Raw genomic sequence first — 83,729 nt, 5'->3', positions numbered from 1 at the left:
CCCGCATAGACGATGTCCTTCTTGAGGATGGTGAGGCCCGGCGAGATCCGCCGCTCCGCCTCGACGAGGCCGTCGAGCGCCTCCTCGTCGAAGACCACGCAATAGCCGCCACCCTCCCCGGCATAACCACGCCACTGCGAGAGAAGGCCGTTCTTCTGCTGGTGCGGCTCCTGGTGGCGGCAGAAGGAGGCGATGAAGAGCGGCGAGCGCTTGTCCATCTCCTCGAGCCTGGCGCGCCAGGCCTCGTCCGCCTGGACGGCCCTGCCCTCCGAGAGATCGTTGAGGAAGCCCAGATGCGTGGCCCAGATGTTGCCGGAATCGATGATGCCGCGCAGGCCGTTGACCGAGGTGTAGTGATAGAGCCGTGACATGGAGAAGGAAAACCCGGCGGGCTTGGGCGGGTTCCGTTCGGGCCAAGGAGGCGGAAAGGGCCCTCATCCGGCGCGTGCCCGCGCCACCTTCTCCCATTCTGCGGGCGGGAGAAGGGGAACTTTTTTCAGGCGGCGTCGCGGCGGAAGCGCTGGCCGGTGGCGAGCATCACGCCCTGCTGCATGGCGATCCCCATTTCGAGGCTTTCGGCGATGCGCCGGGCGCGGTCGATGAAGAGGTCTGCGGCGGCGGGCGGGGTGAGGTCCCGGGCGGCGGCCTCGAAGATCTGGAGCCAGCGGTCGAAATGGCGGGCGTCGACGGGAAGCTGCTGGTGCGCCTGCATGGGCCTGCCGTGATAGGTGCCGGTCAAGAGCGCCACGGAGGACCAGAAGGCGCACATGCGCTTCAGGTGCGGCTCCCAGTCTTCGATGCGGGCCGCGAACACCGGCCCCAGCACGGGATCGGCCCGGACCCTGTCATAAAAGCCGTGCACGAGGCGGCGGATCATCTCGTCGTCGATGCCGGTGCGCGCCCGGATCTCGGCGGTGACGGCGGCGCGGCGGGCAGCGTGGTCCATCGCGGGGAAAGCTCCTTTCGTTCCGCCCCAAGCTAGGAGCAGAAAAGATGGATTGCAAATGCATGTTTGTCGCGGCGGCCCGCGGCGGGGGATTATGCCCCGGCTTCGAGCGCCAGGCGTTCCCTGGCGCGGAGCTTCTGGCTTTCGCTCTTCAATTGCCCGCAGGCGGCCATGATGTCTCGTCCGCGCGGCGTCCTGACCGGCGAGGCGTAGCCCGCCCGGTTGAGGATTTCGGCGAAGGCTTCGATCGTGTCCCAGCCGGAGCACTCATACTGCGTGCCGGGCCAGGGGTTGAACGGAATGAGGTTCACCTTGGCCGGAATGCCCTTCAGAAGCTGCACGAGGCGCTTGGCATCGGCGGGCGAATCGTTGACGCCCTTCAGCATCACGTATTCGAAGGTGATGCGCCGCGCGTTGGACAGGCCCGGATAGTTGCGGCAGGCCGCGAGCAGCTCCGCGATCGGATATTTCTTGTTGAGCGGCACCAGCCTGTCGCGGATCTCGTCCGTCGTCGCATGGAGCGAGATCGCCAGCATGGTGCCGATCTCTTCCCCGGCGCGCGGAATGTCCGGCACGACGCCGGAGGTGGAGAGCGTGATCCTCCGCTTCGACAGCGAGATTCCCTCGCCGTCGGAGACGATCTCCATCGCGTCCTTCACGTTGTCGAAATTGTAGAGGGGCTCGCCCATGCCCATCAGCACCACGTTGGTGATGTAGCGCCCGCCCAGGGGCGGATTGGGGTTCTGCTCGATGTCGAGCGGCCAGTCCTTCACGCGGTCGCGCGCCGTCATGACCTGGGTGACGATCTCGCCCGCCGTGAGGTTGCGCACCAGCTTCTGGGTGCCGGTGTGGCAGAAGGTGCAGGTCAGGGTGCAGCCGACCTGGGACGAGATGCAGAGCGTGCCGCGGTCCTCCTCGGGGATGTAGACCATCTCCACCTCGTGGCGGGCGCCGCGCTCGTCCGGCGAGAGCCTGAGGAGCCACTTGCGCGTGCCGTCGGTGGAGGTCTGCTCGGTGACGATCTCCGGCCGGCCGATGACGAACTCATCCTCGAGGCGCTGGCGCAGGTCCTTGGCGATGTTGGTCATGTCCGCGAAGGACTGGACACCGCGATGATAGATCCAGTGCCAGATCTGGCCGGCGCGCATGCGGCGCTGCCTTTCCGGCACGCCGGCGCGCCCGAGCGCCTCCGCCAGCGCCGGGCGGGTGAGGCCGATGAGCGACGGGCGGGGATCGTTCGGGATGTAGCGCAAAGGCGCCTCGACTGTCTTCAGGAGCGTGGTCATGGACCGGCCCCATAGCACGAAATTGAGCGGAATTGCGAGCGGCCGGGGCCTAGGGGCAGGCCTTCTCGATTGCCGCCAGGGCGGCGCTGATGCCCTGCAGCGAATAGGTGTCGACCGTTTCGGTGCCGCGCCAGGAGGTGCCCTCCACCTTGAGCGACTTTCCGGCCCTCATGGCGGCGACGATCTTCTTGTCGGTGCCGGTATCGACCCAGGCGGTATCGCCCTTCGAGAACATCTCGTAATTCTCGGCATCGATCGTGAGCTTCACCGGCAGGCCCTCCTTGAAGGGATAGCCGATGATGGTCGAGACCTCGCCTTTGACCGGGGGCTTGCGCCCCGGCATGTGGGTGACGAGGAAGAAGGCGGGGTCGCGCTTGGCGTTCTTGGGCTCGCTCGCCTTCGGCGTCGAGGAGACGTAGCAGACCTTGGAATCGGCCGCGTCATAGGCATAGGCCACCCAGTCCTCGAACACGCCGATCTGCTGCGGCTCGCTTTCGGCCTGCGCCAGGACGGGGAGGAGGATGGAAAAGCCGAGCGCCAGGGCGCCCTTTCGCCAGAACTGATTCATGTGCGCAACCTTAACCCTGCCTGTGGCTGAAATCCATGGCGGGGCAATGCTCGAGGAATCCGGCTCAATTTTGGCATGCGCTGACGTTATGGCATGTTGGCCGGAGGGATTATTGCAGTGCAATATGCTCTGCGCTAGCGTCTTGCATCATAGAGGTGAGGAAAATCGATCATGGCGGCGGTGGAAAGCGGGACGGCGGCGGGCATCACGGTGCCCCATCTGGTGAGCCATCTGGGCCAGGCGGCCTCCGCCGTCGAGGCGCTGCTGGCCAGGGCGAAGGCCCGGCTCGCGCCCCGGTTGATGCCGCAGGGCCGGCTCGATGCCGGGCTCCTCGACCGGGAGCAGCACGCCGCGCACGGCCTCTCCTGGCTCGCCACCTATGCCGCGACGCTCCGCGAGCTCGCCAGCTTCGCTGAACGCCTGGAGGCGGCGGGCAAGCTCGGCGAGACCGAGCGGCTGACGCTGCAGATCGCCGCCGGCGAATACCTGAACCAGGTGGCGGGCGGCATTCCGATGAACCAGGGGGAGTTCGTGCGCCTTGCCGAGCTGGGCCTGATGCGGAGCGAGTGGACGGGGCTTTCCGACCTCGTGCTGTTCGAGCGCGGCAACACGGCCGAGGCGAGGCACCGCCTCGTCGAACTCTTCGCGGACGGGAATTTCGGCTCTTCCGGGCTCGACGACACGCTCTCCGACATGCGCGAGACGATGCGGCGCTTCGTCGAGACGAAGGTCGCGCCCCACGCCCACCAGTGGCACCTCGAGAACGCCTATGTGCCGATGGAGATCGTCAGGGAGCTGGCCGATCTCGGCGTCTTCGCGCTCACCCTTCCGGAGGAGTTTGGCGGCCTGGGGCTGTCGAAGGAATCGATGTGCGTCGTCTCCGAGGAGCTCTCGCGCGGCTGGATCGCGGTCGGCTCGCTCGGAACCCGCGCCGAGATCGCCTGCGAGCTGATCCTCTGCGGCGGCACGAGGGAGCAGAAGGAGACGTGGCTGCCGAAGATCGCCTCGGGCGAGATCCTGCCCACCGCCGTCTTCACCGAGCCCAATACCGGCTCCGACCTGGGCTCGCTCAGGACGCGCGCGGTGCGGGACGGCGACGTCTACCGGGTGACGGGCAACAAGACCTGGATCACGCACCCCGTGCGCGCCGACGTGATGACGCTGCTCGCCCGCACCAACCCGGAGGAGACGGGCTACCGCGGGCTTTCGATGTTCCTCGCCGAGAAGCCGCGCGGGACGGACGAGAACCCCTTCCCGGCAAAGGGCATGTCCGGCGGCGAGATCGAGGTGCTGGGCTATCGCGGCATGAAGGAATACGAGATCCGCTTCGAGGATTTCGAGGTGAAGGCCGGGAACCTGCTGGGCGGCATCGAGGGACAGGGCTTCAAGCAGCTGATGCAGACCTTCGAGGCGGCCCGCATCCAGACCGCGGCGCGCGCCGTGGGCGTCGCCCAGAGCGCGCTCGACGTCGGGCTCAAATATGCCAGAGAGCGCTCGCAATTCGGAAAGCCGATCCTCGCCTTCCCGCGCATCGCCGACAAGCTGGCGCTGATGGCGGCGGAGGTGATGGCGGCGCGCCAGCTGACGCTTTATGCCGCGCGCGAGAAGGATGCCGGCCGCCGCTGCGACCTCGAGGCCGGGATGGCGAAGCTGCTGGGCGCCCGCGTCGCCTGGGCGGCGGCGGACAACGCGCTGCAGATCCACGGCGGCAACGGCTTCGCGCTCGAATACCAGGTGAGCCGCGTGCTCTGCGACGCGCGAATCCTCAACATCTTCGAGGGTGCGGCCGAAATCCAGGCACAGGTGATCGCCAGAAGGCTGCTCGAAGGCGGGAACTGAGGCGCCCTCAGCGGCCGGCCTCGAACACGTGCGCGCAATAGCCGTCGCGCAGGGGCCGGAGCAGCGTGTTGAGCAGGAATTTCGGGAAGGGCACGGCGCCGAGCTCGCGCGCCCGCGCCATGATCGAGCTCCGCGCGATCGGGCGGTAGCCCAGTGCCGCGATGGCGCTGACGGGATCGGCGGGGAGCTCGGCAAAGCTGGTGCCGAGCGCCGCAAGCCGCTTGCGGAGCTCGGCCGCATAGCGCTCGGCGAAGGCCTTCCTCATCAGGTCGCAGATCAGCGTGTGGCGCGGGAAGACCCATTGCACGGCCGAGAGCGTGGACTTGAGCTGAGCCTGCGAGAGGTACATGCTCACCCCTTCCATGACGATGACGGGATACTCGCCCTCGTAGGGCGCGAGCCTGTCCTCGAGGCGCTCGGCGGAAAAATCGACAGCAAGCCTCGTGAGCGGCTGGGGCGCGCGGGCGGCCGGCAGCACGCGCTCCTTTTCGGCGATGAGGCCCGCCTCGTCGACCTCCACCCAGCGCCCGCCGTTGAGCCGGAAGGCGCGGGTGTCGAAGCCGGCGCCGAGGAAGATGACGAGCTGCTCGGGATCGGCGAGCAGCCTGTCGCGCAGCCAGTCGTCGATGATGCGGGCGCGCGTGGCGTTGGAGGCGTTGGGAAAGCGGAGATCGGCGAAATGCCCGAACACCTCCTGCCCCGCCTCGTCCATGAACAGGCTGGCGAGATGGTCGCCGCAGATCGGTTCGCGCTTGCCGGCATCGGCCGCCCGCACGCCGCAGCAGTAATAGGCCGTCCGGGCGACGCCGCTGATGTTCTCGATCATCTTTCCCCTCCCTGGCGAGGCGCGATATGACGGCCTCTCAACCGTCCGGAGAATCGCGCATGACTAGAACGATCCTGATCACCGGCTGTTCCTCCGGCATCGGCTGGCACTCTGCGCTGGGCATGAAGGCGCGCGGCTGGCGCGTCTTCGCCACGGCGCGAAAACCCGAAGACCTGGCGCGGCTCGGAGCCCAGGGCCTCGAGGCCCTCCACCTCGATTACGCCGAGCCCGCTTCCGTGGCAACGGCGGCGGCGGAGGTTGCCCGCCGGACGGGCGGCCGGCTCGACGCGCTGTTCAACAATGGCGCCTACGGCCAGCCGGGGGCGGTGGAGGACCTGAGGCGCGAGGTGCTGGAAGCGCAATTCGCCGCCAACGTCTTCGGCTGGCACCAGCTGACCCGCGACTGCCTGCCCCTCATGCGCGCCAATGGAGCGGGCCGCATCGTGCAGTGCTCATCGGTGCTCGGCCTCGTGGCGCTGAAGTGGCGGGGCGCCTACAACGCCTCGAAATTCGCCATCGAGGCGCTCTCCGACACGCTGCGCCTCGAACTTCGCGGCAGCAACATCCACGTTTGCCTGATCGAGCCCGGCCCCATCGCCAGCAAGTTCGTCGAGACCTCGCTCCGCAACTTCGAGGCCAACATCGACGAGGCGAACTCGCATTACCGGGAAGCCTATGCCCGCCAGCGCGCGAGGCTCGGGCGCGGCGGCTCGGCGCGCTACAAGCTGGGCCCCGAGGCGGTGCTGGAAAAGCTCATCCACGCCCTCGAGGCGGAGAGGCCGAAGGCCCGCTACTACGTGACGAAGCCCACCCATTACATGGGTTTCGCGAGGCGCATGCTGCCGCAGCGGCTGCTCGACTACGTGCTCGACAAGGCCTCCGACCAGTGACGGCTTGACGGAACCCCCGCACCGGCCCATGGGTTCGCCCCGAAACCCTCGATCTTCCGGAGCACGACATTGATCATCGACTATATCGGCTACATCGCGGTGGGCGCGGTGCTCGTGGTGCTGATCCTCGGCCTCGTCAACATGTTCCGCGGCGGCTCCTCCAACACCTCCCAGAAGCTGATGCGCTGGCGCGTCGGGCTGCAGGCGCTGGCGATCGCCGTGCTGATGCTGAGCCTCTATCTCGCCAACCGCTGAGGCTTGAAAACCGCGCCGACCTTCACCATCTCATGCGCCGTTTCGTGTCGGGCTGCGGAGGACCATGAAATGGACGTGAGGCGGAAGGAAGCCGAGGTGAGGGAGAAGTTCTTGCCCAAGCTCGCCCGCGTGCTGGCGAAGGTGCCCTTCGCGGAAGACCTGCTGGCGGCCTATTACTGCGCCCTCGACAAGGCGACGCCGCTCAGGGCCAAGGGCATTCTGCTGGGCGCGCTCGCCTATTTCATCCTTCCCGTCGACGTGGTGCCGGACATCGTGCTGGGCCTCGGCTTCACCGACGACCTCGCGGTGCTGGCCGCCGCTTTCAACGTGGTGAGGAACCACGTGACCGAGGCCCATCGCGCCAGGGCGCGCGAGGCGCTGGAGCGCCTCAGGCGGGGCGCGGCGGTTTCCGCGTGACGACGAGCACGGCGGCGGCGCACACCGCCATGCCGAGGATCTGCACAAGGTTCAGGGTTTCGCCGAAAAGGCCGTAGGCCATCAGCGCCGAAACGCCCGGCACGAGGAAGATGAGGCTCGACACGCGGCCCACGTCGCCCAGCCTGATCAGCAGCATCAGCAGCGTGATGGCGCCCAGCGACAGCACGACCACCGACCAGGCGAGCGCGAAGAAGGCATTGAAGGAGCCGTCGAAGCGCATCTCCTCCGTGGCGAGGGCGAGGACGATCACCACGGCGGAGGCCCCGACATATTGCCAGGCCCCGCCGCTCGCCAGGTTCACCGCCGTGCCGAAGCGCTTCTGGTAGACCGAGCCGAAGGAGATCGACAGCGCGCCCAGCACGTTGACGGCGGTCGTCACCGGCGTGATGCCCCCTGAAAACCCGGCCTCGAGCTTCGGCGAGACGACGAGCGCCACGCCCAGTATGCCGACGGCAAGGCCCGCCCAGTGGCGGAGCGCGATCTTCTCCTTCACCATCCATGAGGCGAGAATCGCCGTCATCAGCGGCTGGAGCCCCACGATCAGCGCCGAGACGCCCGCCGGCATGCCATGCGCCACCGCCCAGTAGACCGGCCCCAGATAGCCGCCATGGAGGAAGGCCCCCGCCACCGTGGCGTGAAATGCCTGCCTCGCCCCGGGCCAGGGGGCGGAAAGCGCCAGCGCAATCGCCGCGAAGAGGAGCCCGGCCAATGGAAAGCGGATCGCCAGGAAGGTCATCGGATCGGCATGGGGGGCGGAAAGCCTTGCAACGACGAAGCCCGTCGCCCACATGAGGACGAAGAGGAAAGGTGCCGCGGCGATCAGCAGGCGTGTGGCGGGCGACTCGGTCGTCATCCGCGCCATTTGCGCCGGTTTCCGCGGCAAGACGAGAGATCAAATCGGGGAGCAGGCATGTTCGATCCACAGAAACTTCTGGAACAGTTCCTTGGCGGCGGAAAGACCGCGCCCGGCCAGGCCCAGGCACCCTCGAAGCAGGGCGGCATCTCGCCCGATTTCGTCAAGGGCTTCGCGACGGGCGGCGTGGCGGGCGGCCTTGCCGGCATCCTGCTCGGCGGCAAGACCTCGAAGAAGATGGCCAAGGGCGCGGTGAAGCTCGGCGGCACGGCCGCCCTCGCGAGCCTCGCCTACAAGGCCTATACCGAGTGGCAGGCCTCCAAGAGCGCCGCCCCGGCACCCGAGGCCCCGCCGGCCATGAAGGACATCACGCCGAAGCCGGAGGGCACCGCCTTCCTGCCGGGGCCCGCGGCCGAGCGCGACGCGATGAGCCTCGCCATTCTCCGCGCCATGATCTCCGCCGCCAAGGCCGACGGCCACATCGACGCCGAGGAGCATCGCCGCATCTTCGCCAGGCTCGACGAACTCGACCTCGACACGGAGGAGAAGGCCTTCGTCATCGACGAGCTCAGGAAACCGCTGGACATCGATGCCGTTGTGAAGGCGGCAACAACTCCGGAGCTGGCCGTTGAGATCTATGCCGCATCCTGCCTCGCGATCGACCCGGACGACCCGGCCGAGCAGGCCTACCTCGCCATGCTCGCCTCGCGCCTCAAGCTCGATCCGGGCCTCAGGACGGCGCTCGAGGCGGAGGTCCGCAAGACGGTGGCCTGAGGAGGCACCTTGCGCTATTGAGCGCCCATGACGGCATCCTCCGACGACGATGGCCCCAGCATCGCCGCACTGGCGCGCGAGAGCTTCTACCGGCTCTTCGCCGACGAGGCGATCCCGCTCGCCGGGAACATCGCCTTCCGCAGCGTGTTCTCGATCTTCCCGTTCCTGATCTTCCTCACGGCACTCGCCGGCTTCTTCGGCAACGACGACCTCGCCGGAGGCGTCGTCACCTTCCTGCTCGGCGTGGCGCCGGCCGAGCTGGTGAAGCCCTTGGTGCCCGAGATCCGCTCGATCCTCACGGTGCCGCGCACCGGGCTCCTCTCGATCTCGGCGCTCATCACCATCTGGAGCGCCATGGGCGGCGTCGACAGCGTGCGCGTGGGGCTGAACCGCGCCTACGACATCCGCGAGACGCGCAGCACCTGGTGGCTCTACGTGCAGAACGTGCTCTTCGTCATCGGCTCGGCGATCTTCCTCCTGATCGTGGCGCTGCTCATCGTCTTCGCGCCGGTGGTGATCCAGGTGATCGAGCTCCGCGCCCCCGCCCTGAGCGGTCATCTCGTGACCATCGAGCAGCTGCGCTACCCGATTGCCATACTCATGCTCACGGCGGGGCTCCTCTTCTGCCACCGCGTGCTGCCGGCCAAGCCCCGCAGCGTTCTCGAGGTGCTGCCGGGCGTGGTGCTGACGGTGGTGGTGTGGGTGATCATGTCCTCCGCCTTCTCGATCTATCTCCTCAACTTCAACACCTTCGCCTCGACCTACGCCTCCCTGTCGGGCGTCTTCGCGGCGATGTTCTTCGTCTATCTCGCGGCCCTGGTGCTGATCCTCGGCGGCGAGGTGAACCGCGTCCTCGAAGTCCGCCGCATCATGCGCATGCAGCGCTACAGGCTGAGGGAGGACGGCGAGGTCTAGCGCGCCGCCGCTTCGACCGCGTCGTCGAGCGTCCTGAGGCCAGTCGTGGGAGCGGAGACCAGCACCGCCATGTTGCCGGGGCGGTGCTCGTTCTTCCACATCTTCATGTGGGCCTTCGGGATATCGGCCCAGGAATAGACTTCCGACATGCAGGGATCGATGCGCCGCGCCATGACCAGCTTGTTGGCGGCGGCGGCCTGCATGAGGTTGGCGAAATGCGAGCCCTGGACGCGCTTCTGGTGCATCCACAGGTAACGCGCATCGAGCGTGAGGTTGAAGCCCGTGGTGCCGGCGCAGATCACGATCATGCCGCCGCGCTTCGTCATCAGCACCGAGACGGGGAAGGTCGATTCGCCCGGGTGCTCGAACACCATGTCGACGTTGTTGCCCTTGCCGGTGAAGTGCCAGATGGCCTTGCCGAACTCGCGCGCCTGCTTGAGCCAGTCGTTGTATTCGGGCGTGCCCACCGTGGGCATCTGGCCCCAGCAGTTGAACTTCTTGCGGTTGATGACGCCCTTGGCGCCGAGCTGCATCACGAAATCCGCCTTGTCGTCGTCCGAGATGACGCCGATGGCGTTGGCCCCCGTGGTGGCGATGAGCTGGATCGCCATGGAGCCCAAGCCCCCCGAGGCGCCCCAGACCAGAACGTTCTGCCCGGCCCCCAGCACATGCGGCTTGTGGCCGAACAGCATGCGGTAGGCGGTGGCCAGGGTGAGCGTGTAGCAGGAGGCCTCCTCCCAGGAGAGGTGCTGCGGCTTCGGCAGCAGCTGGCGGGCCTGGACGCGGGTGAACTGGGCGAAAGAGCCGTCGGGCGTCTCGTAGCCCCAGATCCGCTGCGACTGCGAGAACATCGGGTCGCCGCCATTGCACTCCTCGTCGTCGCCGTCGTCCTGGTTGCAGTGGATGACGACCTCGTCGCCAACCTTCCAGCGCTTCACCTTGGAGCCCACCGCATAGACGATGCCCGAAGCGTCCGAGCCCGCGATGTGATAGGGGTTCTTGTGGCCGTCGATGGGAGAGATGGGCTTGCCGAGCGCCGCCCACACGCCGTTATAGTTCACACCCGCCGCCATGACGAGAACGAGGCACTCGTCCTCGCCGATCGGCCAGGTGGGAACGACCTCGACCTGCATCGCCGTGTCGGGCGCGCCGTGGCGCTCCTGCCGGATGCACCAGGCATGCATCTTCGCCGGAACATGGCCCAGGGGCGGGATCTCGCCCACCTCGTAAAGGTCCTTCACCGGCTGGTTGGCGTTGGCCGGTGCGGCGGAGGAAGCTTTGGCGGCGGCGGAACTCATGTCGTCGTCTCCCTGTCTCGAGCCTTCAGAATAGCCGAGCCTAGACCATTTCGCACCGCAACAAAAGGAGGGGGTGGCCCGCGTTTCCTGCCAAAAGTCGAAGTTGCGGTGCAACATGGGCCGTGCGAGCATGAGCCACATGACCATGCGCGACAAACCCTGGCTCTTCCGCACCTATGCCGGCCATTCGACGGCGGCGGATTCGAACACGCTCTACCGCACCAACCTCGCCAAGGGGCAGACCGGCCTCTCGGTCGCCTTCGACCTCCCCACCCAGACGGGCTACGATTCAGACCACGTGCTCGCGCGCGGGGAGGTGGGAAAGGTGGGCGTTCCCATCGCGCATCTGGGCGACATGCGGACCCTGTTCGAGGGCATCCCGCTCGCCACCATGAACACCTCGATGACGATCAACGCCACCGCCGCTTGGCTGCTCTCGCTCTATGTCGCGACGGCCGAGGAACAGGGCGCCAACCGCCGGAGCCTCTCGGGCACGACGCAGAACGACATCATCAAGGAATATCTCTCGCGCGGCACCTATGTGTTCCCGCCCGCCCCATCGATGCGGCTCATCACCGACACCATCGCGTTCTCCACGAAGGAACTGCCGAAGTGGAACCCGATGAACGTCTGCTCCTATCACCTGCAGGAGGCGGGTGCGACCCCGGTGCAGGAACTCTCCTACGCGCTGGCGACCGCCATCGCCGTGCTGGACGGGGTGAAGGCCTCGGGCGCGGTCGAGGAAAGGGACTTTCCGGAGGTGTTCGGGCGCATCTCCTTCTTCGTCAATGCCGGGATCCGCTTCGTCACCGAACTCTGCAAGATGCGCGCCTTCACCGAGCTCTGGGACGAGATCGGCCGCGAACGCTACGGCATCGCGGAGGAGAGGCACCGCCGCTTCCGCTATGGCGTGCAGGTGAATTCGCTGGGCCTCACCGAGCAGCAGCCCGAGAACAACGTCTACCGCATCCTGATCGAGATGCTGGCCGTGGTGCTCTCCAAGAACGCGCGCGCGCGCGCCGTTCAGCTTCCCGCCTGGAACGAGGCGCTGGGGCTTCCCCGCCCGTGGGACCAGCAATGGTCGCTCCGCATGCAGCAGATCGTGGCCTACGAGACCGACCTCCTCGACTATGGCGACATCTTCGACGGCTCGGCGGAGATCACGCGCAAGGTGGAGGCGCTGAAGGAGGAGGCCCGCGCCGAACTGGCGAAGGTCATGGCGATGGGCGGCGGCACCGCGGAAGAGGTGATCGCCTACATGAAGGGAAGGCTCGTCGAGAGCAACACCGCGCGGCTGCGCGCCATCGAGGCGGGCGAGACGAAGATCGTGGGCGTCAACGCCTTCACCACGAGCGAGCCCTCGCCGCTTTCCGCCGGCACCGACGCGATCATGACGGTGAAGGAAGACGTCGAATACGAGCAGATCGAGCGGCTGAAGGCCTGGCGCGCCGCGCGCGACGGCAAGGCAGTGGCGGCGGCGCTGGATGAGCTGCGCTCCGCCGCGAAGGAAGGCCGCAACATCATGGCGCCCTCGATTGCCTGCGCCAGGGCGGGCGTGACGACCGGCGAATGGGGCGGAACCCTGCGCGAGGTGTTCGGCGAATACCGCGCCCCCACCGGTGTCGCCCTCACCATGCGCGCGGAGGAGACGGAAAGCCTCGCCAGCCTGCGCGAGCGCGTGAGGCGGCTGGCCGAGCGCATGGGCGAAACCCCCCGCTTCCTCGTCGGCAAGCCCGGCCTCGACGGCCACTCGAACGGGGCCGAACAGATCGCGGTGCGCGCCGCCGACACCGGCCTCGAGGTGATCTATGACGGCATCCGGGTGACGCCCGAGCAACTGGTGAAGACCGTGGCGGAAAGGCAGGTGCACATCCTCGGCCTCTCCATCCTCTCGGGCAGCCACGTGCCGCTGATCCGCGAGGTGATGCAGAGGCTGCGCGCGGCGGGGCTCGGCCACGTGCCGGTCGTCGCCGGCGGCATCATCCCGCAGGACGACGTGAACGTGCTGAAGCAGCTGGGCGTTGCCGCCGTCTATACGCCCAAGGACTTCGACCTCGACCGCATCATGGGAGACCTGGTTGCGATGATCGAGAAGAAGGCGGACGAGAAGGCGGCGTGACGGGGCGAATGCCGCCCATCTCCTTGACTCCGCGCGCCCTTTACCCTATCTCCGGCCATCCGCGCGGCACGGGGCTTCCCTTCCGCGCGACATGCGCTGCCTCCGGCAACCCGGTTTCGCCTGAGATTCCAGGCAGTTAAAGCGCACCGGACCATGGGTTTTCCGGTGCCGCCAAAGGGCGCGGGACAAGAAGGACGAAAGACATGTACGCAGTCATCAAGACCGGCGGCAAGCAGTATCGCGTTGCGGCCGGAGACAAGATCCAGATCGAGAAGCTCGACGGCAACCCGGGCGACGAGGTGCAGTTCGCCGAGGTGCTGATGGTCGCCAATGGCGAGACCGTCAACATCGGCGCACCCCATGTGTCCGGCGCCACCGTGGTGGGCGAGATCGCCTCCCAGGACCGCGGCCCCCGCGTCATCATCTTCAAGAAGCGCCGCCGCAAGCACTACCGCCGCAGGAACGGCCACCGCCAGGACCTGACCTCGGTGACCATCCGCGAAATCCGCGTCTGACACGCGCTGACAGGACTTAGGAGAACATCCCATGGCTCATAAAAAGGCAGGCGGCTCATCCCGCAACGGGCGCGACACGGCGGGCCGCCGTCTCGGCGTCAAGGCCTTCGGCGGCGAAGCCGTCGTGGCCGGCAACATCATCATCCGCCAGCGCGGCACGAAGGTTCATCCCGGCACCGGCGTGGGCATCGGCCGCGACCACACGATCTTCGCCACCGTCAACGGCGTGGTGAACTTCCGCCGCACCAAGGGCGACCGGCAGACCGTGTCGGTGATCCCAGCCGTGGCGGCGGAGTAACCGGCGGGCTCTTCACGATATCAAGCCGCCGGATCCACCGGTCCGGCAGGCTCATGAAAGCAAACGGAGAGGTGGCAACCCACCTCTCCGTTTTCGTTTGGGCAATCGATGGCCACGCTCCACACCAGACGCCTGACATTGCGACCGCCGCAGGATACGGATCGGGCGGCACTGGTTCATTCGCTCGACAATCCTAACGTGTCGCGATGGACGGGAAGGATTCCGTGGCCTTACCGGCAGGACGATGCCGAGGCCTTTCTCGCGCATGCGCGAGGCGCACCCGGTGACTCCTTGATCCTTCTGATCACGTACGAAGAAGCCGGGATCGGCGGGATCGGGATCGAAGCGGGTGAGCTTGGCTATTGGCTGGCGGAACCGCAATGGCGGCGAGGCTTCGGCGCCGAGGCTGCGCAGGCAGTGGTGGACCATGGCTTCGCAGCCGAACGGCGGGAGCAAATTCGAGCAAGCTATTTTGACGGCAATGCCGCCTCACGCCGAATCCTCGAGGGACTGGGCTTCGAGGCGACCGGCGAGGCCATCTCCTATTCCCGTGCGCGGCAGGCGGAGGTTCGGATGACAGAGCTTCTCCTTACATGGGAAGCCTGGAAAAATGCGAAGGAGCGGCAGCGATGAACCACCGCTCCCCGAAATCGTCAGAACACCTTGGCGACGTAGGTCGGCACCAGGCTGCGGCGGCCGAGGCCGCCATTGTGCTTGGAAGCGGCGAGCTTGAGGTTGCCGCCGGACTTGCCGATGGCGAGCGACAGGTGCTTGAGGCCCCACTGCACGTTGGTGCGGGCATCGAGAAGGGCCGCGCAGTTGCCGCGGAAGCCGATGCCTTTCGCGGTGGCGCATTTCAGCTGGTAGACGCCATATTCCCCAGCGGCTCCGCGCATGTGCGGCTTGTAGTTCGATTCAACATGCGCGATGCGCAGCGCGAACCAGGTCGGAACGCCATGGGCGGGCGCCATCGACTTGATGAGGGAGACGACATTGCCCTGACGGGCCGTGGCCGCCGCCGGAACGGCAAGCGCCGCCGTGGCGGAGCCCGATTTCTTCTTCAGGCTTTTTGCCTTGCTGGAACCGAAGGAAACGCGGACGCGTTTCTTCGAGGATACGGAAGAGGCCTTGACAACGCTCTTCTTGGACTTGGCGGAAGACTTCTGCCTTTCGATCGTCTTCTCCGAGCCCTTGGAACAAGATCCGGCACCCTTGCAGGAGGCCTGGGCAGGCGCCGTCGCGACAGCACCCAGTACAGCGCTCGCCAGAAGCCCTGCAATCAGTCGTTTCTTCATGTCAGTCCTTTCGTTTTACTCAAACAAAGACAGGATGATCCGGGCTGCCACCCGGATCATCTTCATGCGAGCCGCGATGTTCGCGTGAAGGACCCCCGTAAAGCTTTGGAATGTGTCCTCAAGGCGGCAGAAATATTGCACCGCAACATCGACCGGGAACCGTGGCCGATCCGCCACAGGGGACTAGGCGTGCCCGGCTTCTGGCGTTACAAGGCGAAATCATGAAATTTCTCGACCAGGCAAAGGTTTATGTGCGCTCCGGCAATGGCGGCGCGGGCTCCGTCTCGTTCCGGCGGGAGAAATTCATCGAGATGGGCGGCCCCGACGGGGGCGACGGCGGCAATGGCGGCGACGTGTGGATCGAGGCGGTGGACGGCCTCAACACGCTGATCGACTACCGCTACCAGCAGCATTTCAAGGCGGCGACCGGCGGCCACGGCATGGGCCGGCTGCGCGCCGGGGCCAACGCCAGGGACATCGTGCTGAAGGTGCCGGCCGGAACCCAGGTCTTCGAGGAAGACAACGAGACGATGCTCGCCGACCTCGCCCATGTGGGCGACCGCTTCCGCGTGGCGAAGGGCGGCAACGGCGGCTTCGGCAACGCCCATTTCAAGTCCTCCACCAACCGCGCGCCCCGCCACGCCAACCCCGGCCAGGAGGGCGAGGAGCGCTGGATCTGGCTGAGGCTGAAGCTCATCGCCGACGCCGGGCTGCTGGGCCTTCCCAATGCCGGGAAATCGACGCTGCTCGCCGCGGTCTCGGCGGCCAAGCCCAAGATCGCCGATTACCCTTTCACCACGCTCCACCCGCAATTGGGCGTGGTGCGCGTCGGCACCCAGAGCTTCGTGCTGGCCGACATTCCCGGCCTCATCGAAGGCGCCCATGAGGGCCATGGCCTCGGCACCCGCTTCCTGGGCCACGTCGAGCGCTGCGCGGTGCTCCTCCACCTGATCGACGTGACCGGGGAAGACCCGGTCGCCGCCTATCGCGTGATCCGCAAGGAGCTCAAGGCCTATTCGCCGGAGCTCGCCGGAAAGCCCGAGGTGATCGCCTTCAACAAGACCGACCTGCTGCCCGAGGAGGAGATCGAGGCGAAGCTCAAGGACTTCCGCCGCCGCATGCGCAAGACGCCGCTTCTCGTCTCGGGCGCCACGACGAAGGGCGTTCCGGAGGCGATGAAGAAACTCCTCGAGGTGATCGACACGGCGCGCCGCGCCGGCCGCAGCGAGGACGAGCCGGGCGTGAAGACGGAGGAGTGGCGTCCGTGAAGTCGCGGCTCGAACTGGCGCGGCGCATCGTCGTCAAGATCGGCTCCGCGCTGCTGGTGGACGGCCGGACGGGGACGATCAAGGCCTCCTGGCTCACCTCGCTGATCGACGACCTGGCGGATGCCCGGGTGAAGGGGGCGGAGATCATCATCGTCTCCTCCGGCGCCATCGCGCTTGGCCGCCGCACGCTGGGGCTTGCCAAGGGCGATCTCCGGCTGGAGCAGAAGCAGGCCGCCGCCGCCGTGGGACAGATCGCGCTGGCCCAGGCCTGGGCGGAGGCGCTCCGCACACGGAACATGGTGGCCGCTCAGGTGCTCGTGACCCTCACCGACACCGAGGAGCGGCGGCGCTACCTCAACGCCCGGGCGACTCTCTCGACCCTTCTCGAACAGGGGGCGGTGCCCGTCATCAACGAGAACGACACCGTGGCGACGAGCGAGATCCGCTATGGCGACAATGACCGGCTCGCCGCGCGCGTCGCTTCCATGATGTCGGCCGACTGCCTCGTGCTCCTCTCCGACATCGACGGGCTCTACACCGCCCCTCCCGGCGCCAAGGGTGCGGAATTCATTCCGGTGGTGGAGGAGATCACGCCCGCGGTGGAGGCCATGGCGGGAAAGCCCGTCTCCGGCCTCGGATCGGGCGGCATGATCACCAAGCTGGAAGCGGGCAAGATCGCCCTCGGCGCGGGCTGCAACATGGTGATCGCCTCGGGCCACGAGATGCATCCCCTGAAGCGCATCCTCGAGGGCGCGCGCTGCACCTGGTTTCTCGCCAATGCCTCCGCCCTCCAGTCGAGGAAGCGCTGGATCGCCGGAACCCTGCAGCCGATCGGGCACCTCGTGGTGGACGACGGCGCGGCGGCCGCGCTCGCGAGGGGCAAGAGCCTTCTGCCGGCGGGAGTGCGGAAGGTCGAGGGAAGCTTCGCGAGAGGCGACACGGTGTCGATCGTGGCGCCGAGCGGCCGCGAGATCGCGCGCGGCCTCGTCGCCTATGACGCAGGCGACGCAGCGCGGATCATCGGGCTCAAGTCCTCGGAGATCGAGAAGGTTCTTGGCTTCCGCGGCCGCGACGAACTGATACACCGCGACGACATGGTGCTGATGGGCGGGGAGCGCGCATGACGGTGAACATGACCAGCCGCGACATGATGACGACGCTGGGCCGCGCCGCCCGCGAGGCGGCAGGCCTGCTGGCGCTGGCACCGGCGGAGCAGAAGAACCAGGCGCTGCTGGCGATGGCGGCGAAGGTCCGCCGTTCCGCCGCCGACATTCTGGCCGAGAATGCCCGCGACCTCGAGGCGGCGAAGGCCAAGGAGCTGAAGGGAAGCTTCCTCGACCGCCTGACGCTGACCGGGGCCCGCCTCGAGGCGATGGCCAAAGGCCTCGAGGAGATCGCCGCGCTGCCCGACCCCGTGGGCCAGGTGATGGCGAAATGGACAAGGCCCAACGGCCTCGAGATTTCCCGCGTGCGCGTGCCGATCGGCGTGATCGGCATCATCTACGAATCGCGCCCCAACGTGACGGCGGATGCCGGGGGCCTCTGCCTCAAGTCCGGCAACGCGGCGATCCTGCGCGGCGGCTCGGACGGCTTCCACACCTCCGCCGCCATCGTCGCCTGCCTGCAGCGCGGGCTCGATGCCGCAGGCCTGCCGCGCACCGCGATCCAGATGGTGCCGACGGCGGACCGCGAGTGCGTGGGCCTCATGCTCGAGGGCCTGGGCGGAACGATCGACCTGATCGTGCCGCGCGGCGGCAAGAGCCTCGTCGCCCGCGTGCAGCAGGATGCTCGCGTGCCCGTCTTCAGCCATCTCGAGGGCATCTGCCATGTCTATGTCGACAAGGCGGCCGACACGGAGATGGCGAAGGCCATCGTGCTCAATGCCAAGATGCGGCGCACCGGCGTCTGCGGCGCGGCCGAGACGATCCTTCTCGACCGCGCCGGAGCGGAGAGGAACCTCAAGCCCATCATCGCCACGCTGATCGATGCGGGCTGCGAGGTGCGGGGCGATGGGGCCTGCCAGGCGGCCGACCCGCGCGTGAAGCCCGCCACCGAGGAGGACTGGTCGACCGAGTATCTCGACGCCATCGTGGCGATGAAGCTCGTCGATGGGGTTGGCGAGGCCATGTGCCACATCGCGGCGTACGGCTCGCAGCACACCGATTCGATCGTGACCGAGGACCGCGCCACGGCCGAACGCTTCCTCCGGGAACTCGACAGCGCCATCGTGCTGCACAACGCCTCGACGCAGTTCGCCGATGGCGGCGAGTTCGGCTTCGGCGCCGAGATCGGCATCGCCACCGGCAAGCTCCACGCGCGCGGTCCCGTGGGGGTGGAACAGCTCACCACCTTCAAGTACCAGGTGCGGGGCACGGGGCAGACCCGCCCATGATGCGCGCCGCCCCGCCCTTCGGCGATGGCCAGCGCATCGGCCTCTTCGGCGGCTCGTTCAACCCCGCCCACTACGGCCATTACATGGTGGCGCTCTACGCGCTGAAGAAGCTGAGGCTCGACTGGGTGTGGTGGCTCGTCTCGCCGCAGAACCCGCTGAAGGACCCTTCCGAAACCGGCGACTACGCCGCGCGCCTTGCCCACACGCGGCTTGCGGCACGCCACCCCCGCTTCGTGGTGACGGACATCGAGCGGGAGATCGGCAGCCGCACCACGGCGGAGACGCTGCGCGGCCTCGCGCCCTTGATGGCGCGCGGGCATTTCGTGTGGATCATGGGGGCGGACAGTTTCGCCGACCTGCACCGCTGGCATGACTGGCTGGAGATCGCCGAGGCCCTTCCGCTCGCCGTGCTGGCGAGGCCCGGCTATTCGCTCCGCGCCCTCGGAGGGCCCGCCGCCACCCGCTTTGCCGAGCAGCAGGTGCCGACGCATCTCGCGGGCCGCCTCGCCCTCATGAAGCCTCCGGCCTGGTGCTTCATCCCGATGCCGCTTCGGCCCGAAAGCTCGACCGCCATCCGCCGCCGTGCCCGCAAGGCCGTGGAGAGCGCCGCCGCCCCTTGAAGCGGGAGGCCGAACCCTCTAGCTTGGCGTGGCGTTGTCCACCCAAGAGGACCTGGCTCGCAGCCGATGCAGAGACCTTTCCGGAACCGAGGACCAAAGCACTGAAAGCGCCCGCGAAGAAGTCCGCCGCCAGGAAGGCCGCGGCAAGGAAGAAGGCAGCCCCCAAGGCCGGCCGCACCGCAACCAAGAAGGCGGCCCCGAAGAAGGCTCAACCGAAGCCCCGCCCCGAGGCGAAGTCGAAGCCGCCGCGCAAGCCCGTGAAGGACGTTCCGGCCGAACCGCTTCCCGAGATCCCGGCCGAACTCCTGGCGGAGGCGGCCAGGGCCGCGAAGCCCCGGAAGCCGCGGGGCAGGAAGGCGGAGGCGGTTAAACCCGCGGGCGCCCTCGACCTGATCCTCGCCCAGCTCGACGATGCCAAGGCCGAGCAGGTCGTCACCATTCCGCTCGACGACAAGACGGCGGTGGCCGACGCGATGGTGGTGGCCTCCGGCCGCTCGAACCGGCATGTCGGCGCCATTGCCGACCAGCTGGTGCAGAAGCTGAAGGAGAAGGGTTACCGCGACTTGCGCATCGAGGGCATGCCGCAATGCGACTGGGTGCTGGTCGACGCCGGCGACGTGGTGGTCCACATCTTCCGGCCCGAGGTGCGGAGCTTCTACAATCTCGAGAAGCTCTGGTCCTCCCACGCCCCCGACGACCGGATGGCGATGTGACGCCTTGCGTCTCTCCGTCATCGCGGCCGGGCGGCTGAAGCCCGGCCCCGAGAAGCTCCTCGCAGAGGATTACCTCACCCGGGCCTCGGGCCTCGGCCGCAAGGCGGGCATCGCGCGCATCGCCGTGACCGAATTTCCCGAATCGCAGGCCTCCTCCCCGGCCGCACGGATGGCGGAGGAGGCGCGTCTCATCGCCGGGGCGCTGCCGCCCCGCGCCTTCGGCGTGGTGCTGGACGAACGCGGCAAGGCGCTGGCGAGCGAGGCCTTCGCGGAATTGCTCCGCCGCCACCTTGAGACCGGCACGGCCGACATGGCCTTCCTCATCGGCGGCCCCGATGGCCACGCGCCTGAAACGCGCGAGCAGGCGGGCCTTCTCCTGAGCTTCGGGCCGATGACCTGGCCGCACCGGCTGGTGCGGGTGATGCTGTTCGAACAGATCTACCGCGCCGTGACGATTCTGACCGGCCATCCCTATCACCGGGGCTGATGATGCCGCGGGGCTTATGATTAACGGATTGTAAATGCGAAGCCGGGCAATGCTAGGGCCCATGCGACGTCTCGGCCTCACGGCGGCAGCGGCACTCCTGGCGCTCCTGGCACTTCTCCTGCCGGGCGCCTCGCTGCGCGCCCAGGAGGAGCAGGAACTCGAGACGCTCCGCCAGCAGATCGAGAACGCCAAGGCCGCGGAGGCCCGCATCGCCAGCGAGATCGCCGCCGCCATCCAGGAGCAGGACGACGTGGCCGAGAAGCTGGCGGCGATCGCCAAGTCGATCCAGGCGCAGGAGGCGGTGGTAGGCGAAAGCGAGGCCGAGCTGAAGCGGCTCGCCGAAGAGCGGGTGATCCTGCTCGCCAGCCTCGGCGAAAAGCAGGACATGCTCTCGGAGCTCCTCGCCGGGCTGCAGCGGCTGGAGCAGAACCCGCCGCCGGCGCTGGTGGTCCGCCCCGACGACATCCTCTCGGCCCTGAGAGGCGCGATGCTGCTCGGCACCATCGTTCCCGAGCTCGACGAGGAGGCGAAGGCCCTGAGCCTCAAGCTCGACGAACTGCGGCAGATCGAAGCGACGATAAGGACTCGCAAGGAGGAAGTGGCAGCCGAGGTGCAGAGGCTCGAGGCCGCCCGCGCCGACATGGCCCGCCTCGTCGTCCAGAAGAAGGCGCTGGTGAGCCGGTCGACCGCAGAACTCGACGCCGAGCGCCAGCGCACCGCAGCACTTGCCGACAAGGCCCGCTCGCTGAAGCAGCTGCTGGCCGACCTTGCGGAAGAAAGAAGGCGCCAGGAGGCCGAGGCGGCCGAGAGGCAGGCCGCCGAGGAGCTGGAGCGCCGCCGCCAGGAGGAACTGCGGCGCCGCCCCAGACTCGAGTTCGCCCAAGCCAAGGGCAAGCTCGCCTTCCCGGCCCAGGGGCAACTTCTCAGGCGCTATGGCGAGCCCGACGGGCTCGGCGGCCAAAGCCAGGGCCTGATGATCGCCACCCGTGCCGGCGCCCAGGTGACGGTTCCGGCCGACGGCAAGGTGGAATTCGCCGGCCCCTTCCGCTCCTATGGGCAGCTCGTCATCATCAACCCCGGCGGCGGATACCGGGTGCTGCTCGCGGGCATGGACAAGGTGACGGTGAACGTGGGAGAATTCCTGCGCGCCGGGGAACCCGTCGGGGAAATGGGCTCCGGCCCTGCTTCCGTCACACTTTTCGGTGAAGTGGTGCAGGACGAACGGCCGGTGCTGTATGTAGAATTCAGGAACAGCACAGAGGCGATTGATTCTGGTCCCTGGTGGATCGGCGGTATGAAAGAGGCGCGTGGATGAAGAAGAACTCCCGGTTGCAGAATTTCGGTCTGGTCTTGGCGGGCGCGGTATCGGCCTCGCTGCTCTGGCACGCCTTCGGCGTGGCGGGCGCGGCCTCCAATGCCGACACCTACAAGCAACTGAACCTGTTCGGCGACGTGTTCGACCGGGTGCGGGCGGATTACGTGGAAGCCCCGGACGAGCAGCAGATGATCGAGGCCGCGATCAACGGCATGCTCACCTCGCTCGATCCCCATTCGAGCTACATGAACAAGAAGCAGTTCCAGGACATGAGTGTCCAGACCCGGGGCGAGTTCGGCGGGCTCGGCATCGAGGTGACGATGGAGAACGGCCTGATCAAGGTGGTCTCGCCCATCGACGAGACGCCCGCCAAGCGCGCCGGCATCATGGCCAACGACCTGATCATCAAGATCGACGGCACCGAGGTGCAGGGCATGACCCTGACCGAGGCCGTGGACAAGATGCGCGGCAAGATCGGCACCGACATCGTGCTCACCATCCAGCGCGAGGGCAAGGAGCCCTTCGAGCAGAAGCTCACGCGTGACCGGATCCGCGTCCAGTCGGTGAAGTACAACATCGAGAACAACGACATCGGCTACATCCGCATCTCCTCCTTCACCGAGCAGACGCAGGAAGGCCTCGAGAAGGCGATGGAGCATTTCCGCACCACGCTGGGCGACAAGGCCAAGGGCTACATCATCGACCTCCGGAACGATCCGGGCGGCCTGCTCGACATGGCGATCTCCGTCTCCGACACCTTCCTCGACCGCGGCGAGATCGTCTCGACCCGGGGCCGGCATGCCGACGAGACCCAGCGCTTCAACGCGACGAAGGGCGACCTCTCCAACGGCAAGCCGGTGGTGGTGCTGATCAACGGCGGCTCGGCCTCGGCCTCCGAGATCGTGGCGGGCGCGCTGCAGGACCACAAGCGCGCGACGCTGATCGGCACGCGGAGCTTCGGCAAGGGTTCGGTCCAGACCATCATCCCGCTCGGCGGCGAGGGCGCGCTCAGGCTGACGACCGCGCGCTACTACACGCCCGCCGGACGCTCGATCCAGGCCAAGGGGATCGACGCCGACATCGTGATCGAGCAGGAACTGCCGCCGGAGCTTCAGGGCAAGGACGTCTCGACCGAGGGCGAGGCGGGCCTGCGCGGCCACCTCTCCAACGAGACGGGCGGCGAGGAAGGCGGCGGCTCATCGGCTTATGTTCCCGAGGACAAGACCAAGGACATGCAGCTCAAGGCGGCGATCGACCTCCTGAACGGCGTCAAGGTCGTCTCCAATGTCAAGCCGAAGGAAGAAGCGCCGGCGACCGGCGCCAAGGCCGGCACCACGGCCAACTGAACCTTCCGGCAGCACGATCGAGGACATGCCCGGCGCGGGCCCCCGCGCCGGGCATGTCCGTCTCCGCAGCGCCTTCCCCGCAAGGTTAACAGGCCGTTAACGGTTCGGGCGCGAAAGTCGGGACAACGAATCATGACGGCCCAGAAGTCCTGACCATGCCTCGCGACGAGTTGCGCCAACCCCTGCGGAAGCGGAGCCTGGGCGAGCGCCTGTGGGCGAAGCGCCCGAGCCTCTTCGCCTCGGCCGCCATTCTGGTGACGGCCTTGATGCTGGGCGGCGGCCTGTGGATCGCGCGCATGCCCCACCCCTTCGCTGGCGAGCCGGTGGTGGTGGCCGCGGTGCCTCCCATCAAGACGTTGACCACGGCCTCGACCACCGCTGCCGAAGATCCCCCGGCGGAGGAATCGCCCGAGGACATCATCGACCGCAATGCCGGCATTGCCGAGATCCAGCTGCCGGACGGCGCGCCGGCGGACGAAGCCGAAGACCCCTCTGCGCCCTACCGCGACGAGGCCGCCATCGTGATGGCGCCGCACCGTGCGCTGAAGCCCGCTCCCATCGCCGCGGTGACGGAGAAGACCGAGCAGGGCCCCCTGCCCCGCGTGGCGCAGAACGGCAAGAAGCCCTTCGACGTCTACTCTCAGGTGACGCCGCTGGCGGTGACTTCTTCCGGCCGCCCGAAGATCGCGATCGTCCTCGGCGGCATGGGTCTCAACCAGCGCCTCACCGATAAGGCGATCCGCGAGCTGCCCGGCGATGTCACCTTCGGTTTCGCTCCCTATGGCGAGAAGCTCCAGGCCCAGGTCAACAAGGCGCGCGCCCGCGGCCACGAGATTCTGCTGCAGGTGCCGATGGAGCCCGTCGGCTATCCCGGCAACAATCCCGGCCCCAACACGCTGCTGAGCGACGCGCCGGCGAAGGAAAACCTTGCGGCCCTCAAATGGCACATGAGCCGATTCGCCGGTTATGCCGGCATCACCAACTACATGGGCGCAAGGCTCCTCGGCGCCGAGGAAGCGCTGGAACCGGTGATGAAGGAGGTGAAGAAGCGTGGCCTCGTCTATCTCGAGGATGCCTCGGTGAACCTCACCTTGTCGCAGAAGGTGGTCGACGAGCTGCGGCTGCCCATGCAGCGCGCCTCCCTGATGATCGATGCCGATCCCACGGCACCGGCCATCGCCGCGGCCCTGGCGAAACTCGAACAGGAGGCGATCCGCAACGGTTCCGCCATCGGCACGGGCTCCGGCCTCGCCGTCACCATCGAGACGGTTGCGGAATGGGCGAAAACCCTGCAGGAGAAGGGCATATTGCTGGTGCCGGTGAGTGCGGCGTACAAGGGAAGAGCCACCTGATGGCAGCGCATGAGGAGATCACGGCCTACCGCCCCTGCGTGGGCGTGATGCTGCTGAACGCGGAAGGTCTCGTGTGGATCGGCCGCCGCTTCGACAAGCAGAACGACGAGGGCAAGGGTCACTGGTGGCAGATGCCGCAGGGCGGCATCGACGATGGCGAGGACATCCGCGGCGCGGCGCTGCGCGAACTCGCCGAGGAGACGGCGGTCACCTCCGCCGAGATCATCGCCGAGTCGCGCCAGTGGTATAACTACGACCTGCCGGACCATCTGATCGGCAAGTCCTGGGGCGGCCGTTACCGCGGCCAGACGCAGAAATGGCTGGCGCTGCGCTTCACCGGCGAGGACAGCGAGATCGACTTGAAGCCGCCCGGCCACAAGCAGGAGTTCGACGCCTGGCGCTGGGCGCCGATGGGCGAGCTCATCGACCTCATCGTGCCCTTCAAGCGCGAGGTCTACGCGAAGGTCATCGCCGAATTCCGCCATCTCGGCGCCTGACCCGCCCGATGGCCCATTTCATCTTCGATTGCGACGGGGTGCTCGTCGATTCCGAACCGCTCTCGATGCGTGTCGATGTCGAGATCCTGGCGGAGCACGGCGTCGTGATGGGCGAAGAGGAGGCGCACCGCCGCTTCGTCGGCCGCACCTTCGCCGCCATGATCGACGAGGTGACGCGCGACTTCGGCGTCAGCTTTCCGGCCGGCGTCTCGGCGGAGAAGGATCTCCGCCTGCTCGAACTCTACGAGCGCGAGCTGAAGCCGGTCGATGGCGTGGAAGCCGCCCTCGAGGCGCTGGGCAAGCAGCGCTTCAGCGTCGCTTCCAACTCGCCCGCGGAGCGCGTGGCGGCGGCACTCCGCATCACCGGGCTTACCCGCTTCTTCGGCAGCCGCATCACCACCTTCGAGCACGTGCCGCGTGGCAAGCCGGCACCCGACGTGTTCCTCGAGGCGGCACAGCGCGCCGGCTACGCGCCGGAAGCCTGCATCGTGATCGAGGATTCGGTGACGGGCGTCACCGCCGCTCATCGCGCCGGCTGCTTCGTGCTGGGCTTCACCGGAACCCATCCGCACCCGGAAGAACAGGCTGAGAAGCTTCTGGCGGCCGGGGCCGCGAAGGTCTTCGCGCGCATGCCGGAGCTTCCGGCGCTGGTGTCCGAAAGAATGCTTTGACAATCGGCGCCGGAGCGCCCATATGGGCCCTGTCGCCAGAGGCCGTCAGGAATACGTGAGGCGCACGCAAGGTGCAGCCGTTCCGGCCCGAGACAGAGCGACATCCCCGAACATACCTTTCACGTGGGTAGGTTTCAGCGCCCGCCCCGGCCTTGCATGGATGGTCCATGAGGAGGCCTCTTCGGACATGGGCTTGCGCTGCCCACACTCGTTCCGAAGATGAAAGATACCACGTTGACGAATTTTTCCGATCTCCAGCTCTCAGAACCCCTGCTCCGCGCGCTTGCCGCCGAGGGCTATGAGAAGCCCACCCCCATTCAGGCGCGTGCGATCCCGAGCCTTCTCGAAGGCAAGGACCTTCTCGGCATTGCCCAGACCGGCACCGGCAAGACGGCGGCCTTCGCGCTGCCGATGCTGCAGCGCCTCGCCGCCAGCCCGGAGCGCCCCGCGAAGGGCACCTGCCGCGCCCTCATCCTTTCGCCCACCCGTGAGCTCGCAGCCCAGATCGCGGACTCCTTCCGCGCCTATGGCAAGTTCATGAAGCTGTCGCGCGCCGTCGTCTTCGGCGGCGTGTCGCTCGGCAAGCAGATCGACATCCTGCGCGGCGGCGTCGACATTCTCGTCGCCACGCCCGGCCGACTGGTGGACCTGATCGAGCGCCGCGCGGTGACGCTGTCCAAGGTCGAGATCTTCGTGCTCGACGAGGTGGACCAGATGCTCGACCTGGGGTTCATCCACGCCATCCGCAAGATCACCGGCATGCTGCCGTCGAAGCGGCAGAACCTGTTCTTCTCGGCCACCATGCCGAAGGAGATCGCGGGCCTCGCCAACGGTCTTCTCACCGATCCGGTGAAGGTCGAGGTGACGCCGGTGGCGACGACCGCCGAGCGCGTCAACCAGGCGGTCATCCATGTTGCGCCCGAGAACAAGGCGAAGCTTCTGGCCGAGCTGCTCCGCGACAACAACATGACGCGCACCCTGGTGTTCACCCGCACCAAGCACGGCGCCGACAAGGTGATGAAGTCGCTCTCGAACGCCGGCTTCACGGCAGCCGCCATCCACGGCAACAAGAGCCAGAACAACCGCGAGCGGGCGTTGGCCGGCTTCAAGGCGGGCAAGATCCTCGTGCTGGTGGCGACCGACATCGCCGCGCGCGGCATCGACGTCGATGGCGTTTCCCATGTCGTGAACTACGATCTGCCGCATGTGCCGGAGAGCTACGTTCACCGCATCGGCCGCACGGCGCGCGCCGGCGCCGAGGGCTCGGCGATCGCCTTCTGCACGCCGGACGACCGTCCGCTGCTCAGGGACATCGAGAGGACCATCCGCGCCCAGGTGCCGGTGAAGGAGCATGAACTGGGGCTCAAGGGTGTGGCGCAGCTCGCCCCCACCTTCGGCTGGAACCCGATGGGCAAGGACAAGCCGCAAGGCGCGAAGCCGCACCACCGCGGCCAGAAGCCGAACCGCAACCACGGGAGCGGCAACGGCCAGCCCAAGCAGGGCAAGCCGCACGGCGAGAGGCCGCAAGGCGCCAAGCCCCAGCAGCCCAAGCGCGAGGCCGGCAAGTCCGGCGGCAGCCAGGCGCCGAAGCGCACCGGCGGCGGCAGCTGGATGACAGACCTCGGCAAGCGCCAGGCCTGAGAGACGCAGACGAAGTGATTCCAGAAGGGCCCGCCAAAGACGGCGGGCTTTTTGTTGGCGGCGGGAAGAGCAGCGGCGAGCCTCTTTTCGGTCAAGCGAAAAGATCCGAGGGCGGCGGGCCATGGCTCGCAGGCGATGCGCACCTCAAGTGTTCGATGCCGTCATGCCGGCGAAGGCCGGGACCTTTCCGCGCATGCCTTGCATGAAGCTGGACCCCGGCTTCCGCCGGGGTGACGCCCTTGGGCGGCAAGAGCGATTCCCGACGCTTCAATGACAGGTGGAATACGTAATGGCCCCTACGCCCAGAACAAAACCGCCGGAGCATTGCCCCGGCGGTTTCAATTCCATCGGTGATCTCTCGGATCACAACGCCGCTTGCAGCGCCTTCAGCTGTTCGAGCTGCTCCGAGGCCTTGCGCTGGGCCTCGCCGGGCTTGGCGTCCGCCAGATCCTCTTCCGCGTCCCGGATCTGCTTGGCGAGAACGTCCGGGCTGAGTTCCGCAACCGGGATCGCCACTTCGGCCAGCACGGTGAGGCCCTGCGGGTTCACTTCCGCCATGCCGCCCCGGACGAAGATGCGCTCGGAGGCGCCGCCCTCGCGGGCGACCGTCACCACGCCGGGGCGCAGCGTGGTGAGCACCGGCGAATGGCCCGGATAGATGCCCATCTCGCCCTCGGTGCCCGGGATGGTGACCGAGGCCACGTCGCCCGAGAACAGAAGCCGCGCCGGGCTCACGAGTTCGAAATGAAGGCCAGCCATCGCTCTTAGGCCGCCTCGGCCGCGAGGCGCTTGGCCTTCTCGATCGCCTCGTCGATGGTGCCGACCATGTAGAAGGCGGGCTCCGGCAGATGGTCATAGGCGCCCTCGCAGAGGCCCTTGAACCCCTTGATCGTGTCCTCGAGCTTGACCTGCACGCCGGCCGAACCGGTGAACACGGCGGCGACGTCGAAGGGCTGCGACAGGAAGCGCTCGATCTTGCGGGCGCGCGCCACGGTGAGCTTGTCCTCTTCCGAGAGCTCGTCCATGCCGAGGATCGCGATGATGTCCTGCAGCGCCTTGTAGCGCTGGAGGATCTGCTGCACCTGGCGCGCGACGTTGTAGTGCTCCTCGCCGATGATGCGCGGGTCGAGCATGCGCGAGGTGGAGTCGAGCGGATCGACCGCCGGGTAGATGCCCTTCTCCGCGATCGAACGCGAGAGCACGGTGGTGGCGTCCAAGTGGGCGAAGGAGGTGGCCGGCGCGGGGTCGGTCAGGTCGTCGGCGGGCACGTAGATGGCCTGCACCGAGGTGATCGAACCCTTGGTCGTCGTGGTGATGCGCTCCTGCATCGAGCCCATGTCGGTGGCGAGTGTGGGCTGGTAGCCCACGGCCGAGGGGATGCGCCCCAGGAGGGCCGACACTTCGGAACCGGCCTGGGTGAAGCGGAAGATGTTGTCCACGAAGAACAGAACGTCCTGGCCCTGGTCGCGGAAGTGCTCGGCCACCGTGAGGCCGGTGAGCGCGACGCGGGCGCGGGCACCCGGCGGCTCGTTCATCTGGCCATAGACGAGGGCGGCCTTGGAGCCGGCGACGGAACCTTCCTTCGGGTTCTTGTTCACGCCCGATTCCATCATCTCGTGATAGAGGTCGTTGCCCTCGCGGGTACGCTCGCCCACGCCGGCGAACACGGAATAGCCGCCGTGCGTCTTGGCGATGTTGTTGATGAGCTCCATGATGAGCACGGTCTTGCCGACGCCTGCGCCGCCGAACAGGCCGATCTTGCCGCCCTTGGCATAGGGCGCCAGGAGATCGACGACCTTGATGCCGGTGACGAGGATCTCGGCCTGGGTCGACTGCTCGACGAATTCAGGTGCCGCCTGGTGGATGGCGCGGCGGGCCTTGGCGCCGATGGGGCCGGCTTCGTCCACCGGCTCGCCGATCACGTTCATGATGCGGCCCAGCGTCTCGTCGCCCACCGGAACGGTGATGGGTGCGCCGGTGTTGGTCACGGGCTGGCCGCGCACCAGGCCCTCGGTCGAGTCCATGGCGATGCAGCGCACGGTGTTCTCGCCCAGGTGCTGCGCCACCTCGAGCACGAGGCGGTTGCCGCCATTGTCGGTCTCGAGGGCGTTGAGGATTTCCGGAAGGCCACCGTCGAAGGCGACGTCCACGACGGCGCCGGTGACCTGGGTGATGCGGCCGACTGCGGCCTCGCTGTTTGCCATGTGTCTGATCCTTCCCGTGTTCGGTTAGAGCGCCTCGGCGCCCGAAATGATTTCGATGAGTTCCTTGGTGATCTGCGCCTGGCGCTGGCGGTTGTACTTGATCGACAGCTTGTTGATCATGTCGCCGGCGTTGCGGGTGGCGTTGTCCATCGCACTCATGCGCGCACCCTGCTCCGAGGCCGCGTTCTCGAGGAGGCCGCGGAAGATCTGCACCGCGATGTTGCGCGGCAGGAGATCGGCAAGGATCTCGCCCTCTTCGGGCTCCGCGTCATAGACGGCCCCGCCGAGCTCGGCGGGCTTGGCGCCCGAGACGTCCGCCGGGATCAGGCGCAGTGCGGTGGGCTTCTGCGAGATCACCGACTTGAACTCGGAGAAGAACAGCGTCGCCACGTCGAACTCGCCGTTGTGGAACATGGCGAGCACCTTCTGCGCCACGGCCTGCGCCTCGGCGAAGGACATCTGCTTCACGTTCCGGAAGTCCATGTGCTCGACGATGTACTTGCCGTACAGGCGGCGCAGCGCGTCGTTGCCCTTCTTGCCGACGGTGAAGATCTTCACCGTCTTGCCCTGGGCGATGAGCCTGTCGGCGTGCTCGCGCGCCATCTTGGCGATCGAGGAGTTGAAGCCGCCGCACAAACCCCGCTCGGCGGTGGCGACGATGAGGAGATGCGTCTCCTGGAAGCCCGTGCCGGTGAGGAGCGTCGGCGCACCCGCCTTGCCCTCCATGGCGCCGGCGAGGTTCGCGATCACCGCCGACATGCGCTCCGAATAGGGGCGCGCGGCCACCGCGGCTTCCTGGGCGCGGCGCAGCTTCGCCGCGGCCACCATCTGCATGGCCTTGGTGATCTTGCGCGTGGCCTTCACCGAGGCGATGCGGTTTCGTAGGTCCTTGAGGCTCGGCATCTCGGCGCCTCGATCAGGCGAAGGACTTGGCGAAGGCCTCGACCGCGGCCTTGAGCTTCGGCATGGTCGCGTCCGAGATCGCCTTCTCGGTGCGGATGGCATCGAGGATGTCGGCGTGCTTGTCGCGCACGAAGCGCAGCAGGCCCTCCTCGAAGGCGCGCACCTTGCTGACGGGCAGCGGATCGAGGTAGCCGTTGACGCCGGCATAGATCACCACGACCTGCTCTTCCGTCTTCAAGGGCGAGAACTGCGGCTGCTTCAGGAGCTCGGTCAGGCGGGCGCCGCGGTTCAGGAGCTTCTGCGTGGCGGCGTCGAGGTCGGAGCCGAACTGCGCGAAGGCCGCCATCTCGCGGTACTGCGCCAGCTCGCCCTTGATCTTGCCGGCCACCTGCTTCATCGCCTTGGTCTGGGCGGCGGAGCCGACGCGCGACACCGAGAGGCCGACGTTCACCGCCGGGCGGATGCCCTGGTAGAAGAGGTCGGTCTCGAGGAAGATCTGGCCGTCGGTGATCGAGATCACGTTGGTGGGGATGTAGGCCGACACGTCGTTGGCCTGCGTCTCGATGACGGGAAGCGCCGTGAGCGAGCCCGCGCCCTGGCTGTCGTTCAGCTTGGCGGCGCGCTCGAGCAGGCGGGAGTGGAGATAGAACACGTCGCCCGGATAGGCTTCGCGGCCCGGCGGGCGGCGCAGCAGCAGCGACATCTGGCGGTAGGCGACGGCCTGCTTGGAGAGATCGTCATAGGCGATCAGCGCATGCATGCCGTTGTCGCGGAAGTATTCGCCCATGGTGCAGCCCGCGAAGGGGGCGAGATACTGGAGCGGCGCCGGGTCGGAGGCGGTGGCCGCGACGATGATCGAGTATTCGAGCGCACCGTTGTCCTCCAGCACCTTCACGAACTGCGCGACGGTGGAGCGCTTCTGGCCGCAGGCGACGTAGACGCAGTAGAGCTTGTCCTTCTCGGGCCCCGCGACGTGGATGGGCTTCTGGTTCAGGATGGTGTCGAGGATGATGGCGGTCTTGCCGGTCTGCCGGTCGCCGATGACGAGTTCGCGCTGGCCGCGGCCGATCGGAATCAGCGCGTCGATCGCCTTGAGGCCCGTCGACATCGGCTCGTGCACCGACTTCCGCGGAATGATGCCGGGGGCCTTCACGTCCACGCGGCGCGTCTGGCTGGCCTTGATCGGCCCCTTGCCGTCGATCGGGTTGCCGAGCGGATCGACCACGCGGCCGAGGAGTTCCTTGCCGACAGGCACCTCGACGATGGCGCCGGTGCGCTTCACCGTGTCGCCTTCCTTGATCTCGCGGTCGGAGCCGAAGATCACGACGCCGACGTTGTCGGTCTCGAGGTTCAGCGCCATGCCCTTCATGCCGTTGGCGAACTCGACCATCTCGCCGGCCTGCACGTTGTCGAGGCCGTAGACGCGGGCGATGCCGTCACCGACGGAGAGCACCTGGCCGATCTCGGTGACCTCGGCTTCCTTGCCGAAGTCCTTGATCTGCTTCTTGAGAATTGCGGAAATTTCGGCGGCGCGAATGTCCATCAGGCGGTTCCCTTCATGGCGATCTTGAGATTCTGGAGCTTGGTCTTCAGCGAATTGTCCATCATGCGGGAGCCCACCTTCACGATGAGGCCGCCGAGGATCGAGCTGTCGACCCGGGTTGTGAGCGCGACGTCGCGGCCGAGCGAGGACTTGAGCGCGGCCTTGAGGTCCGAGAGTTGCTGTTCGGAGAGCGGGGCGGCGCTGGTGACCTCGCCCGCGATCTCGCCGCGGGACTGGCTGAGGAGCGTGGCATAGCCCCTGATCATCTCGGGCAGCGCCGAGAGCCGGCGGTTCCGCGCGGCGAGCTTGAGGAAGTTCAGTGTGGTGCCGGTGATGCCGAGCTGGCCCGCGACGCCATCGAGGGCGGCGATCTGGTCTTCCGAGGAGAACACCGGCGAGCGGACGAGCCGCCTCAGGTCCTCCGACTGGTCGATGGCGGCGCCGAAGCTCTGAAGCTGGCGGCCAACCTCTTCGGTTGCCTTGTGCTCGGTCGCGAGTTCGAAGAGCGCGCTGGCATAGCGGCCCGGAACTCCGGAAACTGTCTGATCTGTGGTCGCCACGATCCGTCTTTCATTCGCTTTGCGGCACACGCCCGAAAGCCAGGCGCTCAGCCGCTTGAATTTCTGGGAGGCCGGCATGCACAGGGGCACACCCACGGGCCGGGACCCCAGCCCCGCCGCGCGCGTTGGCTATCACATGGGAAAAGGACTCGCAACCTCGATCACGCGGCGGATTGCCGCGACTTCCGCAGGGGGTGTCCGCTGCCAAATCGCGCCCCATCTCCCCGTTGCCTTTGCGCCATTGACGCCGCGCGGAAATGGAAATCCCGCCGGGATGGCCCGGCGGGTTCTTATTGGTCGGGACGTTGCTCAGCCTCTCAGTGCGCGCAAGCGTGCGACATGGCCGAGCTGATAGCGCCTGAGGCCCATGTCGGCGAGGTCGGAGTCGGACATGGCCTCCGCCTCGGCGCGCGCCCGCCGGTAGGCGGCGAGCTTCCGGCGGCGCTCCAGCCGGAGGAGCAGGGCCGCCTGCAAAAAGCTCATCAGCGCGCGGCCTCGCGGGCGAGGCGGATGATGTCGGAGCGCGAGATGCCGAGATCGGCGAGTTCGCGGTTGGAAAGGGCCTCGAGCTCCTTCACGGTGCGGGAATAGCGCTTCCAGCTGGCGTAGCGGGACTTCAGGACTTCGAACATGGGTAACTCCCCTGGCTTGAATTGCTCTGGCCCCTATTTAGGTGCACTGCAGCAGAAAGAGCATTGCAAAAAATGCATATCTAGTAGGAGTTCGTTCGAAAACAATAGCTTAACGGATCATTCACCCTTGCGGCCAGTGATGCTGCGGTGCCAGATGGAACGGAAAAGGCCCGGAGCAACGGCTCCGGGCCTTCCGGGAAGACTATTGAACGAAGATCAGAACAGCCCGGCGATCTGGCCCTTCTCGTCCAGACCGATCACTTCGGCGGACGGCACCTTCGGAAGTCCCGGCATGGTCATGATGTCACCGCAGATGACCACGATGAACTCGGCACCCGCCGAGAGCCTCACCTCGCGGATCGGCACCACGTGGTTGATGGGCGCGCCCTTGAGGTTCGGGTCGGTGGAGAAGGAGTACTGCGTCTTGGCCATGCAGATCGGGAATTTTCCGTAGCCAGCCGCCTCCCACGCCTTGAGCTGGTCCCGCACCGACTTGTCGGCCACGATGTCGTCGGCGCGGTAGATCTCGCGGGCGATGGTGCGCACCTTCTCGGCGAGCGGCAGCGCTTCGTCATAGATGGGCTTGAACTGGGCCGAGCCCTTGTCGGCCAGCGACGCCACGTGCTGCGCCAGGGCTTCCGTGCCCTTTCCGCCCTCCGCCCAGTGGGTGCAACGGAAAGCCTCCACGCCATGGGTGCGGCAGTAATCGATCACCGCCTGGATCTCGGCGTCGGTGTCGGAGATGAAGTGGTTGATGGCAACGGCGATCGGCACGCCGAACTTCTTCACGTTCTCGATGTGCCGGCCGAGGTTGGCGAGGCCCTTCTTCAGCACCTCGACGTTTTCGGTCTTGAGCTCGTCCTTGGCGGCGCCGCCATGCATCTTGAGGGCGCGCACCGTGGCGACGATCACCGTCGCGGCGGGCGAGAGGCCCGCCTTTCGGCACTTGATGTCGAAGAACTTCTCCGCACCCAGATCGGCCCCGAAGCCCGCTTCCGTCACCACGTAGTCGGCGAGCTTCAGCGCCGCTCTGGTGGCCATCGCCGAGTTGCAGCCATGGGCGATGTTGGCGAAGGGGCCGCCATGCACGAAGGCCGGGTTGTTCTCGAGCGTCTGGACGAGATTCGGCTGCAGCGCATCCTTGAGCAGCACCACCATGGCGCCCGGCGCCTTCAGGTCCTTCGCCAGGACCGCCGACTTGTCCTTCCGGTAGCCGATGACGATCTGGCCGATGCGGCGCTCGAGATCCTCGATCGAGGTGGCGAGGCAGAGGATGGCCATGATCTCGGAAGCGACCGTGATGTCGAATCCGGCCTCGCGCGGATAGCCGTTGGCGACGCCGCCCAGCGAGCAGACGATCTCGCGCAAGGCGCGGTCGTTCATGTCCATGACGCGGCGCCAGGCGACGCGGCGGGTGTCGATGCCGAGCTCGTTGCCCCAGTAGATGTGGTTGTCGATCATGGCGCTCAGCAGGTTGTGCGCCGAGGTGATCGCGTGGAAGTCGCCGGTGAAGTGGAGGTTGATGTCCTCCATGGGCACGATCTGGGCGTAGCCGCCGCCCGCGGCACCGCCCTTCATGCCGAAGCAGGGGCCGAGCGAGGGCTCGCGCAACGCCACCATCGCCTTCTTGCCGATGCGGTTCAGGCCGTCGCCGAGGCCGACCGTGGTGGTCGTCTTGCCCTCTCCGGCCGGCGTCGGGTTGATGGCGGTGACGAGGATCAGCTTGCCATCCGGCTTCGATTTCAGGCTGTCGATGTAGCCGAGCGACACCTTCGCCTTGGTGTGGCCATAGGGAATCAGGTCCTTCTCGGGGATGCCGAGGCCCTTGCCGATCTCCATGATCGGTTTCATCTTCGCCTCGCGGGCAATTTCGATATCGCTCTTCACCGTAGCCATTCCGTGGTCCCTTGCGTGGAGTGGAGATTTTTCCCGGCAGTAAAATCACATTACCGGCGGGAATTGTCGATAGCATCCTTTGGCCAAGCGCGGCCGGGCTCCCGGGGGCGGGCATGCCGCCGCCGAAAGGCTGCCATGCGGGTCGATGCTTCTTGCAACATGGCCCCGCCGCATGCGATCCCTTTTGCGACGTTTCTCGGAGTTTTTGTCCAGATCGCCCGGGAAGCCCGCCCCTCTCCGCCACCCTGTCAGGATTTTCGATCATGCGCAGCTTTGACCGTCCCGGCCGTTCCGCAGCCTATGGCGCGCGGGGCATGGCCGCCACCTCCGCCCCCCTCGCCACGCTGGCCGCCGTCGACACGCTCCGGGCGGGCGGCAACGCGGCGGACGCGGCGGTGGTCGCCTCGGCCGTGCTGTGCGTGGTGGAGCCCGCCATGACGGGCATCGGCGGCGACTGCTTCGCCCTCGTCGGCACGCCCGATGGCAAGGTGACCGGGCTCAATGCCAGCGGCCGGGCGCCCATGGCGGCCAATGCCGGCTGGCTCAAGTCCTCAGGCCTCACCGCCATCGCCCCGCGCTCGATCCACGCCATCACCGTGCCGGGCGCCATCGACGGCTGGGACGAACTGCTCCGGCGTCATGGCACGATGGACCTTGCCGAGGCGCTGAAGCCTGCGATCCGGCTCGCCGAGGAGGGTGTGCCCGTCACGCCACGCGTCGCCTTCGACTGGCCGGAAGACACGCCGGACCTCGCGGCGGACGAAGGCGGCCGCATGCATTACCTAAAGGACGGGAGAACGCCCGCCGTCGGCGAGACGATGGCCTATCCGGCCCTGGCCCATGCCATGAAGCTCATCGCCCGCGACGGGAAGGACGCCTTCTACCGCGGCGAGATCGCAGAAGACATGGTGGCAACCGTCAGGGCCAAGGGCTCGCTCCTCACGCTGGAGGATTTCGCCGCCCATCAGTCGAATTGGGTGAAACCGATTTCGACCGACTTCATGGGCCGCGAGATCCTCGAGATCCCACCCTCCGGCCAGGGCCTCACGGCGCTGATCGCGCTCAACATCCTGTCGCAGTTCGGCCTCTCGCGCCATGCGCCGGACTCGGTCGAGCGCCATCACCTGGAGATCGAGGCGATGAAAATCGCCTGGGAGCTGAGGAACCGCCACATCGCCGACCCCGACTTCGCGGAGGTTCCCGTCGACGAGCTGCTTTCGCAGAGGACGGCGGCGAAGCTCGCCGCCATGATCGACATGAGCCGGGCGCTCGACATCGACACCGCCATGCGCAACTCCGACACCATCTATCTCACGGTCGTCGACGAGAAGCGGCTCGCCGTTTCCTTCATCAATTCCGTCTATTACGGGTTCGGTTCCTGCGTCGTGACGCAGAAGACGGGGATCGCGCTGCAGAACCGCGGCGCCTGCTTCCTCACCGATCCCTCGCATCCCAACTGCATCGGGCCCGGCAAGCGCCCGCTCCACACCATCATCCCCGCCATGGTGAGGAAGGACGGCCTCATCGACATGAGCTACGGGGTGATGGGGGGCGATTACCAGCCCATGGGCCACATGACGGTGGCGGTGAACCGGTACGTCTACGGCATGGATCCGCAGGAGGCGATCGACTTCCCGCGCTACTTCCCCAAGGCCGGAAAGGTGCTGTGCGAGAGCGGCGTGCCGGAAGACGTGCGCCGCGGCCTCGCGGCGAAGGGCCATGAGCTGGATACGCCGCCGGAGCCGCTGGGCGGCGGGCAGGCCATCGTGATCGACCGGGACAAGGGCATGCTGGTGGGCGGCTCCGACCCGCGCAAGGATGGTTTCGCCCTCGGCTATTGATGCCGCGTTAAGGATTGCTTTCGACCTCCGTCTTTAGAGTAGGATTCTACCGTGAGACGAATCAGGCGGCCTGCCGCCCGGTTCGCGCCTGAGGATTGCCCGGAGGCCGCTTGAGGGACCCGAACGACGCCGTGCTGAACGGCCCCCCTGGGGGGACGGACGAGACGCTCCGCGAGGCGCTTGCCGCTTCGGGCCTTGCTGCCTATCGCTGGACCATCGCCACCGACGCGATCGAGTGGTCACCCAATGCCGCGGCGGTTCTGGGCGTCACCGCCGCCGCGCTCGAGACGGGGCGGCTCTTCGCCTCGCATCTCGACCCGCAGAACGTGACCAGCCGCTATGACACGGTGATGCGCGGCACCCTCGTCGACACGGGAAGCGGCGTTCCCTTCCAGATCGAGTACCGCTTCCGCCCGGGTGGCCGCGACGCCCGTGGCAGCCTGTGGCTCGAGGACCTCGGCCGCTGGTATGCCGGGGCCGACGGCAGGCCGGCCCATGTGCTGGGCACGCTCCGCCGCATTGACGAGCGCCACATGCGCGACCAGCAGCTGAGCTTCATGGGCCATTGCGACCCATTGACCGGCATGATGAACCGCGGGCGGATGATGGAGGCGCTGGGCGGCGCGCTCGCTGCCTCCCGCCGCGACGGCGCAAGCTGCGCGCTGGTGATCGCCGCCATCAACAACCTTGCCGTGGTCAAGGAAGCCTATGGCTTCGAGGTGGCCGACGAGGTGCTGGTCAAGATGGGCCAGCGGCTGAAGCGCGTGGTGCGCGCCGGCGATGCGATCGCCCGCCATTCCCGGCTCCAAGTTCGGCATCATCCTCAACCGCTGCAGCGAGGAGGACCTCGCCGTCGCCGCCGAGCGCTTCCTCTCGGTCGCCCGCGACAGCGTGATCGAGACGGCCCGCGGCCCGGTCTGGGCCTTGCTCTCGATGGGCGCGCTGGTGCTTCCCGCCCAGGCGGAAGACCCGAACCTGGCTGTCGCCCGGGCCGAGGAGGCGCTGGCGGAGGCCCGCAAGCTGCCCTCGGACGGGATCGTCATCTACCGGCCGTCACCGGAGCGTTCGGCGGCGCGCGCGCTGAACGCCGAGAGCGCCTCGGAGATCGTGCGCTGCCTGCGCGAGGAACGATTCCGCCTGGCCTTCCAGCCGGTTGTCTGCGCCAGGACCGGCAAACCCCTCTTCCACGAGGCGCTGCTCCGCATGACCGGCCCAACGGGCGCCACCGTGTCGGCGGGCCACCTGATCCCCATCGCCGAGAAGCTGGGGCTCGTCCGCCTGATCGACCGGGCGGTGGTGCAGATGGCGGTGGCGACCCTCGCGCGGCATCCCGGCGCGCGCCTCTCGCTGAACCTCTCCGGCACCACGGCGACCGATCCGCGCTGGCACGGCCAGATCATCGACCTCATCGCCGCCCAGCCCGGCATCGCCGACCGGCTCATCGTCGAGATCACCGAAACGGTGGCACTCGGCGACCTCAGCGAGACGATCCGCTTCGTCGAGCGGCTGCGGGGCCTCGGCTGCAGCGTCGCCATCGACGATTTCGGCGCCGGCTACACCTCCTTCCGCAACCTGCGTGCACTCGCCGTGGACATGCTGAAGCTCGACGGCACCTTCTGCAGCCATCTCGCGGAGACGCCGGACCACCAGTATTTCGTGAAGTCGCTCATCGAGCTCGGCCACACCTTCGGGCTGAAGACGGTGGCCGAGTGGGTGGAAAGCGAGGCCGATGCCGCGCTGCTCCGCGACTGGGGGGTCGACATGATGCAGGGCAATCTCTTCGGCGCGGCAAGCCTCGAGACGCCCTGGCAGGCGGCGGACCCGGCGTCGGCCATGCCCTTCACGCTGGGCCAGATGCCTTTCGATCAACCGGCCAGGCCGGAGGAGGACGACATGGACAAGGAGCTTTTCGAACTGGCCGAAGCCAGTGCCGCGCGGCTTGCGGAGGAGGAGGAGAACGAAGAACTCTTCCCCCCGCCGCCCGCCCAGGAGACGGTGGAACGCTACGAGCGGATGCTGGAGGGAGACCTCGCCGCGCTCCGCCGCGCCATCGCCGCGCTGGACGGCGCGTTCAGCAGGCCGTCGGCGCCGGAAACCGGGCCTGAAACAGTGGGCGAGCCGAGCTTCGCCGACCTGGTGAGCGACACCGCCTTCCGCCGCGTCGGCTGAGGCGGCTTCCGCCTACTTGTCGTTGCTGAGCGTGTCCAGCTTCTGCTGCATTGCAGCAAGCTGATCCTTCAGAGCCTGAAGATCGTCCTTGGCGGGCGCGGCCGAGCCGTTCTGCGGCTGCTGCGGCTGCCCCTTCGGGGGAGGCGGAGCACCCGGCACGGCCCCGCTCATCGCCGCGGCGAACGGATTGAAGACCTTCATGGCATCGCTAAACATGGCCATGTTCCGCTGCGCCTGGTCCTGCATGGCCTTGAAGGGATCGGCCCCCCAAGCCTCCATCATCTGGCTGCGGAACTTCTCCTGCTCCTTGCCGAGGTTCTCGAGCGAGAATTCGAGGAAACCGGGCACGAAGGCCTGCATGGAATCGCCGTAGAAGCGGATGAGTTGGCGGAGGAAATTGATGGGCAGCAGGTTGGTGCCCTTGTTCTCTTCCTCGAAGATGATCTGGGTCAGCACCGAGCGGGTGATGTCCTCGCCGGTCTTGGCGTCATAGACGAGGAAATCGGTGCCTCCCTTCACCATGGTGGCGAGGTCGTCGAGCGTCACGTAGGTGCTGGTGGACGTGTTGTAGAGGCGCCGGTTGGCGTATTTCTTGATGACCACGGCGCCCTGGGGCTGAGCCTTCTCTTCACTCACCGGCTTCCTCCTCGACTCCCGGCCTCCGAGCCCTCCCTTTTGGCGGGAATTATGGGCTCTCCTGAGCCCCGAGCATTGCTCTCCGCACTGCACAATTGCAAGCGCAAAAATTTTCGCCAGCGGCCCGATCAAGACCTATGTCGCATTGCACAAAAGATGATAATGAGGGCATAAGCCAGTCAAAATCAGCAAGGAGGCATGTCATGGCCGGATCGCAGAATGGGGTTGTCATCGTCTCGGCGGCGCGCACGCCGGTGGGGTCGTTCAACGGCACTTTGTCCGGCGTGCCGGCCTCCTACCTCGGCACCGTGGCGCTCAAGGCCGCCATGGAGCGCGCCAAGGTCGAGGGCGGGGAGGTGGACGAGGTGATCATGGGCCAGATCCTCACCGCCGGCCAGGGCCAGAACCCCGCCCGCCAGGCCTCGATCAACGCCGGCATCCCGAATGAGACCCCCGCCTGGGGCATGAACCAGCTCTGCGGTTCGGGGCTTCGCGCCGTGGCGCTCGGCATGCAGCAGATCCTGACCGGCGACGCCAAGGTCGTGGCCGCCGGCGGCCAGGAGAGCATGAGCCGCGCGCCCCACGTGGCCTATCTGCGCGAGGGCGTGAAGATGGGCGATTGGTCGCTGGTCGACACCATGATCAAGGACGGGCTGTGGGACGCCTTCAACGGCTATCACATGGGAACGACCGCCGAGAACGTGGCCCGCCAGTGGCAGATCACCCGCGACATGCAGGACGAGTTCGCGGTGAAGAGCCAGAACAAGGCGGAGGCCGCCCAGGCCGCCGGCAAGTTCAAGGACGAGATCGCGCCCGTGACCATCTCCACCCGCAAGGGCGACGTGACGGTGGACCAGGACGAGTACATCAAGAAGGGCGTCACGATGGACTCGGTCGCCAAGCTGAAGCCCGCCTTCGCCAAGGACGGCTCGGTGACCGCCGCCAACGCCTCCGGCATCAACGACGGCGCCGCCGTGGTGATCCTGATGAGCGAGGAGGAGGCCTCACGCCGCGGCCTGACGCCGCTCGCCCGCATTGCCTCCTGGGCGAGCGTGGGCGTCGATCCGGCGATCATGGGCACGGGGCCCATTCCCGCCTCGCGCGCCGCGCTGAAGAAGGCCGGATGGAAGGTCGACGACCTCGACCTCGTGGAGGCCAACGAGGCCTTCGCGGCGCAGGCCTGTGCGGTCAACAAGGACATGGGCTGGAACCCCGACATCGTGAACGTCAATGGCGGCGCCATCGCCATCGGCCACCCCATCGGCGCCTCGGGCGCGCGCGTGCTCAACACGCTGCTCTTCGAGATGGGCCGCCGCGACGCGAAGAAGGGCCTTGCCACGCTCTGCATCGGCGGCGGCATGGGCGTCGCCCTGTGCGTGGAGCGCTGAGGAACCCTGAAGATCACGGTGTCCCCTCCCCCCGGGGAGGGGACGCGAACATAATCAAGAGGAGAGACGAATGGGACGGGTAGCAGTGGTGACGGGCGGCAGCCGCGGCATCGGGGCGGCGATTTCCAAGGCGCTCAAGGCGGCGGGCTACAAGGTGGCCGCCAACTATGCCGGCAACGACGAGGCGGCGGCGAAGTTCAAGGCCGAGACGGGCATTCCCGTCTACAAGTGGGACGTCTCCAGCTACGAGGCCTGTGCCGCGGGCCTCAAGCAGGTGGAGGCGGATCTCGGTCCCGTCGAGGTGCTGGTCAACAATGCCGGCATCACGCGCGACGCCATGTTCCACAAGATGACGCCGCAGCAGTGGAACGAGGTGATCAACACCAACCTCAACTCCCTCTTCAACATGACGCAGCCCATCTGGAGCGGCATGCGCGACCGCAATTTCGGCCGCGTGATCTGCATCTCCTCGATCAACGGCCAGAAGGGGCAGATGGGCCAGGCCAACTATTCCGCCGCCAAGGCGGGCGACATCGGCTTCGTCAAGGCCCTGGCCCAGGAGGGTGCGGCCAAGGGCATCACCGTCAACGCCATCTGCCCGGGCTACATCGCCACCGAGATGGTCAAGGCCATCGCCCAGGACGTGCTCGAGAAGCGCATCCTGCCGCTGATCCCGGTGGGCCGGCTGGGCGAGCCCGAGGAGATCGCCCGTGCGGTCGTCTTCCTCGCCTCCGACGAGGCGGGCTTCATCACCGGCTCGACGCTGTCCGCCAATGGCGGCCAGTACATGATGTGAGGCGAGCGCTTTCTTTTTGCGACCCGAACCGATGCCCGCGCTTGACGCGGGCATCGTCTTTTCTGCAACAAGAGACATGCGGCTGACGGCGAAGGACCTGACCTGCGAACGGGGCGGACGGATCGTGTTCCGCAATGTCTCGCTGTCGCTCGCATCGGGCGAGCTGATGCAGCTCACCGGGCCCAACGGCTCGGGCAAGTCGTCGCTCCTTCGCCTCATCGCCGGGCTGAACGAGGCGGAAACCGGCAGCATCGCGCTCGATGGCGGCGAGAAGGACCTCGCCATCGGCCAGCAGGCGCATTACGTCGCTCACCAGGAAGCGGTGAAAGGCGCCTTGAGCGTCGAGGAGAACCTGGGCTTCTGGCGCGACTTTCTCGGCGGCGGCGACGTCAGCGAGGCGCTCGCCGCCTTCGACCTCACCCGTCTGTCCTCCTACCCCGCGGGCCTCCTCTCGGCCGGCCAGAAGCGCCGCCTGGCACTCGCCCGGCTCGTTCTGGTGCCGCGCGCGCTGTGGCTCCTCGACGAGCCGACGGTGGGACTCGACACCGCCTCGCTCGCGCGCCTGGAAAAGGTGATGGCAGACCAGCTCGAGAAGGGCGGCATGATCATCGCCGCCACCCATGTGCCGCTCGGCCGCGATCCCGATTGCCGCCTCGACATGGGAGAGATCGCGTGAAGCTGGTGCTCGCGCTCGTGCGCCGCGATCTCAGGCTGAGCTTCCGCCAGGGCGGTGGTGTCGGCACGGCACTCGGCTTCTTCCTCACCGTGGTCGTGCTGCTTCCCATCGGCATCGGGCCGGACCAGGCGCTGCTCGCCCGCATCGCGCCCGGCGCCCTGTGGATTTCGCTTCTCCTCTCGGTGCTGCTCTCGGCCGACCGCATCTTCCAGCAGGATTACGAGGACGGCTCGCTCGACCTCATGACCATGGGGCCGGTGCCCTTCGAACTCGTGGCGCTCGCCAAGTCCCTCGCCCACTGGCTCTCGACCAGCCTGCCGCTCGCACTCGCCGCCCCGCTGCTGGGTTTCCTCGTCAACCTCGAGCCGGAAGCGATCCTGCCGCTCGCCGTCTCCATGATGCTGGGCTCCATTGCGCTTTCTCTGCTCGCCGCCATCGGCGCGGCGGTGACGGTGGGGTTGCGGCGGGGAGGCCTCCTCGTTTCGATCCTCGTGCTGCCGCTCTACGTTCCGGTGCTGATCTTCGGGCTTTCGGCCTCCGACGCCGGAGCCGCCCCGGGCCTCACAATGGCCTCCCTGCTGATCCTTGCCGCCATCGCGCTGGTGAGCCTCGTCCTCTCTCCCCTTGCCTCGGCTGCGGCACTGAGGTCCTATCTCCGGTGAGAAAGCCGCACTAGATAGGCCCCATGCAGTACCTCGCGAACCCGACCCGTTTCCTGAAGCTCGCCAATGCGGTGTTGCCCTATGCCTGGGCGATCACCATCGCCCTTTTCGCGGTTGGGCTTTACGGCGCCCTCGTCACGTCGCCGCCCGACTACCAGCAGGGCGAGACGGTGCGGATCATGTACATCCACGTGCCCGCCGCCTGGATGGCGCTGTTCGTCTACACGGTGATGGCGCTGGCGAGTGCCGTGGCGGTGATCTTCCGCCACCCCCTGGCCGATGTCGCCGCCAAGACGGCGGCACCCATCGGCGCGGTGTTCTGCTTCCTCTCGCTTGCCACGGGATCGCTCTGGGGCAAGCCCATGTGGGGTGCCTGGTGGGTGTGGGACGCCCGCCTCACATCCATGTTCGTGCTGATGCTGCTTTATGTGGGCTACATGGGCGTGTGGGCGGCGGTCGAGGAGCCGCACCGCGCAGCCCTGGTTACCCGCATCGTGGCCCTCGTCGGCTTCGTGAACATCCCGATCGTGAAGTTCTCGGTGGACTGGTGGAACTCGCTGCACCAGCCGGCGAGCGTGTTCCGCATGGACGGCCCCACCATCGCCGGCCCCATGCTGTGGCCGCTGCTCGTCATGGGGCTGGCCTACAGCTTCCTGTTCCTCGCCCTTCACCTGGTGTCGATCCGCGCCGAGATCGCGGCCCGCAAGATCCGCCAGATCCACATCGCCGAGATCGGGGAGCGCTGATGGATTTATCTGCCAACCACATGGGCTTCATCATCGCCTCCTATGCGCTCACCGCGGTGTTCCTCCTCGGCCTCATCGCCTATGTGCTGCTGCGCGACCGGCAGCTGCGCGCCGAAGCCGAGCGGCTCGAGAGGCAGCGCAAGAGGCCCGGCGCATGAGCGCCTCCGAAAGCCAGGCTCCCCGCCGCCGGCTGTGGCTGGTGCTCCTCCCGGTGATCGTCTTCGCCGGGCTCGCCGCCATGTTCTGGAAAGGCCTATCGGGCGAGCCCTCAAAGATTCCCTCGGCCCTCATCGGCAAGCCGGTTCCCGATTTCACCCTTCCGCCCGTCGAGGGGCTCGGCGTGCCGGGCCTCGAGACGGCCCAGCTGAAGCAGGGCAAGGTGACGGTCGTCAATGTCTGGGCCTCCTGGTGCGCGCCCTGCCGGATCGAGCACCCGCTGCTGATGGAGCTTGCCCGCCGCGGCGACATCGTCCTCGCCGGCATCAACTACAAGGACGAGCCGGAGAATGCCCGCCGCTTCCTCGGAACGCTGGGCCAGCCCTTCGCCGCCGTGGGCGCCGACCGCGACGGCCGCGCCGCCGTGGACTGGGGCGTTTATGGCGTGCCCGAAACCTTCGTGGTGGACGGGGCGGGGCTGATCCGCTTCAAGCACATCGGCCCCCTGAGCCCGGATTCGATCAGCGGCGTTCTCTTGCCGGAGATCGAGAAGGCCAAGGCGCCGCTGCCGCCGCCGGGCGGCTGAGCGGAATTCGCCGCAAGAGATGAAGTCTCAGGCGCGCTTGCGCGTCTTGATCTTGCGGGCGGGCTTGGCCGGTTCCTTTTCCTCCGCGCGGTCCATCTCGGCCGCCAGCACGGCCAGATTGTCGAGGAACAGCTTGCGGTCCGGCGCGGGGATGAGGGAGAGCAGCTGCTTGTCCACCTCCTCCGCACCCGGCTGGGCCATCTTCAGCATCTTCTTGCCCACCGCCGTGATGCGGATGGCGTTGGTGCGGCCATCGTCCTTGGTGCGCTTCCGCTGCAGATAGCCTTGGGCGAGCAGCCGCGCCACCAGATCGGCCAGCGTCGAACGGTCGATGCCGGTGAGCTTCACGAGTTCGGTCTGGCTCTTCCCGTCATTGGCGTCCACCGCGAGGAGAACGGTGAACTGCCTGTGCGTGAGGCCGGACTTGCCGACCTCTCCCATGTAGATGAGGTTCGAGTATTGCGCCGCCCGCTTCAACAGGTGCGATGGTGAACGCGAGAACTGCTTCACGTCCTTCGTGGTTGTCATACGCCCCTTCTCCTGCCCGCATGCCCGCTCGTGTGATGGCGGGTTCCTGCGAAAATCGTTGGCCGTGTCCGGCCCGCCTTCTGCTCGACAGCGTGAGGAACTTCCCCCCAGCGGAGCCGCGCACAACTAGCGGCTCGGATTTTGCGCTGCAAGCAAAAAGCGGCGTGGAAATTCGGTAGATGCTCTTTGCCCCGGACGGAGTTAAGATGATCCGCATACAGATTTCAACACTTGACAAGCGATGAACAGTAAGACTCAGCCAGTCGATTTCAGGCGCGAGGTGCCCCATGGCGACACGCATGAGCGCGACGTCTGCGCCACCTGCGGCTTCGTGAACTACGTGAACCCCAAGATCGTGACGGGCTCGATCGTGCGGCATGTCGGCCGCATCCTGCTCTGCCGGCGCGCCATCGAACCGCGCATCGGCTTCTGGACTCTGCCCGCGGGCTTCATGGAACTCGGCGAAACGGCAGAACAGGCGGCCATGCGCGAGGCCCGCGAGGAGGCGAATGCCGCGATCGTCATCGACCGCCTTCTCGCCGTCTACACCATCCCGCGCATTGCCCAGGTGCAGATCATGTATCTCGCGCACCTGGGCGGGAATGACTTTTCGGCAGGCCCCGAAAGCCTTGAGGTGATGCTTGCCGGCTGGGACGAGATCCCGTGGGAGGAGCTAGCCTTTCCATCCGTCAGGTGGGCGCTCGAGCAATACCGGAGCGTCGAGGGTTCGGCCGATTTCGCGCCCTTCTCCAACCCGCCGGGCGAATACGGAGACCCGAAGCCCCTCTAGGCGTCGGCCTTCTCGTCCTCGCTCATGTGGCGTGCCATATAGGGCGCATTGGCAAGCGCGAAGACGAGCGTCAGGGGGAGCAGGCCGAAAACCTTGAAGTTCACCCAGGCGTCGGTCGAGAAATTGCGCCAGACCACCTCGTTCAGGCCGGCCATGGCGAAGAAGAACACGCCCCAGCGCAGCGACAGCGTGCGCCAGGCCTCTTCCGTGAGCTTCACCGCCTCGCCCATGACGAGCTTCAGATAGCTGCGGCCCATGGCCACGCCGCCCAGCAGCACCGCGCCGAACAGTGCGTTGATGAGCGTCACCTTCACCTTGATGAAGAGCTCGCTGTGGAGCCACAGCGTGAGCGCCCCGAACAGCGCCACGAAAACGGCGGAGACGAGCGGCACCATCGCGATCTTGCGGGTGAGCGCCCAGGAAACCGAGAGGGCCACGGCGGTGGCCAGCATGAAGATGCCGGTGCCCCAGAAGATTCCGGCCTGCCAGTTGGCGATGAAGAAGGCGGCGAGCGGACCCATCTCGATCAGCAGCTTGGTGCCCTGCCCCATCTTCGGGCTCGACGTGAAGCTCATGTCTCCCCCAGTCCGGCGATGGCGCGCGCGAAGCCATCGGCATCGAAAGGTTGCAGGTCCTCGATCCGCTCGCCGACGCCAATGGCGTGGACGGGCAGCTTGTACTTCTCGGCGATGGCGACGAGGATGCCGCCCCGCGCCGTGCCGTCGAGCTTGGTCATGATGAGGCCCGTGACGCCCGCCACCTTGGTGAAGATCTCTGCCTGCGCCGTGGCGTTCTGGCCCGTCGTCGCGTCGAGCACGAGCAGCACGGCGTGGGGTGCGGCCTCGTCCTGCTTCTTGATGACGCGCACGATCTTGTCGAGCTCGTCCATGAGATACTGCTTGTTCTGGAGACGGCCGGCCGTGTCGATGAACAGGATGTCGGTGCCGTCCTCCTTCGCTTCCCGGATGGCGTCGAAGGCGAGCCCCGAGGCATCCGCCCCCGTCGGGCGCGACATGACCCTCGCACCGATGCGGCTGCCCCAGACATTCAGCTGCTCGATCGCCGCGGCGCGGAACGTGTCGCAGGCGGCGAACATCACCCTGTAGCCCTCGCCCCGCGCGATCGCGCCGAGCTTGCCGATGGTGGTGGTCTTGCCCGCGCCGTTCACCCCCACGACCAGGATGATGTAGGGCTTCTCCGCCCCGAAGGTGAAGGGTACCTCCACGGGTTTCAGCACCCTCGAAACCTCGGTGGCGAGAATGCGCTTCACCTCCTCGGGGTCGATCTCCCTGTCGTAACGGCCCGCGGACACGGCGTTAACGATGCGTTCCGCCATGGGAAGGCCGAGATCGGCCTGGAGAAGCACGTCCTCGAGATCCTGGAGCGTCGCCCTGTCGAGCTTCTTCTTGGTGAAGATCGAGGTGATGGAGCCTGTGATCGAGCGCGAGGACTTCGAGAGCCCCTCGCTCAGCCGCGAGAACCAGCCGCGCGACGGCTCGCCCGACGGGAGCGGTGCCGGAGCGGGGATATTCGCGGCGACGGGCTCGGTTTCGGGTTCGGGCAGTGGCTCTGGCGCGGGCTCCGGCTCGTGTTGAGGTTCAAGCGCGGCTGCGGCTTCGGGACGGGGCCCGGCCTCGGTGGCCGGAGCCATCTCCTCGGCAGGAGCGGGTGGCGGAGCCGCTTCCACCTCCGGCTCCGGCTTGCCGGCGACCCGGTTGAACAGCTTCTTGAAGAAACTCATGCAGCGAGCCTTGCCTCGAGATGGGAAGGCCCGCGGCCGGTGACACGGGCCGTGACGATGGCGCCCGGCGCCATGCGGCTTTCGAACCTCACCTGCGCGAAGTGCTCGGTGCGGCCCATGGCCTCGGTCTCGACCAGCACCTGCCTGGTGGCGCCGATCTCCGAAGCGAGGAAGGCGTCGAGCCGCCGCTCGCCCTTTTCGCGGAGCAGGCCTGCGCGTTCCTTCACCACATGCTTGTCGAGCTGCGGCATGCGGGCGGCTGGCGTTCCCGGGCGGGGCGAGAACGGGAAGACGTGGAGATAGGTGAGCCCGCACTCGTCGACGATCCGCAGCGAGTTCTCGAACATCTCCTCCGTCTCGGTCGGGAAGCCCGCAATGATGTCGGCCCCGAAAACGATGCCCGGCCGCCTGGCGCTAAGCTCCGCGCAGAAGGCAATCGAGTCCTCGCGGGCATGCCGCCGCTTCATGCGCTTCAGGATCATGTTGTCGCCGGACTGCAGCGAGAGGTGGATGTGGGGCATCAGCCTCTCCTCGCCTGCAATCACGTCCATGAGCTCCGGGTCGGCCTCGATCGAGTCGATCGAGGAGAGGCGGAGCCGTTTCAGGTCGGGCACGGTCTTCAGGATCCGCGAGGCGAGGCTGCCGAGCTTCGGCGCGCCATCGAGATCGCCTCCCCAGGAGGTGAGATCGACGCCGGTGAGCACGACTTCCGAGTAGCCGGAGGCGACGAGACGGCGCACCTGTTCGACGACGTCCTGCGCCGAAAGCGAGCGCGAATTGCCCCGCCCGAAGGGGATGATGCAGAAGGTGCAGCGATGGTCGCAGCCGTTCTGCACCTGCACGAAGGCGCGGGTGCGCTCCTTCAGCCCGTCGATGAGTTGCGGCTTCGCCGTCTTGACCGACATGATGTCGGAGACCGCCACGCGCTCGGTCGAACCCCTCTGCCAGCTTTCGGCCCTGAGCTTCTCCTCGTTGCCGATGACACGCGAGACTTCCGGCATTCTCGCGAACATGTCAGGCTCGGTCTGGGCGGCACAGCCGGTGACCACGATCTCGGCCTGAGGGTTTTCGGCTCTCGCGCGGCGGATCGCCTGCCGCGCCTGGCGTGTCGCCTCCGCCGTCACCGCGCAGGTGTTGAAGACGATGGTGTCGGAAGCTCCCGCCTTCTCGGCGTGGTTGCGCATCACCTCGGTCTCGTAGGTGTTGAGGCGGCATCCGAAGGTGACGAATTTGGGCCCGGCCATGCGCGTCACCCCTCGAGATGCGGCGGCAGCACGCCGTCGAATTCATAGGCCACGGGGCCGGTCATGATGATGTGCCCGTCGCTCTCGCGGATCTCGAGCAGGAGATCGCCGCCGGGCAGTGTGACGCGCGCCTTGCTGCCGAACTTGCGGAGCCGGTGGCCTGCCGCCATGACGGCGCATGCCGCCGTGCCGCAGGCCCGGGTGAGGCCGGCGCCGCGTTCCCACACCCGGATCACCGCATGGTCCTTTGCATCGACGCGGGCGAGCGTGATGTTGGCGCGATTCGGAAAGAGCGGGTGGTGCTCGAGCATGGGCCCGACCTTGCCGAGGTCGACGACGTCGAGGTCCTTGACCCAGAAGATGCAATGCGGATTGCCGACGTTGACCACGGAGGGCGAATGGATGAGCGGCTTCTCGATCGGCCCCACGGAGAGCTCGATATGCCTCGTATCGTGGAACTTCTCCGAAAGCGGAATGTCCTGCCAGCCGAAGCGGGGAGCGCCCATGTCGACGGTGACGAGCTTGTCGCCGCCCTTCTCCGCCACCAGGAAACCGCCCTTGGTGTCGATGGTGGCGCGGGTCGCCTTCTTCTCGCCGAACAGGATGTCGGCCACGCAGCGCGTGGCATTGCCGCAGGACTCGACCTCGGAACCCTCGTTGTTCCAGATGCGCATGGTGACGTCGGCCCTCGTCGAGGGTTCGAGCACGATCAGCTGGTCGCAGCCGATGCCCGTCCTGCGGTCCGCGATGGCGCGGGCCCGCGCCTCGTCCATGGCGATGGGACGGCGGCGCGCGTCGAAAACGACGAAATCGTTTCCGAGCCCGTTCATCTTGCGGAAAGGGAGGGGCGGAGCCTCTGACATGACCGGCCTTATATGGGAAAAGCCCATTGGATTGCTAGGCCGGTCGTTTGGCTAGAGACGCCCCACCTCCTCGTCCTCGCAGCTCCTGCCGCAGTCGGACAGGGCATCCTCCAGGAATTCGGAGAGGAGAGGCAGGCCCAGGAGATAGTCCGCCGTCCGGTCGTTGTGGGCCGCCGCGGCCTGCTCGCGGGCCTCCTGCCACTCGCCGATATCATAGTCGCCGCGTCCCACCCAGGCGAGCGTCACCAGGTCGATCTGCTGGTCCTCGTCCATGGCATCGACGAAGGCGCGGATCTCCTGCGCCACGGGGTCGCCGGCACGCGCCTCGAGCACGCTCACCATGCGGTCGTCGCTATCGTTCGAGCCGGGGTCCGGCACGGTGGGCAGGTCCTTCACCTCGAACTGGCGGGCCTTGGTGATGATGAAGCAGACCTGCTCGGTCGAGACGGCGAGTTCGATGTCGGGCGTCTGTTCGGATCGCATGGCGGCTCCTTGCTCTGGACGGACACTAACGCGCCGGAGGCTACAGCGTTTCGGCCCTCCTGGAAATTTGACTTCTCCGCGCCTTTCCCCTATGTCCGCCCCATCACATGACGGCTTGAACGTCTTCAGGCGGTCTCACACATGGGGTTATCGACATTCCCGGGAGGTGAGGCAGCCAACATCCGGCAGCGAGTTTCGCCCCCGGGTGCGAAACGCTTTTGGGCCAAGGGAATGGAACATGTTTGACACACTGAGCGACCGCCTCTCGGGCATCCTCGACAAGATCACCGGACGGGGTGCGCTCTCCGAGGCGGATGTCGAGGAGGCGCTGCGCGAGGTCCGCCGGGCACTGCTCGAGGCGGACGTGGCGCTCGAGGTGGTCCGCACCTTCACCGACAAGATCCGCGAGAAGGCGGTGGGCGCCGAGATCGTGAAATCGGTCAGGCCCGGCCAGATGGTGGTGAAGATCGTCCATGATGCGCTGGTCGAAACCCTGGGCGGGTCCGAGGGCGCTTCGCTCAACCTCCGCGCCTCGCCGCCCGTCGCCATCCTCATGGTGGGCCTGCAGGGCTCCGGCAAGACAACGACCACGGCCAAGATCGCGAGGCGCCTCACCGAGCGCGACAAGCGCCGCGTTCTGATGGCCTCGCTCGACACCCGCCGCCCGGCCGCACAGGAGCAGCTCGCCATTCTCGGCAGGCAGGTCAGGGTCGACACGCTGCCCATCGTGCCGGGCCAGCAGCCCGTCGAGATCGCGCGGCGTGCCATGTCGGAGGCACGCAAGGGCGGCTACGACATCGTCATGCTCGATACCGCCGGCCGCCTTCACATCGACGAGGAACTCCTCGCCGAGGCCGCCGCGGTGCGCGACATCGCAAAGCCCAACGAGACGCTGCTGGTGGCCGACGCGCTCACCGGCCAGGATGCCGTGAACCTCGCCCGCTCCTTCGACGAAAAGATCGGCGTCACCGGCATCGTGCTGACCCGCATCGACGGTGACGGCCGCGGCGGTGCGGCACTTTCCATGCGCGCCGTGACGGGCAAGCCCATCAAGCTGATGGGCACGGGCGAAAAGCTCGACGGGCTGGAGGACTTCCACCCCGAGCGCATCGCCGGCCGCATCCTGGGCATGGGCGACGTCGTCTCGCTGGTCGAGAAGGCCGCCCTCAACATCGACCAGGACAAGGCCCGCAAGATCGCCGAGCGCATGAAGAAGGGCGCCTTCGATCTGGACGACCTCGCCGACCAGCTGAAGCAGCTGCAGAAGCTCGGCGGCATGGGCGGCGTGATGAACCTGCTGCCCGGCATGGGCAAGATCAAGAAGCAGATGGAAGGCCTCGACCTGGACAACAAGGTGCTGAAGCGGCAGATGGCCATCATCGGCTCGATGACGCCCTATGAGCGCCGGAACCCCAAGGTGATGGACGCCAGGCGCAAGAAGCGCGTCGCCGCGGGCTCGGGCACCAAGGTCGAGGAGGTGAACCGCCTCCTCAAGATGCACCTGCAGATGGCCGGCATGATGAAGCAGATGGGCCAGGGCAAGGGCCTGTTCGGCAAGATGATGGGCGGCAAGGGTGCGCCCGACGCGGCTGAGCTCGAGCGCATGCAGGAAGAGCTCGCGAAGCTCGATCCCGGTGCCCTGCCCGAAGAGCTGAAGGACATGATGAAAGGCGGATCGCTTCCGCAGATGCCGGGGCTTCCTGGCCTCGGCGGCGGCAAGCTTCCGGGGCTGGGCGGATTGCCGGGCTTGGGCGGCGGATCGCCCTTCAAGGGTTTGCCGGGCCTCCCCGGCAAGAAGAAGTGAATCAATCGGAACACGGATATCAAAGGAGACAGACCATGGCCGTGAAGATGAGGCTCGCGCGTGCGGGCACCAAGAAGCGCCCCTACTACCATATCGTGATCGCCGACGCGGCCGCCCCGCGTGACGGAAAGTTCATCGACATCGTGGGTGCCTACAACCCCATGCTCAAGAAGGACGACGCCAACCGCGTGAAGATCGATGCGGAGAAGGCCGCCGCATGGCTAAAGAAGGGTGCCCAGGCCACCGACCGGGTGCTGCGCTTCCTCGACAAGGCAGGCCTTGCCAAGCGCGATGCCCGCAACAACCCGAACAAGGCGCTTCCCGGCAAGAAGCGCCAGGAGCGCGAAAAGGCCGCCGCGGCAGCCGCCAACGGCTGATCTCTTCCCTTCTCCCGTTGCGAAGCAATGAGAGAAGGTGGCACGAAGCGAGGGATGAGCACCTCTCAGCGCGCCTCGTTCCGCTGGAAGGAGCCCTCATCCGCCCTTGGGGCACCTTCTCCCATCGGCTGCGCCGGCGGGAGAAGGGAAAGGCAAGGCCATGAAACGCGATTGGGTACTGGTCGGCGCCATCACCGGTGCGCATGGCATCAGGGGGGAGGTGAAGCTGCGGAGCTTCACCGCCGAACCCGACGCCATTGCCGGCTACTCGCCGCTCGAGACCTCGAGGGGCGTCACGGTGGAGATCGTGAGGCTCAGGCCGCAGAAGGACGGCTTCATCGCCGTGCTGAAAGGCGTCTCCGACCGCAACGCCGCGGAGGCGCTCAAGGGAACCGAGCTCTTCGTGCCGCGCGAGCGCCTGCCCCAGCCGGCGGAGGACGAGGTCTATGTCCATGATCTCCTGGGGCTTCCGGTGCTTCTCGCCGACGGCACCCTGTTGGGCGAGATCGTGGACGTGGCCGATTATGGCGCGGGCGACCTGATCGACGTGAAGCTCGCCGGCCGCGACGGCACCGTGCTGATCCCCTTCGCCGCACAATATGTTCTGGCGGCGGAGGGCGGGAAGGTCGTGGTCGATCTGCCGGAGGGCTTCCTCGACGTGGAGGAGAAGGCATGAGTTTCCGGGCGACCGTGCTCACTCTCTTCCCGGAGATGTTTCCGGGGCCGCTGGGCTGCTCGCTTGCCGGTCGCGCGCTGGAACAGGGCATCTGGTCGCTCGAGGCGCGCGACATCCGCGCTTCCGCCACCGACCGGCACCGCACGGTGGACGACCATCCGGCGGGCGGCGGGGCGGGCATGGTGCTGAAGCCTGACGTTCTGGCGGCGGCGATCGACGCCGCGCCCCGCGATGGACCCCGGCTGCTGATGAGCCCGCGCGGCGAGCCGCTCACGCAGCGGCTGGTGCGGGAACTGGCGGCAGGCCCCGGCTGCCTCGTCGTCTGCGGCCGCTTCGAGGGCGTGGACGAGCGGGTGATCGAGCGCCGCGGGCTGCGCGAGATCTCCCTCGGCGACTATGTGCTCTCGGGCGGCGAGCCGGCGGCGATCGTGCTGCTCGATGCCATCGTCAGGCTGCTGCCGGGCGTCATGGGGAAGCAGGCCTCGGCCGATGAGGAGAGCTTCGAGGACGGCCTCCTCGAACATCCGCACTACACCAAGCCCAACGTCTGGGAAGGCGTTGAAATTCCTGAGGTTCTCCTCTCGGGCGATCACAAGGCGATTGCCCGGTGGAAGCGCGGGATGCGGGAGGCCCTGACACGTGCGAGACGTCCCGACCTGTGGCGCGCCCACGAGTCGGGAAAGATTTGATTTTGAACCGGGTTGGGGGTATAGGCCCGCATCCCTTTAAGGAAGACAGTCAATGGATATCATCGCTCAGCTCGAGAAAGAGCAGGCCCAAGTCGTGGCCGCCCAGCGCGCCGTGCCGGAATTCGGCCCGGGCGACACCGTCATCGTCAATGTGAAGGTCAAGGAAGGCGACCGTTCGCGCGTGCAGGCCTATGAGGGCGTGTGCATCGCCCGTTCCGGCGGCGGCCTCAACGAGAACTTCACCGTCCGCAAGATGTCCTATGGCGAGGGTGTGGAGCGTGTGTTTCCGGTCTATTCGCCCATGATCGACTCGATCAAGGTTGTGCGCCGCGGCAAGGTTCGCCGCGCCAAGCTCTACTACCTGCGCGGCCGCACGGGCAAGTCGGCCCGCATCGCCGAAAAGCAGAAGGCGATGGGACTGACCGTCGCCGCGGCCGAAAAGGCCACCGACTGATCGCCTGACGCGAAAGATCTGCCGATGAGAGCCGGAACGATTTCCGGCTCTTTCTTTTTTTGCTCCCGGACTGAGCACTAGTGCACATGCCGGCCTTGACCCTTATGTCCACTCCAACGACATTCGGTGCACTGGTGCGACGCGGCACGGGACCAGTGGAGCAGGGAGAGAAGATGCTGGTGTCAACTGCGCCCCGGAAGCGGCTTCCGGCCGCTTGGGCCGTGCTTTCCATCGCCCTCGCCCTGCTTTTCGTACTGGTGTCGGCCGTCATCCTCTTTGCGTGGAAGAGCTATGACAGCGCCATCGAGCGGGCGCGAGAGAGGGTGGCCTCGGCCTCGCAGGTTGTGGCGACCCATGTCGAATGGCTGACCGCCGCCGGATTGCTGATCATGGACGAGGTGGACCATCTGATCGGCGAGGACGCCAATACGGTCCGGGCGGGCGCCAGCGAGGAGCTCAGGCTTCACCTGCGCCACATGCCAAAGGGTGTCACCGTTTCCCTGGTCGATCCCCAGGGCCGGCTTCTCTACAGCGAAGGCGGCAAGGGCTCGCCGCTCGATCACGCTGCCGGCCTCACCATGTCCGAGCTGACTGCCAAGCGCCCCTGGTATGTCTCAGCCCTGCTCGAGGAGCGGGGCACCGGCGAGAAGGTGTTCCTCATCGCCCGCCGCATCGAGCGCGGTCAGAAGCTGATCGGCGCTGCAGTGGTGAAATTTCCCGTCGAGGTGATGTCGGTGGTGTGGCGCTCGCTGGAACTCGGACCCGGCTCGACCGTAGGCCTGCTGCGCGACGATGGCTGGCAGGTTGCCCGCCACCCGCCGATCGACAAGCCGGTGAACCTCGCCAGTTACGTCCTGTTCACGGATTACCTCAAGTCGCAGTCGAGCGGCGTCTACGACGCCGTTTCTCCCGTCGACGGCGAAACCCGCATCGTGGGGTATCGCAAGGTGCCCAACGCGCCGCTCGTGGCGATCTCCTCGACCACCCGGAGTTTCGCACTCAACAGGCTTTATGAGCAGATGCAGCAGCTGGTCCTCTTCCTTATTCCCATCCTGCTCGGCCTGGGCCTGCTCTCGATCTGGGTGGTGCGGCTGCTGCAGCGCGACGAGAAGATGCGCGCCAGCCTCGCCGCCGCGGTGGAGCGCAACAATCTGCTGATGCGGGAAATCCACCATCGCACCAAGAACAACCTGCAGAGCGTCGCATCGCTCCTGAAGCTGCAACCGATATCGGAAGAGGCGAAGTCCGCCATGACGGCGCGCATCGCGGCGATGAGCGCGCTGCACGAGCAAGCCTACCGCTCGGACCAGTACAGCGACGTCGACCTCCGCGAATACCTGCTGAGCCTGGTCGACTCGATCCACAAGACGAGCTCGGGGAATGTCGACATCGCAACCGATCTCACTGCCGTCTCGATCGACCGCGACCTGGCCCAGCCCTTGGGGTTGATCGTCAACGAGGTGATCAGCAATGCCATGAAGCACGCCTTCCCGGGCCGTGCCGACGGCCGCATCACGGTGGAACTGGCAGCACTTTCCTCCGACCGCGCCGAACTCGTCATTCGCGACAATGGCCGCGGCTTCACGCCGAACGGCAGCGAGAGCGGCATGGGCAGCCGGCTGATCCGCGCCTTCGCCCAGCAGCTCGGGAACGACTTCTCCTACGAGAGCGAAAATGGCACGCGCTTCTCGATTCGCTTTTCGGCCAAGCCGCTGTCCGTCGCCTCATGAGCAGGACGCCGGCGCGCCGTGATCACCCGGCGACGCTGCGGTTTCGCACCACCGTCACCGTGCAGGGAGCCTCGGCCGCCACCTTGGCCGAGACGCTGCCCAGGATCTTGCGCATGGTCGAATTGGCGCGCGCGCCCATCAGGATGTGATCGACGTTGTTGACCCGCGCATAGTCGAGGATCGTCTCGGCGGGATCGATTGCCTCGAGCACGTGAAACGTGATGCGACCCTGCTCGAGGTTCAGTGGCCGGGCCCAGTCCTTCAGCCCGACGAGGCGCTGGACGTGCTTGTTGTTGCCCTCCTCGTCCAGAGTCTGGTCGAGCGCGATGCGGTTCAGCTTCAGCACGTTCAGCACCGCCAGCCGCGCCTCGGGCGAACGCTCGAGGATGCGGAGCGCGGTGCGGCGCAGCTTGTCGGCAAGGTCCGGCGCCATGTCGTCCAGGTTCAGGGCCACCGCCACGATCGGCGCATCGGAGGCCTCCGCCTCGCGCGGAGGGGGCAGGTCGATCAGGCTCATCGGCGACTCGCCCTTGCGCCGCAAGGCCGCGAAGAAGCCGTCCCTTTCCATCTTTTCCGCCCGCGCGGTGAGCGGCACCTGTTGGGGGTGGCGCAGATCGTGCGCAAGCTGTGCTGCGCTGGGGTGTCTTCGGCCCGCCTTCACCTCGAGGCAGCGCAGCACGATTTCCTGGAGCAAGGGCGGAATTGCGGGATTGAGCTTGCGCGGCGGCGCGGGGTCCTTCCACAGCCGCTGCTTCAGGCCCCTCAGCTTCTGGGGATCGCCGAAGGGACGAGTGCCCGTGGCGAAGAAATACATGAGGGCGCCGAGTGCGAAGAGATCGCTTCTGGGGTCGCTGCGGATGCCCATCACCTGTTCGGGCGCCATGTAGGGTGCGGTGCCATAGGGCAGCCGGAACTCCTCCTGCATCAGGTCGGGGAGGGCCCGGTGGTGCGCCAGGCCGTAATCGATCAGCACGGCCTCGCCGCCGGGGCGGAACATGATGTTGGACGGCTTGATGTCGAGGTGGATGACGCCCTGCTCGTGAAGCGATTGCAGCGCATCGGCGATCCGGGCGCCGAGATCCGCCACCTTTTCCGGCGGCAGCGGAAGCTGCTTCAGCGCCGGAAGCAACGTTTCGCCCTCGAGCCGCTCCATGACGATGAAGGGCTGTTTCGAGAAGTCGCCATTGGCGATGTGGCGGGGCACATGCGGGCCCTTGAGGCGCGGCATGATCATCTGCTCCATTTCGAAGCTGACGATCGCCGCCGGGTCCTCGCCCTCATAGACCACCGGCGTCTTCATCAGGAAGGTGGCTCCGTCCTCCTCGCGCGTGACGCCCCAGAGATGCGCCATGCCGCCGGTGTGCCTGAGTTCGTCGATGCGGAAGCCGTCGATGACGGTTCCAACGTTCAGCCTTCCCTTGACCACTCAACGCCCCTTCAACAATCGCTCTGCCAGGGAATCCGGCAGTCCCATGCCGCGAATGCGCTGCGACACGCCTTCGACGTCGTAGGGCGCGCGGTGATAGGTGAGAGTGCGCTCGGCCGTGTCGTAGACGGCGAAGGATGCCGCCGGGTTTCCGTCGCGCGGCTGCCCCACCGAACCGAGAACGGCAAGCCACTTGCGCTGCGGCAGAAGCGGCGTGGCGACATCCTGCACCGGCCGGTGCGCGACGATCTTTCCGGTGGCGGACAGGCAATAGAGGGCGGGCACGTGCACGTGGCCGCAGAAGGTGATCATGGCGCTGCAGCCGGAAAGGCTGGCGCGGGCAGCCTCGCCGTCCGTCACGTAGTGCCAGGCCGGAGGGTCCGACGCCTCGGAATGGACGAACAGCACGTCGCCGGAGCGAACCTCGAAGGGCAGCCCCGCCAGGAAGGATTTCGACGCCTCGCTCAGCTGCCTTCGCGTCCAGTCCAGGGCTTCCGCGGCTGTTGAGTTCATGTCCCGCGAGGGTTTCAGGACGCCGAGATCGTGGTTGCCCAGAACCGCGATGGCGCCCGCTTCGATCAGTGGACTCACCCGGGTGATGACCGCTTCGGGGTCCGGCCCATAGCCCACGAAGTCGCCGAGAAAGGCAAGCCTGTCGGCATCCAGCCTCTCCGCCGCGGCGAGGCAGGCCTCGAGCGCAGGCAGGTTCGCATGGATGTCGGAGATCAGGGCGATCCGCATGGCGGGAGTTCAACACACTCGGACCCGTCGCGGAACACCGACCTTAGTTCGACGGCGCAGTGCGCGGCGGCGGAGGTTGTCTTTCGCCCGCGGCTTGCTAGAAAGGCTCAGCCAAACGGAAACCCTTCGCATGGACATCTCCGCGCTGCTGGTGGAACAGTTCACCGACGTCTTCCGCCTCGGCCTGCTGGCGGGCCTCGTCTATACCACCGAGCGCACCCGCCAGCAGACGGGTGTGCTGGTGCCGCTGCTTGCGGGAATTGTCTTCGTCGCCATCATCATCCCGGCCACCATGCCGAAGCCTGGCGTTTCCCTGTGGGAGGCGGCCGCGGCCGGAGTGTTCGTCAACGCGGCGATCACCGCCGTGTTCTGGCTGGCCTGGCAGGCCTTCTCGAAGACAAGGCGCGCCTGAAACGCATGCGGGCCGGGAAAACCCGTCCCGCCGCATTGTCGTTCGCCTGTGAGGGATCAGCGCCGCAGGTCGTCGGCGAAGATGTCCTTCTTGTGGGTGCCGCCCGGCACGAAGATCGCGCCGACGATCACCGTCATCATGGCGATCACGATCGCATACCAGAGGCCGGCATAGATGTTGCCGCTCTGGGCCGAGATCGCGAAGGCCGTGGCGGGCATCAGGCCGCCGAACCAGCCGTTGCCGATGTGATAGGGCAGCGACAGGCCGGAGTAGCGGATGCGCGTCGGGTAGAGTTCGACGAGTGCTGCCGCGATCGGGCCGTACACCATCGTCACGAGGATGATGAGGTAGGTGAGGATCGCGATGATCGCCAGCTTCTGACCGGTGAAGATGTCGAAGAAGTTGGACGCCGTGGCGATCGTCGGGTTGTCGGCGGCGACCAGCGGATAGCCCGCCGCCTTGAGCGCGTCGTTCAGGGCCTTCTCGAAGTTCGTCTTGACGGCCTTCTCCTGGTCGAGCGTCGCCTGGGCGGCGTCGATGGCGGCCTGGTCGGTGCCTGCCTTGGCGGCTTCGAGCGCTTCCGTCGCCGTCTTGATGGCGGCGGCATTGGCGGCGGCGTTGAAGGAGGCAACCACCGTGTCGCCGACCTTGATCTCGGCGGTGCTGCCAGCAGGCCCCGCCACCGTTTCATAATTCACGGAACTGCGCTGCAGCTGGGCCTTGGCCACGTCGCAGGAGTTAGTGAACTTGAGGGTGCCGGTCGGGTTGAACTGGAACGAGCAGTCGGCCGGGTCGGCAGTCACCGTAACGGGGGTCTGGTGCGCGGCGTAGAGCGCCGGGTTCGCCACTCTGGTGAGCATGCTGAACACCGGCAGGTAGGTCACCGCGGCGATCAGGCAGCCCGCCAGGATGATCGGCTTGCGGCCGATGCGATCGGAGAGCGAACCGAAGAACAGGAAGCCGCCCGTACCGAGGATCAGCGACCAGGCCACCATGACGTTGGCCGTGAAGCTGTCGAGCTTGATCACGTTCTGAAGGAAGAACAGCGCATAGAACTGCCCGGAATACCAGACGACGGCCTGGCCGGCCACGAGGCCCAGGAGCGCGATCAGCGCGATCTTGCCGTTCCGCCAGTTGCCGAAGGCCTCGCGCAGCGGGGCCTTGGAGGCGGAGCCCTCTTCCTTCATCTTCTTGAAGGCGGGGGACTCGTTCATCTGCAGGCGGATGTAGAGCGAGATCAGCAGCAGGACGATCGAGCCGAGGAAGGGAATGCGCCAGCCCCAGGCATTGAAGGCCTTGATCATCTGCGGCGTGCCGTCGGGGTTCATGACCGCAGCGCCGGCGGCGTCGAGCACCGCGACGTCGGGATAGCTGCCGTTCACGAAGCCCTGCACCAGCAGGATCACGATCAGCGACAGGAGCAGGCCGAGCGTGGCCGTTGTCTGGATGAAGGAGGTGTAGTAGCCGCGCCGGTTGGGCGGGGCATGTTCGGCGACGTAGATCGCCGCGCCGCCATATTCGCCGCCGAGCGCCAGGCCCTGGGCCATGCGGAGCGCGATCAGGAGGATCGGAGCCGCTGCACCCCAGGTGTTGTAGTTCGGCAGGAGGCCGACCAGGAAGGTCGAGAGGCCCATGATCAGGATGGTCATGAGGAAGGTGTACTTGCGGCCGACGAGATCGCCGAGCATGCCGAAGAACAGGGCGCCGAGCGGGCGCACGATGAAGCCGGCGGCGAAGGCCAGCAGCGCGAAGACGTTGCGCGTCGCTTCCGGGAAGGCCGTGAAGAACTGCGCACCGATGATGGCCGCGAGCGAGCCGTAGAGATAGAAGTCGTACCATTCGAAGATGGTGCCGGCCGAGGAGGCGACGATCACCTTCTTTTCCTCTGCCGTCATGGGCCGCGAGCGCGCGCTGCCCTGGATTGTCGTATCGGTCATGTGTCTCCCCTTTGAACCGCGGGATGCGCCTGGCGCGCGCCCCGCGTGATGACGAGGATCGGGGGGCCATCTCCCAGGCAGGCCCCTCATCCTTCACGAATTCATAACGCCAATGCGCCCGGGATTTTATTGGACTTTCGCAGGGAGAGGGGGCAGGAATGTTTTCGCAACTGCGGCAGGTGCCTGATCCACAAGGGGTTTCAGGCGTCCTGCGTGGTCCAATGTTCCCCTTGCAAGCCCCGCCTCGATCTCCTATACACCCGCCACCGTTCCTGTGCCCAGGTAGCTCAGTTGGTAGAGCAGCGGACTGAAAATCCGCGTGTCGGTGGTTCGATTCCGCCCCTGGGCACCATTCCTTTCACAATAGTCAGTTCAGCCGGCAACCAGCAGCAAGAGCGCCCTGAAGGCGGTACCGAGCGGTGCGCCCTCTGCGCTGCCCGCCGCTGCCGCCTGGAGCAGTTCGCCGTGCTGGGCGGCGACGATCGCGGTCGAGACCGCGAGGCCCGCCACCGCGCGGCGCACCAGGCGGCTGTAGCAGAACAGCGCGATGGCGATGGTCGCGGCGATGCGGAAAGGGAGCGTCAGCATGGCTTACTTGCTGGCCGTGCCGTTGACGGCGGAGAGTGTCCGCGCCGGGGCGAGCGACACCCACTTGCGCGGATCGGCGGCGGACTGGCGCTTCAGCAGCGTGTAGCCGGTGGCCGCGGCGCTGCGGATCTCGTTGCGGCGGTTGTCGAGGATGAAGTCGCCGCCGCTCGTCACCAGCGTCAGGACGGCATGGCCCTCGCCATGCTCGTCGAGCACCACCGTGATGCGCAGCGCATCGGCCGGAAGGCCCTTGGACTGGAGGATCTTCTTCTTCATCAGCACCAGGTCCTCGCAATCGCCCGCGTCGGCGGGGAGCGTCCAGTATTCCGGCGTGCCGTAGAGCGTCTCGTCGGTGACGGGCGCGATGGCTCCGTTGACGAAGGCGTTCACCATCCGCACCAGCAGCCACTTCTCCTCGGTCATGGCGAGCTTGCGGCGCTTGCCGCTGGCCTGGCAGTCCTCAGGGTTGCGCTGGCAGAACTCGACGAAGCCGATGGGCGGCAGCGTGTCGCCATACTCGCGGGCCGAACTGCTCTTCGCGGCCGCGGCATCGGCGGGGAGGCCGGCAAAGAGCGCCAGCATGCATCCGAGGATTGCCGCCACTCCCTTTCCGACCCTGCCCATCTCCAAAGCCCACCCGTTATCCTTAACAAGATGTGAAGATGCAGTGGGGCCGCGCGTCGCGCAATCCTAAACGAAGAGTTAAGTTAACGCCGGTCGGGCAGGTCTCGAAATCGGCAGCCTCAAGCCTCGCGCAAGGCCATTGCGGCAGGAAGCAGGAATGCCGGAGCAGCTGCTCACTCTCCTTGCCTTGCCGGTCCCCGCCTTCCTCTTCGGAGCGATGCTGGCGGTGGTCCTCCTTCTTGCCCGCAGGCTCGCCCGGGTGGCGGAAAGACTTGAACGCCAGGAACGGCTTCTCGACGAGATGGACGGCGCGGCAGACCGGCTGGAGAGCCGTCTCAACCGCCTTGAAACCTCTCCGCGGATCAGCGGCGCGCAGGTCCTCGCCTTCCGGCGCTGAGGGTCCCTCACTGGCAGGGCGGACGGCCGGGAGCGTTCACCTCACCGCCGCGCGCGCGGCGGTCTTCGGCTTCGCCACGTAACGCTCCCGCTCGTTATAGGCCACCTCGATCGCGCCGGAGCGCTTGGCTTCGAGCCGCTTGAGGTAGTTCTGCATCTTGTGGTCGGGAAGATCGGCCACGCCAAGCTCGCGCCAGAGTTCGCCGGCGCTGAGGCGGGTGGCGTCATGGCTCGGCAGATAGACGTAGCGGGGGCCTTCCAAGAGGATGATCTCGGGGCCCACCTGCTCATAGGGGCCGTACGGGCCATTGTGGAACAGGCCCGGCGGCAGCATGGGGATGACATCGTTTTCGTCGACCACGCGGGTGAGCGGCAGCCCAGCAAGCTTGGCGGCGCCGCTCGCCGTGGTGAAGCGCGGCTGCCCGAAGGTGACGACGCTTTCGACGTCATAGCCATCCTCCTTGGCATAGACCGCGAGGATCGCCGCGACGGCGCCGCCCAGCGAATGGCCGACGAAGCGGGTCTCGTAACCGCGCTTGAGATGGGGTTTGGCATCGGCATAGATAGCCTGGGCGTCCGCCTCGAAACCGGCATGGACGGGAAGCCCGGTCTTGCGGTCTTCCCGCACCCGGACGGCGACATCTTCCGAGAGGTTCTTGTTGTCGGCGGTACCGCGCACCACGAGATATTGCGTCCGGCCGGCATCGTCCCGCTCGATGAAATACTGGACGTCCTTGCTTCCGGGCGTGGCGACGCGCACCGTGTCCGGGTAGGCGGCGCGGATCTCGCCCTCCTTGGCATAGGCGGTGCGGGCCCGCCGCGCCTCCTTCTCCAGCCCCGCGAAATCCACCTTCTGCTGGTGGAGTTCGGAACCGAGGCTTTGCAATTCCTTTGGCGTGATGCCGGTGCAGCCGGCCACGAGGGCGAGGCACGCCATGCCCGCCAGCACATGCCGCCCGGTACGCCCGAACCGGCCGGCCGCTCTTTTCACCTGCGTGTTCTCGAACATGATGCCCGCCCCAGCCCGTTCCGACCTTTGCGCCCGAGAGCCGGTTCCGTCAACCGCAAGCTCCCGGCTTGACGATCGCCGGTTCAGCCCTTCAATGGCAGCGGAAGCCACAGGAGAAGAGATCATGAGCCATCCCGCCATCACCCCGGAGAGCGTTGCCGTCATAACCGGCGGGGCGGCAGGAATCGGCCTGGCCGCCGCCCGCCGGCTTGCGGCGCAGGGCGTTCGCGTCTGCATCGCCGATCTTGGGCGCGAGCGGCTCATCGAAGCGGCGGCTGGTCTCGCCCCTGCCTCGCCCCATGGCGAGGCAGGCGTCATGTGGAAGGAGACGGATGTGAGCCGGCCGGAAGACATGGCGGGGCTGCGCGATGAAGTGGCTTCGCGCTGGGGCGGCACGGACATCCTGATGAACAATGCCGGAATCCAGCCGGGAAGCGGCATGTTCGGGCCTGCCGAGAACTGGCAACGCGTGCTTGCCGTCAATCTCTGGGGTGTGATCCACGGAACCCACGCCTTCCTGCCGGACATGGTGAGGCGGGGTAGGCCTGGCCTCGTCATCAACACCGGCTCGAAACAGGGGATCACCACCCCGCCGGGGGACCCGGCCTATAATGTCTCGAAGGCGGGTGTGAAGGTCTTCACCGAGGCGCTGGCGCATGAGCTGCGGAACGCCGAAGGCTGCCGCATCACCGCGCATCTCCTGATTCCCGGCTTCGTGTTCACCGGCCTCACCGCGCGTGGGCGGACGGAGAAGCCGGCCGGCGCCTGGACGCCGGAACAGACGGTGGATTTCATGTTCGAGCGGCTGGCGGCGGGCGACTTCTACATTCTCTGCCCTGACAACGAGGTGAGCCGGGAACTTGACGAGAAGCGGATTCTCTGGGCAGCGGGCGACATCGTCGACAATCGCCCGCCCCTGTCACGCTGGCACAAGGACTATGCGGAGGCTTTCGCGGCCTTCCTCAAGAAGGCTTAGATCAGTTCTGTGCCAGGTCGGTGCGGCGGAACTTCAGGACCTCGCCCTCGCTGCTGTTGGCAACGTACCAGCCGCCCTGGCGGCTGATCTGGCCGCAATGGGCCTTGCCCTTGGTCCACTTGCTCCAGACGACGCACAGCGTCGTGCCCTTCATGTACCAGCGGCCCTTGTCCTTCTGGCCATAGGCCTGGCCAGCCAGGGCGCCGCCGCTCGAGCCGGAGAAGGACACCCGGTAGCCCTTGACCTTGGCCTCGAACTGGCCGGGGAAGAGCTTGGCGATCTCGGCCTTGCCGAGCGAACCCGCCTCCGCCGTGAGCGGCGAGGCGAGGAGTGCGGCCGCGACCGACATGGCCACGAGGATGCTGCGATTGGTCATCTGAAAACCCCATCTGGCTGGCGAAAGAAATTCCCAGGGAACCGATCGCCCGTTGCTGCGTTGGGCGCCATTTGGCAGCCCTCTTTGTTCAAAATATGGGGAGGGCGTGGCCGGAAATCCTGTTGATCTGGAACAAATCAGGCGGCACTGCCGCTATGTTCAGTTGTGAATCCTTCCCTTTCCCTGACTGGAGGGGAACCAACCGCAACGGGCTGGGCTTCTCCCTCGACACCGAACAGGAGATTCCCACCATGAGAAACCGTTTTCTGGCGGCCGCCGCCGCCTTGATGCTGCTCACCGGACCGTCATTCGCCCAGGAAACTGATAATTCCAAGGCTGCCATCGAGGCCATGTCCAAGGTGACCACCGCGCAGGACTTCGTGTCCCACGCGGCCATGTCCGACATGTTCGAAATCAGGACGGGCCAGATGGCCCAGGAAAAGGGCGGCAGCGACGCCGTGAAGCAGTTCGGCCAGATGCTGGTCCAGGACCACGGCAACTCGAGCAAGGAACTGATGGATCTTGCCAAGGCCGCCGGCGTCGACGCCGCACCACCCGAAGCGCTCGACCAGCGCCACCAGGTCATCGCCGACAGCCTCGAGGGCGCCGAGGCGCAGGGCTTCGACCAGGCTTTCGGCCAGGCCCAGGTCCAGGCGCACCAGGAAGGCATCGCGCTGTTCGAGGCCTACGCGCAGAACGGCGATAACGAGCAGCTCAAGGCCTTCGCCCAGAAGGGACTTCCGGTGCTCCAGAAGCATCTCGAAACCGCCCAGCAGATCGCCGGCACCGGCCAGACGCAGTAAACCCGCCAGCGGTTTTCTTTTCCGCGCCACGTGTTAGGGAAGGTCCATGCCCCTTCCCGACACCCGCCCCCGCAATCAGTATCTCGAGCGCGGCTGGGTTTCCTTCCCGGCCGACGCGGCGATGCAGCGCTGGGCGGCGCACGCCAGGCCGTTTGCCGCCGCCGCAGCCAAGGACCCCGCGCAGTCACACTGGCTGCGCTGCGGGGGAACGTGGTTCGTCGGCGTCGACGCGCTCCCCAATGACGGCAAGGGGCAAATCGGAAATGGCCCTCCCCTCGCCGGCGCCGCGATGGATTTCGTCCTCTCCGCGCTGTGCCTGAACCTGCCCTTTCACCGCGCCCAGGTTTCGGTCTGCTACCCGGGCTATCCCAAGCCATCACCGGAGGAAAGCGAAGCGGCCCATGACTTCCGCCGGAGGCGCGATGCCGCCCATGTCGACGGGCTCCTCGCGGAAGGCCCAGGAAAGCGGCGCCGCCTGAAGGAGCCGCATGCCTATATCCTGGGCATCTGCCTCACGGAGCAATCCCCCGACGCAGCGCCGCTCGCGGTGTGGGACGGCTCGCACCGCATCATGGGCAGCATGTTCCGGAAGATGTTCGCCGGATATCCCCCTGAAAGCTGGGACGGCATCGACGTGACCGCCGCCTACCAGGAGGCGCGGCGCAGCGTCTTCGCCACGTGCCTGCGTCGCGAGCTTCCCGGCGGCCCTGGGGATGCCGTGTTGCTGCACCGGCATCTCCTCCACGGCGTCGCGCCCTGGGGAGCAGGGGCGAAAGCTTCGCCCGAGGGACGGATGGTCGCCTATTTCCGCCCGGAATTCACGATGCCGGGAGATTGGCTTGATCACGCCTGAAGTTGCGGGCGATAAAGCCAGCCACCGGCGAAAGCGAGGGAGGCGAGGCGGCATGACGGTCTATGGCGATCTTGGGGTGCGCACCATCATCAACGCCAAGGGCCCTGCGACGCGGCTCTCCGGCGGCGTCATGCGGCCAGAGGTTTCGGCCGCCATGCAGGAGGCCTCAGGCGCCTGTGTCGACATCGCCGAGCTTCAGGCCGCGGCCTCCCGGGTGATCGCCGCGGCGACGGGGGCCGAGGCCGGCTATGTCGCCTCCGGCGCCTCCGCCTGCCTGCTGATCGGTGCGGCGGCCTGCATGACGGGGCTCGATCCCGGCAGGATGGCGCGGCTTCCCGACGCCGCCGGCATGCGGAACGAATGCGTGATGGTGAGGAGCCAGCGCAATTTCTATGACCATGCGATCCGCGCCGCGGGGATGAGGATTGTCGAGGTCGGCCTGCCGGACCGCTATGCCGGGGCGGGTGTGCGCGATGCCGAAGCCTGGGAGATCGACGACGCCATCACCGAGCGCACGGCGGCCGTTTTCTACGTCGCCGACCAGCATGCCCGCCCGTCGCTTGCCGAGGTGACGGCCGTCGCCCATGCCCGCGGCGTGCCGGTGATCGTCGATGCCGCGGCACAATTGCCGCCCCAGGAAAACCTTCGCCGATTCATCGCGGAGGGGGCGGACCTCGTGGCCTTCTCGGGCGGCAAGGCACTGGGCGGTCCGCAGGCGAGCGGCATGCTCGCGGGAAGGCGCGAGCTGGTGATGGCCGCCGCCCTGCAGCACCTCGACCTCGACATCTACTGGGACATGTGGGAGCCCCCCGACGTGCTGATCGACAAGTGGCGGCTCAAGGGTGCGCCGCCGCACGGCATCGGGCGAAGCTGCAAGGCGGGAAAGGAGGAGATCGTGGGCCTCCTCACAGCGCTTCGCCTGTTCATCGCGGAAGGCGACGCGGCGCGCCATGCCCGGTGGCTGAGGGATTGCGAAACCGTGGCCGCCGCCCTCCAGGGCTTTCTCGTCACGGTGACGGGCAGCAATGAAACGCGTTCCGTTCCGACCGTGGAGATCACCCTCGACGCCGACCGACACGATCCTTCCGGCCTGTGCCTCAGGCTCCAGCACGGCGAGCCTTCGATCGTCGTCGATCCCGCCGAGCGCCACCGCGGCGTGGTGACGGTGAACCCGATGTGCCTCAGGACAGGCGAGGCGGAAATCGTCGGGCGCGAGATCCGGCGCGCACTGGATGATTTATAAAAACCATTTGCATTATTAGGATTTCTTCGCATGATCCCTGCCGAAGCCAAGGCGGGTGGGAACATGGTCTCCCTCAAGGGGACGAACCAGGAATTCGGAAGGCCCTATAACCGGCGCATCGTTCTCGAAGCGATCCGGCGCCACGGGCCGATCGAGCGCGCGGATATTGCCCGCCGCGTGGGCCTCACGGTGCAGACCGTCGCCAACATCATCCGGGAACTCGAGGAGCAGGACCTCGTCACCGGCTCGCGCGGTGAGCCACGGGGCCGCGGCTCGCCGGCGACCAGCCTGGCGCTGAACCCGTCGGGTGCGCATGCGGTGGGAATCAACGTGACGCCGCGCGGCATCGAGGCCGCCCTCGTCGATCTGTCCGGCGCCATACTGGCGGAGAGCCGGCTCGTCATGCCCCGCCCCGGACCCGAGCGGGCCTTCGCCGAGATCGCGCAGCTGGTGCAGGGCTTCCGCCAGCGCCCCGAGACTCGCCGCATGCTGGGCGTGGGCCTCGCCATGCCGGGGCCGATCGACGTGGAGTCCATGAGCTTCGTGGGTCCCACGACGCTCGAGAGCTGGCGAGGCGTCCCCGTTGCTGAGAGGCTTGCCGCTGCCACCGGACTCCCCGCCTTTGTCGAGACCGACAATGCGGCGGCAGCCCTCGGCGAGTGCCTGTACGGGGCCGGGCGGCAGTTCCGCGACTTCTACTATCTCTATTTCGGCGTGGGCCTCGGCGGCTCGATGGTGCATGACGGCTTGCCGATCCGCGGCTCGCGGCGCAACGCCGGCGAGATCGGCCATGTGTCCATGGTGACGGGCGGCGAGCCCTGTTCCTGCGGCAACCGGGGCTGCCTCGAACGCTATCTCTCGCTCGAGGCCTTCGCGCGTCGCTCGCCCGTGATCGGGCGCCAGGCGTGGATCGCCGAGGCGGCCCCCCTGCTCCGCAACGCCATCGTCATGATCGAGAACCTGTTCGACCCCGAGACCATCGTGATGGGCGGCATCGCGGAGGACGACCTGCTGAAGGATCTGGTCGCTGCCGCCGAACCCCTGCCCAATTCCGTCTCCGCCCGGAACACCCGTTCTGCCCCGCGCCTTGGCCTGTCGCGGAGCGGCCATGACGCCGTGCTGAGGGGCGCGGCCTCGCTCGCCGTCTCGGGCGCTCTCTCGCCCCGCTTCGGCACGCTCTTCGCGCAGGGCGGCCCCGAGAAGGACCCGCTATTTCCCAGGAGCCGCGTGGCATGAGCCCCTCCCTTCTCGAGCTCGAAGACATCCGGATGAATTTCGGCGCCATCGAGGCCCTGAAGGGCGTGAGCTTCACGGTGGGCAGGGGCGAGGTCGTGGCCCTGCTCGGCGACAACGGCGCGGGAAAATCCACCCTCGTCAAGATCATCTCGGGCGGGCTCAAGCCCTCTGCCGGCCGCATGGTGTTCGACGGGCAGGAACGCCTCTTCGCCTCCCCTGCCGAGGCCAAGGCCAACGGCATCGAGACCGTCTACCAGGACCTTTCGCTCTGCACGAACGTCGATGTCGTCGCCAATTTTTTCATGGGCCGGGAGATCGTGAGGAAGTGGCTGGGGCTGATCCCGGTGCTTCAGGAGAAGGAGATGGAGCAGGTGGTGGCGGATGCGCTCCGCAACGCCGGAACCCGCATTCCTTCGCTTCGCACCAACGTCGAGCACCTCTCGGGCGGCCAGCGCCAGGCGATCGAGCTCAACCGCTTCACCCACTGGGGCGGCAAGCTCGTGCTGCTCGACGAGCCCTTCGCGGCGCTGGGCGTGGAACAGACGCGGCGCGGGCTCGACCTCATCAAGCGCATCGCCGCCCAGGGCATCGGCGTCATCATCATCACCCACATCATGACCCAGGCCTTCCAGGTGGCGGACCGCATCGTCGTCATCCGCCAGGGCCGCGTCGCAGGCGACGTGCCGACGCGCGAGACGAGCCCCGACGAGGTCGTGGCCATGATCACCGGCGAGGCCATGAACGGCCAAGCCCAAGAAGCGAGGCCGAACGGCCCGATCCACTGAACGACAGCAAATCAGCAACAGAGGAGACGTACATGAACCGACTGCGCCGACTTCTCACCGCCTCGATCGCCATCGCGGCGATGGGCGTGGTGACGCCCGCCTTCGCGCAATCCAAGGGCAAGATCTTCTACATGGTGCCGACGCTTCTGGACGAGTTCCAGACCGAGTCGGTCTCCGCCATCACCAAGTTCATGGCCGATGTCGGCTACGAGGTGACGACCCTCAATGCCGACAACAAGACCGACCTGCAGCAGAGCCAGATGAACGACACGATCCTGCAGAAGCCGGCGGCGATCGTGCTGGCCGCCGTCGACTTCAACGCGCTCGCCCCCTCGATCGAGAAGGCGCGCGCCGCCGGGATCCCGGTCATGATCTTCGACCGCCAGATCACCTCGACGCCGTCCGACTTCACCTCGGTCGCCGGCACCATCGAGATCGGCCAGGTGGCGGCGGGCGAGATCCAGCGCCTGCTCAAGGAGAAGAACGGCGCGGTCAAGGGCAAGATCCTGCAGGTGCTGGGCGACCCGGCCGACCCCTACACCCTCGACATCCAGAAGGGCTTCGAGGATAAGATGAAGGAGTTCGCCGACGTCCAGATCATCACGCTGCCCGCGATGCAGTGGGAAGCCTCGAACGCCGGCACCATCGTCTCCGACCAGATGGTGGCGAACCCGGACATCGACCTGATCTTCCTGCACGCCGCGCATCTCTCGGTCGCCGCCGTGGCCGCGCTCGAGGCCAAGGGCAAGAAGCCGGGCGACGTGATGATGATCTCCTCCAACGGCGCCCCCGTGGGCCTCGACCTGATCCGCAAGGGCTGGCTCAACGTGGAGGTGGAGCAGCCGCTCTACGCCCAGGCCGCCGCTCTCGCCATGTTCGCCGACAAGGTGGTGAACAAGCAGGAGATCAAGCCGGGAAAATACACGGTGCTGGGGCTCGAATCCGAGCTCACCATCGAGAGTTGGGGCCCCAACATCAAGATTCCCGGTGCCGCCATCACCAAGGAGAACGTCGACGAGCCACGCTTCTGGGGCAACCTGAAGGCGCCCTCCGACAAGATCACGCCGGTGGAGTAACCACTCGCTCTTGCCGTCATCCCGGCGCAGGCCGGGATCCAGCTTCATGTTCCTCGACCAAAGCTGGACCCCGGCCCGCGCCGGGGTGACGCCGGAGGGGAGGACCAAAACCGGACCCAGTACCCATGAACTCTCCCCGCCAGCGGGCCATCGCCGAATTCGTCCTCGACCATCTCGTCTGGTTCATGCTCGCGGTGGTGCTGGTCGTCTTCTCGGTCTTCGTGCCGAACTTCTTCCAGATCGGCATCTTCGCCAACATCATCGAGCAGTCCACCTTTGTCGGCGTGATGGCGATCGGCCTCGCCATCGTCATCATCGCAGGCCACATGGACCTTTCGGTGGAATCGACCGCCGCCCTCGCCGCCATGGTCACCGGCATCCTGTTCTGCGCCCGCGGCATCGGGCTGGGCCTGACGTTCAACCCGGAATGGCTGGTGATCCCCGTCTCGCTCCTCCTCGCCCTCGCCGTCGGCGCCATGGTGGGCCTCGTCAACGGCTTCTTCACCGTCAGGCTCAAGATGAACGCCTTCATCGTGACGCTCGCCTCCTACATCTGGGTGCGGGGCCTCGTGGTGGCGATCTCGGGCGGGCGCTCGGCGCAGGATCTCGCCCCGTCGCTGCGCGTCATCGGCATCGAGCAGATCCTCCATGTGCCCCTGATCGCCTGGATCGCCATCTTCTGCTTCATCGTCTTTTCCTTCGTCATGGGCCGCACGCCCTTCGGCCGCCACATCACGCTCATCGGCGGCAACGCCGTGGCCGCCTTCCGCGCCGGCATCAAGGTGGACCGGCTGATGTTCATTTCCTTCATCATCGCCGGCGCCGTCGCGGGGCTCGCAGGCTGGCTGCTGGCCATCCGCACCAGCGGCGCCACCGCCAATCTCGGCACCGGCATGCTGTTCAACGCCTTCGCCGCGGTGGTGATCGGCGGCGTGTCGCTGAAAGGCGGCGTGGGCAAGCTGCCCGGCGTCTATGCCGGCGTGCTGCTCCTCTCCTCCATTCACACTGCGATCAACCTGATGGGCCTCCCCGCCCACTACACCCAGGTGATTCTCGGGCTCCTGGTGCTCGCCGCCGTGCTGCTCGACACGCTGAAACTCCAGATCCGCCAGAGGTTCGCATGACGGCAAGACGATTAGAGGGAAAGGTGGCGCTGGTAATCGGCGCCGCCCGCGGCATCGGCGAAGGAATCGCCGAGCGCTTCGTCGAGGAAGGCGCGAAAGTGGTCATCGCCGACACGGAGGCTGAAGCCGGACGCGACACGGCGAAGCGCCTTAATGGGCTCTTCGTCGAAACCGACATCTCCCGCCAGGACCACGCCGAGCGCGCGGTCCGCACCGCGCTCGAAGGCTTCGGCGGCCTCGACATCCTCGTTCAAAACGCCGGCATCTATCCCTGGACGCTCATCGAGAACACCAGCGCGGAGGAATGGGACAAGGTGCTGGCGGTGAACCTGAAGGGCACATTCCTCGCCGCCAGGGCCGCCCTCCCCCACATGAAGGCGAAGCGCGCCGGCCGCATGATCTTCACCTCCTCGATCACCGGCCCCCGGGTGACGAGCCCCGGCCACGGCCACTATTCGGCGAGCAAGGCGGGCATCAACGGCTTCATCAAGTCTGCCGCCCTCGAATTCTCGGGCTACGGCATCACGGTGAACGGCATCGAGCCCGGCAACATCCTGACCTCCGGCATGAAGATGCACCGCTCCGAAGCCTTCATCAAGTCGATGGAGGCCGCCGTGCCGCTGGGCCGCCTCGGCACCCCGCGCGACATCGCCAACTGCGCGCTCTTCCTCGCCTCGGACGAGGCCTCCTACATCACCGGCACGACCATTATCGTCGATGGAGGCCAGACGCTTCCCGAAGGGGCGGATTTCCGCATCAATCCGGATTAGGCCCGCCGCGCCCATCGCCGCCCTACATGGCAGGCATGTGCCGGGAAGCCCCGGGGTTTGACTTGGGGCGGCAAGTCGCTAAATACCCCCAAAAATCCACCTTCGCGAAAGCACGATGACCGATGGCCAAGCCACGCACGCTTTATGACAAGATCTGGGACGACCACCTCGTCCACGAGGCCGAGGACGGCACTTCGCTGCTCTACATCGACCGCCACCTCGTCCACGAGGTGACGAGCCCGCAAGCCTTCGAGGGCCTGCGCATGACGGGGCGCAAGGTGCGCCACCCGGAGCGCACCCTCGCCGTCGTCGACCACAACGTGCCGACGACCGACCGCTCGCACGGTATCGCCGAGGAAGAGAGCCGCATCCAGGTCGAGACTTTGGCGAAGAACGCCGCCGAGTTCGGCATCAAGTATTTCAACGAGCTCGACAAGCGCCAGGGTATCGTCCACGTCGTGGGCCCGGAGCAGGGCTTCACCCTTCCCGGCACGACGATCGTCTGCGGCGACAGCCACACCTCCACCCACGGCGCCTTCGGGGCGCTGGCCCACGGCATCGGCACCTCCGAGGTGGAGCATGTGCTGGCCACCCAGACGCTGATCCAGAAGAAGGCCAAGAACATGCTGGTCCAGGTCGACGGCAAGCTGCCGCGGCACTCGACCGCCAAGGACATCATCCTCGCCATCATCGGCCAGATCGGCACGGCCGGGGGCACGGGCTCGGTCATCGAGTTCGCCGGCGAGGCGATCCGCGACCTCTCCATGGAAGGGCGCATGACGGTGTGCAACATGACGATCGAGGGCGGTGCCCGCGCCGGCATGATCGCACCCGACGAGAAGGCCTATGCCTACCTCAAGGACCGGCCGATGGCCCCCAAGGGCGAGGCCTGGGACATGGCGCGGCGCTACTGGGATTCGCTCGTCACCGAAGAGGGCGCGCATTTCGACCGCGTGGTGAAGCTCGACGCCGCGAACCTGCCGCCCATCGTCTCCTGGGGCACCTCGCCCGAGGACGTGATCTCGATCGAGGGCACGGTTCCGAACCCGGACGACATCACGGACGAGGGCAAGCGCCAGTCCAAGTGGCGCGCACTGGACTACATGGGCCTGAAGCCCGGCACCAGGATGACCGACGTCGAGCTGGACGTGGTGTGGATCGGCTCCTGCACCAATGGCCGCATCGAGGACCTGCGCACCGTCGCCAAGGTCGTCGAGGGCAGGAAGATTTCCGGAAGGCTCGCCTATGCCATGATCGTTCCCGGCTCCGGCCTGGTGAAGCAGCAGGCCGAGGCCGAAGGCCTCGACCGGATCTTCAAGGCTGCGGGCTTCGAATGGCGCGAGCCCGGCTGCTCCATGTGCCTCGGCATGAACCCGGACCAGCTGAAGCCCGGCCAGCGCTGCGCCTCGACGTCGAACCGCAACTTCGAGGGCCGGCAGGGCTACAAGGGTCGCACCCATCTCGTCTCGCCCGAGATGGCCGCTGCGGCGGCACTGGCCGGCCGCTTCGTCGACGTGCGCAAGCTGGACGCGTGAGCTGCCTGGCATTGCCAATCTGACCGCCTGCGATGGATGTGGAGGCGTGGGAATTTTCCCTTGTGAACGCTTCTCCGTGCACAATTGCACCGTGGAGCAAAGGCTAAGGGGCGAGATTGTGGCGGGCGGCCCTGCCGACGGAACAAAGATTCGGGATGCAAGTTAGTCCCGCGGCGTCACGAGTGTGACGCAGATCATTAACGGTTGCTGAACCTTTCGTTAAGCCTTATGCCACGGCTGTGGCGATAAGGTGATTCCGACGTTACGGCCGGCGCCACAATTTGATGGGGGTTGGAAGTGGGTACGACTGTTCAGGCGGACGCAAAATTTCTGCGCCGCATTTTTCTTGGTCTGGTGTTCCTGACCGTCGTCACGGGCGGAATGGCCGGACTTACCACCGTGCAGGCCATGACCGGCGACCCCGGGGCCTGCGTGATGTTCTGCCAATAAGGGCACGATGGCGGACCACAGGCTCTCAGGCCTTGCCGCCCCTTCCCTGAACGACATCGAGGAACTGGCCGCGGCAGCCTTCGACGCGCTGCCGGAAGCCTTCCGGGCCTTGTGTGGCGATGTCGTCATCCGGGTCGCCGACTTTCCACCCGAAGAGGTGCAGAAAGACATGAAGGCCGGCCCGTTCGATCTCCTGGGTCTCTTCCAGGGCATCGGCCTTGCGCATGACGGTGCCGTTCCCGAGACGGGGCGCATGCCCAACATGGTCTTCCTCTACCGCCGCGCCATCCTCGACTATTGGGCAGAGCACGAGGAGACGCTGGGCTCCATCGTCACCCATGTGCTCGTGCATGAGATCGGCCATCATTTCGGGCTCTCCGACGAGGACATGTATGCCATCGAGGATCAGGTGGCGTGAATCCGGAAGAGAAGGCCAGGCGCGATCTCGAGAGGCTTGAAACCGAGCGTGAGAAGCTCTTCCACGCATCGCCCTCCGCCTCCGGCGGGGGCGATGACCCGATGGAAATCCTCGGCAAGCGCGTTGCCCGCATACTGGGCCCGCTGCTTGCCGCGGCCCTGCTGCTCTATCTGCTCACGGAATATCTGCCCCGGCCCTGAACGGGCGAAGCCGGCCGTGGAGGGGAGGGGCACGGCCGGCTTCTTTTGACTGCGCGTTTCCGGTCACGGGGTTTGCAGGGGATGGGGGAGCCGGAGACCCGCAGAGTTGAGGAGCATGCAACTGCATCGGCTCCTTCTGCTGGGGAAAACCGTTAAGACGACATTAAGGTTCCCGGGCTTGCGCTGAAAAAGAAAATGTGCATTGGCGCGCGCCTCCATGACCCCCGACCCATGTTGCAGCCCCTTCCCATCCCCTCTATAGGAGCGTCCCATGACCAGCATCTTCATCGATGGCGAGGCGGGAACGACCGGGCTCCAGATTCGCGAGCGGCTCGCTGCCCGCACCGACGTGACGCTCGTCTCGATCGATCCCGAGCGCCGCAAGGATTTGGAAGCCCGCCGCGAGCTGCTGAACGCGGTGGACGTCGCCATCCTCTGCCTGCCGGACGAGGCGGCCAGGGAGGCGGTGGCGATGATCGATCCCTCCTCCCGCACCCGCGTGATCGATGCCTCGACCGCCTTCCGCACCGCGGAGGGCTGGGCCTATGGCATGCCCGAGCTCTCGAAGCAGCACAGGGCGAAGGTCGCCGCAGCGCAGCGCGTCGCCAATCCTGGCTGCTATCCCCAGGGGCTGATCGCGCTCGTCCGCCCGCTCATCCACGCCGGCATCATGTCCGCCGATTATCCCGTCACCTACAATGCCGTCTCGGGATACTCGGGCGGCGGGCGCAAGATGATCGAGGATTATGAGGCGAAGGGCGCCGCCGCCATTCCCCACCTCCCCTACGGCCTCACCTTCGCGCACAAGCATTTGCCGGAGATGCAGGTCTATGCCGAACTCGCCCATGCGCCGATCTTCCAGCCCGCCGTGGGCAACTACGCCCAAGGCATGCTGGGCGCAGTGCCGGTCTTCACCGAGCTGCTCGTCCGCAAGGCGAGAGGGCAGGATATCCGCGACTGCCTCGCCGCCGCCTATCAGGGCGAAGCGTTCATCGAGGTCGCTCCCTATGAGCCGCTCGAGCGTTCTGAAGGGGTCAGCCCTGAGGTGCTGAACGGCACCAACCGCATGCGGCTCCACGTCTTCTCCAACGACGCGCGCGGCCACCTGCTGCTGATGGCCATCTACGACAATCTCGGCAAGGGCGCCTCGGGCGCCGCCGTCCAGAATCTCAATCTCATGATCGGCGCCGCGGAGACTCTCGGCACCGGCCTTCCATCCGCCTGAGGAATCAAGACTATGCAGAAGTTCGAAACGCTTACCGGTGTCGCCGCGCCACTGAACATCGTCAACATCGACACCGACATGATCATCCCCAAGCAGTTCCTCAAGACGATCAAGCGCACCGGGCTGGGCAAGTCGCTGTTCTTCGAGATGCGCTACACCCAGGACGGAACGGAGATCGCCGATTTCGTGCTGAACAGGCCCGCCTACCGCAAGGCCGAGATCCTCGTGGCCGGCGACAATTTCGGCTGCGGCTCATCGCGCGAGCATGCGCCCTGGGCGCTCCTCGACTTCGGCATCCGCTGCGTCATCTCCACGAGCTTTGCCGACATTTTCTACAACAATTGCTTCAAGAACGGCATCCTGCCGATCAAGGTCTCGCCCGAGGAGCTGAAGAAGCTCATGGACGATGCCGAGCGCGGCGCCAACGCCACCCTCACGGTAGACCTTCCGAACCAGGAGATCCGGGGCCCCGACGGCGGCGTCATCAGGTTCGACATCGATCCCTTCCGCAAGCACTGCCTGCTGAACGGGCTGGACGACATCGGCCTGACGCTGGAGAAGGCCACCTCGATCGACAGCTTCGAGAAGAAGCAGGCCGCAAGCCAGCCCTGGCTGTAAAGCCCCGCCCCGGTGGAGCCGATACTTACCACCGTCCTGCCGGTGTTCGGCATGATCGTGCTGGGCTACGGCTTCACCAGGGCCAGGATCTTCGATGCCGCGGCCGGCCGCGGAATTTCCCTCTTCGTCTTCACCGTCGCCATTCCCGCCCTGCTGTTCAAGACGGTGGCCACCATGGGCCCCCAGCAGGGCGCTCCCTGGCAGCTGTGGATCGCCTTTTTCGGTGGCCTCGCCGTCACCTGGGCCCTGGCCGCATTCGTCTCGCGCTTCGTGCCTTCGCTCGAGGCCTCGGGCGGAGCGGCGGCATCAATGGCGGCGGGCTTCGGCAACCTGGCCCTGCTCGGCACCCCTTTGGCGCTTTCTCATTTCGGCCAGCAGGTGGCGATTCCCTTAGGCATGATCCTGTCGATCCATGCGCCGGTCCTGTGGTTCGCGGCCATGCTCCACCGCGAACTGTTCCGGGCGTCCACCAGCTTCTCGATCGCCAGAACCGCCCGGGACCTGTTTCGGGCGCTGGCCACGAACGCCATCGTGCTGGGCCTCCTGGCGGGAAGCCTGTGGCGGTTCCTGGGCCTCGGTCTCCACCCCGTCGCCGGCACCATGCTGGACATGCTGGCGGATGCCTCGATCCCCACCGCTCTTTTCGCGCTCGGCGTGTCACTTGCCGGCTATTCGCTGAAGGGCTCCTGGAGCGGCATGTTCACCCTGATCGCGCTCAAGATGGTGCTGATGCCGGTGCTCGTATTCCTGATGGTGCGCTATGTGGTTTCGCTGCCGCCGCTCTGGGCGCAGGTGGCGCTTCTCTTCGCCGCCATGCCCACCGGCGCCAACGCGTTCCTCTTCTCCCAGCGCAACGAGGAGTCGGTGGCCGCCGTTTCCGGTGCGATCGCCCTCGGCACGGCATTGGCGGCCGTCAGCGCCTCGATCCTGCTTTATCTGATGGACAAGGGCGTGGTCTAGCCGCTCAGGCTTGATTTTGCCCCGCAACGGGTCCATTTTCCGCGCAACTTTTGCACACCCCCGCTCAAGGAGCCACATGGCCAAGGAAGAACTGCTCGAATTCGAAGGCACCGTCACCGAACTCCTGCCCAACGCGACCTTCCGCGTGAAGCTCGACAACAATCACGAGATCATCGCCCACACCGCCGGCAAGATGCGCAAGAACCGCATCCGCGTCCTGGCGGGCGACCGCGTGATGGTCGAGATGACGCCCTATGACCTGACGAAGGGCCGCATCAATTATCGCTTCAAGTAAGAAACCAGGGGCGGGAGCCCCCGTGAAGCTCGTTCTGGCCAGCGCCTCGCCGCGCCGGCTGCAACTGCTTGAGCGCGTCGGCCTGACGCCGGACCTCCTCAACCCCTCGGACGTCGACGAGATCCCGCACAAGCGCGAGACGCCGCGCGCGCTCTCGATCAGGCTGGCGCGCGAGAAGGCGGAGCGCGCCCTCGAAATGCCGCTCGTGCGGGCCCTGGGCCCCAACACCTTCGTGCTGGCGGCGGATACCGTGGTGGGGCTCGGGCGCAGGATCCTGCCCAAGGCCGAATCAATCGACGAGGCGCTCGACTGCCTGTCGCTGCTTTCCGGGAGGTCCCACTGGGTTTATTCCACCGTATGCCTCGTCGCGCCCCGGAACAGGGTCTCGACGCGCTGCGTTGAAACCAAGGTTCGCTTCAAGCGGCTCTCGCGCGAGGACGTCGACAGCTACATCGCGTCAGGCGAGTGGCGCGGCAAGGCGGGCGGCTATGCCATCCAGGGCCGTGCGGAGGCCTTCGTGCGCATGGTGACGGGTTCCTATTCCGGCGTCGTGGGCCTTCCGCTTTATGAAACGGTGCATCTCCTGGAGGGCGCGGGCTACCCCGTCTTCCACAGCTGGATGACGGGGCCCCAATCGGAGGTCTGAGATGAGCGAGCCGGTGAGGCTCCGCCCGAAACGCCCCTGCCCCATCTGCGGCAAGCCCTCGCAGCAGAAACATCACCCTTTCTGCTCCGCCCGCTGCGCCCAGGTGGACCTGAACCGCTGGCTTGGCGGGCACTACGCCATCCCCGCCGAGGACGAGCCCGGCGGGGAGGAAGGCACGGAGAGCTGACGATGCAGCCTCATCCCACCTCGAGGTAGCGCTGCACTTCCGCGGCACTGACGGCCCTGCGCAGGGAAGCATCCTCCGCCTCGCAGACCGCGGCGAAATGGTCGACGAAAGCATCGCCGAGCAGGGCCCGCGCCCTGGCGCTGGCGCGGAACCTCGTCGTTGCCCCGAGAAGATCGACGGGAAGTCGCTCGGCCCCCTGAGGGATCTCGTCGGGCCCGCCGCGCGTGATGGGCGGCGTCGTGAGCTCCAGGCCGCGATCAAGGCCGTCGAGGCCGGCAGCCAGCATCGCAGCGATCGAGAGGTAGGGGTTCATGTCCGATCCCGGGAGCCGAAGCTCCAGGCGCGTCATCTCCTCCGTCTCGGCCGCTGTCCGCACCGCGGCGGCGTAGTTGTAGGCTGCCCAGCTCATCGTCTTGGGGGCCCAGCTTCCGGGTGCCAGGCGGCGGTAGGCGTTCACCGTGTGGGCCACCATGGGAAAGAGGTCCGGCATCACGTCGATGAGCCCCGCCAGGAAGGACTTCGCAACGGGCGACAAGCCATTGGCATCGCCAGCATCCCCGAATGCATTTCTGCCTGACGAGCGGGAACGGAGAGACAGGTTGATATGACCGCCGATCCCCGGGAAACCCGCGCCCGTCAGCGGCATGAAGGATGCGGTGAGGCCGCGCCGACGGCAGAAGGCCTTGGTGAACATCCGGAAGAAGGCCGCGTCGTCGGCGGCCCGCATGGCGCCGCGGTGCTTCAGCGTGGCCTCGAAACAGCCCGGCCCCAGTTCGACGGAAAGCGAGAACAAGCCGATGTCCGCGGCGTTCAGGCAAGCTTCGAGTTCGCTTACGAAGCCGCTGTGAACGGCCGCCGTCTGGCCGGACCAGCACCGGTTGTCGGGGGCCACCTGCGCCAGGTCCGAGAATTTCTTCGCCCTGAGAGACTCGGCCGTTTCGTTGAGGACGATGAACTCGAACTCGGTGGCCGCCACCACATCGAAGCCCGAAGCCTCGGCTCTCGCGATCTGCCCTGCCAGCACATTGCGCGGCATGATGGAGGCTTGTGGTCCGGAATAGTCGGCGACGAGCGCTGCGGCGCCCGGTTCGAAGGGATAGGGCCTGAGCGAGGAAATGTCATAGGCGATCGCTTCGCTGCCATAGGGGCCCGGGAAGAGGATCGACTCGGAGAGGTCCCATTTGGGCAGGACGTTCGCGAATACGGCCGTATCCGCTCCGCCCAGCAACTCCTCTCGCCGCAGCCGGCGTTCACGGAAGTTGCAGCCGTAGTCGAAGGTGCCGGCATGGACCACGTCGGCCTGCATTTTATCGAGCGCTGCGGCAAGCGCGGTTCGCCCGCTGGTATCGCTGTTCATCGGCCTTGCCCCCTGCCGTTATCGCGCCGAATGAAAAAGACCGGCGGGAAGAGGTCCCGCCGGTCTGCAAGAGATGCGGTCACTGGCTCACGCCGGAAGGGTGAAGAACCAGTTGGCCCAGAGCACCACGGCGGCACCCGCGGCCAGCGTGAGGTAAGGCAGTATTCCTGCCTTTCGCTCGCCCATCTCGCCTTCCTTCAGGCCGAGGTCCTCCAGCGCGCCGGGGGGAAACTTGCCGCCGTCCTGGATGTAGTGGCGGTAGTAGAACACCGGGATGATGAGAGCGGCGAACACGAGGCCCGCCCACAGCGCGGTGTTGTAGCCCCACACCTTCGCACCCGCGCCCAGGAACAGCGCGTTGACGAAGGCGAGCACGGTGTTGAGTCCGATCAGGAAGGTCGGCGCCTTCCACGGACGCTCGATGTGGCCCGAGTCCACGCGGTGGATCCAGCCGGCATTGAGGTTGAGGAAGTTGAACAGGATGTAGCCGACATTCGAGATCGCGAGCACGTAGAAGTAGCCCGCGAGGTCGGAGGCCAGGGCGAGCAGGAAGACGTTGAAGCCCAGGTCCGTCCACATGGCGCGGGTGGGAGCCCCGTGCTCGTTCACGTGAGTGAGGTAGCGCGGCAACCAGCCGTCCTTGGAGCCCTGGTAGAGGGTGCGCGAGGACCCGGCCATGGCCGTCATGATCGCCAGGAACAGCGCCAGGATCATCAGGATCACGAAGACCTGCGTGATCACCTTGCCGCCGCCGACCATGCTGCCCAGAGCTTCCCCGATGCCCGTGCCGTCCACGATCCCCGGCGCCACCATGCCCGAGTGCCCGAGGACACCCTGGAAGGAGAAGGGCACGAGGAAGAAGAACACCATGCACAGGAGGCCGGAGAAGAAGATGGCCTTGAAGGTGTCGGTCTTCGGGTTCCGTAGCTCACGCGTGTAGCACACGGCCGTCTCGAAGCCGTATGTCGACCAAGCTGCGATGTAGAGGCCGCCGAGGAACAGCGTCCAGCCGCCCAGCGTCCAGCCAGCGGCATCGACACCGGAATAGCTGGAGGTCGGCGGCACGAGTCCGGTGACGTTCGACCACTCGATCGCACCCGTCACGATCGGCACGAGGCCGACGAGCAGCAACGGCACCAGCACGATGATGGCGAGCCACTTCTGCGCGGCGGCGGTGGATGCGATGCCGCGATGCTGAATGGCGAAGATGATCAGCATCAGGATGACGCCGATCACGAAGGTGGAGTTGAAGTGCAGGCTGCCGAGGCCCGGCACGGGGATGTTGAAGGCTTCCCACGTACGCACCGCAGGCGTGAGCGCCTCGACGCCCGCCTGGGCGGCCACGGCCTTGATGGCGTCGGCTTCGGCCACGCCGGCATTGGCCGCCATATAGTCGATCACGGCCTGAGTCTGTGCGGTGAACTGCGCGGCGTTGGCCGCCACCCAGTCCAGAACGGGCTGGGAATCGGCTGCCGGAATGGGGAAGAGCGCGTTCAGGATGTAGCCGGCCGCGATGGCGCAGCCCAAGGACAGCACCGGGCTCCATGCGAACCAGTTGCACCACACCGAAAGCGGCGCGATGAACTTCGAATAGCGCAGCCAGGCCGTGGCGCCGTAGACCGAAGCACCGCCCGACTTGTTGCCGAACATGCCGGCGATCTCCGCATAGGTGAAGGACTGCAGGAAGCCCATCACCATCGAGATCATCCAGACGACAAAGGCGAGCTTGCCCGTCGTTCCGGCAATGCCGCCAATCGAAAAGAGCACGAGCGGCGGAACTCCCGCCGCGACCCAGAAGGCCCCCTTCCAGTCCAATGCACGCACGAGCTCTCGCGAGCCCTGGTATTCAGACATAAGCGTCTCCTCCGAAGATGTGTTTTGGAATCGCTTCGAGGGCGCCGTCTGCCATGAGCCGCAGCATGCCCCCCTCACCGGTAACCCATGCTCCGCCGGATCTCTGTCCGTTCGCCTGCATGATCCGTTTCCTCTGTCACCCCCCGCGAGGGGTGACAGCGATAGTGAGACCGGGTTCAGTGGGCGTCAAGTGGTATCCTTTTGGGCTTCGCCTCCTCACCGAGGGGAAACGCTGTTTCTGGGGCCTGGGCGGCAAATCCGACATCTGGCGCAACTTGGACGGTCTCACCATTTTCAACCACTTTGGACCAACTTGGCCTTGCCGAGCCCTCCCGTTGCCCCTAGTTTTCATGCCATGAGCGACATCCTCACCCGCGTCCCTCCTCGAGCCAGCACGATTCTCCGTCCCGGGTTGCGCGCGCTGCCGCCGCGCGTCGAGCGCTATCCGGTCCCGGGCGCGGGTTCCGTGGTGGTCGACGTGAAGGCGGGCGATTCGCTCACTCTGGCCGACATCGAAGGCGGGCAGCCCTGCGAGGTGTTGTTCTGCGACGGGTCGGGGCGCTTCGATCCGGCGGCACTGGGCGCGGTGGCGGACAGCCATGCCGAGGGCCTAAAGGCCATGCTGGCCGGCAATGGCGAGGGCGCGGCACGTACCGTCTCGGCGCTCCGGCGGCGCAACATAGACATTGGTTCGGCGCGCGCGATCGGGCTCTTCGGACTGGCGAGCCCGGCCAGGAATACCGTCCATTTCACCGTCTCCCGCGATGGGCTCCTCATCGTTGCAGCGCCCGGCTCGGACATGGCACCCGACGGGCAGGACACGGCGACGGGGATCGAACTGAGGATCACCCGTGCGGCCCCCGCTGCGGGCAAGATGCTCGACATCCTGCCCGAGCCACTGGCCGATCCCCTCCAGGATATCCGCATCAGGGCGGCGACGGCTTCGGCCTATCTGGTGCGGGCGGGGGAATACATCCAGGTGATAGACGTCTCCGGCCGTCAGTGCACGGACTTCCAGGCTCTGGCGGCGCGCAAGGTGGAGAAGGGGCTCGACTACGCGCTGGATTCCACCGTGACCCGCACTCTGCTCGGCCGCAGCTATCCCACTCCGGGGCTGCCGTCGAAGGCGTTCGACCGCGAGTTCGAGCCCCTCGTTGAGATCGTCCAGGACACCGTTGGCCGGCACGATGCCTTCGCCACAGCCTGCAACAGCCGCTACTACGATGACATGGGCTATCCGGGCCACGTCAATTGCACGGAGAACTTCAACCGGGCGCTGGCGCCCTATGGTGTCGCTCCGCGCAAGGGTTGGGAGGCAATCAATTATTTCTACAACACCAACATCGACCACCAGAACCAGCTCTATCTCGACGAGCCGTGGTCGAGGCCCGGCGACTATGTCCTGATGCGCGCCTTGAC

Annotated in this window: 90 protein-coding genes, 1 tRNA gene and 2 pseudogenes (1 of these 93 running past the window's edge); 61 read left to right on the top strand and 32 right to left on the bottom strand. The window is 66.7% G+C overall.

Going from position 1 to position 83,729, the window contains the following annotated elements; genetic code table 11:
* The 4 genes and pseudogenes from ACK4HL_RS04975 to ACK4HL_RS04960 all read right to left on the bottom strand — a co-directional run.
* Window positions 1-371 (bottom strand): annotated as a pseudogene (locus tag ACK4HL_RS04975) (hypothetical protein); the annotation flags it as partial.
* Between the two features lie 125 nt (window positions 372-496).
* Window positions 497-946 carry a group III truncated hemoglobin gene (locus ACK4HL_RS04970; protein WP_409756937.1) on the bottom strand — a complete coding sequence of 150 codons (450 nt, stop codon included), beginning with the start codon at window positions 944-946 and terminating at the stop codon, window positions 497-499.
* Window positions 947-1,038: 92 nt separating this feature from the next.
* Window positions 1,039-2,232 carry a 23S rRNA (adenine(2503)-C(2))-methyltransferase RlmN gene (gene rlmN / locus ACK4HL_RS04965; RefSeq protein WP_409756936.1) on the bottom strand — a complete coding sequence of 398 codons (1,194 nt, stop codon included), beginning with the start codon at window positions 2,230-2,232 and terminating at the stop codon, window positions 1,039-1,041.
* Between the two features lie 49 nt (window positions 2,233-2,281).
* Window positions 2,282-2,800 carry an invasion associated locus B family protein gene (locus tag ACK4HL_RS04960; protein WP_409756935.1) on the bottom strand — a complete coding sequence of 173 codons (519 nt, stop codon included), beginning with the start codon at window positions 2,798-2,800 and terminating at the stop codon, window positions 2,282-2,284.
* 171 nt (window positions 2,801-2,971) lie between these two features.
* Here ACK4HL_RS04960 and ACK4HL_RS04955 point away from each other — a divergent pair, with 171 nt between their 5' ends.
* Entirely contained in the window at window positions 2,972-4,639 is a 1,668-nt protein-coding gene (locus ACK4HL_RS04955; protein ID WP_409756934.1) for an acyl-CoA dehydrogenase family protein, read from the top strand.
* A gap of 7 nt (window positions 4,640-4,646) precedes the next feature.
* Here ACK4HL_RS04955 and ACK4HL_RS04950 read toward each other — a convergent pair whose 3' ends face one another.
* Window positions 4,647-5,465 (bottom strand): class I SAM-dependent methyltransferase, encoded by an 819-nt coding sequence (locus ACK4HL_RS04950; RefSeq protein WP_409756933.1) that lies wholly within the window; start codon window positions 5,463-5,465, stop codon window positions 4,647-4,649.
* 59 nt (window positions 5,466-5,524) lie between these two features.
* Between ACK4HL_RS04950 and ACK4HL_RS04945 the strand changes: the two genes are divergently transcribed.
* The 3 genes from ACK4HL_RS04945 to ACK4HL_RS04935 all read left to right on the top strand — a co-directional run bounded on the left by ACK4HL_RS04945 (window position 5,525) and on the right by ACK4HL_RS04935 (window position 7,027).
* Window positions 5,525-6,355: an SDR family oxidoreductase gene (locus ACK4HL_RS04945; RefSeq protein ID WP_409756932.1), complete on the top strand. Its 831-nt coding sequence runs from the start codon at window positions 5,525-5,527 to the stop codon at window positions 6,353-6,355.
* A gap of 69 nt (window positions 6,356-6,424) precedes the next feature.
* A complete protein-coding gene (locus ACK4HL_RS04940; protein ID WP_409756931.1) occupies window positions 6,425-6,610 on the top strand; it encodes a twin transmembrane helix small protein in 186 nt (61 codons plus the stop codon).
* 69 nt (window positions 6,611-6,679) lie between these two features.
* Complete coding sequence (locus tag ACK4HL_RS04935; protein WP_409756930.1) at window positions 6,680-7,027, top strand: YkvA family protein; 348 nt, start codon at window positions 6,680-6,682, stop codon at window positions 7,025-7,027.
* Here the strand turns inward: ACK4HL_RS04935 and ACK4HL_RS04930 are convergent.
* On the bottom strand, window positions 6,999-7,901 hold the full coding sequence (locus ACK4HL_RS04930) for a DMT family transporter (protein ID WP_409756929.1): 903 nt from the start codon (window positions 7,899-7,901) through the stop codon (window positions 6,999-7,001). The genes ACK4HL_RS04935 and ACK4HL_RS04930 overlap by 29 nt on opposite strands.
* 57 nt (window positions 7,902-7,958) lie before the next feature.
* On the opposite strand from ACK4HL_RS04930, the gene ACK4HL_RS04925 reads away from it, so the two are divergent.
* Both ACK4HL_RS04925 and ACK4HL_RS04920 read left to right on the top strand, forming a co-directional pair.
* The gene (locus tag ACK4HL_RS04925; RefSeq protein ID WP_409756928.1) at window positions 7,959-8,675 is read left to right on the top strand and encodes a tellurite resistance TerB family protein; all 717 of its coding nucleotides are present in this window, start codon (window positions 7,959-7,961) and stop codon (window positions 8,673-8,675) included.
* A gap of 27 nt (window positions 8,676-8,702) precedes the next feature.
* Window positions 8,703-9,590, top strand: a complete 888-nt coding sequence (locus ACK4HL_RS04920; RefSeq protein ID WP_409756927.1) for a YihY/virulence factor BrkB family protein — start codon at window positions 8,703-8,705, stop codon at window positions 9,588-9,590.
* Here ACK4HL_RS04920 and ccrA read toward each other — a convergent pair.
* Window positions 9,587-10,888, bottom strand: coding sequence for a crotonyl-CoA carboxylase/reductase (ccrA, locus tag ACK4HL_RS04915; protein ID WP_409756926.1), 1,302 nt, complete (start codon window positions 10,886-10,888; stop codon window positions 9,587-9,589). The genes ACK4HL_RS04920 and ccrA overlap by 4 nt on opposite strands.
* Before the next feature lie 130 nt (window positions 10,889-11,018).
* On the opposite strand from ccrA, the gene ACK4HL_RS04910 reads away from it, so the two are divergent.
* The 4 genes from ACK4HL_RS04910 to ACK4HL_RS04895 all read left to right on the top strand — a co-directional run bounded on the left by ACK4HL_RS04910 (window position 11,019) and on the right by ACK4HL_RS04895 (window position 14,453).
* On the top strand, window positions 11,019-13,007 hold the full coding sequence (locus ACK4HL_RS04910) for a methylmalonyl-CoA mutase family protein (RefSeq protein WP_409756925.1): 1,989 nt from the start codon (window positions 11,019-11,021) through the stop codon (window positions 13,005-13,007).
* Window positions 13,008-13,210: 203 nt separating this feature from the next.
* A complete protein-coding gene (gene rplU, locus ACK4HL_RS04905) occupies window positions 13,211-13,522 on the top strand; it encodes a 50S ribosomal protein L21 (RefSeq protein ID WP_409756924.1) in 312 nt (103 codons plus the stop codon).
* A 31-nt stretch (window positions 13,523-13,553) separates the two neighbouring features.
* Complete coding sequence (gene rpmA / locus ACK4HL_RS04900; RefSeq protein ID WP_409756923.1) at window positions 13,554-13,820, top strand: 50S ribosomal protein L27; 267 nt, start codon at window positions 13,554-13,556, stop codon at window positions 13,818-13,820.
* Window positions 13,821-13,928: 108 nt separating this feature from the next.
* Window positions 13,929-14,453, top strand: coding sequence for a GNAT family N-acetyltransferase (locus ACK4HL_RS04895; protein WP_409756922.1), 525 nt, complete (start codon window positions 13,929-13,931; stop codon window positions 14,451-14,453).
* Window positions 14,454-14,473: 20 nt separating this feature from the next.
* Here the strand turns inward: ACK4HL_RS04895 and ACK4HL_RS04890 are convergent, their stop codons facing one another.
* Window positions 14,474-15,115, bottom strand: a complete 642-nt coding sequence (locus ACK4HL_RS04890) for a transglycosylase SLT domain-containing protein (RefSeq protein ID WP_409756921.1) — start codon at window positions 15,113-15,115, stop codon at window positions 14,474-14,476.
* Between the two features lie 221 nt (window positions 15,116-15,336).
* On the opposite strand from ACK4HL_RS04890, the gene obgE reads away from it, so the two are divergent.
* From obgE to ACK4HL_RS04830, 12 genes are all read left to right on the top strand, one after another.
* The gene (gene obgE / locus ACK4HL_RS04885; protein ID WP_409756920.1) at window positions 15,337-16,383 is read left to right on the top strand and encodes a GTPase ObgE; all 1,047 of its coding nucleotides are present in this window, start codon (window positions 15,337-15,339) and stop codon (window positions 16,381-16,383) included.
* Complete coding sequence (gene proB, locus ACK4HL_RS04880) at window positions 16,380-17,507, top strand: glutamate 5-kinase (protein WP_409756919.1); 1,128 nt, start codon at window positions 16,380-16,382, stop codon at window positions 17,505-17,507. Before obgE ends, proB begins: the two co-directional genes overlap by 4 nt.
* Window positions 17,504-18,775: a glutamate-5-semialdehyde dehydrogenase gene (locus tag ACK4HL_RS04875; protein WP_409756918.1), complete on the top strand. Its 1,272-nt coding sequence runs from the start codon at window positions 17,504-17,506 to the stop codon at window positions 18,773-18,775. The genes proB and ACK4HL_RS04875 overlap by 4 nt, the downstream gene beginning before the upstream one ends.
* Window positions 18,772-19,395 (top strand): nicotinate-nucleotide adenylyltransferase, encoded by a 624-nt coding sequence (locus ACK4HL_RS04870; protein WP_409756917.1) that lies wholly within the window; start codon window positions 18,772-18,774, stop codon window positions 19,393-19,395. The genes ACK4HL_RS04875 and ACK4HL_RS04870 overlap by 4 nt, the downstream gene beginning before the upstream one ends.
* A gap of 23 nt (window positions 19,396-19,418) precedes the next feature.
* Window positions 19,419-20,108: a ribosome silencing factor gene (rsfS, locus tag ACK4HL_RS04865; protein WP_409756916.1), complete on the top strand. Its 690-nt coding sequence runs from the start codon at window positions 19,419-19,421 to the stop codon at window positions 20,106-20,108.
* Between the two features lie 4 nt (window positions 20,109-20,112).
* Entirely contained in the window at window positions 20,113-20,595 is a 483-nt protein-coding gene (gene rlmH / locus ACK4HL_RS04860; RefSeq protein ID WP_409756915.1) for a 23S rRNA (pseudouridine(1915)-N(3))-methyltransferase RlmH, read from the top strand.
* A 61-nt stretch (window positions 20,596-20,656) separates the two neighbouring features.
* Window positions 20,657-21,910: a murein hydrolase activator EnvC family protein gene (locus ACK4HL_RS04855; RefSeq protein ID WP_409756914.1), complete on the top strand. Its 1,254-nt coding sequence runs from the start codon at window positions 20,657-20,659 to the stop codon at window positions 21,908-21,910.
* Window positions 21,907-23,256, top strand: a complete 1,350-nt coding sequence (locus ACK4HL_RS04850) for a S41 family peptidase (protein ID WP_409756913.1) — start codon at window positions 21,907-21,909, stop codon at window positions 23,254-23,256. Before ACK4HL_RS04855 ends, ACK4HL_RS04850 begins: the two co-directional genes overlap by 4 nt.
* A gap of 155 nt (window positions 23,257-23,411) precedes the next feature.
* A complete protein-coding gene (locus tag ACK4HL_RS04845; protein WP_409756912.1) occupies window positions 23,412-24,608 on the top strand; it encodes a divergent polysaccharide deacetylase family protein in 1,197 nt (398 codons plus the stop codon).
* Window positions 24,608-25,105 carry an RNA pyrophosphohydrolase gene (locus ACK4HL_RS04840; RefSeq protein ID WP_409756911.1) on the top strand — a complete coding sequence of 166 codons (498 nt, stop codon included), beginning with the start codon at window positions 24,608-24,610 and terminating at the stop codon, window positions 25,103-25,105. The genes ACK4HL_RS04845 and ACK4HL_RS04840 overlap by 1 nt, the downstream gene beginning before the upstream one ends.
* A gap of 8 nt (window positions 25,106-25,113) precedes the next feature.
* Window positions 25,114-25,776 (top strand): HAD family hydrolase, encoded by a 663-nt coding sequence (locus ACK4HL_RS04835; protein WP_409756910.1) that lies wholly within the window; start codon window positions 25,114-25,116, stop codon window positions 25,774-25,776.
* A 234-nt stretch (window positions 25,777-26,010) separates the two neighbouring features.
* The gene (locus ACK4HL_RS04830) at window positions 26,011-27,417 is read left to right on the top strand and encodes a DEAD/DEAH box helicase (RefSeq protein ID WP_409756909.1); all 1,407 of its coding nucleotides are present in this window, start codon (window positions 26,011-26,013) and stop codon (window positions 27,415-27,417) included.
* Window positions 27,418-27,780: 363 nt separating this feature from the next.
* Here the strand turns inward: ACK4HL_RS04830 and ACK4HL_RS04825 are convergent, their stop codons facing one another.
* The 8 genes from ACK4HL_RS04825 to ACK4HL_RS04790 all read right to left on the bottom strand — a co-directional run bounded on the left by ACK4HL_RS04825 (window position 27,781) and on the right by ACK4HL_RS04790 (window position 35,155).
* A complete protein-coding gene (locus tag ACK4HL_RS04825; protein WP_409756908.1) occupies window positions 27,781-28,176 on the bottom strand; it encodes a F0F1 ATP synthase subunit epsilon in 396 nt (131 codons plus the stop codon).
* A 5-nt stretch (window positions 28,177-28,181) separates the two neighbouring features.
* On the bottom strand, window positions 28,182-29,621 hold the full coding sequence (atpD, locus tag ACK4HL_RS04820; RefSeq protein WP_409756907.1) for a F0F1 ATP synthase subunit beta: 1,440 nt from the start codon (window positions 29,619-29,621) through the stop codon (window positions 28,182-28,184).
* Window positions 29,622-29,645: 24 nt separating this feature from the next.
* Entirely contained in the window at window positions 29,646-30,524 is an 879-nt protein-coding gene (locus ACK4HL_RS04815; protein ID WP_409756906.1) for a F0F1 ATP synthase subunit gamma, read from the bottom strand.
* Window positions 30,525-30,537: 13 nt separating this feature from the next.
* Entirely contained in the window at window positions 30,538-32,067 is a 1,530-nt protein-coding gene (gene atpA / locus ACK4HL_RS04810) for a F0F1 ATP synthase subunit alpha (protein ID WP_409756905.1), read from the bottom strand.
* Complete coding sequence (locus tag ACK4HL_RS04805) at window positions 32,067-32,627, bottom strand: F0F1 ATP synthase subunit delta (RefSeq protein WP_409756904.1); 561 nt, start codon at window positions 32,625-32,627, stop codon at window positions 32,067-32,069. Before ACK4HL_RS04805 ends, atpA begins: the two co-directional genes overlap by 1 nt.
* A 309-nt stretch (window positions 32,628-32,936) precedes the next feature.
* Complete coding sequence (locus ACK4HL_RS04800) at window positions 32,937-33,110, bottom strand: hypothetical protein (RefSeq protein WP_409756903.1); 174 nt, start codon at window positions 33,108-33,110, stop codon at window positions 32,937-32,939.
* Window positions 33,110-33,259, bottom strand: coding sequence for a DUF1127 domain-containing protein (locus tag ACK4HL_RS04795; protein ID WP_409756902.1), 150 nt, complete (start codon window positions 33,257-33,259; stop codon window positions 33,110-33,112). Before ACK4HL_RS04795 ends, ACK4HL_RS04800 begins: the two co-directional genes overlap by 1 nt.
* 216 nt (window positions 33,260-33,475) lie before the next feature.
* Window positions 33,476-35,155 (bottom strand): formate--tetrahydrofolate ligase, encoded by a 1,680-nt coding sequence (locus ACK4HL_RS04790; protein ID WP_409756901.1) that lies wholly within the window; start codon window positions 35,153-35,155, stop codon window positions 33,476-33,478.
* Between the two features lie 263 nt (window positions 35,156-35,418).
* Here ACK4HL_RS04790 and ggt point away from each other — a divergent pair, with 263 nt between their 5' ends.
* The 3 genes and pseudogenes from ggt to ACK4HL_RS04775 all read left to right on the top strand — a co-directional run bounded on the left by ggt (window position 35,419) and on the right by ACK4HL_RS04775 (window position 39,165).
* A complete protein-coding gene (ggt, locus tag ACK4HL_RS04785) occupies window positions 35,419-36,996 on the top strand; it encodes a gamma-glutamyltransferase (RefSeq protein ID WP_409756900.1) in 1,578 nt (525 codons plus the stop codon).
* A 350-nt stretch (window positions 36,997-37,346) separates the two neighbouring features.
* Window positions 37,347-37,733 (top strand): annotated as a pseudogene (locus tag ACK4HL_RS04780) (GGDEF domain-containing protein); the annotation flags it as partial.
* A 43-nt stretch (window positions 37,734-37,776) separates the two neighbouring features.
* The gene (locus ACK4HL_RS04775; RefSeq protein WP_409756899.1) at window positions 37,777-39,165 is read left to right on the top strand and encodes an EAL domain-containing protein; all 1,389 of its coding nucleotides are present in this window, start codon (window positions 37,777-37,779) and stop codon (window positions 39,163-39,165) included.
* A gap of 12 nt (window positions 39,166-39,177) precedes the next feature.
* Here the strand turns inward: ACK4HL_RS04775 and phaR are convergent, their stop codons facing one another.
* A complete protein-coding gene (phaR, locus tag ACK4HL_RS04770; RefSeq protein WP_409756898.1) occupies window positions 39,178-39,801 on the bottom strand; it encodes a polyhydroxyalkanoate synthesis repressor PhaR in 624 nt (207 codons plus the stop codon).
* A gap of 203 nt (window positions 39,802-40,004) precedes the next feature.
* Between phaR and ACK4HL_RS04765 the strand changes: the two genes are divergently transcribed.
* The 7 genes from ACK4HL_RS04765 (at window position 40,005) to ACK4HL_RS04735 (ending at window position 44,811) form a co-directional block, all read left to right on the top strand.
* Window positions 40,005-41,189 (top strand): acetyl-CoA C-acetyltransferase, encoded by a 1,185-nt coding sequence (locus tag ACK4HL_RS04765; RefSeq protein ID WP_409756897.1) that lies wholly within the window; start codon window positions 40,005-40,007, stop codon window positions 41,187-41,189.
* Between the two features lie 70 nt (window positions 41,190-41,259).
* Entirely contained in the window at window positions 41,260-41,985 is a 726-nt protein-coding gene (locus ACK4HL_RS04760; RefSeq protein ID WP_409756896.1) for a beta-ketoacyl-ACP reductase, read from the top strand.
* Window positions 41,986-42,061: 76 nt separating this feature from the next.
* On the top strand, window positions 42,062-42,661 hold the full coding sequence (gene ccmA / locus ACK4HL_RS04755; protein WP_409756895.1) for a heme ABC exporter ATP-binding protein CcmA: 600 nt from the start codon (window positions 42,062-42,064) through the stop codon (window positions 42,659-42,661).
* Complete coding sequence (gene ccmB, locus ACK4HL_RS04750) at window positions 42,658-43,323, top strand: heme exporter protein CcmB (protein ID WP_409756894.1); 666 nt, start codon at window positions 42,658-42,660, stop codon at window positions 43,321-43,323. Before ccmA ends, ccmB begins: the two co-directional genes overlap by 4 nt.
* A 23-nt stretch (window positions 43,324-43,346) precedes the next feature.
* Complete coding sequence (locus ACK4HL_RS04745; RefSeq protein WP_409756893.1) at window positions 43,347-44,069, top strand: heme ABC transporter permease; 723 nt, start codon at window positions 43,347-43,349, stop codon at window positions 44,067-44,069.
* Window positions 44,069-44,227 carry a heme exporter protein CcmD gene (gene ccmD, locus ACK4HL_RS04740; protein WP_409756892.1) on the top strand — a complete coding sequence of 53 codons (159 nt, stop codon included), beginning with the start codon at window positions 44,069-44,071 and terminating at the stop codon, window positions 44,225-44,227. The genes ACK4HL_RS04745 and ccmD overlap by 1 nt, the downstream gene beginning before the upstream one ends.
* Complete coding sequence (locus ACK4HL_RS04735; protein WP_409756891.1) at window positions 44,224-44,811, top strand: DsbE family thiol:disulfide interchange protein; 588 nt, start codon at window positions 44,224-44,226, stop codon at window positions 44,809-44,811. The genes ccmD and ACK4HL_RS04735 overlap by 4 nt, the downstream gene beginning before the upstream one ends.
* Before the next feature lie 27 nt (window positions 44,812-44,838).
* On the opposite strand, the gene ACK4HL_RS04730 is transcribed toward ACK4HL_RS04735, so the two are convergent.
* Window positions 44,839-45,339, bottom strand: coding sequence for a MarR family winged helix-turn-helix transcriptional regulator (locus ACK4HL_RS04730; protein ID WP_409756890.1), 501 nt, complete (start codon window positions 45,337-45,339; stop codon window positions 44,839-44,841).
* Between the two features lie 241 nt (window positions 45,340-45,580).
* On the opposite strand from ACK4HL_RS04730, the gene ACK4HL_RS04725 reads away from it, so the two are divergent.
* Entirely contained in the window at window positions 45,581-46,129 is a 549-nt protein-coding gene (locus ACK4HL_RS04725; protein WP_409756889.1) for an NUDIX domain-containing protein, read from the top strand.
* Here ACK4HL_RS04725 and ACK4HL_RS04720 read toward each other — a convergent pair.
* From ACK4HL_RS04720 to ACK4HL_RS04700, 5 genes are read right to left on the bottom strand one after another with little or no spacing between them, the layout of a single operon-like run.
* Window positions 46,126-46,704, bottom strand: coding sequence for a septation protein A (locus ACK4HL_RS04720; RefSeq protein WP_409756888.1), 579 nt, complete (start codon window positions 46,702-46,704; stop codon window positions 46,126-46,128). The two genes, ACK4HL_RS04725 and ACK4HL_RS04720, sit on opposite strands and share 4 nt — an antisense overlap.
* Window positions 46,701-47,870, bottom strand: a complete 1,170-nt coding sequence (gene ftsY, locus ACK4HL_RS04715; RefSeq protein WP_409756887.1) for a signal recognition particle-docking protein FtsY — start codon at window positions 47,868-47,870, stop codon at window positions 46,701-46,703. Before ftsY ends, ACK4HL_RS04720 begins: the two co-directional genes overlap by 4 nt.
* Window positions 47,867-49,114 carry a tRNA (N(6)-L-threonylcarbamoyladenosine(37)-C(2))-methylthiotransferase MtaB gene (gene mtaB, locus ACK4HL_RS04710; protein WP_409756886.1) on the bottom strand — a complete coding sequence of 416 codons (1,248 nt, stop codon included), beginning with the start codon at window positions 49,112-49,114 and terminating at the stop codon, window positions 47,867-47,869. The genes ftsY and mtaB overlap by 4 nt, the downstream gene beginning before the upstream one ends.
* A gap of 5 nt (window positions 49,115-49,119) precedes the next feature.
* Window positions 49,120-49,977, bottom strand: a complete 858-nt coding sequence (dapF, locus tag ACK4HL_RS04705; protein WP_409756885.1) for a diaminopimelate epimerase — start codon at window positions 49,975-49,977, stop codon at window positions 49,120-49,122.
* A 51-nt stretch (window positions 49,978-50,028) separates the two neighbouring features.
* Window positions 50,029-50,460, bottom strand: a complete 432-nt coding sequence (locus ACK4HL_RS04700) for a DUF3775 domain-containing protein (RefSeq protein ID WP_409756884.1) — start codon at window positions 50,458-50,460, stop codon at window positions 50,029-50,031.
* A gap of 238 nt (window positions 50,461-50,698) precedes the next feature.
* Here ACK4HL_RS04700 and ffh point away from each other — a divergent pair, with 238 nt between their 5' ends.
* The 6 genes from ffh to ACK4HL_RS04670 all read left to right on the top strand — a co-directional run bounded on the left by ffh (window position 50,699) and on the right by ACK4HL_RS04670 (window position 56,190).
* A complete protein-coding gene (gene ffh / locus ACK4HL_RS04695; RefSeq protein WP_409756883.1) occupies window positions 50,699-52,264 on the top strand; it encodes a signal recognition particle protein in 1,566 nt (521 codons plus the stop codon).
* A 35-nt stretch (window positions 52,265-52,299) separates the two neighbouring features.
* Window positions 52,300-52,641, top strand: a complete 342-nt coding sequence (gene rpsP / locus ACK4HL_RS04690) for a 30S ribosomal protein S16 (RefSeq protein WP_409756882.1) — start codon at window positions 52,300-52,302, stop codon at window positions 52,639-52,641.
* A 160-nt stretch (window positions 52,642-52,801) separates the two neighbouring features.
* A complete protein-coding gene (gene rimM, locus ACK4HL_RS04685; protein WP_409756881.1) occupies window positions 52,802-53,317 on the top strand; it encodes a ribosome maturation factor RimM in 516 nt (171 codons plus the stop codon).
* On the top strand, window positions 53,314-54,006 hold the full coding sequence (gene trmD / locus ACK4HL_RS04680; protein ID WP_409756880.1) for a tRNA (guanosine(37)-N1)-methyltransferase TrmD: 693 nt from the start codon (window positions 53,314-53,316) through the stop codon (window positions 54,004-54,006). The genes rimM and trmD overlap by 4 nt, the downstream gene beginning before the upstream one ends.
* Window positions 54,007-54,058: 52 nt before the next feature.
* On the top strand, window positions 54,059-54,460 hold the full coding sequence (gene rplS, locus ACK4HL_RS04675) for a 50S ribosomal protein L19 (RefSeq protein ID WP_409756879.1): 402 nt from the start codon (window positions 54,059-54,061) through the stop codon (window positions 54,458-54,460).
* A 173-nt stretch (window positions 54,461-54,633) separates the two neighbouring features.
* A complete protein-coding gene (locus tag ACK4HL_RS04670; protein ID WP_409756878.1) occupies window positions 54,634-56,190 on the top strand; it encodes a sensor histidine kinase in 1,557 nt (518 codons plus the stop codon).
* A 22-nt stretch (window positions 56,191-56,212) separates the two neighbouring features.
* Here the strand turns inward: ACK4HL_RS04670 and ACK4HL_RS04665 are convergent, their stop codons facing one another.
* Both ACK4HL_RS04665 and ACK4HL_RS04660 read right to left on the bottom strand, forming a co-directional pair.
* Window positions 56,213-57,616 (bottom strand): protein kinase domain-containing protein, encoded by a 1,404-nt coding sequence (locus ACK4HL_RS04665; RefSeq protein WP_409756877.1) that lies wholly within the window; start codon window positions 57,614-57,616, stop codon window positions 56,213-56,215.
* On the bottom strand, window positions 57,617-58,357 hold the full coding sequence (locus ACK4HL_RS04660) for a metallophosphoesterase family protein (RefSeq protein WP_409756876.1): 741 nt from the start codon (window positions 58,355-58,357) through the stop codon (window positions 57,617-57,619). It lies immediately after the preceding gene.
* A gap of 130 nt (window positions 58,358-58,487) precedes the next feature.
* Here ACK4HL_RS04660 and ACK4HL_RS04655 point away from each other — a divergent pair, with 130 nt between their 5' ends.
* Entirely contained in the window at window positions 58,488-58,769 is a 282-nt protein-coding gene (locus ACK4HL_RS04655; protein ID WP_409756875.1) for a hypothetical protein, read from the top strand.
* 56 nt (window positions 58,770-58,825) lie between these two features.
* Here the strand turns inward: ACK4HL_RS04655 and ACK4HL_RS04650 are convergent, their stop codons facing one another.
* On the bottom strand, window positions 58,826-60,706 hold the full coding sequence (locus ACK4HL_RS04650) for an MFS transporter (protein ID WP_409756874.1): 1,881 nt from the start codon (window positions 60,704-60,706) through the stop codon (window positions 58,826-58,828).
* Window positions 60,707-60,982: 276 nt separating this feature from the next.
* Between ACK4HL_RS04650 and ACK4HL_RS04645 the strand changes: the two genes are divergently transcribed.
* Window positions 60,983-61,058 (top strand) — tRNA-Phe (locus tag ACK4HL_RS04645).
* A gap of 20 nt (window positions 61,059-61,078) precedes the next feature.
* Here the strand turns inward: ACK4HL_RS04645 and ACK4HL_RS04640 are convergent.
* Together ACK4HL_RS04640 and ACK4HL_RS04635 are read right to left on the bottom strand one after the other, a co-directional pair.
* On the bottom strand, window positions 61,079-61,294 hold the full coding sequence (locus ACK4HL_RS04640) for a hypothetical protein (protein ID WP_409756873.1): 216 nt from the start codon (window positions 61,292-61,294) through the stop codon (window positions 61,079-61,081).
* Window positions 61,295-61,297: 3 nt separating this feature from the next.
* On the bottom strand, window positions 61,298-61,918 hold the full coding sequence (locus tag ACK4HL_RS04635; RefSeq protein ID WP_409756872.1) for a transglutaminase-like cysteine peptidase: 621 nt from the start codon (window positions 61,916-61,918) through the stop codon (window positions 61,298-61,300).
* A 157-nt stretch (window positions 61,919-62,075) separates the two neighbouring features.
* On the opposite strand from ACK4HL_RS04635, the gene ACK4HL_RS04630 reads away from it, so the two are divergent.
* Window positions 62,076-62,315, top strand: coding sequence for a hypothetical protein (locus ACK4HL_RS04630; RefSeq protein WP_409756871.1), 240 nt, complete (start codon window positions 62,076-62,078; stop codon window positions 62,313-62,315).
* Window positions 62,316-62,351: 36 nt separating this feature from the next.
* Here ACK4HL_RS04630 and ACK4HL_RS04625 read toward each other — a convergent pair whose 3' ends face one another.
* The gene (locus ACK4HL_RS04625; protein WP_409756870.1) at window positions 62,352-63,323 is read right to left on the bottom strand and encodes a lipase family protein; all 972 of its coding nucleotides are present in this window, start codon (window positions 63,321-63,323) and stop codon (window positions 62,352-62,354) included.
* A gap of 124 nt (window positions 63,324-63,447) precedes the next feature.
* Here ACK4HL_RS04625 and ACK4HL_RS04620 point away from each other — a divergent pair, with 124 nt between their 5' ends.
* A complete protein-coding gene (locus ACK4HL_RS04620) occupies window positions 63,448-64,299 on the top strand; it encodes an SDR family NAD(P)-dependent oxidoreductase (RefSeq protein ID WP_409756869.1) in 852 nt (283 codons plus the stop codon).
* A 1-nt stretch (window position 64,300) separates the two neighbouring features.
* On the opposite strand, the gene ACK4HL_RS04615 is transcribed toward ACK4HL_RS04620, so the two are convergent.
* The gene (locus ACK4HL_RS04615; RefSeq protein WP_409756868.1) at window positions 64,301-64,675 is read right to left on the bottom strand and encodes a hypothetical protein; all 375 of its coding nucleotides are present in this window, start codon (window positions 64,673-64,675) and stop codon (window positions 64,301-64,303) included.
* A gap of 251 nt (window positions 64,676-64,926) precedes the next feature.
* Here ACK4HL_RS04615 and ACK4HL_RS04610 point away from each other — a divergent pair, with 251 nt between their 5' ends.
* The 17 genes from ACK4HL_RS04610 to yacG all read left to right on the top strand — a co-directional run bounded on the left by ACK4HL_RS04610 (window position 64,927) and on the right by yacG (window position 79,099).
* The gene (locus tag ACK4HL_RS04610; protein ID WP_409756867.1) at window positions 64,927-65,478 is read left to right on the top strand and encodes a DUF4142 domain-containing protein; all 552 of its coding nucleotides are present in this window, start codon (window positions 64,927-64,929) and stop codon (window positions 65,476-65,478) included.
* A gap of 46 nt (window positions 65,479-65,524) precedes the next feature.
* Entirely contained in the window at window positions 65,525-66,331 is an 807-nt protein-coding gene (locus tag ACK4HL_RS04605) for a hypothetical protein (protein ID WP_409756866.1), read from the top strand.
* 52 nt (window positions 66,332-66,383) lie between these two features.
* The gene (locus ACK4HL_RS04600) at window positions 66,384-67,574 is read left to right on the top strand and encodes a hypothetical protein (protein ID WP_409756865.1); all 1,191 of its coding nucleotides are present in this window, start codon (window positions 66,384-66,386) and stop codon (window positions 67,572-67,574) included.
* A gap of 30 nt (window positions 67,575-67,604) precedes the next feature.
* Window positions 67,605-68,810, top strand: a complete 1,206-nt coding sequence (locus tag ACK4HL_RS04595) for an ROK family protein (protein WP_409756864.1) — start codon at window positions 67,605-67,607, stop codon at window positions 68,808-68,810.
* Window positions 68,807-69,595: an ATP-binding cassette domain-containing protein gene (locus tag ACK4HL_RS04590; protein ID WP_409756863.1), complete on the top strand. Its 789-nt coding sequence runs from the start codon at window positions 68,807-68,809 to the stop codon at window positions 69,593-69,595. Before ACK4HL_RS04595 ends, ACK4HL_RS04590 begins: the two co-directional genes overlap by 4 nt.
* Window positions 69,596-69,627: 32 nt before the next feature.
* Window positions 69,628-70,671: a sugar ABC transporter substrate-binding protein gene (locus tag ACK4HL_RS04585; RefSeq protein WP_409756862.1), complete on the top strand. Its 1,044-nt coding sequence runs from the start codon at window positions 69,628-69,630 to the stop codon at window positions 70,669-70,671.
* A 125-nt stretch (window positions 70,672-70,796) separates the two neighbouring features.
* A complete protein-coding gene (locus ACK4HL_RS04580) occupies window positions 70,797-71,795 on the top strand; it encodes an ABC transporter permease (RefSeq protein ID WP_409756861.1) in 999 nt (332 codons plus the stop codon).
* Window positions 71,792-72,565, top strand: a complete 774-nt coding sequence (locus ACK4HL_RS04575) for an SDR family NAD(P)-dependent oxidoreductase (protein WP_409756860.1) — start codon at window positions 71,792-71,794, stop codon at window positions 72,563-72,565. The genes ACK4HL_RS04580 and ACK4HL_RS04575 overlap by 4 nt, the downstream gene beginning before the upstream one ends.
* 122 nt (window positions 72,566-72,687) lie before the next feature.
* Window positions 72,688-74,100, top strand: a complete 1,413-nt coding sequence (gene leuC / locus ACK4HL_RS04570; RefSeq protein WP_409756859.1) for a 3-isopropylmalate dehydratase large subunit — start codon at window positions 72,688-72,690, stop codon at window positions 74,098-74,100.
* 457 nt (window positions 74,101-74,557) lie between these two features.
* Window positions 74,558-74,968 (top strand): metallopeptidase family protein, encoded by a 411-nt coding sequence (locus ACK4HL_RS04565; RefSeq protein ID WP_409756858.1) that lies wholly within the window; start codon window positions 74,558-74,560, stop codon window positions 74,966-74,968.
* Complete coding sequence (locus tag ACK4HL_RS04560) at window positions 74,965-75,168, top strand: hypothetical protein (protein ID WP_409756857.1); 204 nt, start codon at window positions 74,965-74,967, stop codon at window positions 75,166-75,168. The genes ACK4HL_RS04565 and ACK4HL_RS04560 overlap by 4 nt, the downstream gene beginning before the upstream one ends.
* 271 nt (window positions 75,169-75,439) lie before the next feature.
* Window positions 75,440-76,393: an N-acetyl-gamma-glutamyl-phosphate reductase gene (argC, locus tag ACK4HL_RS04555; RefSeq protein ID WP_409756856.1), complete on the top strand. Its 954-nt coding sequence runs from the start codon at window positions 75,440-75,442 to the stop codon at window positions 76,391-76,393.
* Between the two features lie 12 nt (window positions 76,394-76,405).
* On the top strand, window positions 76,406-77,011 hold the full coding sequence (gene leuD / locus ACK4HL_RS04550; RefSeq protein ID WP_409756855.1) for a 3-isopropylmalate dehydratase small subunit: 606 nt from the start codon (window positions 76,406-76,408) through the stop codon (window positions 77,009-77,011).
* Between the two features lie 12 nt (window positions 77,012-77,023).
* Window positions 77,024-77,971 (top strand): AEC family transporter, encoded by a 948-nt coding sequence (locus tag ACK4HL_RS04545; protein WP_409756854.1) that lies wholly within the window; start codon window positions 77,024-77,026, stop codon window positions 77,969-77,971.
* Window positions 77,972-78,047: 76 nt separating this feature from the next.
* On the top strand, window positions 78,048-78,266 hold the full coding sequence (infA, locus tag ACK4HL_RS04540) for a translation initiation factor IF-1 (protein ID WP_111197504.1): 219 nt from the start codon (window positions 78,048-78,050) through the stop codon (window positions 78,264-78,266).
* A gap of 22 nt (window positions 78,267-78,288) precedes the next feature.
* The gene (locus ACK4HL_RS04535) at window positions 78,289-78,912 is read left to right on the top strand and encodes a Maf family nucleotide pyrophosphatase (protein ID WP_409756853.1); all 624 of its coding nucleotides are present in this window, start codon (window positions 78,289-78,291) and stop codon (window positions 78,910-78,912) included.
* A gap of 1 nt (window position 78,913) precedes the next feature.
* Entirely contained in the window at window positions 78,914-79,099 is a 186-nt protein-coding gene (gene yacG / locus ACK4HL_RS04530; RefSeq protein WP_409756852.1) for a DNA gyrase inhibitor YacG, read from the top strand.
* Between the two features lie 10 nt (window positions 79,100-79,109).
* Here the strand turns inward: yacG and ACK4HL_RS04525 are convergent, their stop codons facing one another.
* Entirely contained in the window at window positions 79,110-80,456 is a 1,347-nt protein-coding gene (locus ACK4HL_RS04525) for a hypothetical protein (protein ID WP_409756851.1), read from the bottom strand.
* A gap of 87 nt (window positions 80,457-80,543) precedes the next feature.
* The gene (locus tag ACK4HL_RS04520) at window positions 80,544-82,310 is read right to left on the bottom strand and encodes an APC family permease (protein WP_409756850.1); all 1,767 of its coding nucleotides are present in this window, start codon (window positions 82,308-82,310) and stop codon (window positions 80,544-80,546) included.
* Between the two features lie 355 nt (window positions 82,311-82,665).
* Between ACK4HL_RS04520 and ACK4HL_RS04515 the strand changes: the two genes are divergently transcribed.
* Window positions 82,666-83,729: the 5' end (the start) of a DUF1989 domain-containing protein gene (locus ACK4HL_RS04515; protein WP_409756849.1), read on the top strand. Its footprint extends 1,297 nt past the window's final position; only the first 1,064 of its 2,361 coding nucleotides appear in the window; the start codon lies at window positions 82,666-82,668; its stop codon lies beyond the right edge, outside the window.

It is taken from the genome of Aestuariivirga sp. (assembly GCF_046294715.1).
Lineage (GTDB): Bacteria > Pseudomonadota > Alphaproteobacteria > Rhizobiales > Aestuariivirgaceae > Aestuariivirga.
The sequence above is the reverse complement of the archived record's forward strand: the minus strand, read 5'-3'. Positions and strand labels throughout refer to the sequence as shown.

Bases quoted from the DNA above. Each gene is read 5' to 3' on its own strand.
- ffh (WP_409756883.1), top strand. From the start codon at position 50,699: ATGTTTGACACACTGAGCGACCGCCTCTCGGGCATCCTCGACAAGATC.
- ACK4HL_RS04835 (WP_409756910.1), top strand. From the start codon at position 25,114: ATGGCCCATTTCATCTTCGATTGCGACGGGGTGCTCGTCGATTCCGAA.
- rplS (WP_409756879.1), top strand. From the start codon at position 54,059: ATGGATATCATCGCTCAGCTCGAGAAAGAGCAGGCCCAAGTCGTGGCC.
- dapF (WP_409756885.1), bottom strand. From the start codon at position 49,977: ATGTCAGAGGCTCCGCCCCTCCCTTTCCGCAAGATGAACGGGCTCGGA.
- argC (WP_409756856.1), top strand. From the start codon at position 75,440: ATGACCAGCATCTTCATCGATGGCGAGGCGGGAACGACCGGGCTCCAG.
- ACK4HL_RS04565 (WP_409756858.1), top strand. From the start codon at position 74,558: ATGGCGGACCACAGGCTCTCAGGCCTTGCCGCCCCTTCCCTGAACGAC.
- ACK4HL_RS04970 (WP_409756937.1), bottom strand. From the start codon at position 946: ATGGACCACGCTGCCCGCCGCGCCGCCGTCACCGCCGAGATCCGGGCG.
- ACK4HL_RS04895 (WP_409756922.1), top strand. From the start codon at position 13,929: ATGGCCACGCTCCACACCAGACGCCTGACATTGCGACCGCCGCAGGAT.
- ACK4HL_RS04745 (WP_409756893.1), top strand. From the start codon at position 43,347: ATGCAGTACCTCGCGAACCCGACCCGTTTCCTGAAGCTCGCCAATGCG.
- infA (WP_111197504.1), top strand. From the start codon at position 78,048: ATGGCCAAGGAAGAACTGCTCGAATTCGAAGGCACCGTCACCGAACTC.
- ACK4HL_RS04815 (WP_409756906.1), bottom strand. From the start codon at position 30,524: ATGCCGAGCCTCAAGGACCTACGAAACCGCATCGCCTCGGTGAAGGCC.
- ACK4HL_RS04960 (WP_409756935.1), bottom strand. From the start codon at position 2,800: ATGAATCAGTTCTGGCGAAAGGGCGCCCTGGCGCTCGGCTTTTCCATC.
- rimM (WP_409756881.1), top strand. From the start codon at position 52,802: ATGAAACGCGATTGGGTACTGGTCGGCGCCATCACCGGTGCGCATGGC.
- obgE (WP_409756920.1), top strand. From the start codon at position 15,337: ATGAAATTTCTCGACCAGGCAAAGGTTTATGTGCGCTCCGGCAATGGC.
- ACK4HL_RS04650 (WP_409756874.1), bottom strand. From the start codon at position 60,706: ATGACCGATACGACAATCCAGGGCAGCGCGCGCTCGCGGCCCATGACG.
- ACK4HL_RS04600 (WP_409756865.1), top strand. From the start codon at position 66,384: ATGACGGTCTATGGCGATCTTGGGGTGCGCACCATCATCAACGCCAAG.
- mtaB (WP_409756886.1), bottom strand. From the start codon at position 49,114: ATGGCCGGGCCCAAATTCGTCACCTTCGGATGCCGCCTCAACACCTAC.
- ACK4HL_RS04730 (WP_409756890.1), bottom strand. From the start codon at position 45,339: ATGACAACCACGAAGGACGTGAAGCAGTTCTCGCGTTCACCATCGCAC.
- ACK4HL_RS04590 (WP_409756863.1), top strand. From the start codon at position 68,807: ATGAGCCCCTCCCTTCTCGAGCTCGAAGACATCCGGATGAATTTCGGC.
- rplU (WP_409756924.1), top strand. From the start codon at position 13,211: ATGTACGCAGTCATCAAGACCGGCGGCAAGCAGTATCGCGTTGCGGCC.
- ACK4HL_RS04620 (WP_409756869.1), top strand. From the start codon at position 63,448: ATGAGCCATCCCGCCATCACCCCGGAGAGCGTTGCCGTCATAACCGGC.
- ccrA (WP_409756926.1), bottom strand. From the start codon at position 10,888: ATGAGTTCCGCCGCCGCCAAAGCTTCCTCCGCCGCACCGGCCAACGCC.
- ACK4HL_RS04605 (WP_409756866.1), top strand. From the start codon at position 65,525: ATGCCCCTTCCCGACACCCGCCCCCGCAATCAGTATCTCGAGCGCGGC.
- leuD (WP_409756855.1), top strand. From the start codon at position 76,406: ATGCAGAAGTTCGAAACGCTTACCGGTGTCGCCGCGCCACTGAACATC.
- trmD (WP_409756880.1), top strand. From the start codon at position 53,314: ATGAGTTTCCGGGCGACCGTGCTCACTCTCTTCCCGGAGATGTTTCCG.
- ACK4HL_RS04925 (WP_409756928.1), top strand. From the start codon at position 7,959: ATGTTCGATCCACAGAAACTTCTGGAACAGTTCCTTGGCGGCGGAAAG.
- ACK4HL_RS04765 (WP_409756897.1), top strand. From the start codon at position 40,005: ATGGCCGGATCGCAGAATGGGGTTGTCATCGTCTCGGCGGCGCGCACG.
- ACK4HL_RS04595 (WP_409756864.1), top strand. From the start codon at position 67,605: ATGATCCCTGCCGAAGCCAAGGCGGGTGGGAACATGGTCTCCCTCAAG.
- ACK4HL_RS04800 (WP_409756903.1), bottom strand. From the start codon at position 33,110: ATGAGCTTTTTGCAGGCGGCCCTGCTCCTCCGGCTGGAGCGCCGCCGG.
- ACK4HL_RS04950 (WP_409756933.1), bottom strand. From the start codon at position 5,465: ATGATCGAGAACATCAGCGGCGTCGCCCGGACGGCCTATTACTGCTGC.
- ACK4HL_RS04955 (WP_409756934.1), top strand. From the start codon at position 2,972: ATGGCGGCGGTGGAAAGCGGGACGGCGGCGGGCATCACGGTGCCCCAT.
- ACK4HL_RS04890 (WP_409756921.1), bottom strand. From the start codon at position 15,115: ATGAAGAAACGACTGATTGCAGGGCTTCTGGCGAGCGCTGTACTGGGT.
- ACK4HL_RS04700 (WP_409756884.1), bottom strand. From the start codon at position 50,460: ATGCGATCCGAACAGACGCCCGACATCGAACTCGCCGTCTCGACCGAG.
- ACK4HL_RS04520 (WP_409756850.1), bottom strand. From the start codon at position 82,310: ATGTCTGAATACCAGGGCTCGCGAGAGCTCGTGCGTGCATTGGACTGG.
- ACK4HL_RS04735 (WP_409756891.1), top strand. From the start codon at position 44,224: ATGAGCGCCTCCGAAAGCCAGGCTCCCCGCCGCCGGCTGTGGCTGGTG.
- ACK4HL_RS04615 (WP_409756868.1), bottom strand. From the start codon at position 64,675: ATGACCAATCGCAGCATCCTCGTGGCCATGTCGGTCGCGGCCGCACTC.
- ACK4HL_RS04580 (WP_409756861.1), top strand. From the start codon at position 70,797: ATGAACTCTCCCCGCCAGCGGGCCATCGCCGAATTCGTCCTCGACCAT.
- ACK4HL_RS04850 (WP_409756913.1), top strand. From the start codon at position 21,907: ATGAAGAAGAACTCCCGGTTGCAGAATTTCGGTCTGGTCTTGGCGGGC.
- ACK4HL_RS04610 (WP_409756867.1), top strand. From the start codon at position 64,927: ATGAGAAACCGTTTTCTGGCGGCCGCCGCCGCCTTGATGCTGCTCACC.
- ACK4HL_RS04870 (WP_409756917.1), top strand. From the start codon at position 18,772: ATGATGCGCGCCGCCCCGCCCTTCGGCGATGGCCAGCGCATCGGCCTC.
- ACK4HL_RS04840 (WP_409756911.1), top strand. From the start codon at position 24,608: ATGGCAGCGCATGAGGAGATCACGGCCTACCGCCCCTGCGTGGGCGTG.
- ACK4HL_RS04935 (WP_409756930.1), top strand. From the start codon at position 6,680: ATGGACGTGAGGCGGAAGGAAGCCGAGGTGAGGGAGAAGTTCTTGCCC.
- atpD (WP_409756907.1), bottom strand. From the start codon at position 29,621: ATGGCAAACAGCGAGGCCGCAGTCGGCCGCATCACCCAGGTCACCGGC.
- leuC (WP_409756859.1), top strand. From the start codon at position 72,688: ATGGCCAAGCCACGCACGCTTTATGACAAGATCTGGGACGACCACCTC.
- ACK4HL_RS04775 (WP_409756899.1), top strand. From the start codon at position 37,777: ATGCGATCGCCCGCCATTCCCGGCTCCAAGTTCGGCATCATCCTCAAC.
- ggt (WP_409756900.1), top strand. From the start codon at position 35,419: ATGCGCAGCTTTGACCGTCCCGGCCGTTCCGCAGCCTATGGCGCGCGG.
- rpmA (WP_409756923.1), top strand. From the start codon at position 13,554: ATGGCTCATAAAAAGGCAGGCGGCTCATCCCGCAACGGGCGCGACACG.
- ACK4HL_RS04630 (WP_409756871.1), top strand. From the start codon at position 62,076: ATGCCGGAGCAGCTGCTCACTCTCCTTGCCTTGCCGGTCCCCGCCTTC.
- ftsY (WP_409756887.1), bottom strand. From the start codon at position 47,870: ATGAGTTTCTTCAAGAAGCTGTTCAACCGGGTCGCCGGCAAGCCGGAG.
- ACK4HL_RS04635 (WP_409756872.1), bottom strand. From the start codon at position 61,918: ATGGGCAGGGTCGGAAAGGGAGTGGCGGCAATCCTCGGATGCATGCTG.
- ACK4HL_RS04660 (WP_409756876.1), bottom strand. From the start codon at position 58,357: ATGCGGATCGCCCTGATCTCCGACATCCATGCGAACCTGCCTGCGCTC.
- ACK4HL_RS04920 (WP_409756927.1), top strand. From the start codon at position 8,703: ATGACGGCATCCTCCGACGACGATGGCCCCAGCATCGCCGCACTGGCG.
- ACK4HL_RS04585 (WP_409756862.1), top strand. From the start codon at position 69,628: ATGAACCGACTGCGCCGACTTCTCACCGCCTCGATCGCCATCGCGGCG.
- ACK4HL_RS04525 (WP_409756851.1), bottom strand. From the start codon at position 80,456: ATGAACAGCGATACCAGCGGGCGAACCGCGCTTGCCGCAGCGCTCGAT.
- ACK4HL_RS04760 (WP_409756896.1), top strand. From the start codon at position 41,260: ATGGGACGGGTAGCAGTGGTGACGGGCGGCAGCCGCGGCATCGGGGCG.
- ACK4HL_RS04625 (WP_409756870.1), bottom strand. From the start codon at position 63,323: ATGTTCGAGAACACGCAGGTGAAAAGAGCGGCCGGCCGGTTCGGGCGT.
- ACK4HL_RS04825 (WP_409756908.1), bottom strand. From the start codon at position 28,176: ATGGCTGGCCTTCATTTCGAACTCGTGAGCCCGGCGCGGCTTCTGTTC.
- rlmN (WP_409756936.1), bottom strand. From the start codon at position 2,232: ATGACCACGCTCCTGAAGACAGTCGAGGCGCCTTTGCGCTACATCCCG.
- ACK4HL_RS04875 (WP_409756918.1), top strand. From the start codon at position 17,504: ATGACGGTGAACATGACCAGCCGCGACATGATGACGACGCTGGGCCGC.
- yacG (WP_409756852.1), top strand. From the start codon at position 78,914: ATGAGCGAGCCGGTGAGGCTCCGCCCGAAACGCCCCTGCCCCATCTGC.
- ACK4HL_RS04720 (WP_409756888.1), bottom strand. From the start codon at position 46,704: ATGAGCTTCACGTCGAGCCCGAAGATGGGGCAGGGCACCAAGCTGCTG.
- atpA (WP_409756905.1), bottom strand. From the start codon at position 32,067: ATGGACATTCGCGCCGCCGAAATTTCCGCAATTCTCAAGAAGCAGATC.
- ACK4HL_RS04725 (WP_409756889.1), top strand. From the start codon at position 45,581: ATGAACAGTAAGACTCAGCCAGTCGATTTCAGGCGCGAGGTGCCCCAT.
- ACK4HL_RS04845 (WP_409756912.1), top strand. From the start codon at position 23,412: ATGCCTCGCGACGAGTTGCGCCAACCCCTGCGGAAGCGGAGCCTGGGC.
- ACK4HL_RS04655 (WP_409756875.1), top strand. From the start codon at position 58,488: ATGGACATCTCCGCGCTGCTGGTGGAACAGTTCACCGACGTCTTCCGC.
- ACK4HL_RS04910 (WP_409756925.1), top strand. From the start codon at position 11,019: ATGAGCCACATGACCATGCGCGACAAACCCTGGCTCTTCCGCACCTAT.
- ACK4HL_RS04930 (WP_409756929.1), bottom strand. From the start codon at position 7,901: ATGACGACCGAGTCGCCCGCCACACGCCTGCTGATCGCCGCGGCACCT.
- ACK4HL_RS04575 (WP_409756860.1), top strand. From the start codon at position 71,792: ATGACGGCAAGACGATTAGAGGGAAAGGTGGCGCTGGTAATCGGCGCC.
- ccmD (WP_409756892.1), top strand. From the start codon at position 44,069: ATGGATTTATCTGCCAACCACATGGGCTTCATCATCGCCTCCTATGCG.
- ACK4HL_RS04795 (WP_409756902.1), bottom strand. From the start codon at position 33,259: ATGTTCGAAGTCCTGAAGTCCCGCTACGCCAGCTGGAAGCGCTATTCC.
- ACK4HL_RS04790 (WP_409756901.1), bottom strand. From the start codon at position 35,155: ATGGCTACGGTGAAGAGCGATATCGAAATTGCCCGCGAGGCGAAGATG.
- ACK4HL_RS04855 (WP_409756914.1), top strand. From the start codon at position 20,657: ATGCGACGTCTCGGCCTCACGGCGGCAGCGGCACTCCTGGCGCTCCTG.
- rpsP (WP_409756882.1), top strand. From the start codon at position 52,300: ATGGCCGTGAAGATGAGGCTCGCGCGTGCGGGCACCAAGAAGCGCCCC.
- ccmA (WP_409756895.1), top strand. From the start codon at position 42,062: ATGCGGCTGACGGCGAAGGACCTGACCTGCGAACGGGGCGGACGGATC.
- ACK4HL_RS04945 (WP_409756932.1), top strand. From the start codon at position 5,525: ATGACTAGAACGATCCTGATCACCGGCTGTTCCTCCGGCATCGGCTGG.
- ACK4HL_RS04670 (WP_409756878.1), top strand. From the start codon at position 54,634: ATGCTGGTGTCAACTGCGCCCCGGAAGCGGCTTCCGGCCGCTTGGGCC.
- ACK4HL_RS04640 (WP_409756873.1), bottom strand. From the start codon at position 61,294: ATGCTGACGCTCCCTTTCCGCATCGCCGCGACCATCGCCATCGCGCTG.